Genomic DNA, 115,343 nt, shown 5'->3' with positions numbered 1-115,343 from the left:
TCGCCAGCTCGAAGTCGCCCGCGCCGTCCCCGTTATCGTCCACAGTCAATTGCAGCGATCCCTTTTCCAGCTTGGCCGAGAAGGCAAGCACCCCGCCCTGCTCTTTCTTTTCCAGCGCATGCAGGATGGCGTTCTCCACGAGAGGCTGAACGATCAGTCTCGGCGCCTTGAGGCTCAGGCATTCGTCCGGCAGCTCGCCCCATTGAATGGCCAGCCGGTTGGAAAAACGGATTTGCTGGATCTCTGCATAGGCTTTCGCGTGCGCCACCTCATTCGACAAGGGAACCTCGTCCGAGTCGTTGCGGGTCAGGAACCGGAAATATTCGCCCAGATGCCGCGTCATCCTGCCAATCGTCGCATGATCGCGAGCCATGGCCAAATGCGAGATCGTAAAAAAGCTGTTGTACAGAAAGTGGGGGCTGATCTGCGATTGAAGCTGTTTGACTTCGGCTCGCTGCGACCGGATCTTCTGCTCGTAGACTTCGCGAATCAGCGTCCCGACCCGTTCGACCATTCGGTTGAACTGGTTGTACAGATAGCGGAATTCGTCCGCGTGATCGTGCTGGACCGAGACCGTCAGGTCGCCGTCCTCCACCCTGCGGAAGGCTCTGACCAGCCGCTTCAGCGGCTGGTGGATCAGACGGAAAATCTGCCAGGAGAAAAACAGCACGATGACGAGAGCCAGTCCCGACAGCGCCCAGGTCCAGTTCCGGTACAGATTGAGCGGACCGAGTATTCTCTCCTCGGGCAGGCTGACGATCAGCGTCATCCCCGACTTCTCGGAGCTTTCGTACGTCAGCAGATGCGGCCGCCCCTCCATCGTTACCGTTTGCTGGCCGGCGCCTGCCGCCCCGGGGTTCAGCTCCTTGAAGGCCTCCTTAACCTTATCCGTCGTCTCGGCGTTGCTCCCGACCGCGATGACCCAGTCTCCCGAATGCCCGACTAGCAGAACATGGCCTTCCCCCTCCGGAACGACTCGGCTGAGCGTGCCGCGAATCCGCTCTTCGGACACCTGAACCTCCAGCGCGAAGGCCGGCATCTCGTTCCATTCTTTGGGCGTCGGATAGTATTCAGACAGGTACAGCTTGTTCTGCCAGTAGAACGGAGCCGTTCCCGTCTCCGGGGAAGCCTTCAATGCCCGGATCTCCTCCGCCTCCAGTCCGTAGACGTAGCCGTTCTTGGTAATTCTCAGCTGCCGTCGGGGGAGATAGATCGTCGCCGACTCGATGAGCGAGTTGGCCTCTTCCATCAGCACCAGTTTGTCTTCCAGGCTGTTGACAATCCGCAAGCTTTCGTAATCGGTTAAGTAGCTGAGCTCGTTCAGCTGCTTGATATCGTTATCGATGAGAAAATGACGCTTGAACGTGGCGATCTTGTCCCATTCCTGCTCCAGCGTGCCCACATAATAATGAACGCGGGAAGCCATCGATTCGGAAATCTCTTCCTTGACGTTGCGCTTGGCCGTGTCGTTGACCAGCAGACTGCTCGCGTAAATCGGAATAATGACGAGCAGGAAGAAGAAGACCAGCCTGGCATAGATGGAGCGTTCGCGCCATCTCTTGAGCCCTTTGTTCATGTCGCCTCTCCTCCGCCCCGAAACGACTCCCTGTAGCTCTTGGGCGTATCGCCGTTCAGTTGGGTAAACATGCGTATGAAGTAGGACGAGCTGTTGAAGCCCGTCTCGCCGGCGATCCGTTGGATCGGCAGATCGCTGTTCTTCAACAGCAGCTTCGACTGCTCAATCCGGTAATGATTCAAATATTCCAAAGGCGTGCAGCCGTAATACTGCTTCATGCATCGCGTAATGTACACGGGATGAAAATGAAACGCCTCCTTCATCGCGTTATGGTCGATCTTGTCCGCGTAACGGCTGCGCAAATACTGCGCGACGCTGTCCGCCAGACGGCGCGGAGAAGTCTCCCATGCCGGACGCTCGGCGTTGCCGAGGGCGTACAGCACCTGCTGGAACAGCAGCTGCTGCTTCCACTGCGGGGCGATCCCTTCTTCCTCCTCCGAGGCGCGGGCAATCTCCTCCAGCCACTCGAATACCTGAAGCGCTCCCGGGAGCTTGCGATATTGGGGCAGCGTCAACGTAAACCGCTCGATCGGACGAAAAAATGGCGTTTCCTCGGCAGGGTCCGCCTGAATGCCGCCCCCCGCTTCCTGTCCGGCCTGCCACTCTCCCGTCGTCTGAAAATGGGCCCAGTAAAACTCCGTCGTCTCGTCGCATGGTTTTGAGCCGTAGTGCCGGACGTCGGGTCGCAGTATGAGTGCCTCCCCTTCGCGCACCTCGAACGTCCGGTCCTCTTCCGCAATATGCAAAGCCCCCTTGCGCACCGCAAGCAGGTCAAACACCTCGATCGCTTTGCGGCTCGGGTGGCGATCGCCGGCTTCGTAACGCATCCTTCCGCTGCTGATATAGTGGGGCAGCGGAGGAGCCAGAAAGTGAAGGAACGCCATACCGCTCCACTCCTTTCAAGTTTATTTTGTGCAATTTATAGGTTTATCCAGAGGATTTAATATTAAAATCATAACATGTATAGTTTGTTTGTGAAGTTTAAAATGTATGATTGGTGGGATTGTCATGCGATTGGATCTGAACACTTATCGGGACAAGGTGATGGGCTGCTGGATGGGCAAAAACATCGGAGGCACGCTCGGAGCTCCCTTCGAAGGCCGGCGGAGGATTTACGATCTGACCGGCTACGCGCAGGAAGTCAACCAGAATCCCCCTCCGAACGACGACCTCGATCTCCAGCTCGTATGGCTGAATGCGGTCGAGAAATACGGACGCCAGGTGGATGCTCGCATTTTGGGAGAGTATTGGATGTCGTTCATCATCCCGGACTGGGCGGAATACGGAGCGGCCAAAGCCAACATGAGAATGGGCCTCGTTCCCCCGCTGGCCGGCCATGTCGGCAACCCGTTCAAGGACAGCTGCGGCAGCTTCATCCGCTCGGAGATCTGGGCTTGTCTCGCTCCGGGGCTTCCGGAGATCGCGGCACGGTACGCCTACGAGGACGCGATCGTCGATCACAGCGGAGAAGGCGTGTATGGAGAAGTGTTCTGGGCGGCGCTGCAAAGCGCGGCATTCGTGGAATCCGACAAGTGGAGACTGATCGATATCGGCTTGTCCTACATTCCGGAAGGATGCGGCGTAGCTCGCGGCGTGAAGCTCGCCATCGACGCGTACCGTTCGGGCGCGGATTGGAAGGAATCGCGGAAAATCGTCATGAACGGCGTGCCGGGCACGTTCGGCGTGCTGGGCCAGCCGATCGCCGACATGGAGTCCGACATCGCCGTCGGGGAACCGGGATGGGACGCCCCGAGCAATATCGGGATTACGATTCTCGGCTGGCTGTACGGAGAGGACGACTTCGGCCTCAGTCTGTGCACGGCGGTGAATTGCGGGGAGGATACGGACTGCACGGGGGCGACGCTGGGCGCGACGCTCGGCATCATTTTGGGCCGCCAGGCGCTGCCCGAGGAATGGACGGCGCCGCTCGGGGACGCGATCAACACGAAGTGCATTCACAATCTGAGCGCGACGCTGTCCATTCCGTCCACCGTCACCGAGCTGACCGAGCGAGTGCTCCGGCTGACGCCTTCGTTCCTCGGTTATCCGACCGCGGACATTCTCGCTCCGGGCGGCTACACGCTGCAGGTGAAGGAAGGCGACGAGCTGATCTGCCGCAAGGACGACCTGTACTGCACGCGGGTGTACAACTACGGCCCCCCGAAAAATCCGACCAAGCTCGGAGACGTCGTCGCTCGCGCGCCTTATGCCGTGCTGTACGACTTCATCGCGTTCTCGGTCATTCTCGACTACAAGGAGGACCCGTTCTTCCGTCCCGGCGAGCCGAGAACGGTGCGGGTGCGGCTGGAGACAAGCGACTTCCTGAACCATCCGCAATGGCTGGAGCTGAAGTGGCATCTGCCGGAGGGCGTAACTCTCGCCGAGAATCGCTCCTGCAGCGTCTTCCTGCCCACTTACAATATGGGTGACACCGAGCTGGAATTCACGTTCGTGACCGACGAGTACAGCGGAGATCGGCTGGAGGCGCTGCTTGATATCAGCTCTCGCGGACGTCATTCCCGGGGCACGGTTCCGGTGCTTCTGCTGAAGGGTACGGCTTCGTTTTAACCTGTAAGCGCAGTGCGAACAGCCAACAGGCGCCGCTCATTCGAGCAGCGCCTGTTTGACGTTGTCCACGTGGCCTTTCACCCGGATATTGCGCCACTCCCGCGCAAGACGACCCTGTTCGTCGATCAGAAACGTGGAGCGCACGATTCCCATGTAGGTTCTGCCGTACAGCTGCTTCTCCTGCCATACGCCGTACAGCTCGCAGACGCGATGGTCTGGGTCCGACAGCAGCAGAAACGGCAGCTCGTACTTCTCCGTAAACTTGTAGTGCCTCTTCAGCTCGTCCGTGCTGACGCCCAGCACGACGGCATTCAACCCTTCGTACTCGGATCCGGCATCCCGGAAATCGCAGGCTTGCTGCGTGCAGGCCTGGGTCATATCCTTCGGATAAAAATAAAGCACGACCTTGCGGCCGCGGTAATCGCTCAGCCGGACCGCGCCCCCGTTCGTGGCGGGAAGCTCGAAGTCCGGGGCGGGCTTTCCGAGCTGCGGCTGCGCGTATTTTTGCTGCTGTCGCGGCTGCTGCTGCCTTGTCTTTGGCTGCGGTTGGGCGGGCGGTTGCGGCTTTGGCTGCTGATGTTGCTTTTGCTTCGTCATGCTTCCGGCTCCTTTGCGACTATCTTATCCTTACTATTATAGTACGTGGCGTCTGCGAGGGCGAGTTAACGTTTGTCGAGTGCCAGATTGAGCAACGGGCACAGCCGTCTCGAGAAATCCAGCGCAGAACTGGCCTCGGCACCACGCCTCCGCCACTGACGGAGCCTTGAACGTGCGAAGCCGTACGCCAAACAGCCCGGCCCAAGCAGGCTGTCCCGAAAGGGACAGGCTATGCTCCGGGCTGAGCCTCAATCTGCGAACAGAGGAATACTGCGGGTAGATTCGCTTGTACTTCTCGTATTGACGGTCGTAGTAGGCGCGCAGCGTTTCGTCGGGCGCGAACACGACCGCTTCCTTCAAACCTTTGAAGATTTGCCCGAGCGACGAGTAGTCGCCGCTCCAGCCTGCATGACGGAAACCGAGCGCGGCCGCGCCGATGGCAGCAAATATTGCGAGTCCTTTGGAACGGCCAGCTCGCAGCCGAACACGTCGCCATGATCCGGCGCCACGCCTTGCTCGCGCCGCCGCCGATCAGCGTCACGCGCCGGCCGCCGGACTCCTTCGGCGTCACCAACTCCAGAACCTAGCGCATCGAAAACGCTACGCCCTCCAGCACCGCCGCTCCCATGCGCTCGCGCGTCGTTGTCGACTTCAGGCCGATAAAGCAGCCGGAGGCGTTCGCATCCTGCACCAGACAGCGTTCGCCGTTGAGATACGGCAGGAACAGCACGTCGTCCTTGCCCCGCTCCGTCTGCTCCACGCCGCGATCGAACATCGCGATCAGCCTACTTTCAGTTAAGAGTGGGGCTATCCAAGTGGGTGCACGGCAAGAAGGAAAAGCTGGGAACCGCATAATTCGCGGTCGGGATTAACGTCACTCAAACATAAGTTCTGATCCGCTTCATGGTCAAGGTGACCGCGATGCCGACGGCCAGGAACAGCATGGAAATGATCGATAACGTCCACGATGCTCCATAACGGTCGGCGACGGAGGAGAAAACAGCCAAGCCTAGCGGCGGGGCAATCCCGGACAAAGCCCCCATCGCGCCGTACAGTCGTCCCTGAAACTCGACGCTGACTTCCGATCGAAGAATGATCTGGATGAGCATCGTGCTGAAGGCGAACATTAATCCGCAGCCCAGCACGAACGGCAATGCCGGCCATGCGCTGCGCATGATCGACAAGAGATAGAACACCGGTCCGAGCAGCAGCAGTCCCGCGCATATCCATAGGCCTCGTCGTCCTATCCGCGAACCGAGGCTCAAAATCAAGCTCGCGCCCAGCATGTAGCCTAGCGGAATGCACAGCTCGATAAATCCGAACGCAACGGGGCCCGCTTTCCATTCTTTTACCGCCATCACCTGAACCATCGTCAACGACGACATAAAGAAAAGAATAAGCAGCGGATGAAGCACGACGATCGCTCTGGCCAGGGAGTTGGCGCCGATATAACGAAAGCCTTCCTTAAGATCGCCGACAAACGTCGAGTTGCTCGGCTTCGCGCCGCGATTGGAGGGAAATTTTCCTGCCGCCAATACGCACAGCATCGACAGGAGATAGGCCAGCGAATTGAACAGAATCGCCGCAAACCCTCCTAACATCGACACGATGACGCCTGCCAAGGCCAAACCCGAGATTCTGGAAAGATTATCGGCAAGATGAATCCAGCCCGTCGCCTGCTGCAGGTTATCCTTCCCTACGATTGGATTGATCGAAGCATGAAAAGCGGGGGCCTGAAATAAACCGGCCGTCGCCAACAATGCGACCAGGACAAGGACGATAGGGAATGAAACCTCGGCATAGAAAACGAAATAGGCCAAGGCGGCCGCGATCGCGCATCTCAGCGAGTCCGATACGAGCATCAGCTTGCGGCGATCCATCCGATCGGCGACCGTGCCGGCCACGGATCCGAGCAGGACGCCCAGGATCATATGCGTCATCAGCACGGCCGCCATCGATTTGGCGCTGCCGGTCGTCTGCAAAATCCACAAGCTGAGCGCGATTCCGTTGAAGCAATCTCCGAATACGGAAATCGCGTTGCCGGATAAGATCCACATAAACGTTCGATTGCGTACGAGTGGCCTGGAAACTCCGGTTCCCGCTTCCTGCGGCGAAAGGTTAACCGATCCTTGCGAAGCGGAGACGATCTCGCTTTCCATTCCCCTCACCTCCTCTAGCCCTTGTTGGCGCCGGCCGTTAACCCGTCGACGAAGTGACGCTGCAAATACATGAACAGCAGCGTGATCGGAATGGCAATGAACACCGCTCCCGCGGCGAATAAAGTGAAATAAGCGTTCTGGTAGGAATTGACCATGTCGTATAAACCGACGGCGACCGTCCATTTCTCCTTGGACCGCAGCACGAGGCTGGCAAAGATAAAATCCACCCATGCGCCGGTGAAGGTCGTTAAAGCGACGAAAACAAGCATCGGTTTGGACAAGGGCAGCATAATGCCGGTGAACACCCGCAAATTCCCGGCTCCGTCCATACGCGCCGCCTCCTCGATTCCTTTCGGCAGCGTATCGAAAAAGCCCTTGGCGACAAATAGATTGAAAATAATCGCTCCGAACGAATAGACGATAACGAGCGCCGTATGCGTGTTCAGCAGCCCGATCTGCATGAGCAGGATATATACGGCCACCATGCTCATAAAACCGGGGAACATTCCGAGAATCAGCATCAAGGTGAGCGAAGCCTTTCTCCACGGAAACCGGAAACGGGATAAAGCATAGGCGGACAGCGTCACCAGCAGCGTACTGAGCAGCATGCTTAATACGGCCACCTTAAACGTGTTGAAGTACCAGGTCGAGAACATCAGGCTTTCGGATTGGAACAACCCCGCATAATGGTTTAGCGTCAGGCTCCTCGGAACAAACGTCTCGCTATACAGCGATTTGCCCGGCTTCAAGGAGGAGAGAACGACCCATGACGCCGGATACAAGCTCCAGCATACGACCGTCAGCAGGAAAAGATAGCTGCCGGCGACCCTGACTTTCGTCGATGTTCGGGTCTTCTTCATTGCGCCATCTCCTCCTCTTTGAACGACCGGGTTTGCCTGTAGTTCCAGATCGATAATCCGGCGATGATGATAAAGAGAATGATTCCTATCGCGGAAGCGATATTGTAAATATTGTTATTAAGCGTCAGCTTGTAAAGCCAGGTAATCAACAAATCCGTATGCCCCGCGAACTGATAGTTCGGGTTGGTCGGACCGCCGTTCGTCAGCAAATAAATGACGTTGAAATTGTTGAAATTGCCGGCAAGCTGAATAATGAGCACCGGTCCGAGCGCGAAGAGGATAAACGGCATCGTGACAAGTCTCGCCTGCTGCCAGCGTCCGGCCCCTTCCACTCTGGCCGCTTCGTACAATTCGGCGGAAATCGAGGATAAAATCCCGCTGACCAGCAGGAACGACAAAGGCATTCCGATCCAGACGTTCACGACGATGACCGTAAACTTCGCCCAGTAGGGATCCGTAAGCCAGGGCAGCCGTCCCAATCCGAAGTACGACAGGTACTGGTTGATCGGACCGAACTGCCCGTTGAACATCATCTTCATCGCCAACAAGGAAATCATCTGGGGAATAGCGTAGGGAATGATGATCAGCGTCCTCCAGACTCCCTTAAGCACGATTTCTTTCTGGGAGAGAACGAGAGCGACGATCAGTCCGCTCCCGAACGTCGTCGCGGTAGCTACGAACGCCCATAATACCGTCCAGCCCAGCACGCCGAAAAAAGTGCCGCTCCAGCTTTTTAACCGGAACAGTTGGGCGAACGAGTCCATTCCGGTCCAATCGACCAGATTCCCCGGAGGAATATGGTGCGGCGAGGAATAGTTCGTGAAGGCAAGCAGAATCATGAACACGATAGGCAGAATGGTCAGGAACAGAATGCCGGTTGCCGGAAGAACCAGCATCGCCTGCGCGAACTTGAAATCGTGAATAAAGATCAGCGTTTGCCTGAAGCTTGCCGGAGATCGGCCGGAATCCCGGCCTCGTCCCGTCCGGTAAGCGTCGCGAATGACATTGGCATAGAACAAAACATAAAGCGCGAACAGAAACAGCACGATCAAGCCTTGAATCATTAGATTGATGGAATGGTCTCCCGGAATGGATACGGACTTGCCGTCGACCTCCGCAAGCCGGGACGGAACGTCCCCGAGCGTGACGATGCCCCATATCGCCTTCGGCAGCACGGTCCAAAAATAACCGGCCGAGACCGTGCCGAGAGCGAGCAGACAACTCCCTTTTATCCATTGACGGTTGTAGATCTGGCCCGCTCCCGGCAGAAGAACCGAGAGGAGCGCCGCGGTCGGCCCATGCTTCTTCGTCTTCATCGGCCGTCAGAAGGGAGCCTTGGACGAGTCCGGCTCTGCGGCCGGCTGATCCGCTTGCCGGGCGTTGAGCGCGATGGCGTCCCGAATATGTTGAACCGCCCGATCCAGCACCTGCTTCGCATCCTTGCCGTCCCATATTTCCACCATCGCCGCATCCATGGGCACCCATATGCTAGTCACTTCCGGTATGGAAGGCGCCGGGTGCGAGGCGCTGAATTGCTTATAGAAAGCGCTGGCGATCTCGTCATCCTGAATGATCGGATTCTGCGCCGCTTCCATATGCGTAGGAATCGCGCCGGTCAGCTCGTAATTCAGCAATTGCGCCGACTTGTTCGATGCGAACCTGGCGAACAGCATGGCAGCGTTCGGATATTTGCTGTAGGCGCTCACATACCAGGAATTCACCTGAGACAGCGTCACGGAATCATGCCCGCCGATGGCCGGAACCGGCGCCACCCCGAAATTGACGCCCGCCTGCCGGAACGTATCGATAAACCAGGAACCGGTGACGTTCATTGCTACGCTTCCTTCGCTAAACAGCGTCGTCTTGATGTCGCTGGCGATGTCGCCCGCGGAAATCGGCAGAATCTCCTTTCGCAATCCCGCGAAGACTTCCATCCCTTTGACCGCGCCGTCGTTGTTTAAACCGATATCTGCAGGATCGGTGCCGTTGTTTCCGAAGATATAGCCGCCGGCGGAGCCGATGAAGGGATAGCTGAAATAAAAGAAAGGCGCGTCGAACATAAACGCGTACTTGTTGCTATCCGGATCGTTGAACGTTGCGGCGAACTCGACGACCTCTTCGATCGTCGCCGGCGGCTTGCTTATCAAATCCTTGTTATAGAACATCGCATAGGTCATCACCTTGATCGGATACCCGTACAGCTTGTTGTTGTAGGACGCGGCGGCAACGGCGACCGCTTCGTGCTCGCTGCGGGTCGCGGCCTCGAATTCGTCGTTGGGCAGGATCAACCCGGCGCTGGCCGCTTTTCCCAAATGATCCTGAGATGTCGTAATGACGTCCGCGGCCAGCCCGGCCGGACCGTCCAGCTCGAATTTGCCGATCTGATCCATCGTTCCGAGCTCCTGCATGCTGACCTCTACGCCGTAGATTTCCGTGAATTCCTTCATTATCGCTTCCACGAACGGAAGCGCTTCCTTGCTTTCCCAGATCAGCAAGCTGGCGCCGGGCTCCGGCGTCAGCTCCGTATCCAGCCTCTCGAACTTCAGATCGAACCTGCTCTGCCCGCCCGCGCCGCTCTCGGCCGCGCCGGGACCGGCCGCATCGTTCGAGCATGCTGTCGCGATGAACAGCGAAAGCGATAAGATGAGGAGCGAAAATCTGGTTGCGCCGCGAGTCGTTGTTGAATGATTCATTGAATGTCCCCCGTTCTATATGGTTTGACCTTGAATCCAGCTCAGCACTTCGTAACGAAGCGTTAAATTCTCGTTCGCGACGAACTGCCTCTTCGGCACGGCCCTGCCTCCTGCGCCGGCCTCCCGCAAACCGGAATATTCGCAGACGTGGAAGGAAAACCCCGTACCTCTTGGCAATACGAAACGCCTTCGATACGTCCGCGGTCCGACTTTCTTCAGTTCCACTCCCGCGTACACTCTAGCCTCCGCCGCAGTGTCCACCGGAACGACAACCTCGAGATCCACCTCGACTTCTGCGGATAATTCGGGCACGATCTTTAAAGGCTTCGATACCGAGAACGCAGGCCCGAAATATTCAATGGTGCATTCCCCTTCTTTCACCGCCTGAATTAAACCTTGCGGGGTGATATGCGCCGAATCGCCCGGCGTTACATTAAAGCGCGCTTCCAAATCGACTATTTTTAAACCGCTTTCAAGCGAGATAATCGGATAGACGCAGCTGCTTGCCCCGCTTATTCCCGCAACGTCTCCACCAATCAATTCCGCTGCGGCAGGCGATCCTTGATCTCCGAAAAAGTAAATGAGCGGAGCGTGCACCCGTTTCTCCCACGCCTCTTCGTTATGCTCGGCCTGCGGCTCGTAGCAGAACATGAGGTCTTCTCCGGAACGGTAACCGATCTCCGCGAGATGCTCCGCCATGCGCCTTACATGATCGACCTGAACAGTCATCCCTTCCATACCGCCCGTGTCTATCCACAGCCGCAGCGGACGCTTCTTGGCAAAATGCTGAACGATAGGCAAATGCGTCATTTCTCTTTCATCGTATTGAGCGAAGTACGGCGAGATCATGGCCAGCTTGCCGAACACGTCGGAACGGCGGAACCCGATATGATAGGTGACGAGTCCTCCTCTTGACGAGCCCATCATTGCCGTGTGGCGGCTCTCCCGCTTCGTCCGGTAAATCCGATCGATATAGGGCTTCAGCTCTTCCGCCAAAAATTCCTCGTACAGCTCGCCCCGGCAGGGATATTCGAGCGTATCGGAGTACGGGCCGTGGTGCGCGAACTCGCTGTTTCGCTCCAGCCCCATGTTCGCTGCGGCCACGACGATCAATTCTTCGATTCGTCCCTCCTCGATCAAGCGGTCGCATATGTGATGCAAGTTCCAGGATTGTCCGTTAAATGCGGCGTGAAATACGTTCTGACCGTCATGGACGTACAGGACCGGATACGTTCTGTCCGGTTCCTGGTCGTAGCCCGGCGGCAAATAAACGAAGACGTCCCTCTCGTTGCGCAAACACTCCGACCGAAAATGGTTCATGGTCTCGATTCTCGATGGGCTTGTCATCGATCCTCCATCCTTTCCTTAAGACTCGGGCCTCAAGTCGATCCAATTATGCACCGTATAGCCGACTTGCTTGTCTCCATCCGCGACAAGCCTTCTGTAGGGCATCCGTCCGAAATCCTGGTCGACTTCTTCCTTCTCGTAACCGCGGGTAATCAGAAAGTCGAACGTTAGTCCCCGAGGCAGCCGGATCGTTCCGCCGTACAACCCTTTTTCAAGCTTCGGAACTTCGAACGTGGCATAGATCTCCGCGTCTTCCGGCGTCGACTCGGGAACGCGAATTTCGAGCTCGATCTCTACCGTCTCGGACAACCGATCCACGACGGTATACACCAGAGCCGTCTCATGGCCTTCGCAGCTATAGATGACCCTCGCAGTGCCGGGCTTCTTCGGAAGCAACCTACCGTCGGGAGCGACCTCGAGAATGTCCGGATTCTCCGTCCGGTAGCTGCCGTTCAAGTCGCTGAAGCGAAGACCGTTGTCCAGCGTGACGACCGCATTGGCGCACATCGCCGGGCCGACGACTCCGACGATGTCGGAGCCCTGAAGCTCCACTCCGGCCACGGCGCCCTTTCTTCCGAAAAAATGAAGCAGCGGCATATGCGCTCTTCTGCCCCAGTCCCATTCGGAATGCGCGGCTTCCGTATCGTGGAAATAATAAAGCTCCTCTCCTTGCTTCCAGCCCGCTTGCAGCATGCTCTCAGCTACGTTTTTCACATGGAACGGCATGAAGAAACCTTCCGCTCCGCCGATGTCCAGCCAGATCTTCTGCCCTTCGTTGTACGGGTACAACCGGTATTGAGGCGTTTCCTTCAGCGTATAAGGATCCACTTTCATGAAAAACGGCGACAGGATCCCCAGCATGCCGAATACCTCAGGGCGGCGAAGCCCGATGTTGTACGTAGCGATCCCGGCTGCCGAGGACCCCATCAAGGCGGTATTCTCCGCTGCCGGCAGCGTTCTGAAGCGGCGATCCACGATCGGCTTCAGCTCCTCGATCAGAAAGTGCTCGTACTGCTCGCCGACGCAGCGGATCGGATAAGCGCACAGATCGTGGAAATATTCGCTGGTCCCGTCTTCGTACTTGTGCTCGACGGCGACGATGATGATCGGCCGGATAAGTCCCTCGGATATTAATCGGTCGGCTACCCGATGCATCCCCCAGGATTCCCCAGATGGCTTTCGAGGTTCGAACACATGCTGGCCAACGTGCATATACAGCACCGGATACCGCTTCGTCGGCTCGTCGTCGTAGCCTGCGGGCAAATAAATATAGACTTCTCTTTCATTCCCAAGACGGGATGCGCGTACCTCGGATAGTACAATCAATTTCGATAGAGCCGAAATCGCCATTTTGGAATCCCCTTCTGTAAGGTTGTTGCTTAAAATCTTTAACTTAACCGGTTAAGTGATTTCAGTATAGGGGGTTGCGCCGAACCTGTCAACCGGCAGGTTTGACATTTTTCCGAGCCAGGATTTATGATAAGCTAAGCTTTCGATCCCAGTGAGGCGGTTCCGATACGATGAAGAAAACGACTTTAAGAGACGTGGCCAAAGAAGCCGGAGTCTCCGTCGCCACGGTCAGCTACGTGCTTAATAACGTGAGTACGCAGACGATTCCGGAAGAGACCAGACAACGGGTGTTCGCTGCGGCAAGCAAGCTGCACTACGTGCAAAATTTGACCGCCAAGGCGCTGTCGCTCGGAAAAACGAACTTCTTGGGCGTGCTGTTCGTAAGCACCGACAACGCCCGCATTCCCAAGCCCGTCAGCTATGGGACATTCCTCGACCGGCTGGAGCGGCGGTGCCGCGACAAAGGCTATCACCTGCTTGTCTCCCAGATCGATCCGCTGAAGCCGAATTTCGAAATTATCGCGGAGAGGAAGCTGGACGGCGTTTTCCTGATCGACGCCATGGAGCAATCCTTCCACGCGATATCGAGAAATCTTCAATACGGCTCGCCGTTGGTCATTGTGGACAGTCTGATCAACGATTCCCTGTTTCGCCAGGTCAACCCCGATTTCCAACGTTTGTTCGCGGATCTGAAAACCACTTTATCGGCTGACCAGCCTTATGCCCTCATTCACGAACAGATGTCCAACAAGCGGTATCACGAAAAAATCCAATCCGCTTCCGGATTGGACGAATCCTGCATATGCGCGGCCACGAACGACGAGGACCAGCTTCAACGCTTCATCGAACGGCACAACGACAAGCTTCTCGTCGTCTTTAACGAATTTCTAGCTTTTCAGATCTTGAAGTATCGCAGCTCGGAGAGCCTGATTGTCGTCTGCACCTCGGAATGCCCGGATTATCTGCCGAGGCAGACCAAAAAAGTCGTTCTCGGCCGGTCGAAGGCAGACGTCGCTTTCGAATTGATGAGCGCTCTTCTGCAATCTCCGTTCAGTTCATCCGAGGATCAGAACATCGCTTTACGCGTATTCGAGTAGCCGCCTATCGCTATACTCCAACCCGGTTGCGAAGGCTGCTTCCCCATCGCCAGGTAAACCGCCCCGTCTTCCTGTTTGCGTCTTTCGGTCAATCCATTGAACACTTGATAATCAAAATGAAGCGATCTGTCTTATCTTTGCTATCTTTATTTCCATTTCATAGCTGTTCTTCAATCGTCTCCGTCAACAGCTCTATTTTATCACAGTTCGCAAAGCCTTCCGGTATGAAAAGCTGTTTAAGATACATGTACGTGATGAGGATGCACCATCCTGTATGTCTTTATGACTGGGGGTAGACCACTATAAAAAAGCTGTTTCTCTGAAGATTGCCCCCGCTCCGGATTGGCCAAGCGGGGGCAATCTTCATACACGCAGCTATTTGTTAATCAAATCCGATTTCTGCAGCAATCTCTGCATGATCGTCGCCACTTCCGCCCTCGTCAGATTGGCTTTCGGGGCTAACGATTCGCCGCTTCGGCCCGAGAAGACTCCAGCGCTCACGCTGCTCGCCGCACCTTCCAGCGCCCAGTTGGAGATATCGCCGACATCCTTGAACGTCTGCAGACGCTTCTCCGCGCTCAGGCCGGATTCGTTCGCTTGCAGCCCCGTCAGCGCGATCGCCTTGGAAAGCATGCGCATGGCCTGCTCCCGCGTCAGGTTCTCGTTCGGACGGAAGGTTCCGTCCTCGTACCCGTTCAGCAATCCGTAGGCGTAAGCGGTCCCGATCGCTCCGTCGTACCACTCCGACGCATTCACGTCGAGGAACCTCCCTGCCGCGCTGCTCGGCTTCAGCCCCAGCCCTCGAACCAGGATCGCCGCGAACTCCGCGCGGGTCACGTCGCGGTCCGGACTGAACATGCCGGCCCCGGTTCCGTTCACGACCATTCTCGAGCCCATGTCGTTGATGGCGTCCTTCGCCCAGTGAGCTGCCGCATCCTGGAACTCCAGCGGGTGCCATACGACGGAGTAGGCGCTGTTGGTCAGGCTGTTGATCTGCGCGTAATATTTGCCGTCCTTCACGATAATCTTCGTCGGAACATGGCGCACCGTACCGTCCGGATCGATGACCACGCCGGTCGTAATCCGGCTCGGATCTACTCCGTCCGGAATAGCCAGAGTACGTTGAACGTAGGCGTTAAACGTCGCGACCTCCTCCGACTTGCCGCCGTAAACTGCTTGGACGCTGAATTCCAGCGGGGGCGCGAGGATCGTCAGGCCTTGTTCGGAAGCCGATGCTGAAGCAATCTGCAGCCACTCCGCGGAAGGTACGGCAATCTCGATGCGAATCTTGATGTCCTGAAGCTCCGGATTCGCACCGAAGCGCTTCGCGAGATCGTCCATATTGATCTGCAGAGCCGGAAGCGTGTAAGAAGCTTGCTCCGTGCGAAGCTCGATCACCGCCTGCCGCGCCTCCATGTTTTTCACCATGCGTCCGTTCAATTCGCCGACGACCGTCTCGCTGTCAGCATTAACCGGAATGGTGATGACAGCGCGGTTCCCTTCCGCTTCCAGACGCTCTTGCAGCTTGTCCTCGTCGACGGCGACCGTCGTCACTCGCCGGCCTCCGGTTTCCACGGTCGTGATCGTTCCCGCATTTTCCGCCTTGCCGTTGACGAGCACTTCGACGCCTTCAGGCTTCGCGGGCGAAGTCTCGGCCGGCTGGGACGGCGAGCCGCTGCCGTTGTCGCTGCCGCCGTTATTGCCGCTCGGCGGCGCGGTCGGCGTCACCGCGTTCGACACCGCCGAAGCTTCGCTTTTATCGACCGCGTTGATCGCCTTCACCGTAAACGTGTAGCTCGTCCCGTTCGTCAAGCCCGTAACCGTAATCGGACTGCCTGCGCCGGTTGCCTTCATATTTCCAGGCATGGCGGTGACCTCGTAGCCGATTATCGGACTGCCCCCGGTGTCCGTCGGAGCGGTAAAGCTCACCGTCGCGCTGCCGTTGCCGGCAGTTGCCGAAACCCCGGCAGGCGCGCCGGGAACGGTGGCCGGAGTCGCTTGCGCTTCAGCGGACTCGGCAAGAAGAAGGCCGCTTGCGTCTTTCGCTTGAACCTTGAAGTAATAAGGATGGCCGTTAGTCAACCCGGTAACCGTATAGGTGCTCGAGGTTACGGTCGCCTCCGGCTGGGCCCCGTATTGTCCGGGGCCGGGCGCCTGATACACGTCGTACTCGATGGCTCCCGTTATCGCCTCCCAATCGAGCCTCACTTCCCCGTTGCCTCGGGTAGCCTGTACCGTCCACGCACCCGGTTGAGCGCTTACGGTCAATGTCGCCGCATTCGACGTCACCGAACCTCCGTGTCCCGTCACGACTACCCGGAAGCGCTGGCCGTTCTGCTGCTCCGTCAAATTCACCAGCGTCAGAGTCGGGCTTGTGGACATCGGCATATTGATGAATGTACCGTTGCCCAGCGCGTCGAACTCCCACTGATAAGTCAAATTCATCCCTGTCGCCTGCACGGAGAAAGTCGCGCTTCCGCCCGGCGCGCCTGACGTGTCCGCCGGGTGGCTTATAATCGCCAATGTCAGCGAGTTCAGCTTGTCCGTCATCTGCGACGGCAGCAGCGAAGCGGTCGCCGCGATGCGAACTCTCAAATCCGCGCTTGGCGCACTGGCATCGATCGTCTCCGCGCCGCCGGCGAGTCCGCTAGTCACCGCTTGCCAAGTCGCGCCGCCGTCCATACTGTACTCCATCGCCGCCGTCGCGCCCGACAGCTTCACTGCCGACAAGCCCCCGCTCAAGTCAGCTCCTACGCTCGGGGCAGCCGCCTGGGCGGGAATGCTGCCGACCTGGCGCACATTGGACGGATTCGTACTCTCCCTGACGTACACGCCCTGACTCGGTCCGAAAACAACCGACGTACTTCCCGGTGACGCGCTCAGCCACGTCCCGTCTGTCCCGTCCGTGGAGTCCAGACTATACTCCATCCCCGCCGTCGTCCCTGTCAGCAGCCCTGCCGCCACATCGATGCCGACCGCGTTCAGATCGACAGGCGCGGCGGCCGATACAGACTGGAGGATCGTTCCGTCCCTGCCTACGGCTACAAACCCGCTGTCGCCATGGACGACCCGCAGCAGCTCTTTGTCGATGCCCGCAGAACGCAGAGACCAGTTGACCCCGTCGGAAGAGGTCGCGATTAGGGCCTCGTACCCGACAACGTAATTCCCTTCCAGTTCATACTCCGCTCCGACAGCAAGGAAAGTATTGTCCGCATAGGTGACGCCGCCTCTAAAATAGGCCGTACTGGGTTGAGGATGCAATTGCCACGTTAGCCCGTCCGACGAAGTCGCGATCTGCCCTTGACCGCCGACCGCAACGAAAACGCCGTTCGCATAAACGACATCGTAGTAATCCTTCATCGACTCGAGCTTCGTCCAGGTGCTTCCTCCATCTTTGGAAACGCCCATCGCGAGCGTTCCGGTGACGATAAACGTGCCGTTGCCGAAGGCCGCCCCTCGATTGTAGTTTGCCACCCCCAAAGAATGCTGCGTCCAACTCGCGCCTTTGTCCCTGGAGACCAGAATCAGGTCGGCGCCTCCGACAAGGCCTCCCCCGACGACAAAAACGCCGTCGCCGTAGGCAACATCCAGAAGGGTCACATTATTGATATTGTCAACGTTCGGAACTTGCACCGTATGAACGTCGAAGGTTTCCCCGTCCGAGGAGACGACCATAGTCCCCCTGTAGCCTACTGCCATAAAAATGCCGTCGCCGTAAACGACTCCGTTCAGCGATTGTCCCCCGTCCGAAGAGCGGTGAATCCATTCCTCGCCGTCTGCGGAGGTGAGGATTACGCCGTTCAACCCTACAGACACGTAGATCCCGTCGTGATAAGCAACGTCGCTAAGCATATAGCCGGTTCCCCTGTTTCTTTGGACCCAGTTCGCGCCGTCCGCCGAGGTGACGATCGTGCCCCAGTCCCCCACCGCTACATAGACGCCGTTGCCGTAGGCCGCTGCGCGCAGACTGATCTGACCCTTATTCGGAAGGTCCAGGAGCTGGCCGGTCCAGCTCTCTCCATCCGGAGAATCGACTATCGACGCATTGCCTCCCGTAATGAAAAGGCCGCCATCGACGTAGTTCACGCCATAATAGTGACGGACGAGAGGAGGAGATTGGCTTGTCCAGTTCGTCCCGTCCACGGAGGCCAGAATCGTGCCGCTGAAGCCGACAGCCGTAAACCCGGCGTCCCCGTAGACGACATCCGTAATGCTAAGGTTGGGAGCAACGCCGGAATTCTGAAGCGTCCAATCGGATCCGTTACTCGAGCCCCACACCGTTCCTTGAGGGCCAACCGCCACAAACCCGGCGCCCGGACTATAGGTGACTCCCGTAAGATTATTTGTCGACGGCGGGTTCTGAACCTTGGTCCAGATTTCCCCGTCGGCAGAATGGACAATGGCGCCGCCATCGCCGACGGCTACAAACCGGCTGCCGCTGTACACAACGCCGTTCAAGTTGTTGGCCACGCCGGAGGCGCGGACTGTCCAAGCGCTGCCGTCCTCGGAGGCAAGAATCGTGCCTCCTTCTCCAACAGCCACCCAGAGATCATCCGAACGCGCGATTCCGGTCAGAAATTTCGAGGTTCCCGAGCTTTGGCTCTGCCATTCGATCCCGTCCTCGGAAGTCATCAGTGTACCGCCGGTTCCGACCGCCATGAAGATTCCGTTCGCATACACAACGTCCCTCAAACTCTCCGCGGTCGGCATCGGACTTCTAACCTTCCACGAATACGACGGGCCTGCCGGTTCCGCCGAAGCGGGCGCAGGCGCGACGAGTTCCATAAACAGCAACAACAAGGCCGATAAGCCGGCAACGCAACGCTTGATCGAGCGCATGAGCAGACGTACCCCTTCCAAAAGTAGGATGACTTTATTCCATTCGACAATCTTCGTCTTCATTATACAAATGGGCGATAAACAAATGATAAACAAGCCGGGTGACGAGGAGGAATCCCTAAAACCAACGGATACTTGTCAAGCTTTCAGTATTGGAGTGCGACAGGTTCATTGGTATACAATCTCTGGCAGGCATGACAAAGAGCCTTCATTCTCATGAAGGCTCTGGGGCTGCATCCGCAGCCCACACAAAAGGCTGACGGCTCATGAAAGCTTATCCCCTCACTCGCCTGCAGCTAAATCAACTCACACGAACATCGCCAACAAAGTATAGAGGAGATTTCAGGCGCGCCATTCCATGCCAATCGGTTCCCCCGGATACTTTCAAGTCCAATCTCTCGCAGCAAAGTTCATACCAACTGGACTCCTTAGGAGAGTGTTCGGGATAATAGGCTTCGATCCCATCCAATCCCAATTCCTTCAACTGGTGAAACATCCGATATTCTTCGTCCGGGTTCAGCTTCATCAGCTTCGGGTGGGCAAGGAAGGCTTTGCCGCCGCTTTTCTTGATCGCATCAAAGCTTTTCTCGACCGAGGATCCGTATTGCTGCTCGCTGAATTGGAAGCAATAAGCGACAAAAGCCGAAAATTGCGTCCAGTCGTTGAACACTCCGTCCTTTAACATAGCGGAGAACAAATCCGAGAGATAAAGCCCTTTCTTGTTCCTGTGGCTTAATACTTGTTCCCAGGAATAGTTGAACTTTTTCGCTACATATTTTTCAAAGGTAATCTTGGTGTATTCCGTCGCTTCCGCGGTCAACGCCTGCAACAATTCAAGCAGTTCAACATTTTTAGTGTCTATTCCGTAACCAAGAATATGCACGTACTTATGTCCAATGCGCGATGAAATCTCTACGCCGGGTATGGCCTCGAGATCCGTTCCCTCAGCCGCGGCCATGAAAGCCGCCACGCCGTCAATCGTATCATGATCCGTTAGGGCGACCGCTTTTATTCCGTGTTCCCGGGCAAGATCAATCAATTCCTCCGGGGTATTCGTAGCGTCGGAATGGATAGAATGCATATGATAATTATACTTCATGTTTCTCTCCCTTTTTTACGCCGGTATTGTCGAAAGCGAGCTCATTTGTCCTTTTCTGTCCCGTGGGGAAATCTTTTGACCATCACCCAGTTGCCGGCCTTCTGAAAGTCGGAAGGAGACATGCGGGTATACTTCTTAAATACGGAGCAAAAATGTTTATATTCGCTAAAGCCGGTCTTGTCGGAAATTTCATTCATTCGGTATTTTTGCGTATGCAGCAGTTCAACGGCTTTCTGGATCCGATACTTGTTGAGGATCTCCAGGAAGGTCTGCGAAGTGGTCTCCCTGAATTTTCTGCTCAAATAGCTGGGACTGATCCCAAGATCCTTGGCGATCGATTCCACGCTGATCTTGCGCTGATAATGGGCTTGAATTTGTTTGATCGCCTCGCCGACATAATAATTCACTCTGCTATCCGCGGACATATAGACGTCCAGCTCCGCTAAGTTGAACTCGCTGTTTTGCTTCACCTTTTCCGCAATATCCCCGAACGCCTTTTCCTGACTCACCTCAGACTTGACGGCCTCAATAATCTTGAGAAGCTTGGCTTCGTTAACCGGCTTCAGCAAATATTCGGATACTCGCAATGATATGGCCTGCTGGGCATACTCGAACTCGGTATAGCTGGTCAGAATGACGCTATGGAACGGGTAACGATTCGTCATCTTTTCAAGCATCTCGATTCCGTTCATATGCGGCATCATAATGTCCGTAATGACAAGATCCGGGCGATGCTCCTCGAACAGCCTGAGCCCTTCGAAGCCGTCCCCCGCGTCCCCGACGATTACGCAGCCCATGGAAAGCCAGTCGATGGTGTGCACGAGCCCTTTGCGAATAATTTCTTCGTCCTCGACAATCAGCACCTTCAGCACGGTGAGCCCCCCCTGTTGCTCGGCAGCCTAATTTTCACAACGGTACCCTGATTTTCCTCGCTTGAAATCTCAACGCCGCAGGCCTCGCCATACATAAGCCGCACTCTGCGATGAACGTTATAGAGACCCATATGAATCGAATGGTTAATGCCCTTCGCTAAGATGTCCTTCAACTCGGCAAGCACCTCGGGCCCCATGCCTCTGCCATCGTCACTAATGACGACCACCAGCTTATCTTCTACAAAGCCGGCTTGAATCCGGATCATCAAGGCCGACTTGGCGGCAAATCCATATTTAATCGCATTCTCGATCATCGGCTGCACCAGCAGCTTCGGAACGATACAATCGTAAGCGGCCTCATCCACGTCGATGGAATAGTTCAGGTTTTTGCCGAAACGATACTTCTGAATCAGAAGATAGTTCTGCGTATAATCGATATCTTCCCTTAGACTGATCTCCGAAATGTTGTTATTGATGCTATACCTTAACAGTTCCGACAAGCCTACGATAATTTGATTGACGGAGTCCGGATCTGTCTTCACCATATAGCGGATCATTTCCAGCGTATTAAAGAGAAAATGAGGATTGAATTGCGATTCCAGCTGTTTAATTTCCGCAAGAACGGTTTGCAGCGCTTTCTCTTTATTCACTTCAATCAGATGTTCAATATCGGACAGCATTTGGTTGTAGGATTCGGCAAACACCTGAAACTCATTATTCGTATTCACTTCAAGACGCGTTTGCAGATTGCCGTTCTTCACATTCTCGACGGCTCTGATCATATCGTCAATGACTCGCGTTTTACTGCTGGCAATCTTCCGTGCCGACAAGTAGGTCGTCAGAGTCAGCATGGCACAAAGCAAGACGAGTAAACCGCCTACCAGCATCCGGATGGAATTAAAAAAGCCGATGGACGTAATCGTATAGACGTACAGTTCGCCTCCAAGGATCTCCTTTTTCGCGACATAATGGCTGTCGTTCATCGACTTGACGACGCCAGACTCGTCCCTGAACTCTTCATCGATTTTGCCAAAGCGGTCAACCAGCAGCTCATTGGTGTAGGCGATGACATAACCGAACGAATCGGTGATCACCGTGCTGGTTGAAAAGTTCTGACTGAACATACTAATCAAATCTTTTTCTTCCAGATCGAATGCGGCGAATCCGATAACGCTTTCATTTATGACGATCGCTTTGCCAATCGTTAGCGTACTGCGGAAAGTCGAACTAGAATTCTGTCTGGCAAGAACCACTTGATCCGGAGAGTCCATCATTCTTCGCAGTACACCCCAGCCTAACGCATCCCGGGATTGGGCGTATTCCGGAATGCGGGTAGAGCTGGCGATAACAGGATGCAAATCATTGTCGAACACAAAGAAGTTGGCCTTCGTTGGGCTTTGGTTAACAAAATCGTAAAAATCTCCGTACAATTCCGTGCTTGCAGCCCCTGACTTAAGGGCGGACAACACGGATTCGCTGCTCGATACGTCGTTCACTTTGTTGATGTATATGGAAACAATAGACTCGGCAGCTTCGGCGACATTCGAATTAAGAGCGGAATTGCGCGTTGAAATCGTGTTGTAAAGAATGGAAAATGACAAAACATAGCTGGATAACGTAATAAATATGACGGGTATCAAAGCATAAACGGTAAACGTTTTTCGGATGTCGTCTCTATATCGCCCGTATGTTTTGTTCATTTTTCACCCGTCCGCTCCGTCGTTAAACGCTAACTTCCTTGCTCCCCGTCAGCTTAAAGAAAATCAGCAGCGAAATTACCGTTGTCACCGTCAGAACGCTGGAGATCGCCGCCGCGGTTCCATAACTCGACTTGATGACTTCGGCGTAAATGGCAACCGACATCGTTTTGGTGCTGCCCGTATAAAGAATGATTGAAGCGCTCAATTCATTAATGACCGTGATCCAGCTCAATATTGCCCCTGCAAGCACGCCCGGCATCATCATAACGGCGGTGACCTTGAAGAAGCTTTTCACCGGAGAACAACCCAGACTAATGGAGGCCTCCTCCATGCTTGGACTGATCTGATAAAGAATGGCCGCGCTCGAACGAAGCGTGTAGGGAAGCCTCCTGACGACAAATGCAATGATCATGATCAAGATCGTTCCGCTCAGCAGCACAGGTTTTTTGTTGAACGCCAGAAGCAGCGTAATGCCCAACACCGACCCAGGCAAAATATAAGGGAAGATGGTAATCGTGTCAATAAAAGAAGTTAATGCGTTCTTCTTCCGGGTGGACAGGTAGGCAATGAACATGCCCAATATAATAATGAGGACGATCGCCTCAAGACCTAACATATATGTGTTGGAAATCGCTTGTGCAAGCGAGCCGAACACCGTTCTGTAGCTCTCCAGCGAAAAGGAAGAGAGAAATCGGGAGCCCTTAGTCGCCAGAAAGGAAGTATATATAACGGTAAGCTGCGGGATAACCGCAAGCAAGACCAGCAAATAAACGGCAGCATGAATGAAAACTCCTTTGATCCCCTTCAGCTTAGTGGGCTTCAACGGTTTCAGAGAACTCATCGTAAAGGATTTCTTGTTGGACACGTATTTCTGTCCGATAAATAGAATCGCCGTAATAAGCACCATAATCACGGCCATGGCCGCCGAGAAATTTGCCCGTCCGCCGACTTCGCTGATAAACTCCGAGTAAATCATGACCGGCATGACATTATAGCCTTCCCCGATCAGCATCGGTGTGCCGAAATCCGCGATCGCGTTCATAAAAACAAGCAGCGAACCGGCCAGTAGCGTGGGGGTAATTAACGGAAATATAACCGTAAACACTTTCTTCAGCGGGCTGCATCCCAGACTTTCCGCCGCTTCTATCAGCGAAGCGTCAACCTTCTTCAGAGCCCCCGATACAAACAAATAGATGAACGGGAACAACTTCAACGTCAATACAAGCAAAATGCCGCCAAAGCCGTATATGCTTGGCATCTCGATCCCCAGCAGACTCTCCGCCCATTTCGTAACAAACCCGCTGCGGCCGCCTAACAGGATCCAGGAGTACGCGCCGATAAACGGAGGGGACAGCATGGAAATAATGATGAGGATTTCGAGCAGGTTTTTACCCTTGACCTTATAGGCCGACATAACGTAGGCCAACGGCGCTCCGATCAGGACGGCGAGAACCGTCACGCAGCTCGTGATGGCAAAACTGTTGATCAAGCCTTGATAATAATATTTTTTATCGAAAAATCGAATAAAGTTGTCGAACGTAAACGCGCCTGTCGCAGAATCCCTAAAGCCGCTGATGAAAAGAGATAACAAGGGATAGACCAAAAACAGGGCGAAAAACAAGGCGATTACCAAGGTCGCGACTGTCCAGAAATCCAGCTTGAACCTGGTCTTAGCCATAGGCTCTCACATCCTTGATTAAGCTCCGTTCCCCGTCCTCCGTAAACACATTAATCTTGTCCGCCCTCAGATCGAGCTGCAGCGAATCCTTTACATTGTAGAAGGTTTGTACACTGCCCGAATCCTGAACGAACTCATTGGACAGATCGGGGTCTATCGATATCCCGTCCTTAAATTTGACCACATAATTAACGTACTGCCCCAGGAAGGTGCTGCCGATAACTTCGGCCTTCAAACCGCGGTCCGCCACGATGAATTCCTCGGGTCTTACCGCGATCAGCACGCGTTGTCCGTCTTGAACATCGTCAGCCAGGTTGGTTAACGGGATCTGATAGCCGTCCATCATGAAAATCCGTTTCTCGCTTCCTTGAATGCGAATCTCGCCCTTCAACAGGTTGGAATGTCCGATGAAGGTCGAAACGAATACATTCGCGGGACGGGAATAGATTTCCCGAGGGCTTCCCACCTGCTGGATCACTCCGTCCTTCATGACGGCGATTCTGTCGGATATGGCCAGCGCTTCCTCTTGGTCATGCGTTACATATACGGTGGTGATCCCTACCTCTTTTTGGATGTCCCGAATGGCGCTTCTCATATCGATTCTCAGCTTCGCGTCCAGATTGGACAGCGGTTCGTCCATAAGCAATACGCTCGGATGAATTACGATTGCCCTGGCGAGCGCTACGCGCTGCTGCTGTCCTCCCGAAAGCTTCTCCGGAAGTCTGTCCTGATACTCCGCGATTTTGACTACATGCATGATGTCGTCCGTCTTCTGCCGTCTCTCCGCTTTGGACATCGTCCGGAACTTTAATCCGTATTCTACGTTCTGCCTTACCGTCAGGTGGGGGAAAATCGCATAATTCTGAAAGACCATTCCGATGTTCCTTTTATGGGTCGGAATCTCGTTGATCACTTGGTCGTTAAAGCGGATTTCCCCCCCTTCTATGGAATTGAATCCTGCGATCATCCTTAACAAAGTCGTTTTCCCGCATCCCGAAGGCCCAAGCAAGGTGAAGAATTCGCCATCGCTAATGTCGATCGATAATCCGGGTATAACCGTGATTTTGCCCTCGTCATATCGTTTAACCACGTTTCGGATATGAATCTCTATACTCATACGGTTTCTCCCTTGCTTACTAAGTTGGCGATCATCCGGTTCGGGAGACATGGCCTCGTTCACCCGATCGATGACAATCGAATCGACTGATCGGCGACTGCGTCTCCCTGTCGGTTACCGCTGTAGAATCTGCCCCGCATTTAATCCGGCGTCATTCACGACGCTTAGCTGGTGAAAATATCCTTGAACTTATCCAGCCAGATTTGGCTGTTCTGCAGCGTTTTTTCCACGTCCTCGGGAACAATCTTGAAAGCCGAGATTTCCGCCAAACCTTCCGGCGCAGGCACATCATTCCGCGAAGCGCGCATGCTAAGTTCGGACGCGGTAAGCGTTTGCAATTCCTTCGAAGTAAGGAAGTCTACAAACTTTTTGGCATTCTCCATGTTTTTGGCGCCTTTGATAATTTGGACCGTGCCCGGCGACACGATTGCGCCTTCTTTCATATACACAATCTTGACGGGCGATCCGTCTCTGATTGCCGAAGAAGCCAGCTCTTCGTGTGTAAGTCCTACCACATATTCACCATCCGCAACGCCTTTAGGGGCAGCCGACGAGCTGGCCAGAAGCTTCCCGTCCAGGTTCTTCGTGAAAGATTCGATATACTCCCATCCCTTGCTCTCGTCCTCTGCGCCGATCGTGCTCAGAATGTTGACCATATGGGAGAAGGAGGTCGAAGATTTCGCCGGATCGGCAAAGGCGATCTTCCCTTTCAAGCGCGGATCAAGAAGATCTTCATAGCCCTCGATTTCGATGTCGCCGATCAGCTTGGTGTTGACAATCAGAACCATTGGAATGATGTTATTTCGGGTAATCATGCCTTCCGTATTCTTCGTCGAATCCAGTTGAGCGCTTTCATTCGGAGACAGATAAGGCTCGAATAAATCCTTCTTCGGCGCGACAACGGAAACAACGCCGCCCCATTCGATGTCGCCTAACGGATTCGCCTGTTCGGCCTCGATTCTCTTTAACAGCTCTCCCGTACCCGCCGTGACGAGTTCGACCTTAATACCGGTTTTCGCTTCAAATTCTGGAATGCAGGCATTAAGAACATCTTGGGCTGCGGCTGTATACACGACCAGCTTGCCGGAGTCCTTCGTTTCCGCTTTGTTTTCCTGAGTTTGTCCGGCGCTTTCCTTACCCGATGAATCCTCCTTTGTCGCCGTTCCCGAACATGCGACAACTGTGATCCCCAGGCCAATTGCCATCAATAATGCGGTAATTCTTTTCATTGTCTACCTCCTCGGGTTAGATTCGCCTTTAATAATAAAGGTTCGATTTACTTGCAACAATCCGATAAAAGGGTACAAATGTCCTTAAAAATGAACAGGCATGCTCTCCCATCGTTACGAGTTCGTTCTCATCAAATTAACCTGTGCATCAATGGATCAAGGAAGGACGGTTTCAAGTAAGCCCTTTAATATCGAACGCCATTCGTGCGGAAGAGGCTCCCGCCTTCTTCTCCGGAACAAGGGATCCTCGAGTCTTGGAGACACAAATCGTTTTCGATTGAAGTCGACTGTGACGTATCACTCTACGAACCAAGCATAAACAGCTTTCGCCGTCCTTGGGACCGGCGGGATAACGTTTATGTCGGAGGTGATTCCGACAAGGATAACGAATTTTATCCTTGCTGAATCACCAAGCAAAAACGCCGTCGGCGTCCTCTAGGCGCAGAATCGCGTTTTTGTCGGAGGGGATTCAGATCAGGATAGCGAATTTTTACTTGCTGAATCACGGACAAAGCGCCATCCCTTAGTCAACTAACGTTGCATAGAGATGGCGCTATTTATTTGTATTAATGAACCCGATACACCAAATTCGGCGTCAGCCCGATCGCATGCGGCGGCCGTGCTGCTCGCGGAACTTCGACGGAGACACGCCGACCGTCTTGCGAAAGACGCGACTGAAATAATTCGGGTCGCGGTAGCCGATACTTCGGCCGATGTACTTCAGGCTGAGGTGCGGCTTCTCCATCATATCCTTCGCTTTCTCTATCCTCAGCTGCGTCAAATAATCGATGAACGTAATGCCGCTGCAGGTCTTGAACAGCCTGCTGAAATATTGCGGCTTCAACCCCATCGATTCCGCTACCTGCTCCAGGGACAGATCGCTCGTGTAGTTGGCGTCTATATAGTCCTTGGCTTGCCGGATAACCGCGAACGGATCGATGGAGCCCCTCGATTCCCCGGCCGCATCGCCATAATAGCAATATGCCGTAGCGGCATGCTTGTCGGCGGCCGCCAGCGCTTCATGGTAGGAAGCCGCCAGCCCCCTGATTGACGAATAACAGGTGCCGATTCCCGCATGAACTCGTAATTGCCCGAACTGCCGGCCCATGGCGCCGATGATCTGCCCGGCGAACTGAACGGCATGGGATTTGGCCGCTCGCGGACAGTGCCAAGCCGCTTCGTCCGGAAGCATGACGAATACGGGAACGCGCGAGCCGCTCATCGGGCCTACTACGCAGGAGGCCTTCTGCTTGCAAACGCGCTTCAAGAAATTGTACACCTGCCGCTTGCGGGCTCCCGGCCATTCGCCGATTTCGTCCGCCAATGCGTAAACGACGGAATAGCCGGTTTCCGACCGTACGCCGATCATTTCGCTCCATTCGGCAAGCGGCACCTCGTACATATGATCCAGCATGACGGCGGATGCCCATGCGGTCTCCACGAGGGAAAGCGCTTTCTCAAACTCGGCTTTTTCGCCTTCCATGGACGCATGTTTTTTCTCTTCGCTCAGCAGCTTGATCATCGACTGCCCCCCTGTCCTGCCCTCATGCGCAACCTCGCTTCGTAGATGAGTCGTTACGATCATCATATCGGATATGCGGATGCGAATTGAATGAGGTGATTCTATCATTTCTTCCACTTTCGTGTTCCGCGCACGAAAAAGGGGCCGCTCCCCGGCCTTTGCAGACCTTGCGGGACAGCCCCTCGTACGGCTAACTCATCTTTTATTCGCTTGTTTCGGAAAAGATCGTCTTAGGTGCAGAAGCGCTTGAATGCTACGGTTGCTGCCCCTCCGGCGGCTGCTGCTCTTCAGGCGGCTGCTGCCCCTCCGGCGGTTGCTGCTCCTCCGGCGGCTGCTGCTCTTCAGGCGGCTGCTGCCCCTCCGGGGGCTGCTGCTCCTCCGGAGGTTGCTGCTCCTCCGGCGGCTGCTGCTCCTCCGGTTCCTGCGGCTCCTCAGGCTCCTGCGGCTCCTGCAGTTCCCCTGGAACGCCTGCCTCCATATAGAAGGCGGCATGGTCGAAATTGCCGATGTATCTGTAGGTCGAGCTTGTCGTGCCGACAAGCACAAAGTAGACGTCGTGAATGCCCGTCACCGTTTCGCTTAATTCGCCCGCGGCCGTCCTGTACGTCCCCCAGCCGCTCCCGGTCGGCGGCGTGGCAATTCTTCCGACGAGCCTGCCGTTCACGCCGCCAAGCCGGATTTCCACGGCCGCATCCGCCGCCGTGTTGCCGGTATTTCCGGCATAGGTAACGGCGATCCGGTTCACTCCCTCAAGACCGAAGTCCATCCGGTTGTACGCCAGCCAAGCGCCGTCGTAGGTGTTGGCCACCTGTCTTCCGCTCTGGCCGGGTTCGGTTTTCATCGGCGCGTTGTTATGCGGATTCAGCTCTTCCGACCAGGCGTTATAGGTTTCCAGCTCCAGATTGGCGTAGTCGTCTCGCACCGCTACATAACTTAACGTAAAACGGTCGAAATTGCCCACGAACGGCAAACTGCTCGTCGTGCTGCCCCGCATGACCAAATATACGGTACGAATGCCGGTAACCGTCGTCTTGAGGTCTGCCTTCGCGATGCGGTAGCTGCCCCAGCCGCTGCCCGTATTCTGCAGCGCGACCGTGCCGATCAGCTCGCCGTCCACGCTGTCCAGACGAACCTCCAGCACGCCGTCCGCCGGCGTTCTTGTCGTCGGAGCATCGTATTCCACTTCGATGCGGTTCTTGCCCCGCGGTCCGAAATCGACGTCGCGGTAGGCCAGCCATGCCCCGGTAAACGTATTCGCCACAACGGTCCCGCCGTTGTTCGGTTCCGTCTTCAGCGGCCCATTGTTAAACGTATTGACCGCGCTCGTCCATTCGCTTCTGTCCTCGAACTCGATCGTCATGCCGTCCTTGGCCGGAGGCTCGCCGCCGCCCGGCGGTTCGCCGCTGCCCGGCGGCTCCAGCTCTTCGTCCGGCTCCTTCACCGGCAGCGGAAGCGGTTCGGGAAGAGGCTCTTCCCCCGGGTTGCCCGGCAGGTCATCGGGAACCGGCTCCGGCTGCGGCGCGACCGGCCGAGCCAGCCATACCGCGTCGTAGACGTTGCCGTTGTAGGCGTCCATGACGTAGACGTTCACTTGATAGCGCGGCGCGTTCACGTTAAATCGCTGGTCAAGCGTGAAGCTTCCCTGTTCGACGGGCACGGCGCTGGACAGAAGGGCTTGCCTGTTCCCGTCCGTCAATTGAATGACGACGACCGCCAAGCCGTCATAGCCGTCCGTCGGATTGCCCTGCACCTGTACGGTCATGTTGCCCTTGCGTTCGATCTTCACGTCCAGGTCGTACGCTTCTTTCATGCTTCTTGCTCCCGTGTAGGGCTGATTCGATGCGAGTGCGCGGCCCGGCGCTTGCTGCCTCGACTCGTCGCCCTTGACCCGCACCTGAACGGCGCCCGCATCGTACCGAACCGGTCCGACAGGCTGCGGATTCGAGTCGGCCGGATGCCAATGAAGGCCGCCGTCCGTGCTGTATTCATAGTCCGATGCGCGCTCGAAGCCCGGGACGAAGCTCCACCCGAACGTATCGGCGCGATCGTCCACGACCGGCCCTGTCGGCGCCGGCGGCACATCCAGCTCCCGGATCGCCTCCAGCCGGAAGTCGAACGCCAGGTCCGAGCTCGTGGCATTCACCTGGTGGACCTCCGCCGTCACGATGTTCGTGCCTTCGACCAGATAGGACGGATCGAGCACGTATCCGTTCCAATCCCGCTCGTTGCCGACCGTGCCGTTCGCATAGGTGTCATAGCCGACTTCGCCCGGAGGCATGTTCGTGCGAATGACTTCATGCCCGTTCAAATAGACGATTGCGCCGTCGTCCCGGATCAATCCGGCGCTCAGGCTGATGATATCTTCGATATTTTTCGCTTCGAACGTTGCTCGGAAATATGTTGTCGGGTATTTGCTGCCGCTGCTCGGCCCATAACCGACAACCGTATTCAGCAGCTGTTCCGGACCGCCATAGCCAAGCATGGCGCGGCCCGAATTCCAGTCGCTGTCGTCGAACAACAGTTCCGTCCAGCCGTCGCCTGCATACCTTCCCTTGTCGAAATATTTCCATTCCGACTCTGCTTCAATCAGGGAGTCCCGTGCGAGAAAGTTATCGATTTGCATTGTAAAATCATACGATGGAGGCGCTGCGCTCGGCTTCGCTCCCCATGCATAATTAGGCTCTGAAGCCATTTCAAACTCCAGCGTGCCGCCCGCCATAATGTCATCGTAGGAGATCCATGGCTGATCGAACGTTTTGCCGTTCAGCGCGGCCGACCGGATGAACCGGTTGTCGCTCGATACCCCGTTGGCTTTGATCGTAAAGGTATGGCCGTTGTCCAGACTGAGCTTCACTTCGTCGAAGATCGGCGAACCGATGGTGAAATACGGATCGCCCGGATTCGATGGGAACAAGCCCATCGCGCTGAACACAAACCAGGAGGACAGTGCTCCCGCGTCATCGTCCGCGGACGGCAGATACCCTTCGGGATCGGCGCGGTAGACGCGGGATTTAATCGGGTAATTGTACAGCCCGTGGTTGTGATAGCGCTGAACGACCACTTCCGTCGTATACTCTCTTGCGTAATATTGGGTCAAATAAGGCATCCCAACATAGTTAAACAGGAATGGCGCATGCAGATCCGGCTCGTTGACCGCCACATATTCATCGATGTCAAAGAAATATTTCAAATCCTCGGCCAGCTTCCGCTTGCCGCCGCTCAGCTCGGCGAATCCCGGGATATCGTGCGGAACGGTCCAGCGGTACGTCCACATATTTCCCTGGTAAGCGAATCGGTTCACCCGGGTAATGTCGCTCCGGTCTACCGTCGTTCCGTTCGGCGTGAAGAAGCCGCGAACGTTGCCGCTCTCGTCCACCTGGCCGGGATTCCAGAGCTCCTTGTAGGATAAAGCCATTTCCCTATACCGCTCATACACCTGGCGATCGCCGATCATAGCGGCGAGCTTCATCGGATAGTAAGCGCTGTACGCCTTTTCGAGCTTGCCGGAAATTTCGTTTTCATTAATCGAATAATTTTCCGTATCCGAAATCATGCCTTGAAGCACGGTGTACAATTCGTCCTGATCAAGCTCGACGCCCTTGGCAATGCCGTCCAGGATGACCGCGCCGTTGAATTCGTTCCTGACGGTCGGGCTCGGCCAATAGCCCGCTCCCCACTGAACGTAGGAGCCTCTCGTCTTGTACAGATCGATCATCGACTTCACGATGTTCTCGAACCGCTTGGGCTCCAGGATGGAGTGCAGCGGGTACTTGCGGAAGTCGTCCCAGGTCGACCAGCCGTTGTAATACTCGAAGTCCTCTCCAATTTCCGACGTATGCCGGATCGTCTCCTCGTCTCTGCCCGCGCGGAACGTGCCGACCGAGCTGGACACCTTGTTCGGATGGAGGAACGAATGGTACAACTGCGTGTAGAAGATCTTCTTGTTCTCTTCATCTCCGCTCGTCACGCGAACTTTGTTCAACAGCTCGCGCCACGTTGCCCGCGCCTTCTCGTGCTGTCCGTCGAAATCCCAGCCCGCGATATCGTATTCGCGCTCGTATTTGGCCTGCTCGACGCTGACGGGGGAGAGCCCCACCTTCGCTTGCACGACCGGACGAGCCGCCGCGTTAAAGTTCAACCATATGCCGGCGTTCGTGCCGGTCCGCTCGGCAACCTGTCCCTCCGATTGCCCGGACCACGACGTATAGGCATCAAAGGGCTGGTCGAGTTTGATGGAATAATACATCGTGTAATGGCCGTGCCCGCACACGTTCCGCGATTTGATCATGCCCGAAATTTCCGTATCGCTTTCCACCTTCAGGCTTGCATCAAGCATGCCCGCGTACGAGGCGGAGAGATCGACCAATACCGCCCGGTCCGTCGCCGCGTCCGGGAAGGTGTAGCGGTGGAAGCCGACGTTGTCCGAAGTGGTCAGCTCCACGCCGACGCCGGATGCGAGCTCGACGGCGTAGTACCCCGCGGAAGCCTGCTCCGCACTCTTCTCGTACCGCTGCTTGTATGCGTTGCTGTCGCGCGTGAAGGCTTGCGTTAACGGCATCATCAGAATGTTGCTCCCGGCGCCGCTGCAGCCGACTCCGATGAATCGCAGGTGCGAGAACCCCCTCAGTTCTTTATGCTCGTAATAATAGCCGCTGAACGCCCTGCCGCCGTGACCTTCGCTGTCGGGCCCGAGCGAGACGAGACCGAACGGCGTCTTAGGACCCGGGTTCGTCTGCCCGTTGTCGCCTAGCGTATTGATGAACGGATCGACATAATCGATCGGCTCCAGGTTGACCGGCGGATAGGCCGGCGACTGTCCGAGCTCCACTCCGTAGACTTCAAATTCATAGATCCGAGCCGTATTGCCGTCGTGCGCGCCATGATGAATATAGAGACGGACATACTGCGCGGAGAACGGTTCGACGTACCGCGATACGATCGTCTGAACATTGTTCCGCACCAGGTCGACATCTTCCCACGTTACGCCGTCCATGCTTTTCTGAAAGCGGAAGTCTTTCGTATTCCGGAACGGACTGTTGGCGGACTCGCCGATCGCCGCGTTTTGCACGACCCACTGATTGATCGTGTACGGCCGGCCCAGGTCCAGCTGCAGCCACTTATGGGGGGCGGAAGAATTGTCGCACCACTTGGTGTCGGTCTTGCCGTCGATCGCGAAGCTGGCCCGCTCGCCGTCGTTGCATTGCCCCGATGCGGTTGCTTGCGCATCGAGAGCCAGGTTGCGGGTCGGCGCCCCTCCCGCCGGCGCGGCAAGCTCGTTCGCGGAAGCGGTGCCTGCGCCCGGCGGCCCCAGCAAGCCGAACAGAAGCGATGCGATGATCGTGATCGATAGAAACTTTTTCCTCATAGCTCGGTTGTCCTCCTTCTCTCGTCGATTAGAGCGCGCTGCCGGCAAGCAGCCGCTTGATCATGACGGCCACTTCCGCCCGGGTCGCCTGCCCCTTGGGGTTGAAGCGCTTGCCGTCGCCTTGAATCAATCCCTTCGTCCATGCTTCGTTCACGGCCGATGCCGCCCAGGATGCGACATGCGCCGCATCGGCGAAGCGAGGCGCCGATGTCCCCGTGTCGTCCAAAGTCACATATTGAGCCGCGCGGACGAGCATGACGACCGCTTCTTCGCGCGTAATTTGCTCGTTCGGCCGGAAAGCGCCGCCGTATCCTTGCACGATGCCAAGCGAAGACGCGGATGCGACATGATCGGCATAATAGCTGTTGGCCGGCACGTCATGGAACGAATCCGGCGCATCGTGCTTCGATCCGTCGCCGGACGCGACTCCTCCCGCCCGTTCGAGCGCGCGCATGAGCAGCGTCGCGAATTCGGCGCGGCTGATATTGCGGTTCGGCTCATAATGGCGATCGGTTACCCCGCGTACAATATGCCTCGCCGATAAGTAAGCGACTGCCTCCTCCGCCCAATGCCCGGCCAGATCGTCAAAGCGTTTGTCGTATTCGAGGATCGTGTAATAAGAGAAGTGCGACGCCGTGAACGAATATGCCCCGTTCGCCACCGTTCCTCCGACGTATTCCAGCCGCTCTCCGTCTGCATAATACACGCCCGCAAGCGGCTTCCGGAGCGAGCGCTCCTGCTCCCCGGTCAGCCGAATCGTCACTCGGGCGGGTTTGTCGAGCGGGAGAATTCCGATTACGCGCTCTCCGGCGACAAGCTCAAGCACGGCGGACAAGACGATTCCCGTCGCCGCATAGTCGGCGTTCCCCCGGATCGACTGCTTTACGATGCGTCCGGCTTCCTCGGTCCAGGCCGTATGCAGCGTGATTCTGACCCGCACGTCCTGCTCCGCGGAAGCCTGCAAGGCATCCGCCGGAAATTGAACGGCCACGTTCCCGGATTCGATGATCAATCCCTGCCGCGCGTCTTGCAGCTGTCGCAGCGAATCTGCCGGGAATTCAAGCGCCGCCCCCGACTCGCCGGCCGCGGCCGGCATCCGGATCGTGATCGCCGATTCGCCCTGCTCCACCGCCCGGCTCATCGTCTCGCGGCCAATCCGGTACTTCCCGTCCGCATCCAGCCGCGGCTCGATGACGGCGCCTCGCGCGTCTCCGGCAAGCGGCGGAATGCCCGTCTTGTCCTCTTGATCGATCGCCCCTCCGCCGCCGCCCCCGTTCGAGGGGCCGCCGCTCGACGCTCTGACGACCGTGAACGTGCTGCGCCCGCTCGCCCCTCCGCCTCCGGCAATGACGGTGTATACGCCGTTCGGAGCGACCGTCTCGTCGTTCGGAATGGCCGCTTTCGCGGAATACCGCCCCTCTACGGGAGTGACGACATCCAGAAAAAATACAGTATCGTTCGGACTTACGATCTTCACGACAATTTCTTTCACTTCGGCTCCTGCCGTGCCGGTCAGCGTAAGATCGCTGCCGCGCTGAACCTGCTTCGCGCTCAGATTAAGCGTAAACGGTTCGGCTGCGTATCCGGTTTCCGGCGGCAAAAAAAGGGATACCGCGATCATCAACGCCAGAACGGCCCCTATCGTCTTCTTCACTAGAACGCCCTCCCTCTCTATGCATTCCATGTTCTATCGGTATCATTGCAACGCGACCGGCCTTGCCAGCAGCGTCGGAGCTTCCAGCTCGCTGTCGAAGGCGTCGAATACGAATATTTTCACCGTATACTCCGGCCCGTTGACGTTGAAGCGCTGTTCGATGTTCATGTCGCCCTGCTTGAGCGGAACGGCATTGATCAGAATAGGCGCGTTTCCTCTCATCAACTGAACGACGACATACGCTTCGCCGCCATAGTCGGGTTGAAGCCGCTCCACCGCAAGGTCGACCCGCAATTGCTCCCCTCTGGTCAAAGCGGCCGTAACCGCATACCGGTCTTCCCGATCATTTACGCTCGCCGCCGCGGCATGCCCGCCGTTCGCTCCGAATCGCGGCTCGCGCGGCGCGAAGATGCCGCCGATCGCGACGATCAGGCACAAGACGAGCTTCACGGCGCGACCCGCCGGGCGCTGGCCGTTTATCGACTCCATGTCCATTCCTCCTTCGGCTTGTTCGCAGATTCGTCTGTCTTCTCCGCCCTATCTCCTCGCCGGTGTCGTCCCCCTCTCCAGCCTGCCTCCCCCTTTTCGAAAATCCGGCTTCGTGATATCGTAAGGGCTATTTTTTGAGCCTGTCGATTCATGGTTGACGAATTCGATCCAAAAGAAATGTTGCCTTCCTAAGCTCAAACCTCTTGTTTTACATTCCTTGATCGGACAAGGGACTAGCGGCATGGAATGTAAAGCCGAAACTCGCCGAAAGGCAATCCTTTCTCTTTCCTCTCGCGTATCTGCATTGAATCGACAGCCTCACATCGCCATTATAGCTTGTCAGCGCTTACATTTTTGCTGGACATTTTTGATAAAACGCTGGATTTTTTCGCCGGGATTTTTTACTCGCCTTGCAGAAAGGAGGATGTCGCCATCCGAGCCGCGGCTAGACCGGTCTCGATTCGCACCATTCTGTTAACCGCGCTTTTGTTGCTGATGATTTTTCCGCTGGTCATCATGACGCTGATTACCTACACAAAGGAAAATGAAATCTTCCAGAGTCAGGTCAGTCAGGTCAGTCAGCTCATCAAGCAGTCGGTCGGCCAAATCAAAGGCACGCTGGATTCGAATCTGGCCGAGATCGCCCTCTTGACCTGGTCCTTGCTGTATCAGCAGTCGCTCGATTTCTGGACAAGCCGATCGTTACGACGTATCAGTGGGACGAAGCGAATCCTAAATTCAAGAAAAGGTTTACTCCGATCTGTTCAGCGGCAGATTGAACCACATCCATACGATTTCGTTCGTTACGCCGGAACGAGTCGTCCTCTCGACCGACAGCTCCCTGCACTACTTCAACCAGTTGAATCAAGACAATTTCAACGTCATCGTGAGCCGTTTCGACGAAGAACCGCTCAAGATGCACTGGTTCAGCGAGCAGCGGGCCGTCTACCGCTCCCGCACGGGCTTCGAAACGCCGGTCCACCGAAGCGATCTACAAGCATCCGTCCGAGCCGTTGGCCAACCCGAGCATCATCGCCGCGATTCGGGTTTTGCCCCCGCATGGCAGCGGGACGCACACCGTCGAGGGCAAATTGGTTGATCTCGTACGACACGTCCGAGATCAGCAATTGGACGTTGACGGCCGTCGTTCCGCTCAACGAGGTGCTCGGTCCAAATCAGAAAATCCTGCGAGGGCTGCTCGTTATGACCGCGCTGGGCGCGATCGTATCGCTTATCATTGCGCTGCTGTTCACATCGGTGATCTCCAAGCCGATCATCGGCTCGCGAAGGTGATGAACCTCGCCTCGGTGGACCATCTGCATCTCGCGAACCGATGGGCTCCATCCGGGAAATCAGCATTTTACAGCGCAATTTCAACCGGCTGATGGACCGCATCCAGCAGCTGCTGCTGATCGAGAACAAACGGGAGCAGAAGCAGCGGGGAGACGCGCAATTAAAAACGCATTAAATGCAAATCCAGCCCTATTTCCTGTACAACACGCTGGACACGATCTATTGGATGTCGCTGAAGCATCGCGCGGAACCGATCAGTAAGCTGTTTACGGCGCCGGCACGAACGCCAAGGCAGTCTTGACCAGCCGCATGCAGGGCGGAAATCCGCCCAAGCCAACCAGGCGATTTACATTTTCGTCACGAACGGGGATGTGGACCAGGCCGTACAAGCGCTTCAATCCGCCGCGGATGCCGACGGAATCGGTCAATAGCGGCTAGCAGAATAGGCAAGGGGATAGGGTCGGACGGCGGGCTGCCGCTGACCCTATCTCGTTCGGGAGTGAGAGAAAATGGTTGTTACAGCCAGACGGACCGATACCTCTCGCAGTGCCGGCTTCCGCAGGCGCGAGACGCAATCCGTCGGCCGGCGTCGACCTGCTGCTGAGCGGAGCAGGGCGCCTGAAGGGAATGGACGCGATCACTTTGGAAAAGATGCGGGAGTGGCCCGGGCAGCTGGATTTAACGGGATACCAGGTTGCCTTCGATCGGCTGTTCCCTCATCTGACCAACAGCTTCCTGCTAGTGATCCCGGCTACAGCGCTGTTGGTGCTGCTCGGATCGATGAACGGCTATATTGGGTCCAAGCGGCAGTTCCGGAGGGGGGGGGCCAACGTTCTCTTCGCGCTGATGCTGTTCGGAATGTTCATTCCCTACCAGAGCATTCTGACTCCGCTGATCCAGTTCATGCAGAGCATCCAGCTCTACAACACGATTCCGGGGCTCATTCTTGCGGGCTTCCAGCGATTCACACCCACTCAGCCTGAGTTCCGAAACTCGTGACAAAATTATCTTCAACACTTATTATTAGAATATAAATGTAAGAAGCTATCGAGCGGTCGAAGCACGCCGCGTCATTCCCGGGTTCGGGACGGACGCGGCTTTTTCGTCCTTGTTCGAAGCCGAGAGGAGCGAATGAAGTGTTCGAACAGCATTACAAGCTCTGGATGGACGAACAGAAAATCGGCCGCAACGGCGAGGCGCTGCGCAAACTGGTTGAAGATCACGGCTATTCCGAGAAGCTTTTCCTTCAAGAGGTTTGGTGGCCGTTATTCCGCAGCTTCAATGGACTTCATGCGGAATACGAGGTGCCGAACGGCCGCAACGGCTCCTATTATCTCGATTTTGCTTATATTCGCCATCCGTACAAGATCGATTGGGAAATCGACGATTTCGGTTCGCACGCGAAAAACATGACCCGGCGCGAATTCGAATACGAACGGGACAGGCAGAATCAGCTCGTGCACGACGGCTGGCTCGTATTCCGGTTTTCCCTTGACGCCGTCAAAGAACGTCCTCACCGGTGCCGGCAGACGATCCTGCAAATCATCGGCAAATTGTACGGCGGCGTTCGCGAAGATCTTGCGGGTCTCTCTCTGAAGAAGAAGGAGATCCTGCGATTAGCCCTATATACGCGAAACCCAATCACGCCTTCAGAAGTGCGCCAGCGACTTGGCGTTTGCGTGCAACATGCACGCAAGCTGATGCATGAGCTCGTTAAAGATGAGCTGCTGCAGGCACATTCGGGCAAGATCCGCGTTCGCGCATACTCTCTCGGCCCGAAAGCCCCTCCCTGGATATAGCATAGCGTTACGGCATCGTCTTATTCGCAAGCGAACGCCTCACCCTACTGTGAATAAGACGACGCCATCGCTCTATTCCTCCCGTTTCCGGCATCTGGCGCCCTCTTCTGGACGAATAGCGTTACGGCATCGTCTTATTCGCAAGCGAACGCCTCATCCTCCGGCGAATAAGACGGCGCCATCGCTCTATTCCTCCCGTTTCCGGCATCCGCCGCCCTCTTCTGGACGAATAGCGTTACGGCATCGTCTTATTCGCAAGCGAACGCCTCATCCTAAGGCGAATAAGACGACGCCATCGCTCTATTCCTCCCGTTTCCGGCATCCGCCTCCCTCTTCTGGACGAATAGCGTTACGGCATCGTCTTATTCGCAAGCAAACACCTCATCCTCCGGCGAATAAGACGGCGCCATCGCTCTATTCCTCCCGTTGCCGGCATCCGCCGCCCTCTTATCGACCAATAGCGTTACGGCATCGTCTTATTCGCAAGCGAACGCCTCATCCTAAGGCGAATAAGACGACGCCATCGCTCTATTCCTCCCGTTGCCGGCACCCGCCGCCCATTTGCGAATGAGTAACGTTGCCTGTCCACTCCTCAGTCCGTTCGGACAGAGAATCTGCCAATTGTGCACAAAACCGGGTTTCGCGAACCTGCGTGGACTCAGGATCCGTTACTTGACTCTGAGATAACGATCTCGATCTCATGGATCCTCGAAGATAACGGATCATTGAAATAACGGGTCCTCTGTCCGGAACGTCAGCAAAATGCGGTATTTTCGGCAAAATAGCGTCTGCTGAGTCCGATAGCGGAAGAGCAATCGGACGAAGGGCCACTCCCCGATGGCTGCCGCAGGACCCGCTCGAAGCGGTCGTCCCCTAACTCCCCGCCCCCCGATACCGCTTCACGCCGTAGTTCCAGAATGCGACGCCGAGCGTCAGGAAGACGAGGCCGACGACGGGGGTCAGCCAAGGCATCCACCATTCCTCCAGCCGGCCGAGGAAGAACGACGCGGGATAGACGCCTACGAAAGCGAACGGAAGCAGCCACGTCAGCAGAAACTTGATCGTCTTATTGTAGATTTCCACCGGATAGCGCCCGTAGTTCTGAATGTTGTAGATCAGCGGTCCGATCCCCGTCGGCGCGTCCGAATAGAACGAGATGGCCGCCATCGCCGTGTAGATGCCCATATAGATGAAACAAGAGCCTGCCACCATGACGATCAGCACGAGCGGATCGTACCAGTGGAACGGCAGGCCGAGCGTCGCCCACGACGAGATCAGAATGGCGAGGCCGACCAAGGCGCCGAACATCGCGGGCGGATCCATGTTCTCCAGCATGACCTGAGTCAAGGAATGCGCCGGACGGGTCAGCACCCGATCCATCTCTCCTTTGACGATATACCGCTCGCTGAAATTCCACGCGCTGAAGAATGTCGAGAACACGCCGGAGGCGATCATGAAATAGCCGTAGACGAACACGACCTCCGCCTCGCTCCAGCCCGCCAGCGACGGAGTATGCATGAACACGATGAAGATGAAGACGAGGTTAAGCCCGTTAAACAGCAGATCCGACAGCACCTCGACCCAGAAATCCGCGCGGTAGCTCAGCTTCGTCTTCAAGTAGTTGGCCAGATAATCCCGGTACAAGCCCAATGTAAACGCGAATCGGCTCATTTTTCCTCACCCTCCTTGCACGAACAATCGGCGCCGCGCCGCGCGCCACACCATCATAATCGGAACGATCAGCACGACCGTCCACGCGACCTGAACGAGCAGCGCGTCCCACACGCCCGCCCCCTGGATGCGTCCGGTGAACACCGAGCCCGGCAAATACGTAATCGCCTGAAAGGGCAGCCAGTTCATGACCGATATCGCCCACCCCGGGAAAAAGGCGATCGGAACGACGACGCCGGACAGCAGGTCGACCATAATTCTTTTCATCGTCATGAGGCCCTGATTGTTCTCGAAGAAAAACGCGCCCAAGCCGGTTAAAATGTTCAACTGCGTATTAATCAGAAAGCTGAACCAGATCATGACGAAAAAGACGATCCACTGCATCGGATCGGTCGGCAGCTCCAGCGGAAAAATAAACGAGACGACGATCATCCCCGGAACCATGAACAGCAGCAGGCGGAACAGCCCTTCTCCGAAGCCCTGCATCATTTTCACGAACAAGTAGGAATACGGCCGGATAATCTGGATCGCCACGCTGCCGTCGACGATCTCGTTCGAGATCTCCCGGTCCAGATTGTTGAAGTAGAAAGCCCGCGCCATCCAAGACACGGCCACGTAGGTGGACATCTGAATGACGGTGAACCCCTGCAGCGTCTCCGCCTCGCCGAAAATCGCCTGCCACAGAAAATAATACGCCCCGATATTTATCGCGTAGATGACGATGCCGCTGTAATAGTTGACGCGGTAGGCGAGCATCATCAGAAACCGGATGCGGACGAAATCCAAGTACATGCTGATCATCTTGCCGCTCCCGCCCCCGTCTTCTCCCGCTCCTTCTCCGCGGCAGCCGCTTCTTCCTCGCCGGTCAGGGCGGACAAGTCGCGCGGCGCATCGGCGCTTCCGGACTGATAAATCTCGCGGACGATCTCGTCGGTGTTCGTCTCGAAAATCTTGATGTCGCTAATGTCGAGCCGACCGACGACGCGGGACAGCACGTCCGACACGTTCATCTCGCGGGGAATCCACACTTTGGCGGTCAAGTCGTTGTCCAGCGACCAGCGCACCTCGAGCTCTCCCGTCAGCGCCGACACCTTCGCCAGCGTCACCGGGTCGGTAAACTGGAACTGAACCTCGCGTCCCTTGCCCCAGCGGGATTTCAGCTCCTCCAGCCCGCCGTCGTAGATAATTCGTCCGTCGTCCAGCATAATGACGCGCGAGCAGAGCGCTTCGATGTCCTGCAGGTCGTGCGTCGTCAGCAGAATCGTCGTGCCCTGTTCGCGGTTAAGCCTCTTCAGAAACTCGCGGATTTCCGTCTTCACGACGATGTCGAGGCCGATCGTAGGCTCGTCCAGAAACAGAATCGAAGGGTTATGCAGCAGCGCCGCCACCAGCTCGCAGCGCATCCGCTGGCCGAGGCTCAGCTTGCGCACCGGCCGGTTGAGCAGCTCCTGCAGCTGCAGCGTCTCCACCAGCTCGTCGAGCCTTTTGCGGAAATCCGTCTCGTCCACCCGATATACTTTGCGAAGCAGCCGGAACGATTCGATGACCCCGATATCCCACCACAGCTGGCTTCTCTGCCCGAACACGACGCCGATGCCCTGAACGAACCTCTCCCGCTCCTTGTAGGGAACGAAGCCGTTGACGAGCAGCTTGCCGGAGGTCGGCACGAGAATGCCCGTCAGCATCTTGATCGTCGTCGACTTGCCTGCGCCGTTCTCGCCGATATAGCCGCAGATTTCCCCCTGGGGAATTTGAAAGCTGATATCCTTGACCGCCGTCACTTCGATATGCTCTCTCTTGAACAGATCCTGGAGAGCCCCCTTGAGGCCTTCGCGGTTTTTCTGAACTTTGAACTGCTTGCGCAGCTGGTGCACGTCTATCGCTAACATGATGAACCTCCTGTGATCAAGTCGAGTTCATTAGGTTTTTTACATAAACTTGCGTATGCCGCTACCGAAACTTTATAATTTTAACATACTGCCAACTGAGAGGATACATTGCAATGAGTAAAAAGTGGAAGATTACGCTATTCTCTATATTGAGTCTGGCCTTTATTTTTATATGCCTGGTAGGCTGGTGGGTCTGGTCGAGCTATGCGCAAATCGAGAACGCCCAGAAGCCGAAAGAGGAGTCGAGGTTCGGGCAATTCGAGGAGAAGGAGGAGTACAAGCCGCCCGAGTGGGAAGGCACTGAGCGAGTGAACATTCTGCTCATGGGCGGGGACGACAGAGGCTTGAGGGAGGGCGAGGTTCCCCGTTCCGATACGATGCTCGTCGCTTCCTTCGATCCCGTGACGAAGAAGATTCATTTGTTCTCCGTGCTGCGGGATACCCGCGTGGAAATTCCCGGCTACCGGGACAATCGCGCCAATACCGCCCTCTCGCTCGGAGGACCCGACCTGGCGATGAAGACGATCGGCAATCTGATGGGGCTTGAGGTCCAGTATTACGTATACGCCGATTTCCAGGGCTTCATCAAGCTGGTGGACGCGCTGGGAGGAGTCGATTTTTACGTGGAAAAGGATATGAAGTGGACGGACAATGCGGACGGCAACCGGTACGATATCGATCTGAAGAAGGGTCAGCAGCATCTTGACGGCGAGAAGGCGCTCCAATACGTGCGCTTCCGGCACGACAAGCTGTCGGACTTCACCCGCACCGAGCGCCAGCGCGAATTTCTGAAGGCGGTGGCGGCCAAGCTGAAGAACGGCTGGAACCTCATCAAGCTGCCGGACATTCTCGGCGAGGTCGTTCCGTTCGTGGAGACGAACTTGTCGACGAACGATATGCTGAAGCTGGCGACGCTCGGGTACAACTCGCATCAGGCCGGCTCCGCCCAGATTCCTCCGATGGAGCTCGTCTACGACGAGAATGTGGGAGGCTCGGCGATGCTGGGAATCCGGGACCGCGACAAGCTGAAGGAATACGTTCAGGAAGTGCTGGCGTCGGACGACTCGGCTCCGGAGACCCCGGACTCGTCGGACCCGTCGGACCCGTCGGAGCCGTCGGCCTCCTCGGGCGCTGAGGCGTCGCCGTAACGGCACGGCCGCATCTTTCGGATAAGAATACGAGACGGCCTGCCGACCGGCAGGCCGTCTCCGTTGGAGGGTGAAGGGATATGAAGGAAAGAGTTCGTTCGGCGCAGCTGTACGAGGAAGCTCAGCGCCATATCGTCGGAGGGGTGAACAGCCCTTCCCGTTCTTTCAAGGCGGTCGGCGGGGGCGCGCCCGTATTCATGGAACGCGCCGAGGGCGCATATTTCTGGGACGTGGACGGCAACCGGTACATCGATTATCTGGCCGCGTTCGGTCCGATCATTACGGGCCACGCCCATCCGCGGGTGAGCGAGGCGATCGTCCGGGCGGCGCAGAACGGCACGCTGTACGGCACGGCGACGGAGCACGAGATCCGGCTTGCCGAGGCATTGAAGGCCGCGATTCCGTCGATGGACAAGGTGCGCTTCGTCAACTCCGGCACGGAGGCGGTCATGACGACGATCCGCGTCGCCCGGGCGTTCACCGGCCGCAACAAAATCATCAAGTTCGCCGGATGCTACCATGGTCATGCCGATCTGGTGCTCGTCGCCGCCGGCTCCGGGCCGTCGACGCTCGGCATTCCCGACAGCGCGGGCATTCCTCCCAGCATCGCGAGCGAGGTCATTACCGTGCCGTTTAACGAGCTGGAAGGGCTGCGCGCCGCGCTGGAGCATTGGAGAGACCAGGTGGCCGCGGTTATGGTCGAGCCGATCGTCGGCAACTTCGGCATGGTCATGCCGAAGCCAGGCTTCCTCGAGGGACTGTGCCGGATGGCCCGGGACGCGGGAGCGCTCGTCATCTACGACGAGGTCATCAGCGCGTTCCGGTTCCACTACGGCTCGGCTCAGACGTTCCCGGCGTTCGCGGATCAAGAGGCGATCCGGCCGGACTTGACCGCCCTCGGCAAAATCATCGGCGGCGGCCTGCCGATCGGCGCCTACGGGGGACGCGCCGACCTGATGGAGATGATCGCGCCGCTGGGCCCCGCCTATCAGGCGGGCACGATGGCCGGCAACCCGGCGTCGGTGCTGGCCGGACTGGCCTGCCTGGAGGTGCTGCGAGAGCCGGGCGTCTACGCGCGCATGGAGGCGCAGGCCGCGCGGCTGTGCGCCGGGCTGCAGAGCTTGGCCGACAGGCACGGCGTGCCGCTGACGATCAATCGGATCGTCGGAGCGTTCTCGACGCATTTCTGCGCCGGGCCGGTTACGAATTACGAGGAGGCGCAGCGCTCCGACGGCGAGCGATTCGGCCGCTTCTTCCGGCTCATGCTGGAGCGCGGCGTCTACCTCGCCCCGTCCAAGTACGAGGCCTGGTTCCTGACGACCGCCCACGCCGACGCCGACATCGACGCCACCTTGGCCGCCGCCGAGGAGGCGTTCCGCGAGATGGCCCGCGATTCGGATTAGCCCAAGCTTCCGGAAGCCTTCCCTCGAATCGGGAACGGCTTCTTTTTTCTGCCTTTCCCGAAATCGATTTCCAGTCGCCCCTATGCCAAAATAACGCAACATTTTACATTCGTTTGCGTTAATTAGTTCGTGTCTTCATTCAGCGACTGCAAACTAAATCGAACCAGTTAAGGAGAGCTTTGCACAATGAGAAAATCCATCCAGAAACGACTGTTGAAGGTTGCCGTCGGCTCCATGCTTCTGGCCGTCCCTTTTCCCGCCGCTTCGGCGTTCGCGCAAGACGCCTCCAGGCACACCCTCCTGCTGAATCCAAACAGCGCGAGCATCCAGCATAACGGCCAAACGTCGAAGGCCGTTCAGCCGGTCACTTACAAGGGCGGGACCCACTACATTCCGCTGAGCACGTTCGCCGGATTATACGGCTACAGCGTCTCTTATGACGCCGCAACCAAGGAATCGGTCGTCTCGAAGGATGGCGCGGAAATCCGTTTTGCGGCGGGCACGGCTCGTTACACCTTGAACGGAGAAAAGCGCCTCGCCGCAGGCAAGCTGTTCACCCTGCAAGGCAGCATGATGGTGCCAATCCGCACTTGGTCGGAAATTACCGGCAGCTTGTTTGAAGTAAACGGGGCCTCGTTTTCTCTTTCCTGGAACGAAGAAGTGAAGGACGTGCCTCCGGTCGCAAAGTTTACCACGAACAAGACCGTCTACAAAATGGGAGAACCGATCGAATATTCCGATGAAAGCTACGACGAATACGGCCGGATCGTCAAGACGGAGTGGACGGGAAAGGAACGAGCCTTCTTCCGCCCCGGCGTGACGGAGATTACGTTGACGGTAACCAATCAATACGGCTTGACCGGCTCCTATACGCAGAACATCGAAATCACGGATGAAACGATGCACACCGAGGAGGAGTTCAACCGGCTGTTCACTCCGCCGGGCGACAAATTCCCGATCGTCGGCCAATCCGTGCTTCGGATGGCGCAAGTGCCGTACACGATCGAATCCCAGCCGATGCAGCTGATTCGCAGCAACAGCCCGGAATATTTCCTGGAGGAGGGCATCGCCTATCGGGACAGCCTCTCCGGCAAGTTCCGAATCAATATCCATAACGGCAACCGCTCCGGCAAGGCGCTGACGATCTATCTGGTCGCCACCAATCATCAGAGCCATCCCGTCGCCTACAACATCAACGCGTTCGGCAAGGGAGGCCCGACGACCTATGTTTCCACGAGCGGCAAAAACGCCGTCGCCCGCTTCCTCGACGATACGGCCCACGGAACGCCGCGCGACAAGGTCGTGCTGCAGCCGGGCGAATCCGTCGTCGTCCTGCCGGAGGTCAGCCAAACGCCGCTGAAGCCGAACCTGATCATGACCTCCTACACCGAGATCGAGACCAGCGACGAGCTGCAGTTTACCGTTGCCGCGGTAGACGCGGAGGCGCATCCGGATCAGTCTATTTTCGAGATTCTCCCTCAGCTGAAGCTATTGGATCGCGACGGCCGCCATGTCCGCGGCACGTTCCAGGATGCCGACCGTTCGCTTGTGATTGACGGGACGCTCGGTCACGAGGAGCAGCGGATCACGATCGGCGATTATAACGACAGCTTCCTTGAGGGCGAAGACAAGCTGCTCGGCCAGCCTGAAACGAATAAAGGCAACACCGGCGTCCGCTACAAGCTACGGGTACAGGTGGCTCCTAATACGTTGATCGGGCTTAACGCGCGGGGCGGCCACTATGCGGGAGCGCTGCTGGTCAATGACCGCGTGGTGCAGACGGTAGAGAAGAGCATTCTGAAGGACCCCGACGAGCTGGGCGTCTTGTACCGCACCGGCCATACGGAGGAGACCGTCGATCTGACGCTGGTCATCGCGTCGGGCAGCAATCTCCCGATCAGCCTCGTGTTTATTCCACTGAACAAAACCGCGGAATAGGTGTGCCGCCCCGCATTCCATACTTGCAGAAAAGGTTCGTTGCGCAAGGGTCTCCGATCGTCGGAGGCTCTTGCGTTTTTTAATCGGCCCGCGCTTTCCGGATTGTCGCTGTTAAGAGATCTTTAAGGAATATTCCACCCATTTGATAAGGAACGGCGCTCTAATCCATTAAGGTTTCATTTCTATAATCCTTCTGAACAGAAGGAGGAGATTCAAGAAATGAACTTAAGCGAAAAAAAATGGACGACCGCGCTCGTCTGGGTGCTGCTTGCCGTCACGATCCTCAGCGCCTGCAGCAATGCCGAAGCTGAAGCCGAGCCTGTGGAGGAAGCGGTCTACTATAGCGATCAGGTCTCCGTCTTGATGTACCACGACCTTACGGAAGGCAAAACGACGAAAAATGCGCTCTCGGTGAAAGATTTCAAAAAACAGATGGAGCTGTTAAAAAGAAACGGCTTCCAGGTGATCGGCATGAAGGAATATTCCGAATTTATTCTAAATCAGGGGCCGGTGCCCGACAATGCGGTGCTCATTACTTTCGACGACGGATATGAAAGCTTCTACAAGCTGGCGTACCCGGTGCTGAAGGAATACGGCTATCCCGCGACCAACTTCGTCATCGTCAAGTATATCGATGAACGGATCGGCGCGCCGAAGATAACCTGGGATCAGATGCGCGAGATGCAGAAGGACGGCATGACCTTCTATTCGCATACTTACGATTCGCACGTCTATGTCGAAGAGAACGGTCAGGGCGGCAAGAAGCCGGCGCTTACGGCGCGGAAGTATCTGATCGAGGAAAAGCGTCAGGAGACGCTGGAGGAGGCCCGGCAGCGGATTTCCGAGGATCTGGCGAAAGCGGAGGAACGGTTAAAAGACGAGCTCGGCAACGCCGACAGCATCCTCTCCTTCCCTTACGGCGCCTTTAACGACACGGTCCTAGACGTCATGCAATCGCTCGACATTCAGCTCTCCTTCACGGTCAGGAAGGGCATCAACTCCCGTGCGGATGCGAACAGCTACCGAATCAACGGCGCCAACGCCAAGGAGAGCCCGAAGACGGTGATCGACCATCTGAAGAAGCTGCAGGATCACTCTTGAGAAGCCATAAACGGAGCGGAGGCGCCCACCCAAGGACACCCCCGCTCCGTTATGCGCTCCGGCTATCTGACTTCCCGATGGATCGTATGCTTCTTGAGCCGCGGGCTATATTTTCTAAGCTCCAGCCGCGACGGATGCGTCCTCTTGTTCTTCGATACGGTATAGTTGCGATCGCCGCATTCGGTGCAGGCCAGCGTTACGATGACTCTCATCGCTTTTATTCCCCTTTCGTTAGTTAGGTTATCCCTGCAGCTGCTCCTCCATCTGCTCCGCCGCCCCGTTCGGGAAACGATCCGGGAACGCCGTCCATTCCATCGTGAGCTCCTCGTCCGTCAGCAAGCAGGCGTCCAGCTCGCCTGTAAGCTGCCCCCGGTTCATCTCAATGCCGATAAAGACGACTTTATTGATCCTGTCTCCGTAAAGCGGATGCCAATGCTCGGCGACCGTCGGCTCCTCCCGCAGAATCGAATCCTTCTGCGCTTCCGGTAGCGCAGCTACCCAATAGCCGGCAGGGCCGAATTGAATCGAAGGCCCGGCCTGGCTGAAGCTTTGCGCCATTTCGTTGCGGGTGGCGAGCCAGACGATGCCCTTGGCGCGCACGACCTCCGCCGGCCATTCGCTCATCCAGTTCATCAGACGCTCCGGGTGGAAGGGACGAGCCCTCTCGTATACGAACGAAGCGATGCCGTATTCCTCCGTCTCCGGAACGTGGTAGTCCTTCTCCATCTCCTGTATCCAGCCGGCCGACCGGCTGGCCGCCTCGAAGTCGAACAGCCCGGTGTTCAGAATGTCCGACGGCTCGATCCGCCCGTATTCGGACCTGATTAGCTTGGCGCGTGGCTGCAGCGCCCGAAGCACCTTCTCCAACTCGTCCAGCTCCTGCGCGCCCACCCTGTCGCATTTGTTCAGGATGAGCACGTCGCAGAATTCGATCTGATCGATCAGCAGGTCGACGACTTCTCTCGTGTCGTTCTCCCCGACCTCCTGCTTGCGATCCATCAGCGTTTCCCCCGACGAGAAGTCCTTCCAGAACCGATAGGCGTCCACGACCGTCACCATGCAATCGAGCCGGCAAAACTTCGTCAGATCGATGCCCAGTTCCTCGTCGATATAGGAGAAGGTCTGGGCGACAGGTACCGGCTCTCCGATTCCCGTGGATTCGATCAGAATGTAATCGAAGCGGCCATCCTTCGCCAGACGCTCCACTTCCTTCAGCAAATCCTCGCGCAGCGTGCAGCAGATGCAGCCGTTGGACATCTCCACCAGCTTCTCCTCCGTGCGGGACAGCCCGCCCCCGTCCTTGATCAGGTCGGCGTCGATATTGACCTCTCCCAGATCGTTCACGATGACCGCCACTTTCAAGCCTTCCCGGTTGTTCAGCACATGGTTCAGGATCGTCGTCTTGCCCGCCCCCAAATATCCGCTTAGTACGGTGACAGGCAGTTTGTTTTCACTCATCTTCTGGTCTCCTTGCTCTTAATTTGCGTCTTTCAACGATTTCGCCAATGCCGCTAGATTGTTCGACATGATCCCGATATAGTCCAGTCCCGCCGCGATATCTTCCTTCGTAAGTCCTTCAATCGGATTCAAGACGTCGGTCTCGGCGCCAATCTCGTCGGCGATCGTCCGGGCGATCTTCGGATCCACTAACGTCTCGAAGAAAATCGTCGTCACGCCGTGCTCCTTGGCCAATTCCACGACCTCCGCCATCTTCTCCGGCGAAGGCTCCTGCTCCGGCGACAAACCCGCGATCGGAATTTGCGTCAACCCGTAAGCCTTCGCCAAATATCCGAACGCCGCGTGCTGGGTGACGAACACCTTCCTTTTCGCGCCGCTCAGCTCTTCCTTGAACTTCCGGTCAAGCTCCTGAAGCTTGGCGACGTAGGCGTCCGCGTTCGCCCGGTAATCGTCCTTATGCTCGGGATCGGCCTGTTCCAGCGCCGCCTGGATGTTCCGCACCTGCTGCTGCGCCAGCAGCGGATCCAACCATACGTGAGGGTCCAGCTCGTGGCTATGCTCGTGTCCATGCTCGTCCTCGTGCCCGTGCTCGTCCTCGTGCCCGTGCTCTTCCTCATGCCCGTGCTCTTCCTCATGCCCGTGCTCGTCCTCGTGTCCGTGCTCGTCCTCGTGCCCGTGCTCGTCTTCGTGTCCGTGTCCGTGCTCGTCTTCGTGTCCGTGACCGTGATCGTGACTATGCGTCCCTTCTATTAGAGCAATGCCCTCGATCGCTTTCACGTCGATCCGTTTGTCGTTCTTGACGCTGTCGAGCGTCTGCTCCACCCATTCTTCGACCACACCGTTGTAGACGAAGACGTCCGCCTCCTGAATCGCTGCGACATCCTTCGGAGTCGGCTCCCAGTCGTGAGGCTCGGTTCCGGACGGAACCAGGTCGACGACGACCGCATGATCTCCCGCCACTTGACGAGAAAACTCGGCCATCGGATAGAAGGACGCGACGATCCGCAGCTTATCCTTGCCCTCCGGACTTCCGCTCGCCGTACTTTCGTTCACCGCGCTTTCTCCGGCCGGGCTCCCGCTCGCCGGGGTCCCCCCTGTCGACTGTCCGCACCCTGCGGCCAGCAGCGCGGCAATCGCGATGCCGATCAATCCTTTATACCCTCTCTTCATTCCTTGTCATCCTCCTCGACTTTTTAATGTTGCGATCTTGACCGCCGCCTTTTTCAACGCGATGCCGCCCCCCAGAAAAGCAAGCAGCGTTAGCGCGATCGTTCCTCCGGGCGGCGTGCTGAGCGCATAGGAAGCGGATAATCCCGAGAAAACGCCGCTTACGCCAACCAAGATGGCCAGTCCTATGGCCGTATGGAAGCTCGGCGCGACCCGGACCGCTAGAGCTGCCGGAAGCACGATCAGGGACGACACGAGCAGCACGCCGACGATCGGCATCGCCGCCGCGACGATCATTCCCGTCATGGCGCTGAACAGAAGCGAGACGATCCGAACGGGGATGCCCCGGACCTGCGCCGTCTCCTCGTCGAAGGCCATCAGGTAAAGCGCCTTTCTGTATAAGTAGAAAAATACGCCGCCCACGGCCGCAACCACTGCGATCAAGCCGATCTCCGTCTGTCGTACGGCCAGGACGGACCCGAACAAGTAGGAGCTGAAGCTCCTTCCCACCCCGGGATTCAGCGACATCAGCACGACCGCCGTCGACAGGCCGCCGATCATAATAATCGCGACCGACACGTCGGAATACGACCGGTACGATCGCCTCACATATTCCGCGATGATCGCCCCGATCACCGCAACGACAAATCCGGCCAGCGCCGGACTGCCTCGCGCCAGCGCCCCCGCCGTCACCCCCGCCAGCGACACGTGCGACAGCATATCCGCCATCAGCGCCTGCCCTCTCAGCATCAGATAGACGCCCAGCACCGACGCGATCACCGCAATGGCACCTCCGGCCAGAAACGCCCTTTGCATAAAGTCGTAGTGAAGCACCGTCTTTTGCACCTCTCGTCGATCTAATCGTAATTATTACGGTAATGAAGCGAAAAAGGAACCGGACACAAGTCCGGTCTCGTTTATTAATCGTAACCATTACTATTTAAGGGTAGCAGGGCATTTCCCGGTTGTCAACCTCTCCTCCGAAAAGCTCCACTCTCTCTGTGAAGCGCACTATAAAGAGGAGACCGGGCGAACCGTTCCCCTCTCGTCATGGATACCGATAAGGCGCTTCGCAGATGAGGGGAACCTGCCGATAACCCCGGCGTTCTCCATCCGCTCACGCATTGCGCTTCGACAAGGCTACAGCTTTCCTCGTCGTCTCCAGCAGCCGGACGTTCGTTTCGTAGTTCAATTGAGCGATTCCGACAAACAAAATATCGACGACGTTTAATTGCGTCACGCGCGAAGCCATCGCCCCGCTCCGAATGCTCATCTCCATGGAACTCGTGAACAGGCGGACGTCCGCCAGATCGGAGATCGGATTGCTGCCGAATTTGGTCAGGGAGATGACGCACGCCCCGTTCTCCTTGGCGATCCGAAGCGAACGAACGACGTCCTCCGTCTGGCCGGAGTAGGAGATGCCGAATGCGACGTCCCCTTCCTTCAGAAGAGCGGCGCAGGCGGCTTGCGTATTGAAATCGTAGGCGGCCGTGCACCAGCGGGCCAGGCGGCTCAGCTTCTGCGTGAAGTTCTCCGCGATGACCGCCGACGCTCCGACGCCGAAAACGCAAATCTGTCTCGCCTCGCCCAGCTTGGCGATCGCCTTTCCCACCTCTTCGGCGGACAACACCGACAGCGTATCCTGAATCGACTGCATATTATTATGGGAGATGGAGTCGATCAAATTCGATATCATGCCGTTCAACTGGACTTCCTGATAGGCGTCCGTATCCATCGCCGAACGGGCCGTCTGGGCCAGATCGGCTACGATCCGCATTTTCAGTTCCTGGTAGCCCTTGAACCGGAGAGAACGCGAAAGCCGGACGATCGTCGCTTCGCTGACGCCCGTCGTTCGGGCCAGCTTCTGAACGGACATCCTTACAATTCGCTCCGGATGGTTCAGTATGTACTCCGCGACAATTTTTTCCTGGGGCTTAAGCTGCGCAAGCGCCTCTTTAATGGTGACCAGTCCCCCGTGCACAAGCGATCCCACCTTCTTCGTCAATCTGGATGCGCGGCCGCAGCCTGCGGTGTCCGGGAGGTAACGCAACGTTCTTCCCGTTCGGCTTCTCCCGATCCTCTATAAAAACATTATAATGTTTGGGAAATAGAATGAAAGCCTCATTTGAGTCTTATTGAAACTTTTCTTCACCAAGCAAAAACGCCTTCGGCGTCCTCTAGACGCAGAATCGTGTTTTTGTCGGAGGTGATTCAGAAAAGGATAGCGAACTTTATACTTGCTGAATCACCAATCAAAAACGACTTCGGCGTCCTCAGGACGGTGAAGTCGTTGTGTCGGAGACGATTCAGATAAGAGTAGCGTATTTTATACTTGCTGAATCACAAAAAAAAGCCCTAGTCCGATCATTCTCGAACTAAGGCCGGTTGGCTCCTCGATAAAGCGGCTCTTCCGACGACCGACTCCGGTCAGATTTGATCTTTCCGGGCAACGTCGTGCCCGGCAGAACCCCCTTCATCCTTGCGAGATCGCTTGCGGGCGTCAGTTCCGACGTCATCGTACCTGTCGTCCACCTCCCGCGCGATCGCGCGGTACGCTTTCGTCTCCTCGACGATCGGATCGACGCTTGCTTGAATGCGTATTTCCCACTTCGGATGCAATCTTCTGGCGGCTCTGGCGCCCGCATCCTCTTCGTCCGCCTCCGCGGGCTCCTCGCTCAGCTTGCGCGCCAGCAGCTCTTCGGCCTCATCGCGATCCATATCGCTCGCCTCCCTTCGTTCCTAGGATGGTCGAAAGTTCATCGGCTCATGTGCGGGAGGCGGGATGCAGTTCGCTGCTCAGCTCGTCGTGAATCCATCCGTTCGTGGCGAGCACGTTGCGTACGCCAAGATGGTACGGCTCCTTCCGGAAATCGGACATGCGGCCGCCCGCCTCCTCGACGAGCAGCGAACCCGCCGCGATATCCCAAGCGCTCAGATTATGCTCCCAGAAGCCCGACAATCTGCCTGCGGCGACATAGGCGAGATGCAGCGCCGCAGAGCCTGCTACGCGAAGATTGCGAACCTTGGGCGCCACCGTCTGAATGTCCGCCAGATTCGCGGGCAGGGCCCCGGCCGGATCGGCCGGGAAACCGGTCGCGATCAGGCTCTGGCTCAGCGTCGTCTCTTGGGATACGCCGATCTTGCGGCCGTGCACGTACGCGCCCTTCCCCCGTTCGGCGACGAACAGCTCGTCCCGGGACGGATCGTAGACGACGCCGACGATGACCTGGCCCCGGTGAGCGAGCGCGATCGATACCGAATAGAACGGAAAGCCGTGCACGTAGTTCGTCGTCCCGTCCACCGGATCGACGATCCATAAATATTCGGCGTCCTTAACCTTCTCCAGCGCCTGGGCGGACGCTGCCGGCCCCGGCTCCACCCCTTCTTCCCCCAGAAAAGCATGGTTCGGAAAATGGGTCGCGATCAAATTCCGAATCATTCGCTCCGCGCCCTTATCCACTTCGGTAACCAGATCCTGGGCCGAATATTTCGTATCCAGCTGAGTAATATTTCCGCTCTTGCTTTTCATCCACTCCCCGGCTTTAGCCGCGCAATTGACGGCTACCGCGGTGAAGCTCTTGCCGCCGATGACGCTCTCCGGTTGATTGGCGTTCATGAATTCATCCCTCTAATCTTCGAAATCGGTTGCAAGGACCAGGTTGTCCTTCTCCTAATCATATACGAAAAACGCGATAAGCGGTTGCGGCGTTCGCATACGGAGCGCCCGATTTTCCGCCCGAATTTCAGTGCGGATACGGAAAGAGCCTTCTTCGCATGCCGCGAAAAAAGCTCTTGTCCGATCAGGCGCCGTCAGCCCACGATATGGTATCCGTTGTCGACATGAATAACCTCTCCGGTAATTCCGCGCGCCCACGGGCTCATCAGGAACAAAGCCGTATCGCCGACGTCGGACGCTTCGGTGTTGTGACGAAGCGGAGCCTTCTCTTCCACATGCTTCAGAATCGTATTGAATCCGGCGATGCCCTTCGCCGCCAACGTCCGGATCGGGCCGGCGGAGATGGCGTTCACCCGAATATCGCTCGGTCCGAGATCGCTGGCCAGATAACGAACCGACGCCTCCAGCGCTGCCTTCGCCACGCCCATGACGTTATAATTCTGCAGCGTGCGCTCCGCCCCGAGATAAGTCAGCGTCACGATGCTGCCGCCTTCGGTCATGAGCGGATACAGCCTCTGGGCGACGGCGGTCAGCGAATAGACGCTGACGTCGTGAGCCAAGGCGAATCCGTCGCGCGACGTGTGGACGTACAGACCGTCCAGCTCCTCGGCCTTCGCGAAGGCGATGCAGTGCGCCAGACCGTGCACGACGCCGACCTCTTCCTTCAGACGGGCGGCCAGCCCTTCGATCTCCTCGTCGGAGGACACGTTGCACTGAAGCGTCAGCGAGCCCTCGATCGTGTTCGCCAGTTTTTTGACTCGCTCTTCCACGCGTTCGTTCTCGTATGTAAATACCAGCCTTGCTCCTTGCGAAGCAAGCGCTTGCGCAATGGCCCATGCGATGCTGCGTTCGTTGGCGACACCCATGACCACGATAGTTTTCCCCTCAAGCAAACCGTTCATTCGCGGAAATCCCCCTCTTCGCAAGTAAGGACGCCTATCCGTCCTTTCGATCGGACGAGCATCCTTCATTTTTCAACGTACCTTATTTCCCAGACGATTGCAACAGCGAAAATGCGAGAAAATACGCATGGGATGCGCTTTTACGTGCGAATCTCGACGGTGCCCCCGTCCAGCACCCGGATCGGATCCCCTTGCCTTTCCAGCGCGCGGAAGTGCGCCACCAGTTTCATCAGCGCATCGTCTTTTTTCTTTGCTTCGATCATGACGTCCAAAGCCGGCGTCGTCCCGGCGATGCGGAAAAGAAAATCCAGCAGCGGCTCCGGCTCGACGTAATCGGCGTGCCCGCGAGGATCGGAGACGCTCTTGGGGCTTGAGACGTGAATTTTGGGCGGAAGCTTCAGGACGGCGTCTTCGGCATGAACGATATTCCATTCGAGCCGGTTCCATGTCTCCTTGATTCTCGGCCACAGCTCCACGGGCTTCTCGCTGCTCCGGTTCACCGCGTCGTGATGAAGGTCCAGCACCATCGGAACGCCGACTTCTTCGGCGATCGCCAGCGTTTCTGCAGCCGTGAACGTTTTATCGTCGTTTTCCAGCGTTATGCGCCTTGCGATTCTCGGCTCGACGAGACGAAACTGCTCGACGAACCGCCGTCCCGCCGCTTCCTTGTCTCCGTAGCTGCCCCCGACGTGAATGTTGTTCAGCGCCCGGCCGTCCAGCTCCATCGCCTCGAACATCCGAACGTGATGATCCAGATCGATCACCGACTTCTCGAAGACGTCCATGCGAGGCGTATTCAGCACCGTAAAATGATCGGGGTGAAAAGAAACGCGCATCCGATGCTCCCGCACGAAAGCCCCGACCTCTGCGAACGCCGTCGCGAGAGCGGGGTAAGGGTTCCAGTCCCGCAGCGCCTCATGGGTGGCGAGCGGAATCAGCTTCGAGGTCAACCGGTAAACATGCACGCCCGAATACCGATTGTGCTTCAGCAGACGCAGCGTGTTGCGCAGATTCTCCTCCGCGAGCCTCTCCAGCCTGCGCAGACCCGCGTCCCGATCCGCCAGCTTGGAGAAGCTTTTCATCGTCATCGTTCTCGAAGGCGAGGCATTTTCCAGATGCACGGACATCGCGACATAGCCGAAACGAACCCTCATCCCCGTTCACCCCCCGGACTGGCTTGAGGGTTCTAGGATGTCTCTCCGAAGAACATTTCATGTGCAAGCGCCGTTTGCACTCTCGCTTCCTCTTCTGTCAAGCGGCGGACCAGCTCCATCTCCACCTGGGTCACTTCTTCGCCCTGAAAATTGATTTCGGCGATCGACGCCAGAATGCGCACGATGGCGACCGCCTTGTTGTCGGGCGTGTAGGCAATCACTTTCTGCCCCGTCGGGAACACTCGGAACTGCTTTTTGACCATTTTGCCCCGGCCGTATTCCAGCAGCTCGTACAATTCCTGCTCGGATTTGAATTTACACACCGAATTGAACTCCGTTTGGAAGCCCATGGCGTTCCCTCCCGTCTCGATCGCGCTTCCCCATCTTTCCTCCGGATCGCGCGTTTATCCTGCCATCATTATACCCTCCCGAAGGGAATCAGGAAAAGCCGTAGTCGATGGACTGGCGCTCCTCGAAGCGCTCCAGCGCCAGCCGGATCAACGTGTCGAGCAGCTCGCGGTAGGAGACGCCGGATTCCTTCCACATCAGCGGGTACATGCTGTACGGGGTGAAGCCCGGCAGCGTGTTCACCTCGTTGATGAACAGCCGGCCGTCGCTTCGCCGCAGGAAGAAATCGGCCCGGCACAGCCCGGACCCGTCGATCGCGCGGAACGCCCGCAGCGCCATGTCGCGCACCGCGTCCGCCGTTTCCTGCGGAATTTCCGCGGGAATGACCATGACCGACTTGCCGTCGACGTATTTCGCCTTATAATCGTAGAATTCGTTCGAGCTGACGATCTCTCCCGGTACCGAAGCTCTCGGCTCGTCGTTGCCGAGCACGCTCACCTCGATCTCGCGCGCGTCCACGAACTCTTCGACGATGACCTTGCGGTCGAACCTGAGCGCCTGCTCGATCGCCGCCGCCAGCTCCTCGCGGTCGCGCGCCTTGGAGACGCCAACGCTGGATCCGAGGTTGGCCGGCTTGACGAAACAGGGGTACCCGAGCTCCTCGATGTTCGCCAGCACCGATTCCCTTTCTTTGTTCCACTGATAGCGGATAAAATGGCGGTAACCGACTTGAGGCAGACCCGCCTGAGCGAACATCGTCTTCATGGCGACCTTGTCCATTCCGACGGAGGAGGCCAGAACGCCCGCCCCTACATAAGGCAAGCCCGCCATCTCGAACAGCCCCTGGATCGTGCCGTCCTCGCCGAACGTACCGTGCAGCAGCGGCAGCATCACGTCGATCGCCTTGCCGTCGTGAACCGGCGAGCCTTCCGTCAGCACCTTTTCGGACATCCCTTGCAGCACGGGCAGCAGCGCCAGCGTCCCGCCGGCTTCCGCGCTCCCCGCCGCCGCTTCCTCTCCAGACGAGAATTGCAGCTCCGACACGGCGGACGGAGGCGCGACGAGCAGCGGCCCCGATCTCCACTGGCCTGCAGGCGTAATATAGAAAGGAATCAGTTCGTACTTATCGTAGTCGAACGCCTTCAATACGGCGAGGGCGGTTTGCAGCGACACCTGATGCTCGCCCGAACGGCCCCCGTAGACCAGTCCGACCCGGATTTTGTTCCCCATAGCTTCTAATGACCTCCGGAGTAACGGCGTCTGCGGCGGGCCGCTCTCCGTTTCCGAAGACGCTTCCTCGCAGACCCGATTTTTATTCGTTAAAACTCATCCGCAATGTGGTAAAAATAATAGCGGGTTTTATCCGTCCATGCGTACGAATCCTTGTAATCCCAGTATCTATGGCGGCTGCTGACCGTATTCGCGTTCACGAGAGGCATGCCCTCGGGCGTAAACGCCGTCACGATCGTCGTATGTCCAACGCGGCCGCTGCCGTCCCAGTCGTAACAGATCACGTCGCCGAGCTTAAGCTGTCCCGGCTCGTGCACGGTTTCCGCCCTGAGGCCGAATCCGCGGGGAGCCGCCAAATAGTGCTGCAAGCCGGCCGCAACCGCCCAACTGAAGCTCCACCCTTCTTCTTTGCCGGAATAACCCTTATACCACCAGCCCGAAGACCTTCTCCCAGTATAATTCATAGGCGCTCCCCCTGCAAAGAGACACTGGGAAACGTAATTGGTGCAGTTAACCTCGAAATTCTCGTAGGCGGGATTGGGCTCGTTCCACCATCTTTCGGCATAAGCGACCGCTTCCTCGCGCAAATAAGGAGTGCCTCTGCCGACGGCCCCATATCCCCAGCCGTCGTCGCCCTGCGCATACGCCCCGGCGTACACCCTCGACTTAAAGCCGTACAGCGCATTCGGGTTCATGAAAGGCGCGGAAGGGACCGGCGTCTTCTTCTCTCCGTCCCACGGGTCATGCACTTCGTTCAATTCCTCGGCCGCGAGCTCTCCCGGCCTCTCTCCTGGCAGCGGCCTCACCGTCTCCAGACGCCATGCTTTGGCCGTTCTCACGAAGCGAAGCCTCTCCCGTTCCACGCGTTCCTCCGACCACAGCCGGTCCTGCTGCTCCATCATCCGCACGAGATGGATCGACACATCGGCCGCAGCCTCGCCCCGCGTCCCCTGGAACCGTTCGATTCTTACCCGCATTTCGCTGCGCACCGTTCGTATGGCCCATTTCCCGTCTCCGCGCGGGGCCGCCAGCACCCGCTCGTTCAGCCGCTCCCGATGCTCCTTGTCCGGAATGTCCCGCAGCTTGCGGGAATCCGCGTTCAGGAAAGCCTCGTTAATCGTGTTCACATACTCGAACAGCGCCTGCTTCCAATCCGTATCCTCGCCGGGCATGGAGACCACCTCCGAATCCGATTGATCGACAAGCCTTCGTCAGATTGCGCCACTTCATCCTATGCCGGAAACCGCCGATCCATTCCGAATGGCCCCCGCGCGCGCCCTCTGCCGCCTTCCGGTCGCTTGTCTCGCGCTTCCCGTCGTACGGATCGCCTCCCGGCAACCGAACTTCAAGTCGAATATCGCGGATGAAAACCCCGGACAATGCGGCATTCTATAGAAGTTAGAAGGATGGACTGAAATGACTTTACGAGGCCGCTTCGACAAGGTATACTGGAACCATAGAGTATTTTTGAAATCGTGTTTCATAGAATGAAACTCATTCTCAATTGGATCCGATTGCGCAAAAATACGGACAGCCCCACAGATTTCGATCAAGGAGGTTACACACTTGTCTAAAATTCCTTATCAAGTGCAAGCTCAGCTGCAGTCATCCGGCAAATCCTACCGCTACTTCAGCCTGCCGGCGTTGGAAGAGCAAGGCGCAGGCCCGGTCTCCAAGCTCCCTTTCTCCATTAAGGTGCTGCTTGAAGCGGCAGTTCGCCAATTCGACGGACGCGCGATCACGCAAGAGCACGTCAAGCAATTGGCCACATGGTCGGAAGGCCGCGAGGACAAAGAAATTCCATTTATTCCTGCGCGCATCGTGCTGCAGGATTTCACCGGCGTTCCCGTCGTCGTCGATCTGGCGGCGATGCGCGAAACCGTTAAACAAGCCGGCGGCGATCCGAAGCGGATCAACCCGCTCGTGCCGGTCGATCTCGTTATCGACCACTCCGTCATGGTCGACGCGTTCGGCAGCCCGGACGCTCTGCAGTACAATATGGACGTCGAATTCGAGCGCAACGAAGAGCGCTACCGCTTCCTGCGCTGGGCGCAAACGGCGTTCGACAACTTCCGCGCCGTTCCTCCGGCGACGGGGATCGTTCACCAGGTCAATCTGGAGTATCTGGCGTCCGTGGCCGCCACGAAGACGAAAGACGGCGTAACCGACGTCTATCCGGATTCGCTCGTCGGCACCGACTCCCACACGACGATGATCAACGGCCTGGGCATCGTGGGCTGGGGCGTCGGCGGCATCGAGGCGGAAGCCGGCATGCTCGGCCAGCCGCTCTATTTCGTCATGCCGGAAGTCGTCGGCTTCAAGCTGACGGGCAAGCTGGCGGAAGGCGCGACGGCGACCGACCTTGCTCTGACCGTTACGCAGATTCTCCGTAAAAAAGGCGTTGTCGGCAAGTTTGTCGAATTTTTCGGCTCCGGCCTGTCCAACATCAGCCTGGCCGACCGCGCGACGGTCGCGAACATGGCTCCGGAATACGGCGCTACGATCGGCTTCTTCCCGGTCGACGGCGAAACGCTGAACTACTTGAGACTGACCGGACGCGACGAAGATCAGATCGCGCTCGTAGAGAACTACTATAAAGCGCAAGGCATGTTCCGCACGGACGATACGCCGGATCCGGTATTCACCGAAGTGCTCGAGCTCGACCTGTCCTCGATCGTGCCGAGCTTGGCCGGACCGAAGCGTCCTCAGGACCGCGTAGAGCTGACGGCGATGAAGCAATCGTTCAACGATAGCATTCGCACGCCGATCGACAAAGGCGGCTTCGGCCTGACCGACGCCCAGATCGGGCAGACGGCGGAAGTGAAGCATCCGAACGGCCAGACGAGCAAGCTGAGCACGGGCGCCGTCGTCATCGCCGCGATCACGAGCTGCACGAACACGTCCAACCCGAGCGTCATGATCGGCGCGGGCCTCGTCGCCAAGAAAGCGGTCGAGCGCGGGCTGACGAAGCCGGGATACGTGAAGAGCTCCCTGACTCCGGGCTCTCTCGTCGTGACCGACTACCTGAAGAACGCCGGCTTGCTGCCTTATCTCGAGAAGCTCGGCTTCTACGTCGCCGGCTACGGCTGCGCGACCTGTATCGGCAACTCCGGTCCGCTGCCGGACGAAGTGAGCGCCGCGATCGCCGACAACGATTTGACCGTCGCCGCCGTATTGTCGGGCAACCGGAACTTCGAAGGCCGCGTGCACGCGCAAGTCAAAGCGAACTACCTGGCTTCTCCGCCGCTTGTCGTCGCTTACGCCCTGGCCGGCAACGTCAACATCGACCTGACCAAGGAGCCGATCGGCTACGACAACGACAACAAGCCGGTCTACCTGAAGGACATCTGGCCGACGAACGAAGAGATCCAGCAGGCGGTCGCCGCTTCGCTGAATCCGGACATGTTCCGCGCCAAATACGCGAACGTGTTCACGCAGAACGAGCAGTGGAACAAAATCCCGGTTCCTCAAGGCGAGCTGTACGAGTGGGACGAGAAGTCCACTTATATCGCGAACCCGCCTTTCTTCAAGGATCTCTCGCCGGAAGCCGGCGACATTCAAGATATTAAAGCCGCTCGCGTCATGGCGCTGATGGGCGATTCCGTCACGACGGACCACATCTCTCCGGCGGGCAACATCAAAGCCGACAGCCCTGCGGGCAAGTACTTGCTGGAGCATGGCGTCGAGCGGAAAGACTTCAACTCGTACGGCTCCCGCCGCGGACACCACGAGGTGATGATGAGAGGCACGTTCGCCAACATCCGCATTCGGAACCAGGTAGCTCCCGGCACGGAGGGCGGCGTGACGACCTACCTGCCGACGAACGAAGTGATGTCCATCTATGACGCTTCGATGAAATATCAGGACAACGGCACCAACCTGATCGTCATCGCGGGCAAGGAATACGGCACCGGAAGCTCCCGCGACTGGGCGGCCAAGGGCACGTTCCTGCTCGGCGTCAAAGCCGTCATCGCCGAAAGCTTCGAGCGGATTCACCGTTCCAACCTCGTCGGCATGGGCGTTCTTCCGCTGCAGTTCGCCGCCGGCCAAAGCTGGAAATCGCTTGGCATTACCGGCCGCGAGACGTTCGACATCTCCGGGCTGTCCAACGACGTGACTCCGGGCCAGACCGTATCCGTCACCGCGACTCGCGAAGACGGCACGACTTTCGCCTTCGATGCGATCGTTCGCCTGGATTCGATGGTGGACGTCGACTACTACCGCAACAGCGGCATCCTTCAGACGGTGCTGCGTCAGATGATGGCGCAATAAAGCTTAATCAGCGGATACAAGAGGCGCAGGGAGACCATCCCCGCGCCTCTTGGCGTATTCTATTGTTTCCCCTAAAATCTCTGAACGAAGTCGCCCGAGATCGGCGCGATATTTCATCGCCCGTCTGTCGTTTCCGTTTTGTTTCCCTAGCCTTTCATAAGGTATAATAGGGACACATGAACGATGACGGAGGCGAACCCGGTTGAAGAAAGACAACCAAGCATCATGGATACGCAAATACCGGACAGTCCTCATTCTCCTTCTCGTCTTTTTCCTGTTCCTCTTTGCGTACATGAAGCCCTGGCCCTACATGCTGTACGGGCCCGGATCGGCGGAATCCGTGCATCTCCGCGTCGAGACCGGCCACGAGCTGGAGGAGAAAGGCGCCTTCCTGTTCACGACCGTCTCCACTTACTCGAATCCGAACATTTTCTCCATTCTGTACGCCAGGTTCAACCCTCGCATGGAAGTGAAGTCGGAAGAGACGGCGACGGGCGGCGCTACGAACCTGACCGCCTACCGCAACCTGCTGGCCTACATGCGCGACAGCTCGGAGGCGAACGCGCTGATGGCCGCCTACGCGACGATGGGCAAGCCGCTGGACGTCAAGCCCCAAGGGGTCATCGTCGTCGCCCTGCTCCCGGATTCCAAAGCGCGGCAGAACGGCCTGCAGGAAGGCGACATCATTACGAAGGTGGACGGCCGGGACATTGCGTCCGCCAAGGAGATCTCCGAGTATTTGACGAGCAAAAAGGCCGGCGACGAGGTTCAGGTGTCCGGAACGAGAGGCAAGGAGAAGTTCGAAGCGACCGTGCCGCTGATCGCGATGGAGCCGGACAAACGCACAGGCATCGGCTTTCAGAACGAGACGGTGCTGAAGGTCACGCCGCCCGACCCGGTCAAGTTCGACTTCGCCGACACCGGAGGACCTTCCGCCGGGCTCATGATGACGCTGGAGATTATCGCCCAGCTGACCGGCGAGGATCTGACGCGCGGCTACCGCATCGCCGGGACGGGGACGATCAGCGCGGACGGAACAGTCGGCCTCATCGGCGGCATCAACTATAAGCTGATGGCCGCCGACAGAGAGAAGGCCGATTACTTCCTCGTCCCCTACAGCTCTCGGAACGAATCGAACTGGACGCTCGCCCAGGAGACTGTCGAGAGATTAAAGCTGAAGCCCCAGCTTGTTAAAGTATCCACGCTTCAGGAGGCGGTAGACTTCCTGAAGCAGCTGGAACCGAAAGCCGAATAACTAGCCGGGCAACGACCAAGCCCCTCCGCGAGGAAGCCTGCCGGCTGCTTCACGAAGGGGCTTGGCGTCTGCGGGTGCGGGTGCGGGTCGCCCGAAGCTATCCTAATATCGTTCCCATGCGATGCGCTGACTCGATAATCGCGGGAGCAAACTCGTGCATCCGATCCGGTGTCAGCCGGTTGGAGGGGCCGGAGACGGACAGCGCGGCCACCAGCTTCCCGGAACGGTTAAAGATCGGAGCGGCGACCGCCGCCGCTCCCGGCTCGCGCTCCTCGTAGCTGGTGGCGTACCCGGCGGCCAGAATGTCGTCCAGCTGCCTGCCGAACGCTTCCCGGTCGAGCTGCAGCGGCCAGGCCGGATCGGTCAGCACCGCGTCGCGCACGTCCGGCTCGGCGAAGGCGAGCAGCACCTTGCTGGATGCGCCCACCGACAGCGGCAGCCTGGCGCCCACCGTCGCGACTCGCCGAATCGCCTGCATGCTCTGCACCGCTTGAATTCTGACCCTTTCCGTCCGATCCCGGACGTACAGGCTGACCGTCTCGTTAAGACGATCCCGCAGCCTCTCCATCTCGGGAAGCAGCACGACGGACGGGTCGTCGGATCGCGACAGGTTCGCGGACAGCTCCAGCACGCTCAGTCCGAGCCGATACTTGTCCGTCGAACGATCGCGGGTCACGAAGCCTTTATCCTCCAGCGTCGCCAGCAGCCGATGAATCGTGCTCTTATGAAGACCGACCTTGCCTGCGATTTCCGTAAGTCCCCACTCATGGCCGGAGGCGAAACAAAGCAGGACGTCGAGCGCTCTCTCGACGGCGCGAACGGTCTTTTTCTCCTCTTCCATGCCTGTGTCCCTCCCGATATCCGTTTCACTCTATGAAACCCTGTTACATCTACTATAACTCAAAGTTTCCTTTCCGTAAATATTGGAAGCGCTTTATTACAATTTGATTACGTGACATTTACAAGTCTTCGCCATGCATTGACGGTCCCTACCGCTCGCTCTACGATTAAATGAGAAGAAACTCAGAAACTCCGCGCAAAGCGAGGCGATCCCCATGACTTCCTGGTCTGCTCCATTGCCGTATGCGGGATCGGAACCGGCCATCTCCATCCCGGTCGAGCCCTTTAACCCCGAATCGACGATCAAGCGAAGCCGAGTCGCGCTTCACGCCTTCGTCGTGCTCTCCTGTCTCCTCGCCTTTCTGTTCGTGACCGTCCACGCTTTGGCTGCTTACGTCTTTGCCTATCCGCCCGTCGTGTCCCTCGGATCGAACCCGATGGCCGCCAAAAATCTCGCCTATTCCGACGTCGTATTCCCCAGTCTGGACGGGCAGACGGAGGTGGAGGGCTGGTGGATTCCCGCCGCGGACAGCCGCCGAACGGTCGTGCTCAGCCACGGATACGGCACGAATCGGGAAGAGCCCTGGGTTCCGATGTACGAACTGGCCGGCTTCCTTAACGGACTTCATTATAACGTCCTGATGTTCGATTACGGCTATGCCAACCCCCGCCGCCCTTCGCCGGCGACCGGAGGAATCTCCGAGTCCCAGCAGCTTCGCGGCGCCCTGCAATACGCCCGCCTGCAAGGCAGCGAGGAGCTGATCGTATGGGGCTTCTCGATGGGGGCCGGCACCGCTCTCCAGGCGGCGCTGCAGTCGGAGAAGGTCGATGCGATGATTCTCGACAGCACCTTCCTCCCCGACGAGAACACGATCTATGCCAATCTGACGAACTACGTCCGTCTTCCCGAGTATCCGACGATCTCCATGCTTCGGATGTTCTTTCCGCTCATGAGCGGGGTCCGGCTGGAGGAGGTGCCTTCCGCCCAGGCCCAAACGACGGCTTACCCCTTCCCGATCTTCCTGATCCACGGCACGGCCGACGACAAGGCCCCGGTATCCATCGCCGAGAATGTCGCCGGAGCGCAGACCGATCCGTTATCCCGGCTATGGATCGTCCCCGGCGCCATCCACGAGATGATCTACCGCACGCATACGGAAGAATACGCCGCGCGCGCGGCCGCCTTTCTGGAAAGCGTCGGGAAGAAGGCATGATTCGAACGCCTACCGCATACGTTGGGTACGAGGCTTGCTTCGGATACCAACGAATAATGGGGAGGCTGACGCACGATGCCACAAACCGCATACGGTCCAATCGATCCCCTCCGGCTGTCGGAGGAGATCGCCGCCTGGAAAGCCCGCGAACGGGAAAATACTTCGGCCATCCGCTCCGCGATGCCCGAGCTGGAGCCTGTCTATACCCACTGGTTGGCCGATTGGGAGCGCGTGTTCGAACAGACCCGGGAATACGCCCTGCGGCTCAAGCAGCAGTACGCCGAACGGAACCAAGAAGGATCCGTGCTGCAAGACGAGCTTGGCTCCGGATTGCTGGAGGAGGCGCTGAAGCAATCGCGGGAGTTCGGACGCCAGCTCCAGCTGCTCCGGCAGCAGAGCGAGGCCGTCCGGAACGCGCAGCCCTCGCATGCAGTCTTCGCTTACGTCGAGCGGCAGCCGAGCTTCGGAGAGGAGGCGGTGAATCGGCTGCGGGCGTCCGGCGTGCCGGAGCCTTCCGAGCCTCAGCGTCCGGCAGAGCCGGATGCCCGTTCGGAGACCGCTGCTCCCTCGTCTCCCGGAACGGCCGAGACGGCGGCGGGAGGTCCGGTGCCGATCGGCAGGCATACGCTGCCTCCTCTTCCGTACGCTTACAATGCGCTGGAGCCTTATATCGACGAGAAGACGATGCGCATTCATCACGACAAGCACCATCTGAGCTATGTGGAGGGCTTGAACACGGCGGAGAAAAAGCTGGCGGAAGCCCGCCGAACGGGCAACTTCGAACTTGTGAAGCATTGGGAACGGGAGCTTGCCTTTAACGGGGCCGGGCATTATTTGCACACGCTGTTCTGGAATACGATGGCGCCAAGAGGCGGGGGGAAGCCGACAGGGGCGCTTCTGGAGGAGATCCACCGCAGCTTCGGTAGCTACGACGCCTTCAAGAAGCAGTTCTCCGAAGCGGCGGCCAAAGTCGAGGGAGGCGGCTGGGCCATCCTCGTCTGGAGCCCGCGCAGCCACCGGCTCGAGATTTTGACCGCGGAGAAGCATCAGAACCTGTCCCAATGGGATGTCATCCCTCTGCTGCCGCTCGACGTCTGGGAGCACGCGTATTATCTCAAGCATCAGAACGATCGCGCCGCTTACGTCAAAGACTGGTGGAACGTCGTCCATTGGCCTTATGTCGCCGAGCGATTCGCCAAGGCTCGCACCGTGAAGTGGACGCCTTATTGATTTGGTGCGCGGGTCTCCACGATTCGCATATCCATTAAGCCGATTCGATCGGAGCTGCGGGTAGTCACGCTCCGCAGCGGATCCGGGCCGCGTCCCGCGCTCCCGGCGCGGCCGCGGCCCCCTCAAGCGTTACAGCAGATGATCGAAAGCCCAGTTCCCCGCATACAGCAGAGCTCCGGTCACAATGTTGATCCAGCCGCATACTTTGGCGAACCTTCTTTCCCGCATCATCTTCATTTTTTTGTACATCACGACCTCCCAGCGGAGCATCAGCAGCCCGGTGAAGATGCACAGGGGAACTACGTAGCCGAGAGAGCCTGCATACCCGCTGCCATGCATAAGCGTTCCGTCCCTCCTTTGCCTTCGGGTTACTTCGGGTTACTTCGCCTTCATGCCGATTCTGCGTATTTTCGTGTTGACCTCGACTTCGACCTGAAGCTCCTTGAACGCTTGCTGCCAGTTGGACTTCGTTCGAATATGGGCGTTCCAGTAGCCCGGTTTTTTCGCTCTCACATACTCGCCGAAGCCGAAGATGTCCGTGCCCTTTTCCTGCATATCGCGGATCAGGCCTTCGATCGTTTGCTTGAACGAGGTTCGATTCCGCTCCTCGATCTGCTTGAGGAAATCCGAGGTGCTCACCGTAAAGCCTTCGCTCATCTTTTCCTCCAGGTTGATCTCGGTGAATACCGACACTTTCATATGCAGTTCCCCGTTCCTTAAGCTCAGCTTGTAGCTGGAGTCCCGCGACGTCGCGAAGATCATCACGCCGTCGTCGTCTCCCAGCTTGACCACCCCTCTGTAGCCTGCCGGGTTCATCCCTTTGATCGCCATATAAGAGGCGATCTGATAAGGCTTCGTCATGCCCTGCAGCCTGTCGTCCTTGAAGTAGGCAATCCCCTTGACCTCGATGCTCTGCTGCTTCTTCATCTCGACGTAGGGGAGATAGCCTTCCTGACCCCGCTTTACGGTGTTGCTCCAATACATGCCGACATAGTTTTCGGGGAATTTCCCGAGCTTGACGGCATTGTCCATCGTGGACATCAAGTAGAGAGCCGGAACGCGCTCCAGCTCCGGCGAAACGCGCATCACCTTCTCCGCGCTGCCCTTGCAGATCATCATCCAGGCCATTCGGCGGACTTCGGGGTTGCGGTGAAAATAATCGTTAATGTTCTGCATGCCGAGACGGGCGATGTTCTCGGACACGACGATGACCCGAAGGTGGCCGAAAAAAATTCTACCCGAGATTTGCTGCTGCAGATTCATGATGGCGTCGTCGACCGTATGTCCGTCCGCTCCTACCGCCCATACCGTCTGCTCCGAGCTTTCGCCTCCGCTTCCGCCGCCCTCGCCCGGGCCTAACGGAATCTTGCCCGGCAGGGCGATCTGCAGCGTCACGTGAACCATGTTGACGTTAGGCACGGGAAACCCCTCGGCAGTGTGCGAAAGCTCGCTCTCTCGCTTGTCCGCCCCGGGTGCTGCGGCATCCACCGCTATGCCGAGCACGACCGCCCGTTCCTCGATCTCCAGACGATCCCAGCAGCCCGTCAGCAGCAAGACCGTCGCCGCGAGCGCCGGCAACAGCAGCCGCCTGACCCGCGAATTAATCAAGTGATTCCCCTCTCTTCTTGCGTAGAATGGCAATAAGAAGCAGGAGGCCCGGATAGGCGATCGTAATGAACAGGCCGACGCGGCCGACGTTCTGGATAATCTCGTACATATGTAAAATATTGAAAGGCACCATCGCCATGGCGAATACGCCCGGCAGCATGAAGAAAGTGAACAGCTTATGATCCTTCAGACGAAGCAGCTTGCTCAACTCCTTAACCGCTATAAAGTAGCTGGAATACAGCGACGTGAACACGGCGGTCACCCACACCGCCAGAAACGCGGCGTCGAGCCGTTCCAATACGTTGGCGGGCAGCGAGGTCGCCTTGGCCAGCTCCAGCGTCGGCCAGAGCATGTTCTTCGTCTCTTCCATGCCGAACACGCCGACCGTCGCCGCGACGATCGTCACGTACAGCCCGCCCGAGATGACGAGTCCGGCCATGCTCGCCTTCATCGCCTTGCGGGGGTGCCGCATAGCCGGAATGACGACGGTAATGATGAACGAGCCCTGGAACAGCGCGGCGATCGTCAGCACGCTGGCCAGCATGCCTTCGTGGGAGTTGCCCCAGAACGGCTGCAGATTGATCAAGTCGGCATTTTTCAAGGACAATGCGACGATCAGCACGACCGGACCGATCAGCAGCGGAAAATAAAACAGATGGATATAACCGAACGTCGCGATATCGTTGCGCGTCGAGATCGCGGCCAGCGTAAGCATGACGATGACGGTAACCTCCAGCGGAGTCTTGGTCAATACCGACGTGATGACCACCTCTCCGAACTCCCGGGCCGTCAGCGACGTCAGTATCGCGAAGAAGCCGATCACCCCGACGCTGCCGATCCACGACAGCCACTTGCCGATCACCGCTTCGCCGTACTCGACGATCGATTGGTCGGGAAACCGCATGCCGAGCCGGGCGATCAGGAACGTCCCGACGAACGACACCATCACTCCGAGCAGGATGGCGAGAGGCGCTCCCGAGCCGGCGCCTCTGACCGCGAACAATGGAATTTGAAGCACGCCGACGCCAATGATCGTGCTGGCCATAATGGCGGCAACCTGCACCGTCGTAATAGGCTTCGATTGCTTCAAGCCTCCTCATTCCTTTCCCTTGTCCTTGATATGCACCGGTTCCAGCACATTGTTAGGCGGCTTCTTCAAGTCTTCGACCGTCTTCTCGCTGATCCGCCGATCGTCGCCCGGGTACAGGAAGTCCGGGCGCGTCGTCATCCACCAGAACGGCCCCCTGACGAACAGATCTCTCATCCCCTTCGGACTGCCGGGAACGAGCGGGCTCATATAAGGGACGCCGAACGACTTCAGCGACAGCAAGTGGTTCGCAATCAGAATCAGGCCGATCATGACTCCGTACAAGCCGAAGAGGCCGGCCAGCACGATCAGCGGGAAGCGAAGCAAGCGCAAGGCAAGCGCAGCGTTATAGGCCGGGGTGGCGAAGGAGCCGATCGTCGTGAGCGCAATGATGACGACGGTGATCGGACTGGCGAAGCCGGCTGCCACGGCGGCCTGGCCGACGACCAGAACGCCGACGATGGAGAGCGCGCCGCCGACCTGCTGGGGCAGCCGGATCGTCGCTTCCCGGAGCACCTCCATCGAGACCTCTATGACCAGAACCTCTACGATCGCCGGGAACGGGACTCCCGCCCTTCCTCCGGCGACGGCCACGGCGAACTCCGTCGGAATCAGCTCGGGATTGAATGAAATAATCGCCACGTACAACGACGGAAAGACAAGAGAGAAGACCAGCGCGATCAGCCGCGCCCACCGGATGGCGCTCATCATCAGGAAACGCTCCGTATAATCTTCTACCGCTTGGTAGAACTGGCTGAACACGGTCGGAACGACCAGCGCCAGCGGAGATCCGTCCACCATCAGCGCTACCCTGCCCTCCAGCAGATTGGCGACGACCTTGTCCGGTCTTTCGGTATACTGAACCTGGGGGAACGGAGAGAGCTGGTTGTCCTCGATAAATTGCTCCAGATAGCCCGAATCCAGAATGGCGTCGACATCAATGATCTCCAGCCGCTTCGTAATCTCCTGAACGAGCTCCGGGTTCGTAATGCCCTCCATATAGCAGATGGCGACCTTGGACTGCGATCGGCGGCCGATCTCCATCGTCTTCACTCGCAAATCCGGCGTCTGGAGACGATACCGGATCAAGGCGATGTTCGTCGACAGCAGCTCGATGAAGCCTTCGCGCGGTCCGCGTATAACCTGCTCCGTAGCGGGCTGGTCGATGGAACGCTTCTCGATGGTGCGGGTGCCGAACAGCAGCGCCTGGTCGATGCCCTCGATGACGACGGCCGTCTGACCGCGCAGAACGTCGGACACCACTCGGGACACCAGCCTCTCGGACCGAACGTCGCTATGGTACAGCGTCGAGCTCAGGATAAAGTTCCACAGCTGCTCTCCGCCCCCCGGGAGATGATCCGGATGGGGAGGGCCGTACATCAACGGCTTCAAAATTTCAGAATTCAACGTCGTGATGTCGATCATATTGGGGTAGAAGAACATCGCCGCAGAATACTTGCCGAATACCCGGAATCTGCGAATCGTAAAATCGTCGTTCTCCCCGAGCACGCCGTTTACCAGCTCGATGACGCGCTCCAGATCGCCGCAGATGGCATCGCCGTCCAGCCTATCGGAAGACGTCCGGGGAGGCTGCTGCTCTCCTCCGGACGAGCGCTTTTTCTTTCTCTTCCTGAACAGGAACATAAACCCCTCACCGCCAATCGAAAGATCCGTCTTCGTGTAATCGTAAGTGTTATTCTTTGGCATTCCTCCCGAATTTAAACACAAAAAAGGATTGTCCCGTTCGATAGGACAATCCTTTCCCTCTAATCGCGTCTTCCGTTACAAGCTCCAGTCGAGCTTGACCTCTCCGCCGGTGCGGGAAGATTCATAGATGGCGTCGATGATCAGGTTGCTGCGCAAGCCCGTTTCGGCAGAAGTCCACGGCTGCTTGCCCGTGCGCACGCAATCGAGGAAATGACGGCTCAGACGGACGCGAGCTCCCTCGTCTTCGGCCGGAGCGACCAACGGCACGTCGACGACCTGATCGAACCGTTCGGTCAGAAATTTGCCTTCGGAGCCGCGCAGCACGGCGCCGCCGTCCGCCCCCATCAGATGCAGGAACGGGGCGCTGTCGGTATCCATATGAACCGCCCAGCTGACCTCCAGCGTCAGCGACGCTCCGTTGTCCATCTTGATGATGGCGGTGGCCAGATCCTCTACGTCGTACACGCCGTTCCAGTCCGGCTTGCCCCAGGTTCCAATGCCCTTCTTCCTCGGACCGAACTCGGCGTAGGCGGAGCCGTACACCGATACCGGCTTCGGCTCTCCCATCAGGAAGAACGCCAGATCCAGCATGTGCACGCCGATGTCGATCAGAGGGCCTCCCCCGGACTGATCCTGACGCGTAAACCAAGTTCCCCAGCCTGGAATGCCTTTGCGGCGATACCAGCCGGTCTTCGCCGTATAGATGCGGCCCAGCTCTCCCCGCTCTACCTGCTCCTTCACTTGCAGCGCGAGCGGCTCCCAGCGCATCTGATGCGCGACCATTACCGTCTTGCCTGTCCGTTTCTGCGCCCTTACGATATCCTTGGCTGCCGCGGAGTCCAATCCCATCGGCTTCTCGACCAGCACGTGCTTTCCGTTCTCCAGCGCCAGAATGGTGAGCGGCGCATGCGCCTGGTTCGGAACGGCCACGATCACCGCGTCCACGTCCTCCCTGCGAATCAATTCCTCGGGAGAAGGCGCGACCGCCGGAATTCCGTATTGCTTCGCCCGCTGCTCGGCGAGCGGAAGATAGGCGTCCGTAATGGCGACGAACTCGCACTCCTCGCTCAGCTTGCCGAATTCCTGCAGATGAACATTGCCGATATTGCCCGCGCCGATCAGACCGATGCGAATTTTGGATGAGCTTGCCATAGCGATGAATTCCTCCAGTTTCAGATGCGATTTAAGCGATTACCCTCATCTTAATCGAAAAGCCGCATCCGCAAACAGAACCATTTTGGCTTTCTTCTTATGGTCTTTTGTCCGACGGAAATGTCCGCTCTAACGGGAGGGCTCGCCGGCGCCTGCGGAGAACTGCCCGCCGTCAACCCGGAAGATGGCGACCGACCGCTGTAATTCCACGGCCATCTGCGCCAGCGACTGGGCCGTCGTCGCCGTCTCCTCGCTGGCTGCCGCCGCCTCCTCCGTCGCCGCGGAGATGCTCTCTACGGCCGTCAGCACGTTAGACGCCTGCGCCGCCTGTTCTTCGCTGGCCGCCGCGATTTCTTCCACCTTCGTGCCCGCATCGTTCACCATGGAGGCGATATTGCGGAACGCTTCCCCCGTCTTGCGCGACAGATCTACGCTTTCCTGAACGGAAGATACGCTGGCGTTCGTATTCTGCTGCATGCCTTTAATGATGACGGTAATCTGCTTCGTCGCGTCCGTGCTGCGCTCCGCCAGCTTGCGAACCTCGTCGGCCACGACGGCAAAGCCGCGTCCCTGATCTCCGGCCCGGGCCGCTTCGATCGCCGCGTTCAGCGCCAGCAGATTGGTCTGATCCGCGATGTCCTCGATAACCTCGATTATATCGCCAATTTTCTGCGAATCTTCCTCCAGGCGCGACATCTGGTCGCTCACCGCGTTCATGCTGTCCATGGAGGAGCGAATAACCTCTCCTCCCTCTCGTGCGACCCGGATCGCCTCTCCGGACAAGTCCGAAGCGGTCTCCGTATTTTGCGCCACGGAGTGAATGGCCGCGGACAGATCCTTAAACAGCTCGCTGATCGCCTGGGCGGAGTTGGCCTGATTGGCATTGTTGCCGGCGATCTCCTCGCTGCTTGCCGATATTTGCTGGGATGCGGCCGCCAGATTTTCCGAATGGGCAAGAATAGTGCCTACGGTAGCGCGCAATTTAAGCACCATCGTATCCACGGCGCCGCCCAGCTTGCCGATCTCGTCCTTGCTGTCCAGATCGCACGTCTCCCGAAGATCGCCGTCCGCGACCTTCGATACGAGCCGGACAACCTTGTTGAGAGAGGTGGAGATCATTCCGGAGATGAAAAGGCCTAACAGCACGCAGAGGAGCACCGCCCCGATAATGACGCCGATCGTAATCGCTCGGGCCGTGACGAACAGCTCGTCGCTGTCGCGGATGGAATGATCCGCATCGGTAAGGCTCGTCTCGACAAGAACGTCCAGTCTTTCCTTCACCTCGCCGGACTGGAGGAGAAGTTCGCCTCTGAGCAGCTCGAACAGCTCGTCGTCCTTATCGGCGATTCCCAGCTCCATCCCTTTGCGGATGACGGTCAAATAAGCCTGCCACGCCTCGTTGAACGAGGCCAGCTCGAGCATCGCCTCCTCGCTGTACACCGATGCTTCCACTTCCGCCAGCTGCTTCTCCACCTTCTGACGGAGCGCCTGGAATTGCGTTTCCATTTCTCTTCTGTCCGCTTCGGAAGGATCGATATAGACGTCCCGGATCAGCGCTTCGATCGCGTTGACGTCGGATTTGGACTCCAGAATCTGAGACACGGGCAGCAGATTGGAATAATAGATGAAATCGGAGCTGTCATTCATGCGGCTCAGATTGTTCAGTCCGTATAGTCCGGTAAACGCCAGCAGAACGGAAATGACAAGGAAGGCGGAGATCAGCTTGACGCTTGTCCTCAAATTTTTAAACCACTTCACGGCTCTCACTCCATTTTCTCGGGTTATTTTCCAGGTTGATCTTTCCCGGAGTTGCAGCCGATTTCAACAATCGGCGAACGGCTAATCTTCCGGCGCCCAGTCCTGTCCTTCGTGCAGAACTTTATCCACGTTCAGAATGCCTACCAGCTCATTGGGATTGACCCCCAAGCAGGAGATGGAAGACCGAATCGTTCGTCCGAAGCCGTCGTGCATCGTCTGGATGCTGGCGAACGTCGTCACCTTGATGACGCGGTCTACAATCATGCCGATGTACTCCGACCGGCGGTTCACGACGACGATTCGCGTTGCTTTCGTAGGCTCCGCTTCGGGCATTCCGAGCCATCTTCGCAAGCTGATAACCGGGATGACGCGGCCCCGTAGATGAGTGACTCCCTGAACATGGTAGGGACCGGAGGGGATCTCCGTAATTTCCTGCATTCTAATGATTTCGTGAACATCCGAGATCGGTACGGCGTAGTTCTCGTCTCCTGTGCTAAACTCGATATACTGTTGTGGAGCGATCCGTCTCACAGGCTCCCTTCTTCTTAAAATAGCGGCATCTGCCGGCCCTTCTTCTATGTACTCCTTTCGCTATCGGTGAAATACAAGGGAGCCGTCTCGCTGACAAGCGGAATAAAGCGTTCCACGATGGCGGGATCGAACTGCGTCCCCGAATTTCTCCTTAGCTCCTCTAGCGCTTCCGACAACGTTTTTCGGCGGCGATACGGACGGGGCGACAGCATGCTGTCGAACGCGTCCGCCACGGCGCAGACTCTGGCAGAAAAGGGAATCTCCTCGCCCTGCAGCCCGTACGGATACCCTCGTCCGTCCCATCTTTCGTGATGGTGCAATACGAGTTGGACAATTTCCGGCTGCAGTTCCTTGTTGTCCTTCAGAATGTCCGCTCCGAACTCGGGGTGTTTCTTCATCAGCGCCCACTGCTCGTCCGTCAACGAACTGGCCGTATCCAGCACTTCATTGGGAATCAGCAGCTTTCCGACATCGTGAATAAAACAGCCTCTGACCAGCAATTGAGTGGTTTCCAAATCCAACTGCAACGACGAAGCCAGCTGATCGCTCAGCAGGGCGACGCGAACGCAATGGTGGTACGTTTCCTCATGCTTGTACCGCAACAGCCTCATCTTCTCCGAAATATCGGACTTGTGATCGAGATGAGGGGGAAAATCTCCTAACGCTCTTACGGCTTCTGCCACTGCCAGCACCTGCCCCGTTTTAATGTTCGCCACGTCTAGCCGATATATTGGACAATGCAATACCCACCATGTCGATGTCGGACAATTTCTGTTATACGACATTCAAGAGGAGGATTATGATGATGGATACCAAAATAGTGGAAGCGCATCCCGCTTTCATGTTAGGAGACGACCGTCGAACCTACGGGGACAAAATCAGCGACGAACAGATCGTTGAGATGTTTCTTGCCGTCTGCGGGCACTCCGTTCATACCATTCGTAATTACAAAAGGGCGATCAGGCTGTTCCGGTCCTTCGTCCCCCATCTGACTCTTCGCGAAGTAACCTGGAAGGAAATCGAGGCCTACAAGCTGGGATTGATTCGAGGCGCGGCCAGCTTCAGCGGTAAGCCCCTCGCTCCCGCCAGCGTCTCCGCGCTTGTTGCCCCTCTTAAGTCGTTATACAAATGGGGGAGCGATCCCAATATCGGCTTTTTCCCCCGCAATCCGACAAGCTCCATCCGTCTTCCGCAAGTGAAGGTTACGAGCCGCAGACATTATTTAACGAAAAAAGAAGTCGGCTGCTTGCTCGGCCAACTTCAGTGTCAGAGTTTGCGCAATTACTTGATCGGGCTTTCGCTGGTTACGCTGGGGCTTCGGGTATCGGAGCTGGTCGCCGCCAGGTGGGAGGACTTTCACAAGGACCCGTTAGGGAGATCGGTATGGCTGAACGTCAAGAACGGCAAGGGAGGCAGGAGCCGGGACGTCAAAATTCCTTCCGGTCTGTGGTCCATCTTCCAGAATTATCGACGAGTTCTGGCCAAAGAAGGAAACCAGCCGCTCGCATCCTCGCCCCTATTCCCGATAACGGCCCGGCAGATCGAACGCATTATCCATAACGCGGGCAGACAGAGCATCCACGCGAAGAAGCCGACGCCGCACTGGCTGCGGCACACGAATGCAACGTTGGCTTTGCTGAAGGGAGCAACCCTGCAGCAAGTCCAGGAAACCCTCGGTCATACGCATATCAATACGACGCAGCGATACCTGCATACGGTTGAACAGATCAAAAAAACGGCGCCGGATTTTGTCGAAGAAAGTTTGTCGGAATTTATGGTACATTGACCGAATCTGGATAATAAAGGTTTACGAGGTAAAATCCAGGGTTGTCGATTTGCGGAAATTAGCCTAAAATTTTAGGTGTCGCCAGAAAAATATGGGAATTGTCAGTTCCTTAAGCATGGGTCGAATGTCGTATAACAGAAATTGTCCGACATCGATTTCAGCATAACCAAATCACGGGCTGGCCTCAATTCTATATTTGCCATATCCGCTAAGGTCTAACAAAAAACTTGAAGACCGGCCTCTTCTACAGCTCATTCCGGTGAAATCCAACCCGACTGCGAAAAAAACGCCTGCGAAGGTTCGCAGGCGTTCATATTTATTGTCGTGCCGTTACCGGTTGAGCAGTTCGAGAAACTCGGAACGAAGAGCCGGATTTTTGCGGAATTCTCCCCGGACCGCCGACGTAACCGTTTTGCTGCCCGGTTTTTTAACCCCTCTCGCGCACATGCACAAGTGCTCGCCTTCGACGACAACCATGACGCCGTTCGGCCGGAGCACCTCCTCCAGAATGTCCGCGATCTGCGAGGTGATTCTTTCCTGAACCTGCAGCTTTCGAGACACCGCCTCGACCAGCCTGGCGAGCTTGCTCAAGCCCGCGATCTTCCCGCTCGGAATGTAGCCGATATGCGCCTTGCCGAAGAACGGCGCCATATGATGCTCGCATTGGCTGTAATAGACGATATCCTTGACGATGACCAATTCCTCGTGCCGCTCGTCGAACGTGACGCCGAGCACGTCCCTCGGATCCACCTCGTAGCCGGAGAAAATTTCCTCATACATTCTCGTCACGCGAGCCGGAGTCTCCAGCAAGCCTTCCCTCTCGACATCCTCGCCGATCAGCTTCAATATTTCCCTTACATGGTATTCGATCTGCTCGCGGTTGCGGCCGACCTGCGAGTTCGAGTAATCCTTAACTCCCGCCATGACCCACGCCTCCTATTTATCTGCGGAACTTCGGATTGTTCCGATTGCTGGTGCCCGGACTGCCCTTGCCTCCGGAGCTTTGGTTCTTCATCATTTGCTGGGCTTTTGCAAGCTGCTGGCTATTCATGTTATACCCCATCTGCTTGGCCATCTTCTGCAGCATCTCGGGATTGTTTTGCATCTTGGTCATTTGCGCGCGCAGGTAGAACACCCCGATGATAAAACCAAGAATCAAGCCGACGATCAACGTCGCGATTGGAATGATGTAGGACCACATTCGCCGAAAACCTCCGGATTTCTAAAATAAAACCCCGCAAACGCCGCAATGCGTTGAGCAGGGCTGTCGTACTATGATAGCATGGCGGAACATCCCGCGCAAACGTTATCCGAGCGGACGCGGCCGCCGGTCAGGACAGCACCGACTCGATGAACAAGGTCGGGTGCTGGGCCAGATCGATCTCGCTGTAGCTGACCGCCTCGTCGCCGTCCTTGTCGATAATTCTTACGATTGGCCTGCCCGGAAGTCCGCGATGCTGTCCGACGACGACGCCCGTCCGGCGGTTGGAGAGCCGGACCGAGATGCCGTTCGGATAGATCGAGACGATGCGCATAAAGTGGACCAGCACTTCATGGTCCAGCAGCGTCCCCGAATACGCGTTTAATCGCTCGCACGCCTCGTGAGGCAGCAGCGGTTCGTCGTCTCCCAGCGGATAGATCAGGTTGTCGTACAGGTTGGCGACCGCCGTAATTTTCGCGTACGTATGAATGTCCTCTCCGGTCAACCCGCGGGGTGCGCCGCTTCCGTCGATCGCTTCGTGATGCTGGAAGGCGACGTGCGCGACGAGCAGGCTGTACTCCCGCTTGCTCTTGAGCAGGTCAAATCCTCTCCAGGCATGATGCATGCGCCCTTCCTGCGCCTCGGGAGCGCCGAGCTTGCCGATGTCGTGCAGCAGAGCGCCGATGGCGAGATCCTTGATCTGAAGCATGTTCAACCCCATGTTCAGCCCGACAAGCGACGACATCATGCAGACGTTCATCGCGTGAAGGAACATCGCATTGTCGGCCGTCCGTATGTCCGACAGATGAATCATGACGTTTTGATTTTTCATCACGTCGTCCAGCAGCTCGTCCACCGTCTGGCCGATCGCCTTCGAGTTGAAGCTCTTCCCTGAGCGAAGCTGTTCGAACGTCTCGGACATTTGATGAATGACCGCCTGCTTCGTCTCCTCGGACAACAGCTCTTCATGAGTAATATCGCGGTACATCGGATCGTCAATATATACCGACGTGACGCCCAGACGCTTCAAGGTGCTGATCATATACACCGTAAGCTGCACGCCCGTAGAGAGCAGCACGGCTCCATTGGAAGAGAAAATCGTCTTGCCCAGAATTTGCCCGGGTTCAACCGTCTCTATGTCGACTAATTTCATTTCTCGTCTCTCCTGCCCCAGTCTCGATGTGTAACGCGGATGTCTTTAACCGATATTTCGGCAAAAAAGAAGGGGAAATGAAGTCACGCCCGAGGAAATGTCCCTCATTTCCTCGGAAATAATCTAATGGCGCTCCACAGGCTGGCTCAGCGCCCGGTCGATCGCCGCCAGCACTTCCGGGCTCTCTTCCCGGGAACGGGCCTCCAGCAGCCCGTCCCGCGCTTCGGAAGTGCCGATTCGGCCCAATGCCCAAGCGGCCGACTCCCTCAGCTCGGGACGAGGATCGTCGCGCAGCACGGCCAGAATGTCCGGCACGGACTCCGCATCGCGGAAGTTGCCGAGACCGATCAGGGCGTTGCGCTGAATCGGCTTGCGTCCTCTCCACGCCGCCGAGCTGGACCCGAAGGTCTCCCGGAATTCCCGGTTGCCCATCGAGAGCAGAGGCCGCAGCAGCGGCTTGGCGATCTCCGGGTCGGGAAGCAGCTCAGAATGGTGCCGGATGTCGATTTTGCGATTGACCGGGCAGACGATCTGACACGTGTCGCAGCCGTACAGGCGGTTGCCGATCTTCCGCTTCATCTCGTCGTCCACGAATCCTTTAGTCTGGGTGACGTAAGAGATGCAGCGCTGGGCGTTCAGCTGACCCGGCCCGACGAGCGCGCCCGTCGGACAAGCGTCGATGCACAGCGTACAGTCGCCGCAGTCGTCCGGCAGAGCTTGATCGGGCGGAAGCGGCAGATTGGTGATAATCTCTCCCAGATAGATCCAGGAGCCCAGCTCGGGCGAGAGAATCGAGCAGTTTTTGCCGCTCCAGCCGATGCCGGCCCTCTCCGCCACCGCCCGATCCGACAGCGCGCCCGTATCGACCATCGACATCAGCTTGGCCTCCGGCACCCGTTCCATAATCCACTCGGACAGCTTCGCCATCCGTCTTCTAAGCGCCTGATGGTAATCCTCCCCCCATGCGGAGCGCGACAGGATGCCCCGCCTGCGTCCCGGCTCGGATACGGGAGCGTTCTTCAGCTTCGAAGGATAAGCGACCGCAATCGCAATAATCGACTTCGCCTCCGGCATATGCAGGGACGGATCCGTACGCAAGTCGAGATCCGGCTCCTCGAAGCCGGATTCGTGCCCCCGTTCCCGATGGCGAATGAGCCGTTCCTTCAGCTCGCGGAACGGCTCGGCCGTCGTCACCCCCAGCTTGTCGATGCCCAGCCCCGGAGCGGCTTGCAGCAGCTCGTCCTTCAATTGCTTCCAAAAAAGCTTGTTCCGTTCCATGACCGCTCCGCTCACAGCCTCTTGATGCGGCTGATCGGCCATACGATCAGATCCGCCCGCCCCTGAACGAGCTCTTCCGGCACTTCATTGAACGCCCTGCTGTCCTTGCTCGCATTTCGGTGGCGGTTGTCTCCCATTACAAAATAATGACCGGAGGAGACGGTCGTCGGTCCGAAATCTCCGTCTTCGATCTTCGAATCCGTGTAGCGCTCCACGGTCAGCTCTCCGTTAAGATACAGCTCTCCGTCGCGAATCTCGATCCGGTCACCGGGAACGCCGATGACCCGCTTGACCAGAAACTCCTTGCCTTCCCCGCCTCCGCTCGGATCCCGGAAAATGATGACGTCGCCGCGATCCACACCTCCGAGCCGAAGGACGATCTTGTTCACGAACAGCCACTCGTCCTCATGAAGCGTCGGCTCCATCGAAATCTTCTTCACCGTCGACAGCTGGAACACGAACGCCTTGAGAAGGAGCACGACAACGGCCGCGATGACGAGAGCTTTCGCCCAGTCCCACAGCTCCTTGCGCCACCCGGTCAGCGCCGGTCCGCGCGTCTTCCGCTCCTTGGGCGCTTTCTGAGCCTTGGGTGCCGAGCGGCTTCTGCTTTCGGAAATCCCCGTATCCATTCCTTCTGACATAGCGCCTACCTCTCTCCTTCAGCGTTCATCTGTCTTTTCCACTGTTCATAATAGTAGCGAACCCCGCCGTCGTCGAACGGAAAGGCTTTGTCCGCGATCGCCTTGCGCAGCGCCCGCAGCTCGGCCTCCACCCGCTTCTCCACCGCCTCGCCGTACCGGAGCGCCTCTTTGTTAGCCTCGTATTCATCCCGGTCCAACTCGGCGGTCGTACCGTCCGGCAGAACGACGACGTCCAGATCGTAATCGATATAAGTTAACACATCTGCGTATCTATATGGAGGAGACGCCAGATTGCAATAATAACGAATTCCTTCCTCCTCCAGCAGGGCGACGACGTTGAACCAACGGTCGGGAAGGAAGAAGCTGACCGCCGGAACCCGGCTGGACCATTCCCTGCCGTTCGCCTCCTGCACCGTCGTATGCTCGTTGATCACTATCCATGCTTTCAGAGGATCGAGTCCCGACTGGAGCTGTGCCGGCGGAACCTGCCAATTCTCGAGCCATACCCGGTGCAAGGAACCGTTATGCTTGAAGCTCTTGATGACGCACCTCTTATACTGCCTCTCCGCGCTGCCCGTCACGGCTCGTCCCTCCCTGCAGTTCTGGTTGATCGAGCAGGATCCCTTCTGCCTCGCCATGGTGTAATATAAGAAAAGCATATCTCTCCGCCAAAAGCAATGGCGATAAAGATATGCTTTCCCATCCATCCGTCCGCTTGAATTAACCGGCCACGATCGCAAGCGGCTGCGTTAATTGAACGATATTGACGGAGCTTAGCCCGAGCGAATCGTAGAAAGGGCGGAGAACCTCATTGTGCTTGTCCTCTGCGACAAGAACCTTCATGACGTTGCGCTGCTTGAACCGGTTGCTCATATGAGAAACGAGCTGGCGGCCGACCCCCTGGCCTCTGAACTGGGCTCGTACCGCGATGCGATAAACGTACCCTTTGTAATTGTCGATGGTTCCGATCAATACGCCGACGATGGCCCCGTCCGATTCCGCCACGAGCACCAAATCGCTGTCCCAGGACAATTGGCGGGCGAAAGCTCCCATCGTCTCCTCACAGCATTCCTCCGACAACACTTCCTCCAGCAGCTCTGCGACCAGTTTGTAGTCTGACAGTTGGAAAGAACGAATCTGCATGCTGTTTGATTCCCCCGAGCATTCAGTTTTACATCCACTTAACGGTCTCTTCATTTTACGACAAATTAGCGAAATTTCTAGTTCTTTTCTTAAAATAAGCTAAATTTTTTTTGTAAAACTGCTAGATAAAGCGATGAAAACGCTTCAAACTAAAGAAAAATAAGTATTAAGAATATATAATGCAGAATAATGGCTATATTTCGTCATTTTCGGCGTATAATCGAGATCGAGATGGGCAATGATGAAAGGGTTGGAGCGGTCGGTCGCCGTTCTCCGCAACGGTTCGGAGACTTTTTATACATTTATGTTGATTTAATCGGAAGGATATTGGATAATAAAGACTGTGAGCGATTAGGCTACATAATCGTAATCCCATTTAGGAGGTTATTTGACCATGGCACACGAATTACCGGCACTTCCTTACGCAACGAATGCGCTTGAGCCGCATATCGACGCAACGACGATGGAAATCCACCACGGCCGCCACCACAACACCTACGTGACGAACCTGAACAACGCTTTGAAATCCGCGCCCGAGCTGGAAAGCAAAAGCGTCGAAGATTTGATCGCCGATCTGAATGCCGTTCCGGAGAGCATCCGGACCGCGGTTCGCAACAACGGCGGCGGTCACGCCAACCACAGCCTGTTCTGGAAAACGATCAGCCCTAACGGCGGCGGACAACCGACCGGCGCTCTGGCAGCCGCTATCGACGCGGAGCTTGGCGGATTCGACAAGTTCAAAGAAACGTTCGCGGCTGCGGCGACGACTCGCTTCGGCTCCGGCTGGGCATGGCTCGCCCTCGGCAAAGACGGCAAGCTGAAAGTATACAGCCTGCCGAACCAGGACAGCCCGATCATGGAAGGCGACAAGCCGCTGCTCGGCCTGGACGTCTGGGAGCACGCTTACTACCTGAAATATCAGAACAAGCGCCCCGACTACATCGCAGCCTTCTGGAACGTCGTGGACTGGAACGCCGTCGGCGCGATCTACGACTCCGCGAAGTAAGCTCCTCACGGACGACAATAAGGCGCATGTCTCTCCTTATCGAGAGGCATGCGCCTTTCTATGTTTCGCCATTGCGCGAAAGCCTGATCAGTGGGCGCCGTTATCCTCCAGCAGGCCGTTAAGATCGGCGGCGACCGTATCGATCATATGTACGAACGAAGAAAGCTCCTGAGAGCTGGCCGCCTGTTCCCGCGAGAAGCGAACCGTCTCCTCGCTGCCGTGCTTCACCTCGTCCAGCGCCGAGCGGATTTCCTTCAGCTTCGCCTGAATCGTAATCAGCGACTGCTTGGAGCTCGTCGCCAGCTTGCGGATCTCGTTGGCGACAACCTCGAAGCCGAGCCCGGCTTCCCCGGCCCGCGCCGCTTCCAGCGCCGCGTTCAGGCCGATCAGATGCGTCTGGTCGGAGATTTCCCTCATCGCCGTTCCGAGTTGGTTGATCTCGTCGATGCTGCCGGCCAGCTCCCTTACTTTCGCATGAGAGTTCTCCTGGACGACAGCGGTATGAGAGGCGTTCTCCGCCACCTGGCTGCTGCTGGCGCCCAGCTGCACCATCATCGAGGAAAGCTCCTGCACGACGGAGCTGACCTTCGTCAGCATGTACTGACGCGATTCCACCAGCTTCTCGATTTTTGCCTTCTCGTCTTGCTCATAGGCTTCCAGCACAATCTGGGAATCGAGATTAAACATTTTACTTAAGGAATGTACCGTCCGCGTCCACGCTTCCGGATCGACCCGCTTCAGATGTTTCGTCGCCAGATCCAGATACACGATGTACGTGCCCAAATACCAGTTTGTCGTCAGGCCGATTTTGGAGTGAACCTTGCCGACATGCAACCGCTTGCTGAAAAAGGCGTCGTCAATCACGCCGTCCGTCAACGAATGGAAATACCAGCGCTGCGTCTCCTTCAGCCTCTCGATCGTGCTGTGGCTCTCGATCAGCTTCAGCAGCTCGGGATGCTCGGTAATTTTCGCGTACAGCTCGTCCACCACTTGTTGGGCAATCTCGGCGAACTCGGCTTGCTTCGACTTCAGAAGAGTCAGATCCTCCTCCGAAATGCCGATGTAATTCAATTGCTCCAGTCTTGAACCGCTAACCTGAATCAAGCCGTTCCCCCCTGTCGGATAACCTTTCCTTCTTTCCTTTATAGAGTCGCTCGAAACAGCCCGCTCGTCAAGCCTTCTGTCGAAAAAGGAAGTATTCCGTCAGCAATTTGCGGAACACGTTCGGCCATGCGTAGCTTTCGAACTCGGCGGCGCCGACCCAGCGGTAACCGCTGCCGGCCGCCTCCCGCTCGTCGAGAACGGCCGCGCCCAGCACCTTGATGTTCCATACGAGGTGGGTGAAGACGTGCTGGGCTTCCCCGACTTCCTCGCTCGCATCCACCCTTACCCGAATGCCTTCCTCCGCCAGCGCCGCCTTCAGCCGGCCGGCCGCTTCGTCCAGACGCCCCCAGACTTTGTCGTCGGGCACCTCGACATGCGGCAGCTCCCACATCCGGGCGAGCAGCCCCGTCTCGGGCCGCTGGCAGACGAGAACCCGGCCGGCGTTGGCTCCGGTTCCCTCGATGAGGGCGGCGATGCGGTAGACCGGCCGCGCCTTCTTGGGCTTCGTCTTGACCGGGAGCTCCTTCTCCCTGCCCCGAAGCCGACCCTCGCACCGTTCGCCGACAGGACAAGACGGACAGGACGGAGACTTCGGCGTGCAGACCATCGCCCCGAGCTCCATCAGCGCCTGGTTGAAATCGGCGGCCTGCCCCTCCGGGATGAGCGATCGGGCCAAACCTTCCATCGCCGTTCGCGTCGCCGGACGGGCGATGTCGTCCTCCAGGCAGAAATATCGGGACAGCACCCTCATAACGTTGCCGTCTACGGCCGGCTCCGGCTGATCGTACGCAATGCTCAGAATCGCCCCGGCCGTATACGGCCCCACCCCTTTTAGCCCGGATACCTCCGCCTTGCCGCGCGGGACCTCCCCGCCGTACCTTTCGACGACCTCGCGAACGGCCGCCTGCAGATTGCGCGCTCTGGAGTAATAGCCGAGCCCTTCCCAATGCTTCAGCACGTCCTCCTCGGGCGCCTCCGCCAGATGCCGGAGCGTCGGATACCGCTCCACGAACCGGTTGAAATACGGAATAACCGTGTCCACCCGAGTCTGCTGCAGCATAATTTCCGACACCCAGATATGATAAGGATCCCGGCTTCGTCTCCACGGCAGGTCGCGCCTTTCCTTGCGGTACCACCGCAGGAGCCGCTGGCCGAAATACGCTTCGTTCCCTCTGTCTGTCAATGCGGTTTACCCTCTTCCCGATCGTATTGATCCGCCCCGGCCGAAGCGGCGATCATCGCCGCCTGCTTGCGGAAGCGGCTGGGCGTCACGCCCGTGTGCGCCTTGAACATTCTGGAGAAATAATAGATTTGCATGCCCACCTGGCCGGCGACGGAGGAGACGTTGCAGTCCGGCTTAAGCAGCAGGCTCTTCGCGATCTCCATCCGCCGGAGATTGACATATTGAATCGGCGAATAGCCCAGAATGCCCTTGAAAAACACGATAAAATAATTCGGATGCAGATACACCTGCTTGGCCAGGTTCTCCACCGTAATGTTGTCCGCCAGATGTTCGTCGATATACTTGAGCACCATGTCGATCTTCTGCAGGTCGTCGGTCGGCACATGGTTGTCCATCAGGGAGAAGCTGTCCAGATAATAGCTGATCAGCTCCAGCATGACCGCCTTGATTCTCAGCCTGGAAGTCAGGCTTTCCTTCGACAGCTCCTTGAACAGCCGAAGGAACAGCTCCGATACCGTTCCCTCTTCCTTCACCTGGACATGAAAGGGAAGCTGCAGCGTTCGGTACAGGTCCCGATCTTCGTAGCTGCTTCGAAAGTGGCACCACTGCAGCGTCGCCTTCTCCGACTCCAGTTCGATCCGGTGCGGCATTCCCGCCAACAGAATAAACAGCTTTCCCTTTTCAAGAGAGATTTCCTGATTTTGAGCCCGCAATTTTCCCGCTCCCGACTTGACGAACAAAAAGCGGTGGCAATCGTACACCGTCTCCTTGTCCTTCATGGAGACCGCGTGCAAAACCGTCTCCGCCGCAGCGGCAACCTCGATATTCATATGCTCAAAGTGCTTCATCATGATCGTGATATAATTCGTTCCCATCATCATTGCCCCATTATCCGGATAAAATTAAATCTTATCCCGCTCACATTCTTCCATTATACGTCACGAATCACGAGGCGTAAATTACCATATTTATATTCTATATCCAATAAATAACAGTCCGACAGAGATGCTGCTGCCGGACTGCGTAATCAGCTATAGCTTTTCGATTAATGCGGTCGCCGCCGCGAGGGAACGCTCGTGCGTAATGGCGACAAGCACCCGGCGACCCCCGTCCTCTTCCCACCCGAGACGCATGGCGGCGGCGGAAGACAGACGGCATACCGGCTTCCCCGATTCGTCCGCGAGCACCTCGATGTCCCGGAAGCCGACCGTCGCTCCAATCCCGCAGCCTAACGCCTTAACGACCGCTTCCTTGGCGGCGAACCTGCCGCTGACGAACTCCAAAGCCCGCCTGGCCGGCAATGCCTCCCACGCCTTGCGCTCTCGGGGCGTCAGCACCCTGTCGACAAACCTGGACCCGCTCGCCCCCTTGAGAATGCGCTCCATTCGCGCCGTCTCTACGACATCCAGCCCGATTCCGACGATCATACCGTGCGATCAGATCCCCGGAATCGGCTGACGCTTATGCTGCGTGCGCAAATAACGCTTCTCGAGGTTTTCCTTTGCCTGCGGGTCGATCTCCTTGCCTTCCAGATAAGAGCTGTTGTCCTCGTAAGTGACGCCAAGCTCGCCTTCGTCGGTCTGCCCTTCCCACAGGCCTGCGGTCGGCGCTTTGTCGACGATGCTCGCAGGCACGCCGAGACGGCGGGCCAGCTCGCGGACCTGCCGCTTGTTCAGCGTGCTGAGCGGGGTCAGATCGACGGCGCCGTCCCCCCACTTCGTGAAGAAGCCCGTCAGCGCTTCGGAGGCGTGATCCGTGCCTACGACAAGCAAGTTCAGATCGAAGGCGAGCGCGTATTGCACGACCATTCTCGTACGCGCCTTAACGTTGCCCTTGCCTGCGCGGCTGAGATGACGATGAATCTTCAACGCTTTGAACGCCTGCTCGGTTTCCAGAGCGATCTCGTCGACCGCATCCTCGATGTTCGTCTCGACCTTATGCGTCAGCTGGAAAGCCTCGGCCACCTCGTAGCTGTGATGGATGTCCTCCTGCCGGCCGTAAGGCTGAAACACGCCCAGCGTTATGTATTCCTTGCCCGTCTCCTTCGACAGCTCGTCCGTCGCCCGCTTGCACAATCCAGTCGCCACCGCGCTGTCGACGCCTCCGCTGATCGCGATCAGCAGTCCCGTCGCCCCCGCTTGCAGGACGTAGTCCTTCAGAAATTGAACTCTGCGTCGGATCTCCTCGTCGACGTCGATCGTCGGTTTAACCCCAAGCTTCTCGATAATCTCCTGCTGAAGCGTAGTCATCCTGGCGTCCTCCTTCTTACTGGCAACAAAAAATAACCCGGCGGCTCGGGCGCGAGCGGCCTCTGCCTCCGGGAACGACTGCATTACCGGCAATAACGGTCGAAGGCGTCGGTCAAGTCCGCCGCGATCTCCGCCGCGCTGCGGTTCTCAATCTGATGCCTCTCGATGAAGTGCACAAGCTCTCCGTCCTTCATCAGCGCGATGGAAGGAGAAGAAGGCGGGTACGGCAGGAAGTACTCCCGCGCTTTCGCCGTCGCTTCCTTGTCCTGTCCGGCGAATACCGTGAACAGGTGATCGGGCACGGCGTCGTGCTTCAACGCTTCGGCCACGCCCGGACGGCATTGGCCCGCCGCGCAGCCGCATACGGAGTTGACGACGACTAGAGCCGTCCCGGCAGCTCCCGGAAGATGGTCTTCCACTTCCTCGGGAGTTCTCAATTCTTGAATGCCGATCCGCGTCAACTCGTCGCGCATCGGTTGAATCATATCCAGCATATATCTTTCAAAAGACATCGACATGATCAGGCGCCTCTCTTTCCAAAACCGAAATTGGCGGCAAGCTAATTCCGCATAGCTCTATTATAGCGCGCCTCCGCAAGCTCCGTCAAAGCTCTTCGCGATCGAAGAGAAAGGCGCAGACCGATGCAGCCGATCGTTGCCCGCCTCAGGTAGAAGGGCGATTGGGCCCGTCAAGCTTCTTGTCGTAGCCGGGGGACAGCGGAGAAGACTTGCTCTTGCGGCGATCTGCGGCCGACCGTCCGGATTTCGACGGTCCTTCGTCTCTGGCCATGGGGGACTCCCTCCTTTTCCGGTCGATTCCCCCGTAGTGTATCCGAATGAAGTGCCGCTATCCGCGCCTCAGCGCCTCAGGCTGTGAAGCTCCCTTTCTCGCCGACTCCCGGCTTCGCGAACGAGACGATAAAGGTCGTCCCTTCGCCGACGGTCGACTCCACCTGAATTTTGCCGTTGTGACGCTCGACAATGCTCAAGCAGAGCGCCAGGCCAAGACCGGTTCCGTTCGTCTTCGTCGTGAAGAACGGCTCGAACAGCCGCTTCAGCTTCTCCGGCGGAATGCCGACGCCGCTGTCGCTGACGCGGAGCTGGACCGTTCCCGGCAAATTCTGCGTCTCGATTCGCAGAACTCCTTTATCGTTCATCGCCTCCATCCCGTTCCGCGACAAGTTCAGCACCAGCTGCTTCACTTCCTTGGAGTTCATCGGGATCGGCTCCAGCCCGTCGTCCGTATGGAGATCGATCATCTGCCCTCTCATATTGGCATCCGCCCAGATTAGCGGCAGCAGCTCCTTCAGCAGCTCGTTCAGATTGGACGGCTCCTTCTCCACGATGCGATTCTGAGCCAGGGAGAGGAAATCGTTGATGATCGCGTTGGCGCGATCCAACTCGTCCAGCACGATGCGGAAGTAGCTTTTCTGATCGTCCGGGCTGCGCTCGTTCAGCAGCTGCACGAAGCCGCGGATGACGGCCATCGGATTGCGGATCTCGTGCGTAATGCTCGCGGCCATCTGACCGACCAGGCTCAGCCTCTCCATCCGGTCGACCTCGTCCTTCAGCCGGTGAAGCTCGGTGACGTCGTGACCGATGAACAAGACGCCGTCCGTTCCTTGCGACGGCATGTCCCTGATCGAGCTGTACACGGTGTAGAACGTCTGGCTGCCCAGCTTGATCACTTCCGTCAGCTTCTCCTCGCCCCCCAGAATGCGCTCCACCGGATCGTAGTCGATTCTCAGCTCCATCCGATCGAGCAGGAAGGAAAATTTCTCCCGGAGCAGCTCGTCCCGACCTAACGGAGACACGACCTTCAGCGTCATGTCGTTGATATGGCTAATTCTCCCCTCCCTGTCGAAAAGGATGACCATCAGCGGGGAGTTGTCGATGAACTGCTGCAGTCTGCGCATTTCCTTGCGATATTTCAGCGAGACGTCGTGAAGCTGCAGCTGTAATTGGATTCTCTCGAAGCTCAGCTCGATAAAGTGGGCGCACAGCAGCGTCACGGCGATGAATACGGATACAAACGCAGCCACCATGCCGACCAGCTGGGGCACGTTCTCCAGCAGACTCCGCGGAATTCGAATCCAGAACGCCGCGAGCTGGAACACCGACAGCAGCAGACAGAGAGAAAACAGCAGCTTGAGCTTGCCCCTGCGGCTTCGCATGGCGTATCCGGAAATCCGGGAGAAAAGCACGGGAACGAACAAGCTCAGAAAACCGATAAAGACGAAGTAATCCCAACGAAGCTCTATCTCCCATAGCCGAGCGACCATATAGAAAGAAAGAAGCCCGAAAGCGATCGGAATCCCGCCGTAGACCGAACCGATCAGAAAGGGAACATGACGCAGGTCTATAGGAATGCCAGGAATGGAATCCATAGTGAAATTGACGTTCAGAAGCATCGCCAGACCGCAGCATATTCCGATAAAGATGTGGGAATGACCGGACTTCTCCTGCTTGGAATACCAGACCATGAACAAAAAGACGGGAAGAAATGCAATCAGGATCTGCAGCAATGATTCTTTCCACATCCAGCGGAACCTCCCGTATCCTTAAGCAGCGGTTCAACCATAATCTACATACCTGTCCATATAGGGTTAGCTCTATTGGCTCTGCCGGTGTACGGTTTGCAATATCCATTGTACTGCCAAAATGCTGTACGAATCACTTAGATTAAAGCACATCTCCCCATGGGTTACAATATTAGGGAGTTAAATAGACTCATCCGCGAGCCAATATTCTGTAAAGTTTCCGCACATCAAGTCGCCGTTTGCGTTTGAAATTTCCAATGATACAATTTGGCTATAACGATTAGTCAGGAGAACTTACATGGACTACGACGTCATTGTCATTGGCGGCGGCTCCGCCGGTCTGATGGCCGCCGTCGCCGCCAGCAGGAACGGCGCGCGCGTCCTGCTGCTCGATAAAGGCGACAAGCTTGGACGCAAGCTGGGAATCTCGGGCGGAGGCCGCTGCAACGTCACGAACAACAAGGAGCTCGACGAGCTCATCCGCAACATCCCGGGCAACGGCCGCTTTCTGCACAGCTCCTTGGCCAACTTCAGCAACAAGGACATTATCGCCTTTTTCGAAAATTTGGGCATTCGTCTGAAGGAGGAGGACAACGGACGGATGTTCCCTGTCACGGACAAGGCCAAGACGGTCGTAGACGCGCTGGTCGGCCAGGTGCGCAAGCAGGGCGCCGAGATCCGCGTCCATTGTCCCGTGGATACCGTCCTGTACGAGGACGGGCGCGTCGCCGGCGTGCGGCTGCGGACGGGCGAGACGATCGGCGGACGCTCGGTTATCGTCGCGTCGGGCGGCAAATCCGTGCCGCAGACCGGGTCGACCGGAGACGGCTACGCCTGGGCGGAGAAGGCCGGGCATACGATCACCGAGCTGTTCCCGACAGAGGTTCCGCTGACGTCCGGCGAGCCTTTTATTGCCAGCAAGGAGCTGCAGGGCCTCAGTCTCCGTGACGTCGCCCTGTCCGTCTGGAATTCGAAAGGAAAGCGAATCGTCGAGCATCGCGGAGACATGCTGTTTACGCATTTCGGATTGTCGGGCCCGATCGCGCTTCGGTGCAGCCAGTTCGTCGTCAAGGCGCTTAAAGCATCCGACGCCGGCCATGTCGAGGTTTCCGTCGATCTGATGCCGGACAAGAGCGAGGACGAGGTCTACGCCGAGACGCTTAAGCTTGCGCAGCTGGAGCCGAAGAAGGCGGTCAAGAACGTGCTGAGAGCCTGTCTGCCCGAGAGAATGATCCCCCTGCTGCTGCGCGGCGCCGAGCTGGCCGAGGGGGTCACTTACGACAACCTGCCTCGTCAGGCTTGGAGCCGGCTTGCCGGGCAGATCAAGCGATTTCCGATTCGGGTGAGCGGCACGCTGTCGATCGAGGACGCCTTCGTCACGGGAGGCGGGGTCCATCTGAAGGAGATCGACCCGAGGACGATGGAATCGAAGCGGATGGCGGGCTTGTATTTCTGTGGAGAGGTGCTGGACATTCACGGCTATACCGGCGGCTACAACATTACCGCGGCTTTCTCTACCGGCTACACGGCGGGCTTGCATGCGTCGGGACAAGCGTAATCGGAAAACGGAAAAGCAGGGAATCGCGCAGCTCGCCCCTTCGCGCATTCCCTGCCTTTTATTTGGTGCCGGTGAACGTATGCCTTGTACGAAAGAGCGGTTAACGAAAATGAGATCGGCAGAGCCGGAATCGTCCTCATAACGGCAAGCGGGAACAGAGCCAGCGCCCTCCGAATGAAAAGGCCGCCTCCTCGAGATCGGAAGCGGCCCTCTCGCTGCGTGTGCGCCCGTTCGAGCGTCAGGTTCCCTCGAACCGGTCGTACGAGCCGTCGTCTGTCGGATAAGCGGAATTCTCGGCGCCGTCCTCCTCTGCGCTCTGACGGTAAGCGTCGACCCAATCCTCGTTCACCGTATGAGCGGGAATCGGAATATCGTCGATGCCGTAGGCCGAATTCGTCATCTGATCGATGTGCGCAGGAGCCTGCTCCAGCAGGCGACCCGAACAGCTTTGCACAATTTCTAGCGCCGAGGTCAGATCCTCGTCCCGCACGTGAATATGCAGCCGCCCGCCCTCGTGGAGCTGGGGCTCGTAGCCAAGCTCGTCCAGCGTCTCCGCGGCCAGCCGGGCCTGGGCGTCCTCCGGAAATTGGAACATCAGCGCGGCGTGTTTCATCGCCTTCATCCTCTCCGTGTTCGAAATCTTGCATTTTCCGGTTAGGTTGTCCCCAAGCGGGGGGCGCCTATTCCTTCTCCCGGCGCGAAGCGCTGGACGCAGCGAGAAAACCGTTGACCGATCTCAGCCAGATCCAGCCGGCGGCGGGAACGGCGGCGGCCGCCATCCAGGCCGGCCCGCCGAAAGCCAGACCGATCCGCACGCCAAGCAGAAGCGACCACAGCAAGATCATCGGCAGGGCCAGCCATGCGATCGCTTTGCGGGACGCCTCTTCCTCCGTCTTCTTCCGCCACTCGAACAGCGAGACGTACGCCTCGGCCATCCACTGCTTCCAGCTCCGTCTCAAGGTCGCCACGACGAGGAAGGGAAGGGCGAGCCATACGAAGGCCGCTATAGCTACCGGAGGAAGCGCCAGCGCGGCAGATCCGGCTCCGAAGAAGTAGGCCAGCTGACTCATCAGATCCGGACGCCGCAAGACGGCCTTCATCCAACTGTCCGCCAGCCGGTCCGGAGCGCCGCCTCGTTGCCGCAGCAGCGGCTGCGAGCGGGCGAACAGAATCGGCTTGCTTCGCGTCGGCACCGGCCTCTTCTCCAGCGAATGCTGGAGCAGCCAGCCGACGAGCGCCGCATAGCTTCCATTTTCCACGGCAATCTCATGCAGCAGCGTTCCCCTCATTCGCTGCCGCAGAAGCAGAAGAACGCCCGCGGCAGTCAGGAAGACCGCCCCGATCAGAAGCCCCGCGGCCGGGCTTTGCAGCGCTTCGTCCGCCAGAGCGGCTGTCCCGAAGACGAATGCGGCGCCGGCCGGCATGACCGCTGCCCAGCGGCGCCAGCCGCTCCAGCGAAGCGCAATCCGATCCCTCAGCAGCGTCCAGAACAGTCCCGCCGACGTGTAGGATAGAACAAGAGAGGCCAGCGAAGCCGCAGACAGCCCGAATACCGGAAGCAGAATCGGCGACAGCGCCGCGACGATGCAACCTAGAGCGATTATCCGGGCGGCGCCCCCATAGACAAAGCCCCAGACGACGAAAGCCTTCCTCCACTTCGGAATGCGGTGCAGGAGCAGCCCGTCCCCCGGCTCGGCGAACGTCCGGAACTTCCCCGCCAGCTGCAGCAGCGCCAAAACCAGAAGCAGCGGGTACAGCGGAACGTGTTCCAGGCCGGCAGGCGGATTGTTCGTCAAGTCCCGGTAGATGCCGGCGGAAATAAAGGACCAGGGGAGCACGATGTAGAGGCACACCGTCCAGTCCAGTACGGTGCGCCAGCACTTCCAGATCGCTCTCCAGAATGCCCCCGCCCGTTCCAGGAACAGCTTACTCGGAGTGTAGCGTACGGTCGCCGGCGAAGTCATGCCTCCACCTCTTCGTCCCGGAGCGTCAGCCGGTGAAAGCAGTCGAACAGCCTCGCGTCCGGTTCGCACCCTGCCAGCCGGCGGATCTCCTCCAGCGTTCCCGACGCCGCCTCTCCTCCCGCGTGCACGAGCACGAACCGGTCGCACATTCTTTCCGCCGAGTCCAGGACATGCGTCGTCATCAAGATGGCCGCTCCTCGGCTTCTCTCCTCGTCCAGGGCATCGATCAGCTCCATCACCGCACCCGGGTCCAGCCCGATGAACGGCTCGTCCACCAAGTACAGCTCCGGCTTCAGCAGAAAGCCGACGATCAGCATCGTTTTCTGCTGCATGCCTTTGGAGAATTTCACCGGATAATGATGCCGGAAGCCGTTCAAGCGGAACCGTCGGAGCAGCTTGTCCGCCCGTTCCTGCAGCTCCTCGTCGGACAGCCCGGCGGATGCCGCGGCGAGCGCGAGATGCTCCCACAGCGTCAGCCTCTCGTATACGATCGGCTGCTCCGGAATATAGGCGATTCTGGAGGAGATGTCTCCCTCCCGGACCGCGTTCTCCTCCTCTCCGCGCCAATACGACTTCGCTCGCCAATGCGGCAGCTGGCCGAGCAGCCCTTTCATCAGCGTGCTCTTCCCGGCCCCGTTCGGACCGAGCAAGCCGACTCTCTCGCCGGCTTGAACGTCGAGAACGACATTCCTTACAATGGGCCGGTCTGGCTCGTAGCCCGCCTCCTCGATTTCCGCCCGCAGCAGCGGCGGATTATCCGCGCCTTGCCCGTTCGCCGTCCAATCGTCCATCGTACGAATACACTCCCGCTTTTTTGATATTTTTCGACCCGCCGCTCTATACGCTATTCTATACGACGATCGGATGAAGAAAGTTCCCCAAGCATAAACGGCTTACGCCGTCCTTGGGACCGGCGGGATCACGTTTATGTCGGAGGTGATTCAGATAAGGATAACGAATTTTATAATTTCTGGATCACTAAAAAACCGAAAGAGCCTTCTCCCGTTTACCGGCCGGGAATGACGAAGGCTCTCGAAGGAAAGGGAGGCATCCCCTTGCCCTAACTTTCATTCTATCCGATTATGCTAGTTTCGAAAAGCGTACAGCGCGTGATTGATGCCCGCGGTCTGGGCGTACACCTGGCGGTACAGCTCGAACAGCTGCCCGTAGCGGGCGCTGGCCGCCTGGTCGGGACGATAGATGCGAGCGTGCTTAACGAACGTTTCTCCGCAGGCGTCGAGAGACGGGAACCAGCCGCAGCCGACGGCCGCCAGCATAGCCGCTCCGAGTCCGGGACCCTGCTCGTTCTCGAGCGCCACCACCTCGGCTTTGAAGACGTCCGCCTGCATCTGCAGCCAGAGCGGATTTTTCGCTCCGCCGCCGATCGATACGACTTTGTCGACCGGTTTGCCCGCCGCGCGGAACATCTCGATCGATTCGTTCAAGGAGAACGTAATGCCCTCCATAACCGCCCGGGCAAAATGCGCTCTCGTGTGGCTTCCGTCCACGCCGATGAAGCTGCCGCGGATTTGCGCATCGGCATGCGGCGTCCGCTCGCCGACGAGATAAGGCGTGAACAGCAGGCCGTTCGAGCCGGCCGGGATGTCCTCCGCGCCCTGCAGCATCGCGTCGTAGGTCTCGCCCTTGGCGAACGTATTGCGGAACCAGCTGAGCGAATAGCCCGCAGCAAGCGTGACGCCCATCGCGTAGAACGCGCCCGGCTTGCCATGGTTGAAGAAGTGAACCTTCCCCCGATAATCGGCGGAAGCGTCCTCTTCGTAAGTCAGGACGACGCCAGACGTGCCGATGCTGCACAGCGTGAGCCCCGGCGAGAGAATGCCGGCTCCGATCGCCCCGCATGCGTTGTCCGCCCCGCCGGCGAACACCTTCGTCTCCTGCCGCAGCCCGGCCGCCAGCGCCGCTTCAGCCGTCAGCCCGCCGACGTGCGCTCCCGCTTCCACCAGAGGCGGGCAGAAGCCGGCCGGAATCGAGAACGCGCTCAGCACGTCCTCGCTCCAGTCGCGGCCCGCGACGTCGAGCATCAGCGTTCCCGCCGCGTCCGACAAGTCCATATGCTTCTCGCCGGTAAGACGCAGCCTTACGTAATCCTTAGGCAGCAGGAAGCTTGCCGCCTTTGCGAACCGTTCCGGCTCATTCTGCTTCACCCACAGGATCTTGGGCAGCGTGAAGCCTTCCAGCGCGGGATTGCGCGTGACGGCCAGCAGCTTGTCGCCGAGCGTCCGTTCGATCTCCCGGCACTGCTCCGTCGTCCGCGTATCGTTCCACAAAATCGCTCTTCGCACCGGCTTGCCGTGCGCGTCCAGCAGGACGAGCCCGTGCATCTGCCCGGAGAAGCTGATCCCTTCAATGTCATTCGAATCGGCATCCGAGCTCGCGAGCAAATCGCGCAGTGCGGCCGTCGTGCCCGTCACCCAATCCTCGGGATCCTGCTCGCTCCACCCCGCTTTCTCGTGATAGAGCGGATATTCCCGGGTCGCCTCCGCATGCACGGCGCCGTCCTGTCCGACGAGCAGCGTCTTGACCGCGCTCGTTCCCAAATCTACGCCTATGACATATTTCATGGAGTCGTTCTCCTCTTATACGCTATAGATGATATCGTTCAGGCTCGCCTTGATCTGCTCCAGACGTCCGGACTCGTTGCGAATCGGCTTCGCCTGCAGCGCGTACGCTTCCAGCGACTTCAGCGTTGCTTTGCCGGATACGATGTCGGCGCCGATGCCCTCGCTGAAGCTGCTGTATCGCTTGGCCACAATGTCGTCGAGCACCCGGTCCTCGATCAGCTTCGCCGCCGCTTTCAGTCCGCGGGCGTACGTATCCATGCCGGCGATATGCGCGAAGAACAAGTCCTCGTCCTCGAAGGAAGAACGGCGAACCTTCGCGTCGAAGTTGACGCCGCCGCGTCCGAGACCGCCGTTTTTCAAAATCTCGTACATCGCCAGCGTCGTCGCGACGAGATCGGTCGGGAATTCGTCCGTATCCCAGCCCAGCAGCAGATCGCCTTGGTTGGCGTCGATCGAGCCGAGCATGCCGTTGATGCTGGCCACGCGAAGCTCGTGCTCGAACGTATGTCCGGCCAGCGTCGCATGGTTCGCCTCGATGTTCAGCTTGAAGTGATCCTTCAGGCCGTAGCTTTGCAGGAACGCGATCGCCGTAGCGGCGTCGAAGTCGTACTGGTGCTTGGACGGCTCCTTCGGCTTGGGCTCGATCAGGAATTGAGCGTCGAAGCCGATCTCCTTGGCGTAATCGACCGCCAGATGCAGGAAGCGGGCCAGATTGTCGAGCTCCAGCTTCATATCGGTGTTCAGCAGCGACTCGTAGCCCTCGCGGCCGCCCCAGAACACATAGTTCTCTGCACCGAGCTCCTTGCCGACCTCCAGTCCCTTCTTCAGCGTCGCCGCCGCGTAAGCGAACACCTCCGCGTTGTTCGTCGTGCTGGCGCCATGAACGTAACGCGGATGCGTGAACAGGTTCACCGTATTCCACAGCAGCTTCTTGCCCGTCGATTTCTGATAGTCCTTCAGCATGGCGACGATGATGTCGAGGTTTTTGTTCGTCTCGGCCAGCGTCGCGCCTTCCGGTGCGATGTCCACGTCGTGGAAGGCGTAGAACGGAACGTTCAGCTTCTCCAGCAGCTCGAAGTTGGCCTCCACGCGCGCCTTCGACTTATCCAGCGGCGAAAGCGAATCCCAGCTCCGCACCGCCGTGCCGACGCCGAACGGATCGCTGCCGTTCGCGTTGAACGTGTGCCAATAAGCGACGGCGAAACGCAGATGCTCCTCCATCGTTTTGCCGAGTACGACCTCTTGCGGATTGTAATGACGGAAGGCGAACGGATTTCTCGAGTCGCGTCCCTCGTACTGGATTTTAGGAACGTTAGGGAATTTGCTCATCTTTCGACAGGCCTCCTTGAAAGCGATATCATTTTTTAATCTGGTATCAGCATACCACGCTCTCGCTTAGTTTGTCTATCCAATAAACAAAGTTTAGAAAAATGAATTGTGATATAATGGCGGAGACTTGACCATTCTCATTTTACCGGAAACAGATCTCGTTTTGCCGGATCCGAAGGAGCTTCAGAGACGTGATGACGACACCGACAGGCGACCAAGCGCTCATTAAGCGTATCAATACAGCCATCGTGCTGGAATGTATTTTGAGAGGCTCGCCCCTCTCCCGCGCTCAAATCTCCGAGCAATCGGGACTGAACAAAGCGACCGTGTCCAGCCTCGTCCAGGATTTGATCGACGGGGCGCTCGTGCGGGAGATCGGCACCGGCCAATCGAGCGGAGGACGAAAACCGGTGATGCTCGAATTCGTCGCCTCGTCCGGATACGCCGTCGGGATCGATCTGGGGGTTAACTATATCCGGGGCGCGCTAACCGATCTTCGGGGCGGCATCGTGAAGGAGACGACGCTGCCGCTTCGCGATCAGGAGCCGGAGGCGGCGTTCGAGCAGCTGTGCGGGTGCATCCGGGAGCTGGCGGAGTCGGCTCCCTCCAGCCCTTACGGCATCGTCGGCATCGGAGTCGGCGTTCCGGGGCTCGTCGACGAGCGCGGAGCGATATTGCTGGCCCCGAATCTGGGCTGGCGGGACGTGCCTCTCCAGCGTTTGCTGACGGAGCGATTCGATCTGCCGGTTACGATCGATAACGAGGCTAATGCGGGAGCTCTGGGAGAGCAGAAATACGGAGCCGGCCGGAGCATCGCCAATCTGGTCTACGTCAGCGTCGGCATCGGGATCGGCACGGGGCTGATTTTGCATAAATCGCTGTATAAAGGCTCGGCAGGCTACTCAGGAGAAATGGGGCATCTGTCCATCGAAGCTCACGGCAAAAGCTGCACCTGCGGCAATCGGGGCTGCTGGGAGCTGTACGCCTCGGAGCAGGCGCTGCTGAAGCAGGCGGCCCCGCTCGGCTTCGGCGATCTGGAGGAGCTGCTCGCGGCTGCCCATTCCGGAAGAGAGGACGTTCAGGAGCTGTTGGCGGGTATCGGCGAGTATTTGGGCATCGGGATCGCCAACATCGTCAACGTCTTCAACCCCGACGCCGTCGTCATCGGCAACCGGATGAGCCAGGCCCGCCCTTGGCTGGAGCACGCCCTGCGCCAAACCGTCGTACAGCGCGCGCTCGGCTTCCACCTGCGCAAGGTGCAGCTCCTCTTCGCCGAGCTCGGCGAACGTTCGGCCATGATGGGCGCCGCCGAAATGGCCATCTCCGGCTTCTTCACCCGCCTCAAGTCGGCCTAATGTCTGCCTTCTCACGCACCGACCGGGGCTCCCCTGCCGGGCCGTATGCCCGCGTGCCCTCGCCAAGCCGCGTGACACGCCGGGCCATGTGCCCCGATACGCTCACCGAGCTGCGCGATACGCCGGGCCATGTGCCCCGATACGCTCGTGGGCTCGCGGCAGCGAGGCTCGGAGCGGGACCCGGGCTCGGCGACTCGCATCGGGCGGGCTCGCGGGCAGTGAGCCTCTGAGCGGAGCAATCCGCGGGCAGACATGCCGGACGGCGTTACGCGCTCAGACGCTCCCGGCTCGCCAATCATACTCCGCGTGATGTCCGCCTCAACGAAAATGCCGCCTAATCCGGTTAATGCCGTCGTATCCCCTCCACACTTTACTTATCGCCGTCCCTACGTCTCTCTAGTTTTCGAACGGATGCGTCGGGCATACGTTCAGCAAGCTGGCATACATCTAGCATGCCTCTAAACTAACTTTATCTCGTTAGTCTTTTATGCTATAAATTAATGTATCATTATATGCGAATCTAGCGCACCAACATCGAGTGCTGTCACGTGAGAGGAGTTCGAGAAATGAGCGATCGATTGGGAGATATGGCGGAGCTGCTGAAGCTGTTGGGAGATCGTACGCGACTGGCGATTTTGGGCTTGCTTCAGGAGAAAGACCTGTGCGTCTCGGATATCGTCGAGCTGCTGGGCACAAGCCAGCCGAATGCCAGCCAGCATCTTCGCAAGCTGAGGGCAGCCGGGCTCATCAGCGAGGAGAAGCGAGGCCAGTGGGTTTACTACACGCTTAACCTCAGCGAGTTTCCCGATCTGCGCGTCTTCCTGTCCCAGCTGCCGGGACGCCAGGAAAGACTGCACTCGCTCGCCGCTCTGGCGGAGCGCAGTTGATTCCCGGCCCAGGCGTCCGCTGGGGCTCGAAGGAAGCGATCGCCAACTGCGCCAAGTGTTCCCCCGTCCCGGAAAGTCGTCCCCCCTGCTCATTTCTGGTATCATGAGGACAACAAGTAAGATAAGGCAGGGGTCGTCCCATGAGCTTTCAACTAACGAAACGAATCATCAAGACGATGTGCGGGAGCTATTCCTACGAAAGGGGAGAAGCCGACTGCCGGGCGGGCAAAGTCGCAATCTCCGACTACGATCCCGCGCTCCGCGTCTGCGCGGCGACGGTCAAAGGCACACACTCCCTCTTTCGTGTGGAGATCCGGGCGGGGGACAACGGAGACCTCCAGGCCGATTGCGAATGCCTTCGTCTGAACCTGTCCGCCAGCAGCAGCTGCCGCCATATCGCCGCCGTCCTGCTGAGCTTGTACGAGCTCCAGCGCTCCGTTCATCCGAACGCGGCCCAACCGGCCAAGCCCGCTTCCGCCCGGCTCAGGAGCGACAGCCGCGCTGCCGTCTCCCCGGAGGCCGCCCTGTCGGACGGTCTCCTCGATCTGTTCGACAACAAGCCGCCCCGCCCCCGCCGAGTGCCTACTCTCTTCGATTCTCGCGAGCCGCTGAACGTGGAATTCATCGTCAGTCTGTTCCCCTACGGCTACCGTAAAAATATGTTCGCCATCGAGCTCAGAGCCGGCGTGAAGCGTACGTACGTCGTTCCGAAGCTGCGGGACTTTCTGGAATCCGTCGACCGCCGCGAACGGTGCGAGTTTTCCAGGCATTTTACGTACGATCCCGCAGCCCACTGCTTCCACGAATCGAACGACGCCATCCTTCGCAAGCTTATCGAAATCCATTATAACGAGAAAATGTACCGCGAGTCGGCCGGCGTCCACGCGGCATGGTCCATCCCTTCCGGCGGGGAGCGCATGCTGCTGATTCCGTCGGCCCCGTGGACGGAGCTGGCTCCTCTGCTTGCGCAGGCGGCATCCGTACGGCTCGAGCACGACGGCATGTCCTACGAAGGGCTGCGCCTCTCGGATATGCCGATTCCGCTGCTGTTCGATCTGGACCAGGCCCCCGACCCTCACCCGATTAAAGCCGGGACGGAGAGCGAATCGCAACCGGCCGGCTACCGGCTGGACGTCTCCGGACTCGACCGGCTGACCGTCCTCGAGCCTTACGGGCTCGTGCTGTCCGAAGGCGCGCTGCTCAAGCTGAATCCCGAGCAATGCCGGCGGCTGTTCGAGCTTCAGCGGATGCTGGCGAATGCCCGCGACGCCCGCACGATCCGGATTCCGCCCGAGCGGATCGCACCGTTCATGGAGAAAGTCGTTCCCGGCCTCATGAGAATCGGAAGCGTTCGTCTCTCGAAGACCGTGTCCGACCAAGTCGTGCAGGCGCCGCTTAAGGCGAAGCTGTACCTCGACCGGGTTAGAGACCGGCTGCTTGCCGGGCTCGAGTTCCATTACGGAGGAGTCGTCATCAACCCGCTCGAAGATCCGGAGAGAAGCCGGGGAACGAGTCTCATCCTGATGCGGGAAGGAGACAAGGAAGCGCAGATTCTCGATCTGATGGAGCAGGCGAACTTCATGAAAACGGAGAGCGGCTACATGATGGAGGACGAGGAGGGGCAATACGACTTTCTGTACCATGTCATTCCGCAGCTGGAGAAGCTGCTTCAGGTGTACGCCACGACGGCGGTGAAAATCAGGCTCCATTCCGGGCGCGCGCCCAGAATTCGCGTCGACGTGGACGAACGCACCGATTGGCTGGCGTGCAAATTCGAGCTGGACGGCGTGCCGGAGACGGAAATCCGTCATCTGATCCAGGCCTTGAGCGAGAAAAGAAGATATTACAGACTCCCTAGCGGAGCGCTAATGCCGCTGGAGACGCCCGATTACGAAGCGATCAACCGTTTTATCGCCGTGATGAAGGTGGACAAGGGCAGCTTGCACGGTTCGGAATTCCGGCTGCCGGCCGTGCGCGGGCTGCATCTGATCGACGCCGAGAACCGGGATCCCGCCTTAAAGCTCGGCAAATCTCTGCGAAGCTTGCTGGAAAACATGCGAAACCCGGACAGTCTCGATTTTCCCGTGCCGGACACTCTTGCTCCCATTTTGCGAGATTACCAGAAGTTCGGCTATCAATGGCTCAGAACGCTGGCGCATTACCGCTTCGGCGGCATTCTGGCGGACGATATGGGTCTTGGCAAGACGCTTCAGAGCATCGCCTATCTCGTATCGGCGCTATCCGAGATCAGAAGCCACGGGCAGCCGGCCATTATCGTCTGTCCCGCTTCGCTCAGCTACAACTGGCTGAACGAGCTGCGGAGATTCGCTCCCGAGGTGCGCGCGGTCGTCGCCGACGGGGATAAATCCGAGCGCGGCCGCATTCTTTCGGAGCTTTCCCAAGTCGACGTCCTGATCACCTCTTATCCCCTGCTTCGCAGAGACGCCGAAGCGTACGCGCAGCCTTATTTTCACACGCTGATTCTCGACGAAGCGCAAGCGGTCAAAAACTACGCGACCCAGACCGCTCATTCGGTTAAAGCGCTGCAAGCCCGTCACCGGTTTGCCCTGACGGGAACGCCGATCGAGAACGCGCTGGAGGAGCTGTGGTCGATCTGCGACGTCGTCTTTCCCGAACTGTTCCAGGACCGGCGGACGTTCTCGGAGCTGTCCCGGGAAGCGGTCGCCAGGCGGATACGACCGTTTCTTCTGCGCCGTCTGAAGACGGACGTGCTCTCGGAGCTGCCCGAGAAGATCGAATCCGTGCAGTCCTCCGTGCTGCTCCCCGAGCAGAAGAAGCTGTACTTGAGCTATCTGGCCAAGCTGCGCAAAGAGACGCTGAAGCATCTGGATGAGGAGGGCTTCGGCCGAAGCCGCATCCGGATTCTGGCCGGCCTGACCCGGCTTCGCCAGCTTTGCTGTCATCCGGGCCTGTTCGTGGAAGGCTACGAGGGCGGATCGGCCAAGTTCGACCAGCTCATGGAGCTGATCGAAGAGTGCCGCGGCGCGGGCAAGCGGATGCTCGTGTTCTCACAGTTTACCGAAATGCTGAGCCTCATCTCCCGGGAGCTCGGCTATCGAGGGGTCTCGTTCTTCTATCTGGACGGAGCGACCCCGCCGGCGGAGCGGGTCGACCTGTGCAGCCGTTTTAACGACGGCGAGCGCGAACTGTTTCTCATTTCGTTGAAGGCGGGAGGAACCGGCCTGAACCTGACCGGAGCCGATACCGTCATCCTCTACGATCTGTGGTGGAATCCGGCCGTCGAGCAGCAGGCCGCGGACAGAGCGCACCGCATGGGGCAAAAAAACGTCGTTCAGGTCATCCGCCTTCTCGCCCAGGACACCGTGGAAGAGAAAATGTACGCGCTCCAGCAGCGGAAAAAGCACCTCGTCGACGAGGTGATCGAGCCGGGACAGGAGGCTCTGTCTACGATGACCGAGGAAGAGATTCGGGAGCTCTTGACCATTTGACGCCGGACCGGACGAATGCCCGAATGAAAGAAGAACCTGATCGGCTGCTCCGTTCAGCCTGCCAGGTTCTTCTTTATTATTTCACCTGGTCTGCCACCCTTCTCACCAACGCCTCGACCGTCTTGCCCGCCGCCTTCCGCTCTTACGGACTCATTCGAGACGGAAGCTTCTTCGTCAACCTCGCTGTAATCGATCCAGGACTGCGCGCAGGGGCCGCAGCGGCCTCTCCGTCAGAACGGTGCCGTACGCTTCAGGTCGTTCCAAGTCGGATTCTGCAGGTCGGAGCCATCCGTTCCTGTTTGGCGCCACGTATGTATTCCGCTCCGAAACGTCATTTCCCCTTCCCTTGCTGTCGACGTTACAGTGAAGAGATGTTTTTCAAATTGAAATATAAATTTAAACAATACATTGATAACGAAGTCAATTAGAGGTATATTATTACGTATCGAAAATAAAATAAACTAATATCTTTCGCGATTCATACGGATCATCATGCAAAAACGCCTTCGGCGTCCTCTAGACGCGGAATCGCGTTTTTGCCGGAGGTGATTCGGATAAGGATAGCGAATTTTACACTTTCCGAATCACTGAGAAAGGCGGTGCCGGGCATGCAGGTCGACGACATCGATCGCCAGATCATTAGGGCGCTGAACGCCAACGGACGAATCTCCTACACCGATCTTGCCAAGGAGATCGGACTTTCCCGCGTGGCGATCCAAGCCCGCATTCATGCGCTGATGGAGGAAGGGGTGATCGAGAGGTTTACGGCCGTCATCAATCCCGAGAAACTGGGCATTCACGTATCGGCTTTCTTTAACGTGGAGGTGGAGCCCCGAAGTCTGCAGAGCGTCGCCGACGCTTTGGCCGAAGAATCGGCCGTGACGAGCCTGTATCATATGACCGGGCCGAGCAAGCTGCACATGCACGCGTTATTCGTGAACAATACGGAGATGGAACAGTTTCTGAACGGGAAGCTGTATAAGCTGCCGGGGGTCGTCAGCGTGGATTGCCAGGTGCTGATTACTCGCTATAAGAGCCGCATGGGGATGAGGTTGTAAACGTATGGCTAGGGATGGAACGAAAAAATACGCCCAACTGGCGTGGGCCATGGGCAAGACGGGAGTGCTCGGCTATGGGGGAGGGCCGTCCGTCATTCCGCTTATCCGGCACGAGGCTGTCGCCAAGTACCGCTGGATGAACGACGACGAGTTCGGAGAGACGCTGGCGATCGCCAACGCGCTGCCCGGCCCGATCGCCACCAAGATGGCGGCTTATTTGGGCTATCGCGAGAAAGGCGTTGCCGGCGCCATCGTTGCCTGTCTCGCCCACATTCTGCCCTCCGGCATCGCGATGATCGTTCTGCTGTCCTTCGTCAACTTCCTGAGCCGCTCCCCCGTCGTTCAGGGGATGATCGCCGCCGTCATGCCCGTCGTCTCCGTCATGCTCGGCGTCATGGCCTACGAATTCGCGAAGAAAGCCTATCAGGGACTCGGCAGAGGAATGGTCGTCGTCTTCTGCGCGGTCTCGTTCGTTCTTCTGCAGCTCGTTCCCGTCCATCCCGCTGTCGTCATCGTCCTGTTTCTAGCCTACGGCGCCGTTCATTTCCGCATCCTCGGCAAGCTTAAGAGGAAGAAAGCGGAGGGAGAAGCCTCATGAGCCTTCAAGACCTGATCGATCTGTTCTCCGGCTTCTTCCTGTCCAATCTGCTCGGCTACGGAGGCGGTCCGGCCTCTATTCCGCTTATGTATCGGGAGATCGTGACTCATTACCAGTGGACGTCCGACGCCGATTTCTCCAACCTGCTCGCGCTCGGCAACACGCTGCCCGGCCCGATCGCCACCAAGATCGCCGCATTCGTCGGCTACGACGTCGCGGGCGTCGGCGGCTCGTTAGTCGCCTTGGCCGCCACCATCGTTCCTTCCGCCGTCATGCTCATCGTGCTGCTCCGGTTAATGGCGCGTTACCGGCAGTCGCCGGCCGTGAAAGGCATGACGCTGCTCGTGCAGCCGGTCATCGCCGTCATGATGCTGGTGCTGACCTGGCAGATGGGCAGGACGTCGATCGAGTCCCTCGGCTGGTGGCAGGCGATTCCGATTGCCGCCGTCGCCTTATGGGCGATGGAGAAGCGGAAAATCCACCCCGCCCTGGTCATCCTGTGCGCCTTCGTCTATGGCGGGCTTGTCGTTCCTCACCTCTGAAGCGTCCTCCAGGTCGACTACAAAAGCGGCGGGGACTGGACGGTGACGAGAACGGATGCCAGCATTACGGTATCCTCCTGCGGAGTGCACGAGACCGGCGTCCGGGCGAAATAACGGACGTCCGCGATGCAATACAGCCGAGAAGCCCGGCGGCGGCCGGAATTCTCGGCTTTCTCATGTCAAACCCCTGTCCAGCTGCTTGCGAAGCAGGTCTCTTCCCCGCTTAAGCCGCGACTTGACCGTGTTCATCTTGATCTGGTTCATCTCCACGATCTCTTCCATCGACATGTCCAGCACATACCGCTGAAACACCATCTGCCGATAGGCCTTCGGCAGCTTGTCGATGGCCGCGAGCAGGTGCTCCGCCGTTTCCTTCAGAATCAGCGCGTCCTCCGGCCTGCTGGCTTCGGCGACCTGATCCTCCCAGCCTTCGTGCTTCATCAAGGGATGGCTGAGCGTCAGCTTCGTCTTCCTCTTGCGCAGCATGTCGATGCAAATGTTTTTCGTCGTCGTGAAGATGAGCGAGGAGATCGAGCCCGCCGGGTCGAGACGTTCGAAGTTCACATAGAGCTTCAGGAACGTCTCCTGTACGGCCTCCTCGGTGTCGGTCTTGCTTCGCAAAATTTTCCAGGCGAAGCTGAATATTTTATCCTTATAATGCTCGAACAATTGCTCGTAAGAGACGACCGGCAAGCCTCGGCCGACTGCGGGTTGCATATCCATAGGCTTTACACCTCTTCCCCGTAAATCTCGTAATCCCTATTATACCATCATAGAGCATGTCTGTTCGAGATTCACAGAAAATTCGCAAAACCTTTTTTCGTTATCTGCCCGGCAGAAACTTCTTGATCCAATTCCCGAAGCCGGAAGGATTGCGGGTCTGGATGAGAACGACCCCTTCGCCGCGAAAGCGGCATACGAGACCCTCCCCGCTCGTTATGCTGGAAAACCAGCCCTTGGAAGCTTTCTCGATCGAATAGTGGACGTAGTCCGGCCATGCCACGAGGTGACCGTTGTCGATAATGCGTTCTTCTCCCGGCTGGAGATTAACCGCATGGATCGAGCCGTACGAAGCGAGGAACACCGTGCCCTTCCCGCTGATCTCGATAATGAAGAAGCCTTCGCCGGACAGCAGCCCGCGGCTTAGGTTCTGCATTTTCGTATTCACCTGAATGCCGCTCGTTCCGGCGAGGAAGCCGTCCTTCTGGACGAGAAGACGATAGGAGCCGTCCAGTTCAACAGCCTGAATGTCTCCGATCGACGACGGCGCGAGCAGCACCTCTCCTCCCCCGCGGTTCGCCGACAGCTCCTGGAAGAAGAACGTCTCGCCGCTGAGCATTCTCCCGAGTCCCGCCATAATGCCGCCGTCCGCCGTTCCTTTGACGTCGATATGGGGCGACATGGACACCATCGCTCCCGATTCGGCCTTCAGGCTCTCTCCGGCCTCCAGCTCCACCTTCAGCATGGCGAACGCGCCCTGGTACAGCAAGTTGTATTTCATAATAAGCCCTCCTATCCATTAAAATCGACGTCTTCCCGAGAAACGGTCCTTATACCCGTCTCCCGAAGAATCGATCAATTCGTTCAGTCTGCCGAAGGCGTCTTTAAAAATGCGCGTCATTTCCTGGACTTTGTCGAACTCCTCTTCGCCGGGGCCCATATTCTCGTAGAACATCCTCTGAAGCAGCGTCTGGTAGAGTTGGAGACGCTCTTGGAGTCCTTGCTGCTCCTGCCGGACGATTTCTTCAAAGGAATGGCTTTGAATCCAGCGGTCGAGATCGTCCGCGGGCTCCGGCTCCGGTCCCCGGCCGGATCGCTCCGAAGGAATGCGTTCCAGACGGTCTCCCGAGACGTCGACGGAAGTGCGAAGATTCGAGAGCAGGATCCGTTCCTTGGCCAGCATGACCTGAAAAGCTTTGTTGGCGAGCAGATCGGCGACGACCAGACGGCACATCTCCGGGTTGCCCAGCAGGCTGGCGTCGTAAGGATGCAAAATCCACTGCTCCTGCTGAAGGAACAAGTTAAATTCGAACCAGGTTCCTCCGTAATTGAATCGGATATTAATCGTCGAAGAATCCAAGATTTCAAAGGAAAAATCCAAGCGTCGAGACTCCTCCCTCTCTGTTTGTCCTCTTTCTCTTCTTAATAATAAACGGAATAGTTGGGGTTTACTAGCCCTACGAGTTTCGACAAAGCTTCGCCTGTCGACGCTGCCGGTGCGATATGATGTCCATCCATTAGTTCGTCGCAAAAAAACACAATCCGCAGGCTCAGGTTAAACCTCGCTCGCGGATTGTGCCGCAGTTCGTTCGTCATGGATCGGGCCGGAGCAGAAGCTTTCCGGCTCGTTAACGAGGCTCGATCCTGGGTGGTCTAACTCTCGCTGGCAGCCGTCTTCCGCCGCAGGATGCGCGCGCCGTTGGCCGGAAGGTCGATCCGCCCGGACGCGCGTTCGCCCGTCTCCATATCCTCGTACCCGGCTTGGTCGAGCTCGACCGCCGCCGCGCCGCCCGAGAAGTTCAGCAGGAAGACGAAGTCGGCCGCGCCGTCGCTGCGCATTTGGGCGGTTACTCCCGGCGGAAGCTCCCCGTCGAGGGCCCGGAGAACGCCCGCCTCTTGTACAAGCTTGCCGTAGAACGCCCGATAGAAAGCCTCGTCCATAATCCTTGCCGCCAAATAATACGCCGCGCCGTCCCCAAGACGGTTCACCGTCAGCGCCGGACGCCCCGCATAGAAGTCGCTGCCGTATACAGCCAGCACCTCCGCCGTCTCGGCGTGGATGAGCTCGCACAGCTCGCGCACCTCGAAGCTCCCTTCGAAGCCGAGCGCGTTGCCGGCCTCCATCACGGCCGCATTGCGGTCGCTGTCGTACAGCCCCTCGATCTCCTCGGCCCAGATGCCGACGGTCCGGCGCAGAGGTCCCGGAAAGCCGCCGAGATGGCACAGGTCGTTCTCGTTCACGACGCCGCTCCAATAGGTGACCGCCGCGGCGCCCCCGTCCCGTACGAACCGCTCGATCTTCCGCCCGGTCTCCTCGCGCAGCAGATAGGCCATCGGAACGAGCAGCAGCTTGTACCCGCCCAGGTCGTCGCCGGAGCCGACGATGTCGGTCGGCACGCCCAGCTCCCAGAGCGCCCGGTAATGCTGCATCACCGTCTTCTCGTAATGGATGCCGCAATTGCGCGGGCCTTGCGCGTCGTTGACCGCCCAACGGTTATCCCAGTCGAACAGGATGGCCGCTTCGGCCGGCACCGGCGTGCCCACGAGATCCGCTAGTCCCGCCAGGGTGCGGCCCAGCTCGGCCACGTCCCCGAACACGCGCGTATGCTCGTGCCCGGCATGATCGACGACGGCGCCGTGAAACTTCTCGCTGGAGCCGCGGCTCTTGCGCCACTGAAAATACTGCACCGTATCGGCGCCGTGCGCCACCGCCTGCAGAGAGGACAAGCGATGCATGCCGGGACGCTTCAGCTTGCTCACCGGCTGCCAGTTCGTCAGGCTCGGCGTGCTCTCCATCAGCATGAACGGCTTCTTCTTCAGCGAGCGGAACAGATCGTGGTTAAAGGAGAACCACGAGGCGACTCCTGCGTCCGACTCGGCCTCGTGCCAGGTTGGATAGGCGTCCCAGGAGACGACGTCCAGCTCGTCCGCGAACGCGCGATAGTCGAGGTCGTAAAATAAGTCCATCATATTCGTCGTGCAGGGCAGCTCCGGATTGGCCGCCTTGAGCGGCCTGATCTCGTGCCTGTAGAAATCGAGCGTCCGGTCGGTCACGAACCGCCGCCAATCCAGATTATGGCCGTGCACCATCGTCTCTCCGTGCGGCGCCGGCGATTCCAGCTGCGACCAATCCGTATACGTATGGCTCCAGAAGGCGGTCCACCAAGCCAGGTTCAGCGCTTCTAGCGTGCCGTATTTGGCCTTAAGCCACTCTCGGAACGCTTCCTGACAGTAGTCGCAATGGCATTCGCCGCCGAACTCGTTCGAGATGTGCCAGCCTACGACGGCCGGATGATGCGCGTACCGCTCGGCCAGCTTCGCATTCATCAGAGCCGTCTTCTCCCGGTACACCGGCGAAGAATAGCAGTGATTGTGCCGCAGGCCGTGCAGGTTCCGGACGCGGTTCGCTCCGACCCGCAGCACTTCCGGATATTTCTGCGACATCCAGGTCGGCCTGGCCCCGCTCGGCGTCGCCAACCAGGCGTAGATCCCGTTGTCCGCGAACGCGTCCAGCACGCGGTCAAGCCAGCCGAATTCGAAGCGGCCCTCCTCCGGCTCCAACGCCGCCCAAGCGAAGATGCCGACCGACATCACGTTGCAGCCCGCCAGCTTCATCAGGCGAATATCCTCCTCAAGCACCTTCGGATCGTGAAGCCACTGATCCGGGTTGTAGTCCGCGCCGTGCATAATCGCCGGCAGTTTGGCGCTGATCGGAGGAAACTTCCCGATACCGCCGTTTCTTTTGTTGGAGTCGCTATTCCTTGCCATCTTCGCTCATCCCCTCTATTTTGCAAAATATGAGTTGAATCAAAGCTGCATCGAAAGAAACGCGTCGATCTGCGCCTGCAGCTCCCGCCCGATCTTCTCGATGCCCGCGGTCTTCAGCTGTCTGATCAATTCGTCCCTGCCCTTGTCCAGATCCTGGATCAGCCCGTATTCCAGCGGAATGGCGTATCGAAGCATGACGTTGCCGACATTCGCCACCTCGGGCTTCACGCCGGCGTCGTTAAACACGAACGTCTCCAGCGGAAAGTGGACCCTTTCGTCCAGCCATCTGTCGTGAATGGCCGCCGCTTCTTCCGGGAAATCGGCATCCGTCCGGTTCAGGGGAGAGTCCCATCCCCAACTGGAGAAGCTCGCATAGTTGGCAGCATACGGCCCGCTCCGCATTTTGTCCTCGCCCACCGGCTCATAATGCTTGCCGGCGATGCCGTACATCGCCAGATCATGGATTTCCTTGTCGTTCTGCAGCAGGTCGATCAGCATCAACGAGCGCTCGACGTGCTTCGACTCGGCATGGATCGCCAATCCGTTCTGGGTGGAGATCGACCCGATCTTCCCCTTGCCCGGGGTCAAGTCGGCGATCGCGCCTTCGAACTCCGGGCGGTCGCGGCGCATTTCGACGAGATTAAGCGCCAAGGTTCGCAAGTTTTGCGCGTAGGATCCGGTTTTGCCGGCCAGCATGCTCTGCCACACGTCGGTTTTGTTCGTAATGACGTTTTTCGACCAGCCGCTGCGGTCCGCCAAATCCTTGTAGTACGCGATCAGCTCCCGAAACTCCGGCGTCTCGTAGACGTTGAATACCCGTCCCTCCGGATCGTCCAGCCGATAGGCGAACGGAATGCTGTAGTCGACCAGATTCCACTCGTTTTGCTGCTCCAGCAAAATTTGATCCAGCTCGTGCCACTTCCAGCCGTCCGCCGGCTTGGCGCCGAACGCGGAGATTCCCGGCTCTCCCGTTCCGACCGCCTTCAAGTAAGCGGCGAACGTCTCCGGATCGCTCACCGGCTCGAGATGGTACTTTTTGCGCAGGTCGTCGCGGATGATGACCGCTTTGTCGGTCATTTCCTGATCGTTGTTCGGAACCATGTACAGCTTGCCCTCCACCTTCGCCTGCCTCCAGGCGATGTCCGGCATCCGTTCCCACGTTCGGGGAGCATAGCGGGCGAGCAAATCGCCGGTCAGCTCCAGAAAGCCGCCCTTAAGCGCCTGATCGTAGTAGAAGGCCCAATTCGCGGTATACGCGATATCGAAGCTTTCTTTCGCCGCGAATTTCAGCGGGTATTTCTGAGACCAGTCCGACCAGTCGAGAAATTCGACCTCGACGGCGGCGTTGATTTTGTCCTTAAGCAGCAAGTTGAGCCGTCCGAACACCTCCTCGTAGTCCGCAGGCTTGTCGCCGATGAGCAGCATCCTCAGCCGGACCTCCTCGCCGATGTCCGGATCGCGGACAGCCTGCTCCGATCCGGGCGCCGCCGGGTCGTCCCCGGACTCCTGGCCGCCCGTCCTTCCGTTCGCCCCGCCTCCGAACCCGCTTTCGCCGCCGCAGGCGCCCAGCAGAAGCGCCGAGACGAGAATGACGGCCAGCTTTCGCACGCGCGATTGGCCTCCCATGACTCCCCCTCCTTGAACGCAGCGCTAGATTTTATGCTTCTTCCTGTACTCGCCCGGCGTCATGCCCGTCGCCTGCTTGAATTGCCGATTGAAATAAAGAATGTTCTTATAGCCGGAGCGGTCGGCGATTTCGTAGATTTTAAGCGTAGGGTCGGAGAGAAGCTCGCACACTCTGCGCATCTTCCGTTCGTTCAAGTATTGGCTGAAATGTACGCCGGTCTCCTCGAGGAACAGGTGACCGAGATAGTTCGGCGTAAAATCGAAATAGGCGGCAGTCTCCTTCAACGTGATCTTCTGATCCAGCCGTTCCTCGACGTAGCGCATAATCTCCTCGATCAGCTTGCGTTTTTGCCTTTGCTTCCTGGAATAGAGCAGCTCCGACAACTCGAACAGCCGCCGGCGAATCCAAGAAAGGATGTCGTGGATCGTCTCGAATTGAAACAGCCGCATCGGCTGGTGCGACTCCCATTTCAGCAGCTCGTACAAATCCTCGTTCATCGCGGCAAGCCCGGCATGGAGCCTCGAGGTGATTCTTACGATCAGATCGTAAGCTTCGCCCTTCGCGGTCGGCGCCGAATCGTCGAACAGCTCGAGCAGGGCATCGTCGATCGCGACAAGATCGTATTGCAGAATGGCTTCGAGCAGCCGGTCGACCGTATCGCCGAAGCTCACCGCAAGCTTGCCTCTGGCCGACGCCTCCGATACGCCGCGGATGAGGCGGTTTTTGCCGAGCAGCCATTTGGCGCTGAGCGCCGCCTTGGCCTGCCGATACGATGCGAGCAGCTCCTCCTCGTTCTGCGCGAACGCGCCCGCTCCGACCGTTACGGTGAACGGCAGCTTCTCCCGCACTTCCCGAATCAGCTCCTGAAGCAAGCTTTCGCCGAGCTCCTCGGAAGCCGCCGTCAGCAGAACGAACCGGCCGCGAGGGTCCGGCAGAAGCATGCCGGCCTGACGATCGGAGGCGAATCGCCGGAGGCGCTCGGCGACCCGCCCGATTCTCTGCCGGATCTCGTCCTCGGAGTTCCCTTGCAAATTCAGCTCCAGATCGTCGATCTCGATCATGGCGACAGCTACGCCCGTCTCGCAGAGCGGAGCGAGCAGGCTCCGAACGAGCGGACCGCCGTCGGCCCCGTTCAGCCAGCGCAGCAGCAGCTCCTCGTTGACGAGCGACAGCGCCTGCAGCACCGAACGGCTCTGCTCCCGCTCCTGTTCGATCTGTCCGCACACGCTCCCAAGCAGTTCGTAAAGCTCCCGGTCCTCGACCGGCTTCAGAAGATATCCCGAAGCGGCGATCTCGATCGCCTCCTTGGCGTAGCCGAAATCCTCGTGGCCGCTGACGAATACGATCTTCACGTTAGGCTGGAGCTTCTTCGCCCTGCGGGCAAAGTCGATGCCCGACAGAATCGGCATGCGGATGTCCGACAGAATGATGTCCGCCTGCTCCTGCTCCAGCACCTTCAACGCCATAAATCCGGTATTCACCGCGCCGACGATCTGCAGATCGAGCGGACTGCCGGCGACTCTGCGCCGCATCCATTCCAGGTCTACCGCTTCGTCGTCCACCAGCAAGATGCGAATGCTCATGCTCCCTCCAGCCTCCAAGAAGGTGTAGACTCTCTAACCTAGCATACCTGACGATGCTCCTGAACGAACATGTGGCGAATCAATGATCCATCATACTTATGCAACTATTCGGCGTCTGCAGACGGCTCTCCGGATGCCGGAAGGACGATCAGCACCGTCGTCCCGGCGCCGCGGACGGAGCCGATCCGAACCCCGTACTCCTTCCCGTATCTCAGCTTGATTCGCTCGTCCACGTTGCGAACGCCGTAGCCTCCCCCGTGGCCGGCCCCCTGCATGATGGTCCTCACCTGCTCCGGAGGCATGCCGACGCCGTCGTCGATGACCTTCAGCTCGATCCGGTCGCCTGCCCGGTGTCCGGCAATCCGGATCGTGATCGCTTCCCCGAACCAGGCATGCTTGAAAATATTTTCGACGAACGGCTGAAAAATGAGCTTGATGACCTTAACGTTCATAATTTCCGGATCGACGTCGACGTGCACGGTAAACGCGTCGGCATACTTGACCCGCTGGATATCCAAGTAGGTCTGAATCTGCTCCAGCTCCTTCTCCAGCGCGATGAACACCTGACCCTTGTTCAGCGTCAGCCTGTAGAAGCGGGACAGCCGCTGAATCATTTCGGTCGCTTTCCGCGTCTCTCCTAGATTGGCCAGGCTGCTGATCGTCGACAAGGTGTTGAACAGGAAATGAGGGTTGATCTGGGCCTGCAGCGCCTCCAGCTCCGCCTGCTTTTTCTGCATGCCTTCCACGTACACGCTGTTGATCAGCTCCTGGATGCTGCCGGCCATGACGTTGAAGGAATCCGCGATGCGTACGAATTCGTCGTTGCCGGAGAAGCGAATCCGCTTCCGGAAATTGCCCTCCTCGAAGGAGCGAACGAGCGCGACGATTCGCCGCATCTTGCGGCCGGACAATCTGGCGACGACAAGCCCGATGCCGGTCATCACGACGAAGCTCAGCAGACAGACGGCAACGATCGCTTCCCGGAGCCGGCTCGCGTCCTTCGTCAAATAAGAGGAAGGAACGAACGCTTCGATGGCGAGCGACGATTCCGGGATTTCCTCGCGCAGGCTTAAGTAGCCCGTCCCGCTTCGGTCGGCCGTTCCCCGCTCGAACAGAACCGAATCCGAGGACATATCGCGCAGGCGAAGCGCGATTCCTTCCTCCACCGGGAGCGCGTCGAAGCTTCCCAGCAGGTCGGGCAGCTTCGCGGTGATGCGCACGTACCCGATCACAGTCGAATAGTCGCTGTAAGACACCAGCTTGCGAATGTGAGAGAGGTTTTCCAAGCGCGCGTCCGTGTCGATCTGCAGCCAGCCATTGTCTCTTCCGGTCTCCCGGTACGATTGGAACCATTCGCTGTTCTCGATCTCCGAGAAAGGGAGAATATAATAGTCGTCTCCGTCGATCGGCTCGGAGAGATCGTCACCCAGCACGTAATTCAATTCCTCGTTCGTCACGTACAGAATCAGACGAATGTCGTTGCCGTACAGCTGGAGCGGAGACTGAATCTGCGGCACGATCTCGTCCAGCATCGTCAAATAAATATTCAGCGGATCCCCTCTCGTCTGCAGCGCGCGTTGGAACGGCAGGCTGCCGAAGAGCGTGTCGGACATCCGCTGAATTTCGTCCATCTGATACTCCATATTTTCGCGCGCTTGCTCCATCGCCGTTCGAAGGTTCGTCTCGGCCATCTCGGTCCGCGAATCGATCAGCATCGTATACGAGATGGAGCCGATGACGATGTCCGTCAACAGGACGAGAATCAAGTACGGAATCATCGTTTTGTAGGTGAAAGGGATGTACCTCTTGATGCGCCCTTCAGCATTTGCCCCCCTTGTCGCCGTCAGCGCCATAATCTTCGCCCTTTCCCACGAATTGTAACGCTTTCATTTTAATGCAACACGATGCCGATGTGAATCCCCCCTCTCGGACGCAGCGTTCCCGCCGCCTCCTTCCCGAATTTCCGAATAGTAGATTTCGTACTAGTTTTCGTTGTTTCACATGATTAAATTCCCGTCTCTTCGCTTTCTATAATGGAAAGCAAGGAAAGGGGAGCAGCTTATGCGGCCAAGCAAGTTTCTATACGACGTGAAACGCTACAGAACGATTTTGCTGATGCTGGCGCCGGCCGTCGCATTTTTCCTGCTGTTCGCGTACGTTCCGATGGCCGGCATCGTTATCGCGTTCAAGCATTACGATTACGCGGGCGGCATATTCGGCAGCGCCTGGAACGGACTGGCCAACTTCCGCTTCTTCTTCGAATCCGGAGATGCCTGGACGGTCACGAGAAATACGGCGCTGTACAACATCGCCTTCATCGCGGTGAACAACGCTCTGCAAATCTTCGCCGCCATTCTGCTGTTCGAGATCGGGGGCC

At 58.0% G+C, this 115,343-nt stretch carries 99 protein-coding genes (2 of these 99 running past the window's edge); 27 read left to right on the top strand and 72 right to left on the bottom strand.

The features are described from left to right. On the bottom strand, positions 1-1,576 hold the 5' portion of the coding sequence (locus ACFO3S_RS10090) for a sensor histidine kinase (RefSeq protein WP_378094980.1). The gene continues 179 nt to the left of window position 1, outside the view; the window shows 1,576 of its 1,755 coding nt (coding positions 1-1,576); its start codon is at positions 1,574-1,576; its stop codon lies off the left edge, out of view. Further along, positions 1,573-2,460: a helix-turn-helix transcriptional regulator gene (locus tag ACFO3S_RS10085; protein WP_378094978.1), complete on the bottom strand. Its 888-nt coding sequence runs from the start codon at positions 2,458-2,460 to the stop codon at positions 1,573-1,575. The genes ACFO3S_RS10090 and ACFO3S_RS10085 overlap by 4 nt, the downstream gene beginning before the upstream one ends. A 124-nt stretch (positions 2,461-2,584) precedes the next feature. Between ACFO3S_RS10085 and ACFO3S_RS10080 the strand changes: the two genes are divergently transcribed. Beyond that, entirely contained in the window at positions 2,585-4,144 is a 1,560-nt protein-coding gene (locus tag ACFO3S_RS10080; RefSeq protein ID WP_378094976.1) for an ADP-ribosylglycohydrolase family protein, read from the top strand. Positions 4,145-4,180: 36 nt separating this feature from the next. Here the strand turns inward: ACFO3S_RS10080 and bcp are convergent, their stop codons facing one another. From bcp to ACFO3S_RS10040, 8 genes are all read right to left on the bottom strand, one after another. Further along, a complete protein-coding gene (gene bcp / locus ACFO3S_RS10075; RefSeq protein WP_378094974.1) occupies positions 4,181-4,741 on the bottom strand; it encodes a thioredoxin-dependent thiol peroxidase in 561 nt (186 codons plus the stop codon). Positions 4,742-5,324: 583 nt separating this feature from the next. Then, on the bottom strand, positions 5,325-5,516 hold the full coding sequence (locus ACFO3S_RS10070; RefSeq protein ID WP_378094972.1) for an FGGY-family carbohydrate kinase: 192 nt from the start codon (positions 5,514-5,516) through the stop codon (positions 5,325-5,327). 103 nt (positions 5,517-5,619) lie between these two features. After that, the gene (locus tag ACFO3S_RS10065; RefSeq protein ID WP_378094970.1) at positions 5,620-6,900 is read right to left on the bottom strand and encodes an MFS transporter; all 1,281 of its coding nucleotides are present in this window, start codon (positions 6,898-6,900) and stop codon (positions 5,620-5,622) included. Positions 6,901-6,914: 14 nt separating this feature from the next. After that, positions 6,915-7,760: a sugar ABC transporter permease gene (locus ACFO3S_RS10060; protein WP_378094968.1), complete on the bottom strand. Its 846-nt coding sequence runs from the start codon at positions 7,758-7,760 to the stop codon at positions 6,915-6,917. Then, positions 7,757-9,076: a carbohydrate ABC transporter permease gene (locus tag ACFO3S_RS10055; RefSeq protein WP_378094966.1), complete on the bottom strand. Its 1,320-nt coding sequence runs from the start codon at positions 9,074-9,076 to the stop codon at positions 7,757-7,759. The genes ACFO3S_RS10060 and ACFO3S_RS10055 overlap by 4 nt, the downstream gene beginning before the upstream one ends. Before the next feature lie 6 nt (positions 9,077-9,082). Continuing rightward, positions 9,083-10,453 carry a sugar ABC transporter substrate-binding protein gene (locus ACFO3S_RS10050; RefSeq protein WP_378094964.1) on the bottom strand — a complete coding sequence of 457 codons (1,371 nt, stop codon included), beginning with the start codon at positions 10,451-10,453 and terminating at the stop codon, positions 9,083-9,085. A 15-nt stretch (positions 10,454-10,468) separates the two neighbouring features. Beyond that, positions 10,469-11,800 carry an alpha/beta hydrolase gene (locus ACFO3S_RS10045; protein ID WP_378094962.1) on the bottom strand — a complete coding sequence of 444 codons (1,332 nt, stop codon included), beginning with the start codon at positions 11,798-11,800 and terminating at the stop codon, positions 10,469-10,471. Positions 11,801-11,818: 18 nt separating this feature from the next. Next, entirely contained in the window at positions 11,819-13,150 is a 1,332-nt protein-coding gene (locus tag ACFO3S_RS10040; RefSeq protein WP_378094960.1) for an alpha/beta hydrolase, read from the bottom strand. Between the two features lie 170 nt (positions 13,151-13,320). Between ACFO3S_RS10040 and ACFO3S_RS10035 the strand changes: the two genes are divergently transcribed. Then, the gene (locus tag ACFO3S_RS10035; protein ID WP_378094958.1) at positions 13,321-14,247 is read left to right on the top strand and encodes a LacI family DNA-binding transcriptional regulator; all 927 of its coding nucleotides are present in this window, start codon (positions 13,321-13,323) and stop codon (positions 14,245-14,247) included. A 375-nt stretch (positions 14,248-14,622) separates the two neighbouring features. Here ACFO3S_RS10035 and ACFO3S_RS10030 read toward each other — a convergent pair whose 3' ends face one another. From ACFO3S_RS10030 to ACFO3S_RS09980, 11 genes are all read right to left on the bottom strand, one after another. After that, positions 14,623-18,957: an S-layer homology domain-containing protein gene (locus ACFO3S_RS10030; protein WP_378094956.1), complete on the bottom strand. Its 4,335-nt coding sequence runs from the start codon at positions 18,955-18,957 to the stop codon at positions 14,623-14,625. 430 nt (positions 18,958-19,387) lie between these two features. Then, the gene (locus ACFO3S_RS10025) at positions 19,388-20,185 is read right to left on the bottom strand and encodes a PHP domain-containing protein (RefSeq protein WP_378094954.1); all 798 of its coding nucleotides are present in this window, start codon (positions 20,183-20,185) and stop codon (positions 19,388-19,390) included. Positions 20,186-20,226: 41 nt separating this feature from the next. After that, on the bottom strand, positions 20,227-21,057 hold the full coding sequence (locus ACFO3S_RS10020) for a response regulator transcription factor (RefSeq protein ID WP_378094952.1): 831 nt from the start codon (positions 21,055-21,057) through the stop codon (positions 20,227-20,229). Next, complete coding sequence (locus ACFO3S_RS10015; protein ID WP_378094950.1) at positions 21,051-22,757, bottom strand: sensor histidine kinase; 1,707 nt, start codon at positions 22,755-22,757, stop codon at positions 21,051-21,053. The genes ACFO3S_RS10020 and ACFO3S_RS10015 overlap by 7 nt, the downstream gene beginning before the upstream one ends. A 22-nt stretch (positions 22,758-22,779) precedes the next feature. Then, positions 22,780-24,435 carry an ABC transporter permease gene (locus tag ACFO3S_RS10010; protein WP_378094948.1) on the bottom strand — a complete coding sequence of 552 codons (1,656 nt, stop codon included), beginning with the start codon at positions 24,433-24,435 and terminating at the stop codon, positions 22,780-22,782. After that, positions 24,428-25,552, bottom strand: coding sequence for an ABC transporter ATP-binding protein (locus tag ACFO3S_RS10005; RefSeq protein WP_378094946.1), 1,125 nt, complete (start codon positions 25,550-25,552; stop codon positions 24,428-24,430). The genes ACFO3S_RS10010 and ACFO3S_RS10005 overlap by 8 nt, the downstream gene beginning before the upstream one ends. Positions 25,553-25,716: 164 nt before the next feature. Beyond that, entirely contained in the window at positions 25,717-26,781 is a 1,065-nt protein-coding gene (locus tag ACFO3S_RS10000) for an ABC transporter substrate-binding protein (protein WP_378094944.1), read from the bottom strand. Between the two features lie 595 nt (positions 26,782-27,376). After that, entirely contained in the window at positions 27,377-28,303 is a 927-nt protein-coding gene (locus tag ACFO3S_RS09995) for a helix-turn-helix domain-containing protein (protein ID WP_378094942.1), read from the bottom strand. Positions 28,304-28,556: 253 nt separating this feature from the next. Continuing rightward, on the bottom strand, positions 28,557-33,668 hold the full coding sequence (locus ACFO3S_RS09990; RefSeq protein ID WP_378094939.1) for a GH92 family glycosyl hydrolase: 5,112 nt from the start codon (positions 33,666-33,668) through the stop codon (positions 28,557-28,559). Between the two features lie 28 nt (positions 33,669-33,696). Continuing rightward, positions 33,697-35,322 (bottom strand): S-layer homology domain-containing protein, encoded by a 1,626-nt coding sequence (locus tag ACFO3S_RS09985; RefSeq protein ID WP_378094937.1) that lies wholly within the window; start codon positions 35,320-35,322, stop codon positions 33,697-33,699. A 42-nt stretch (positions 35,323-35,364) separates the two neighbouring features. Next, positions 35,365-35,811 (bottom strand): hypothetical protein, encoded by a 447-nt coding sequence (locus ACFO3S_RS09980; RefSeq protein ID WP_378094936.1) that lies wholly within the window; start codon positions 35,809-35,811, stop codon positions 35,365-35,367. A gap of 775 nt (positions 35,812-36,586) precedes the next feature. On the opposite strand from ACFO3S_RS09980, the gene ACFO3S_RS09975 reads away from it, so the two are divergent. From ACFO3S_RS09975 to ACFO3S_RS09950, 6 genes are all read left to right on the top strand, one after another. Then, entirely contained in the window at positions 36,587-36,910 is a 324-nt protein-coding gene (locus ACFO3S_RS09975) for a hypothetical protein (protein ID WP_378094934.1), read from the top strand. Then, positions 36,907-37,104 carry a hypothetical protein gene (locus tag ACFO3S_RS09970; RefSeq protein ID WP_378094932.1) on the top strand — a complete coding sequence of 66 codons (198 nt, stop codon included), beginning with the start codon at positions 36,907-36,909 and terminating at the stop codon, positions 37,102-37,104. Before ACFO3S_RS09975 ends, ACFO3S_RS09970 begins: the two co-directional genes overlap by 4 nt. A gap of 40 nt (positions 37,105-37,144) precedes the next feature. Continuing rightward, positions 37,145-37,279, top strand: coding sequence for a hypothetical protein (locus tag ACFO3S_RS09965; RefSeq protein ID WP_378094929.1), 135 nt, complete (start codon positions 37,145-37,147; stop codon positions 37,277-37,279). After that, entirely contained in the window at positions 37,280-37,405 is a 126-nt protein-coding gene (locus ACFO3S_RS09960; RefSeq protein ID WP_378094927.1) for a sensor histidine kinase, read from the top strand. Positions 37,406-37,617: 212 nt separating this feature from the next. After that, positions 37,618-38,103, top strand: coding sequence for an ABC transporter permease family protein (locus tag ACFO3S_RS09955; RefSeq protein ID WP_378094926.1), 486 nt, complete (start codon positions 37,618-37,620; stop codon positions 38,101-38,103). A gap of 137 nt (positions 38,104-38,240) precedes the next feature. Then, positions 38,241-38,903, top strand: coding sequence for a DNA-binding response regulator (locus tag ACFO3S_RS09950; protein WP_378094924.1), 663 nt, complete (start codon positions 38,241-38,243; stop codon positions 38,901-38,903). Between the two features lie 873 nt (positions 38,904-39,776). On the opposite strand, the gene ACFO3S_RS09945 is transcribed toward ACFO3S_RS09950, so the two are convergent. Genes ACFO3S_RS09945 through ACFO3S_RS09935 form a run of 3 tightly spaced genes read right to left on the bottom strand, consistent with a single transcriptional unit; the run spans position 39,777 to position 42,463 of the window. Beyond that, the gene (locus tag ACFO3S_RS09945; RefSeq protein WP_378094922.1) at positions 39,777-40,574 is read right to left on the bottom strand and encodes an ABC transporter permease; all 798 of its coding nucleotides are present in this window, start codon (positions 40,572-40,574) and stop codon (positions 39,777-39,779) included. 6 nt (positions 40,575-40,580) lie between these two features. Next, entirely contained in the window at positions 40,581-41,375 is a 795-nt protein-coding gene (locus ACFO3S_RS09940; protein WP_378094920.1) for an ABC transporter permease, read from the bottom strand. Next, positions 41,372-42,463, bottom strand: a complete 1,092-nt coding sequence (locus ACFO3S_RS09935; protein WP_378094918.1) for an ABC transporter ATP-binding protein — start codon at positions 42,461-42,463, stop codon at positions 41,372-41,374. The genes ACFO3S_RS09940 and ACFO3S_RS09935 overlap by 4 nt, the downstream gene beginning before the upstream one ends. A gap of 113 nt (positions 42,464-42,576) precedes the next feature. Here ACFO3S_RS09935 and ACFO3S_RS09930 point away from each other — a divergent pair, with 113 nt between their 5' ends. From ACFO3S_RS09930 to ACFO3S_RS09915, 4 genes are all read left to right on the top strand, one after another. Continuing rightward, complete coding sequence (locus ACFO3S_RS09930) at positions 42,577-43,611, top strand: LCP family protein (protein WP_378094916.1); 1,035 nt, start codon at positions 42,577-42,579, stop codon at positions 43,609-43,611. A gap of 80 nt (positions 43,612-43,691) precedes the next feature. After that, the gene (locus ACFO3S_RS09925) at positions 43,692-45,014 is read left to right on the top strand and encodes a glutamate-1-semialdehyde 2,1-aminomutase (protein WP_378094914.1); all 1,323 of its coding nucleotides are present in this window, start codon (positions 43,692-43,694) and stop codon (positions 45,012-45,014) included. A 186-nt stretch (positions 45,015-45,200) separates the two neighbouring features. Next, entirely contained in the window at positions 45,201-46,952 is a 1,752-nt protein-coding gene (locus tag ACFO3S_RS09920; protein WP_378094912.1) for a stalk domain-containing protein, read from the top strand. A gap of 219 nt (positions 46,953-47,171) precedes the next feature. Beyond that, positions 47,172-48,053: a polysaccharide deacetylase family protein gene (locus tag ACFO3S_RS09915; protein WP_378094910.1), complete on the top strand. Its 882-nt coding sequence runs from the start codon at positions 47,172-47,174 to the stop codon at positions 48,051-48,053. A 62-nt stretch (positions 48,054-48,115) separates the two neighbouring features. Here ACFO3S_RS09915 and rpmG read toward each other — a convergent pair whose 3' ends face one another. The 12 genes from rpmG to ACFO3S_RS09855 all read right to left on the bottom strand — a co-directional run bounded on the left by rpmG (position 48,116) and on the right by ACFO3S_RS09855 (position 59,160). Further along, positions 48,116-48,265 (bottom strand): 50S ribosomal protein L33, encoded by a 150-nt coding sequence (rpmG, locus tag ACFO3S_RS09910; protein WP_378094908.1) that lies wholly within the window; start codon positions 48,263-48,265, stop codon positions 48,116-48,118. A gap of 28 nt (positions 48,266-48,293) precedes the next feature. Continuing rightward, positions 48,294-49,511 (bottom strand): GTP-binding protein, encoded by a 1,218-nt coding sequence (locus ACFO3S_RS09905; protein WP_378094906.1) that lies wholly within the window; start codon positions 49,509-49,511, stop codon positions 48,294-48,296. Between the two features lie 18 nt (positions 49,512-49,529). Next, a complete protein-coding gene (locus tag ACFO3S_RS09900) occupies positions 49,530-50,681 on the bottom strand; it encodes a metal ABC transporter substrate-binding protein (RefSeq protein WP_378094904.1) in 1,152 nt (383 codons plus the stop codon). 6 nt (positions 50,682-50,687) lie between these two features. Then, a complete protein-coding gene (locus ACFO3S_RS09895) occupies positions 50,688-51,494 on the bottom strand; it encodes a metal ABC transporter permease (protein WP_378095040.1) in 807 nt (268 codons plus the stop codon). A gap of 301 nt (positions 51,495-51,795) precedes the next feature. Next, complete coding sequence (locus ACFO3S_RS09890; protein WP_378094902.1) at positions 51,796-52,659, bottom strand: MurR/RpiR family transcriptional regulator; 864 nt, start codon at positions 52,657-52,659, stop codon at positions 51,796-51,798. 446 nt (positions 52,660-53,105) lie between these two features. Continuing rightward, positions 53,106-53,396: a hypothetical protein gene (locus ACFO3S_RS09885; RefSeq protein ID WP_378094900.1), complete on the bottom strand. Its 291-nt coding sequence runs from the start codon at positions 53,394-53,396 to the stop codon at positions 53,106-53,108. Between the two features lie 46 nt (positions 53,397-53,442). After that, complete coding sequence (locus tag ACFO3S_RS09880) at positions 53,443-54,294, bottom strand: inositol monophosphatase family protein (RefSeq protein WP_378094898.1); 852 nt, start codon at positions 54,292-54,294, stop codon at positions 53,443-53,445. A 194-nt stretch (positions 54,295-54,488) separates the two neighbouring features. Further along, positions 54,489-55,256 carry an enoyl-ACP reductase FabI gene (fabI, locus tag ACFO3S_RS09875; RefSeq protein WP_378094896.1) on the bottom strand — a complete coding sequence of 256 codons (768 nt, stop codon included), beginning with the start codon at positions 55,254-55,256 and terminating at the stop codon, positions 54,489-54,491. Between the two features lie 140 nt (positions 55,257-55,396). Further along, on the bottom strand, positions 55,397-56,410 hold the full coding sequence (uvsE, locus tag ACFO3S_RS09870; protein WP_378094894.1) for a UV DNA damage repair endonuclease UvsE: 1,014 nt from the start codon (positions 56,408-56,410) through the stop codon (positions 55,397-55,399). 32 nt (positions 56,411-56,442) lie between these two features. Further along, on the bottom strand, positions 56,443-56,760 hold the full coding sequence (locus ACFO3S_RS09865; protein WP_378094892.1) for a hypothetical protein: 318 nt from the start codon (positions 56,758-56,760) through the stop codon (positions 56,443-56,445). An 88-nt stretch (positions 56,761-56,848) separates the two neighbouring features. Continuing rightward, positions 56,849-57,988: a D-alanine--D-alanine ligase gene (locus ACFO3S_RS09860; RefSeq protein ID WP_378094890.1), complete on the bottom strand. Its 1,140-nt coding sequence runs from the start codon at positions 57,986-57,988 to the stop codon at positions 56,849-56,851. An 89-nt stretch (positions 57,989-58,077) separates the two neighbouring features. Further along, positions 58,078-59,160, bottom strand: coding sequence for an amidase domain-containing protein (locus tag ACFO3S_RS09855; protein ID WP_378094888.1), 1,083 nt, complete (start codon positions 59,158-59,160; stop codon positions 58,078-58,080). A 394-nt stretch (positions 59,161-59,554) separates the two neighbouring features. On the opposite strand from ACFO3S_RS09855, the gene acnA reads away from it, so the two are divergent. Both acnA and ACFO3S_RS09845 read left to right on the top strand, forming a co-directional pair. After that, on the top strand, positions 59,555-62,260 hold the full coding sequence (gene acnA, locus ACFO3S_RS09850) for an aconitate hydratase AcnA (RefSeq protein ID WP_378094886.1): 2,706 nt from the start codon (positions 59,555-59,557) through the stop codon (positions 62,258-62,260). Between the two features lie 202 nt (positions 62,261-62,462). After that, a complete protein-coding gene (locus ACFO3S_RS09845) occupies positions 62,463-63,515 on the top strand; it encodes a YlbL family protein (RefSeq protein WP_378094884.1) in 1,053 nt (350 codons plus the stop codon). Positions 63,516-63,612: 97 nt separating this feature from the next. On the opposite strand, the gene ACFO3S_RS09840 is transcribed toward ACFO3S_RS09845, so the two are convergent. Beyond that, positions 63,613-64,356, bottom strand: a complete 744-nt coding sequence (locus ACFO3S_RS09840) for an IclR family transcriptional regulator (protein WP_378094882.1) — start codon at positions 64,354-64,356, stop codon at positions 63,613-63,615. 214 nt (positions 64,357-64,570) lie between these two features. On the opposite strand from ACFO3S_RS09840, the gene ACFO3S_RS09835 reads away from it, so the two are divergent. Both ACFO3S_RS09835 and ACFO3S_RS09830 read left to right on the top strand, forming a co-directional pair. Next, complete coding sequence (locus ACFO3S_RS09835; RefSeq protein WP_378094880.1) at positions 64,571-65,569, top strand: alpha/beta hydrolase; 999 nt, start codon at positions 64,571-64,573, stop codon at positions 65,567-65,569. Between the two features lie 75 nt (positions 65,570-65,644). Next, positions 65,645-66,799 carry a superoxide dismutase gene (locus ACFO3S_RS09830; RefSeq protein ID WP_378094878.1) on the top strand — a complete coding sequence of 385 codons (1,155 nt, stop codon included), beginning with the start codon at positions 65,645-65,647 and terminating at the stop codon, positions 66,797-66,799. Between the two features lie 129 nt (positions 66,800-66,928). On the opposite strand, the gene ACFO3S_RS09825 is transcribed toward ACFO3S_RS09830, so the two are convergent. The 8 genes from ACFO3S_RS09825 to ACFO3S_RS09790 form a co-directional block, all read right to left on the bottom strand. Continuing rightward, positions 66,929-67,138 carry a CLC_0170 family protein gene (locus ACFO3S_RS09825; protein ID WP_378094876.1) on the bottom strand — a complete coding sequence of 70 codons (210 nt, stop codon included), beginning with the start codon at positions 67,136-67,138 and terminating at the stop codon, positions 66,929-66,931. Between the two features lie 39 nt (positions 67,139-67,177). After that, on the bottom strand, positions 67,178-68,407 hold the full coding sequence (locus ACFO3S_RS09820) for a Ger(x)C family spore germination protein (RefSeq protein ID WP_378094874.1): 1,230 nt from the start codon (positions 68,405-68,407) through the stop codon (positions 67,178-67,180). After that, positions 68,400-69,497 carry a GerAB/ArcD/ProY family transporter gene (locus ACFO3S_RS09815; RefSeq protein WP_378094872.1) on the bottom strand — a complete coding sequence of 366 codons (1,098 nt, stop codon included), beginning with the start codon at positions 69,495-69,497 and terminating at the stop codon, positions 68,400-68,402. The genes ACFO3S_RS09820 and ACFO3S_RS09815 overlap by 8 nt, the downstream gene beginning before the upstream one ends. A gap of 6 nt (positions 69,498-69,503) precedes the next feature. Continuing rightward, positions 69,504-71,138: a spore germination protein gene (locus ACFO3S_RS09810; protein WP_378095038.1), complete on the bottom strand. Its 1,635-nt coding sequence runs from the start codon at positions 71,136-71,138 to the stop codon at positions 69,504-69,506. A 138-nt stretch (positions 71,139-71,276) separates the two neighbouring features. Continuing rightward, positions 71,277-72,353: a Gfo/Idh/MocA family protein gene (locus ACFO3S_RS09805; protein ID WP_378094870.1), complete on the bottom strand. Its 1,077-nt coding sequence runs from the start codon at positions 72,351-72,353 to the stop codon at positions 71,277-71,279. 129 nt (positions 72,354-72,482) lie between these two features. After that, the gene (locus ACFO3S_RS09800; RefSeq protein ID WP_378094868.1) at positions 72,483-74,111 is read right to left on the bottom strand and encodes a methyl-accepting chemotaxis protein; all 1,629 of its coding nucleotides are present in this window, start codon (positions 74,109-74,111) and stop codon (positions 72,483-72,485) included. 81 nt (positions 74,112-74,192) lie between these two features. Further along, positions 74,193-74,642: a chemotaxis protein CheW gene (locus tag ACFO3S_RS09795; protein WP_378094866.1), complete on the bottom strand. Its 450-nt coding sequence runs from the start codon at positions 74,640-74,642 to the stop codon at positions 74,193-74,195. Between the two features lie 44 nt (positions 74,643-74,686). Continuing rightward, complete coding sequence (locus tag ACFO3S_RS09790; protein WP_378094864.1) at positions 74,687-75,325, bottom strand: HD-GYP domain-containing protein; 639 nt, start codon at positions 75,323-75,325, stop codon at positions 74,687-74,689. Positions 75,326-75,447: 122 nt separating this feature from the next. On the opposite strand from ACFO3S_RS09790, the gene ACFO3S_RS09785 reads away from it, so the two are divergent. Next, a complete protein-coding gene (locus tag ACFO3S_RS09785) occupies positions 75,448-76,428 on the top strand; it encodes a tyrosine-type recombinase/integrase (RefSeq protein WP_378094862.1) in 981 nt (326 codons plus the stop codon). Positions 76,429-76,758: 330 nt separating this feature from the next. Here ACFO3S_RS09785 and folE read toward each other — a convergent pair whose 3' ends face one another. The 7 genes from folE to ACFO3S_RS09750 form a co-directional block, all read right to left on the bottom strand. Next, positions 76,759-77,352, bottom strand: a complete 594-nt coding sequence (gene folE, locus ACFO3S_RS09780) for a GTP cyclohydrolase I FolE (RefSeq protein ID WP_378094860.1) — start codon at positions 77,350-77,352, stop codon at positions 76,759-76,761. A 16-nt stretch (positions 77,353-77,368) separates the two neighbouring features. Next, complete coding sequence (locus ACFO3S_RS09775) at positions 77,369-77,629, bottom strand: YneF family protein (protein WP_378094858.1); 261 nt, start codon at positions 77,627-77,629, stop codon at positions 77,369-77,371. 130 nt (positions 77,630-77,759) lie between these two features. Further along, positions 77,760-78,782, bottom strand: coding sequence for an HD-GYP domain-containing protein (locus tag ACFO3S_RS09770; protein WP_378094856.1), 1,023 nt, complete (start codon positions 78,780-78,782; stop codon positions 77,760-77,762). Between the two features lie 123 nt (positions 78,783-78,905). Further along, on the bottom strand, positions 78,906-80,060 hold the full coding sequence (queG, locus tag ACFO3S_RS09765) for a tRNA epoxyqueuosine(34) reductase QueG (RefSeq protein WP_378095036.1): 1,155 nt from the start codon (positions 80,058-80,060) through the stop codon (positions 78,906-78,908). Between the two features lie 11 nt (positions 80,061-80,071). Continuing rightward, positions 80,072-80,701, bottom strand: a complete 630-nt coding sequence (gene lepB, locus ACFO3S_RS09760; RefSeq protein WP_378094854.1) for a signal peptidase I — start codon at positions 80,699-80,701, stop codon at positions 80,072-80,074. Positions 80,702-80,706: 5 nt separating this feature from the next. Continuing rightward, the gene (locus ACFO3S_RS09755; protein ID WP_378094852.1) at positions 80,707-81,282 is read right to left on the bottom strand and encodes a DUF402 domain-containing protein; all 576 of its coding nucleotides are present in this window, start codon (positions 81,280-81,282) and stop codon (positions 80,707-80,709) included. 139 nt (positions 81,283-81,421) lie between these two features. After that, positions 81,422-81,844: a GNAT family N-acetyltransferase gene (locus ACFO3S_RS09750; RefSeq protein ID WP_378094850.1), complete on the bottom strand. Its 423-nt coding sequence runs from the start codon at positions 81,842-81,844 to the stop codon at positions 81,422-81,424. A gap of 394 nt (positions 81,845-82,238) precedes the next feature. On the opposite strand from ACFO3S_RS09750, the gene ACFO3S_RS09745 reads away from it, so the two are divergent. Beyond that, the gene (locus ACFO3S_RS09745; RefSeq protein ID WP_378094848.1) at positions 82,239-82,850 is read left to right on the top strand and encodes a superoxide dismutase; all 612 of its coding nucleotides are present in this window, start codon (positions 82,239-82,241) and stop codon (positions 82,848-82,850) included. Positions 82,851-82,937: 87 nt separating this feature from the next. On the opposite strand, the gene ACFO3S_RS09740 is transcribed toward ACFO3S_RS09745, so the two are convergent. The 8 genes from ACFO3S_RS09740 to ACFO3S_RS09705 all read right to left on the bottom strand — a co-directional run bounded on the left by ACFO3S_RS09740 (position 82,938) and on the right by ACFO3S_RS09705 (position 89,925). Further along, positions 82,938-83,954: a protoglobin domain-containing protein gene (locus ACFO3S_RS09740; RefSeq protein WP_378094846.1), complete on the bottom strand. Its 1,017-nt coding sequence runs from the start codon at positions 83,952-83,954 to the stop codon at positions 82,938-82,940. Between the two features lie 67 nt (positions 83,955-84,021). Continuing rightward, positions 84,022-85,137, bottom strand: coding sequence for an A/G-specific adenine glycosylase (mutY, locus tag ACFO3S_RS09735; protein WP_378094844.1), 1,116 nt, complete (start codon positions 85,135-85,137; stop codon positions 84,022-84,024). Next, a complete protein-coding gene (locus tag ACFO3S_RS09730; RefSeq protein ID WP_378094842.1) occupies positions 85,134-86,012 on the bottom strand; it encodes an AraC family transcriptional regulator in 879 nt (292 codons plus the stop codon). The genes mutY and ACFO3S_RS09730 overlap by 4 nt, the downstream gene beginning before the upstream one ends. A gap of 156 nt (positions 86,013-86,168) precedes the next feature. Next, entirely contained in the window at positions 86,169-86,564 is a 396-nt protein-coding gene (acpS, locus tag ACFO3S_RS09725; protein WP_378094840.1) for a holo-ACP synthase, read from the bottom strand. Between the two features lie 9 nt (positions 86,565-86,573). Further along, positions 86,574-87,386, bottom strand: coding sequence for an ammonia-dependent NAD(+) synthetase (gene nadE / locus ACFO3S_RS09720; protein WP_378094838.1), 813 nt, complete (start codon positions 87,384-87,386; stop codon positions 86,574-86,576). An 83-nt stretch (positions 87,387-87,469) separates the two neighbouring features. After that, positions 87,470-87,904 carry a BrxA/BrxB family bacilliredoxin gene (locus ACFO3S_RS09715; RefSeq protein ID WP_378094836.1) on the bottom strand — a complete coding sequence of 145 codons (435 nt, stop codon included), beginning with the start codon at positions 87,902-87,904 and terminating at the stop codon, positions 87,470-87,472. A 145-nt stretch (positions 87,905-88,049) separates the two neighbouring features. Then, positions 88,050-88,175, bottom strand: coding sequence for a hypothetical protein (locus ACFO3S_RS09710; RefSeq protein WP_378094834.1), 126 nt, complete (start codon positions 88,173-88,175; stop codon positions 88,050-88,052). Between the two features lie 76 nt (positions 88,176-88,251). Then, entirely contained in the window at positions 88,252-89,925 is a 1,674-nt protein-coding gene (locus tag ACFO3S_RS09705; RefSeq protein WP_378094832.1) for an ATP-binding protein, read from the bottom strand. 298 nt (positions 89,926-90,223) lie between these two features. Here ACFO3S_RS09705 and ACFO3S_RS09700 point away from each other — a divergent pair, with 298 nt between their 5' ends. Next, a complete protein-coding gene (locus ACFO3S_RS09700) occupies positions 90,224-91,483 on the top strand; it encodes a BaiN/RdsA family NAD(P)/FAD-dependent oxidoreductase (protein ID WP_378094830.1) in 1,260 nt (419 codons plus the stop codon). A gap of 238 nt (positions 91,484-91,721) precedes the next feature. Here ACFO3S_RS09700 and ACFO3S_RS09695 read toward each other — a convergent pair whose 3' ends face one another. From ACFO3S_RS09695 to xylA, 5 genes are all read right to left on the bottom strand, one after another. Then, positions 91,722-92,096, bottom strand: a complete 375-nt coding sequence (locus ACFO3S_RS09695) for a hypothetical protein (RefSeq protein ID WP_378094828.1) — start codon at positions 92,094-92,096, stop codon at positions 91,722-91,724. A gap of 67 nt (positions 92,097-92,163) precedes the next feature. Further along, entirely contained in the window at positions 92,164-93,447 is a 1,284-nt protein-coding gene (locus ACFO3S_RS09690) for an ABC transporter permease (RefSeq protein WP_378094825.1), read from the bottom strand. Continuing rightward, positions 93,444-94,238, bottom strand: a complete 795-nt coding sequence (locus tag ACFO3S_RS09685) for an ABC transporter ATP-binding protein (RefSeq protein ID WP_378094823.1) — start codon at positions 94,236-94,238, stop codon at positions 93,444-93,446. The genes ACFO3S_RS09690 and ACFO3S_RS09685 overlap by 4 nt, the downstream gene beginning before the upstream one ends. 294 nt (positions 94,239-94,532) lie before the next feature. Further along, positions 94,533-96,029, bottom strand: a complete 1,497-nt coding sequence (xylB, locus tag ACFO3S_RS09680; RefSeq protein ID WP_378094821.1) for a xylulokinase — start codon at positions 96,027-96,029, stop codon at positions 94,533-94,535. A gap of 15 nt (positions 96,030-96,044) precedes the next feature. After that, positions 96,045-97,358, bottom strand: a complete 1,314-nt coding sequence (gene xylA / locus ACFO3S_RS09675; RefSeq protein WP_378094818.1) for a xylose isomerase — start codon at positions 97,356-97,358, stop codon at positions 96,045-96,047. Between the two features lie 194 nt (positions 97,359-97,552). On the opposite strand from xylA, the gene ACFO3S_RS09670 reads away from it, so the two are divergent. From ACFO3S_RS09670 to ACFO3S_RS09640, 7 genes are all read left to right on the top strand, one after another. Then, positions 97,553-98,713, top strand: a complete 1,161-nt coding sequence (locus ACFO3S_RS09670) for an ROK family protein (RefSeq protein WP_378094815.1) — start codon at positions 97,553-97,555, stop codon at positions 98,711-98,713. Between the two features lie 566 nt (positions 98,714-99,279). After that, on the top strand, positions 99,280-99,600 hold the full coding sequence (locus ACFO3S_RS09665) for an ArsR/SmtB family transcription factor (RefSeq protein ID WP_378094813.1): 321 nt from the start codon (positions 99,280-99,282) through the stop codon (positions 99,598-99,600). Positions 99,601-99,740: 140 nt separating this feature from the next. Then, on the top strand, positions 99,741-103,070 hold the full coding sequence (locus ACFO3S_RS09660) for a DEAD/DEAH box helicase (protein WP_378094810.1): 3,330 nt from the start codon (positions 99,741-99,743) through the stop codon (positions 103,068-103,070). 23 nt (positions 103,071-103,093) lie between these two features. After that, complete coding sequence (locus ACFO3S_RS09655; protein ID WP_378094808.1) at positions 103,094-103,498, top strand: hypothetical protein; 405 nt, start codon at positions 103,094-103,096, stop codon at positions 103,496-103,498. Positions 103,499-103,678: 180 nt separating this feature from the next. Continuing rightward, on the top strand, positions 103,679-104,128 hold the full coding sequence (locus ACFO3S_RS09650; RefSeq protein WP_378094806.1) for an Lrp/AsnC family transcriptional regulator: 450 nt from the start codon (positions 103,679-103,681) through the stop codon (positions 104,126-104,128). Between the two features lie 4 nt (positions 104,129-104,132). After that, positions 104,133-104,726, top strand: a complete 594-nt coding sequence (locus ACFO3S_RS09645) for a chromate transporter (RefSeq protein WP_378094804.1) — start codon at positions 104,133-104,135, stop codon at positions 104,724-104,726. Continuing rightward, the gene (locus ACFO3S_RS09640) at positions 104,723-105,268 is read left to right on the top strand and encodes a chromate transporter (RefSeq protein WP_378094802.1); all 546 of its coding nucleotides are present in this window, start codon (positions 104,723-104,725) and stop codon (positions 105,266-105,268) included. Before ACFO3S_RS09645 ends, ACFO3S_RS09640 begins: the two co-directional genes overlap by 4 nt. A gap of 174 nt (positions 105,269-105,442) precedes the next feature. Here the strand turns inward: ACFO3S_RS09640 and ACFO3S_RS09635 are convergent, their stop codons facing one another. The 7 genes from ACFO3S_RS09635 to ACFO3S_RS09605 form a co-directional block, all read right to left on the bottom strand. Beyond that, positions 105,443-105,991 (bottom strand): RNA polymerase sigma factor, encoded by a 549-nt coding sequence (locus ACFO3S_RS09635; RefSeq protein WP_378094800.1) that lies wholly within the window; start codon positions 105,989-105,991, stop codon positions 105,443-105,445. 100 nt (positions 105,992-106,091) lie between these two features. Next, positions 106,092-106,769: a TIGR00266 family protein gene (locus ACFO3S_RS09630; RefSeq protein ID WP_378094798.1), complete on the bottom strand. Its 678-nt coding sequence runs from the start codon at positions 106,767-106,769 to the stop codon at positions 106,092-106,094. 18 nt (positions 106,770-106,787) lie between these two features. Further along, positions 106,788-107,369, bottom strand: a complete 582-nt coding sequence (locus tag ACFO3S_RS09625; RefSeq protein WP_378094796.1) for a hypothetical protein — start codon at positions 107,367-107,369, stop codon at positions 106,788-106,790. A gap of 272 nt (positions 107,370-107,641) precedes the next feature. Further along, positions 107,642-109,756, bottom strand: a complete 2,115-nt coding sequence (locus ACFO3S_RS09620; RefSeq protein WP_378094794.1) for a beta-galactosidase — start codon at positions 109,754-109,756, stop codon at positions 107,642-107,644. A 39-nt stretch (positions 109,757-109,795) separates the two neighbouring features. After that, positions 109,796-111,382, bottom strand: coding sequence for an ABC transporter substrate-binding protein (locus tag ACFO3S_RS09615; RefSeq protein ID WP_378094792.1), 1,587 nt, complete (start codon positions 111,380-111,382; stop codon positions 109,796-109,798). A 24-nt stretch (positions 111,383-111,406) separates the two neighbouring features. After that, positions 111,407-112,966 carry a response regulator gene (locus tag ACFO3S_RS09610; RefSeq protein ID WP_378094790.1) on the bottom strand — a complete coding sequence of 520 codons (1,560 nt, stop codon included), beginning with the start codon at positions 112,964-112,966 and terminating at the stop codon, positions 111,407-111,409. Between the two features lie 104 nt (positions 112,967-113,070). Next, the gene (locus tag ACFO3S_RS09605; RefSeq protein ID WP_378094788.1) at positions 113,071-114,819 is read right to left on the bottom strand and encodes a sensor histidine kinase; all 1,749 of its coding nucleotides are present in this window, start codon (positions 114,817-114,819) and stop codon (positions 113,071-113,073) included. A gap of 208 nt (positions 114,820-115,027) precedes the next feature. Here ACFO3S_RS09605 and ACFO3S_RS09600 point away from each other — a divergent pair, with 208 nt between their 5' ends. Beyond that, positions 115,028-115,343: the 5' portion of an ABC transporter permease gene (locus ACFO3S_RS09600; protein ID WP_378094786.1), read on the top strand. 605 nt of this gene lie beyond the right edge of the window; the window shows 316 of its 921 coding nt (coding positions 1-316); its start codon is at positions 115,028-115,030; its stop codon lies off the right edge, out of view.

This window comes from Cohnella hongkongensis (assembly GCF_042654645.1).
Classification (GTDB): domain Bacteria; phylum Bacillota; class Bacilli; order Paenibacillales; family Paenibacillaceae; genus Cohnella; species Cohnella hongkongensis.
This window is presented reverse-complemented; position numbering and strand designations above follow the sequence as displayed.

Coding starts and splice junctions, on each gene's coding strand:
- rpmG (WP_378094908.1), bottom strand. CDS start 48,265: ATGAGAGTCATCGTAACGCTGGCCTGCACCGAATGCGGCGATCGCAAC.
- ACFO3S_RS09995 (WP_378094942.1), bottom strand. CDS start 28,303: ATGATCAAGCTGCTGAGCGAAGAGAAAAAACATGCGTCCATGGAAGGC.
- ACFO3S_RS09930 (WP_378094916.1), top strand. CDS start 42,577: ATGAGTAAAAAGTGGAAGATTACGCTATTCTCTATATTGAGTCTGGCC.
- ACFO3S_RS09905 (WP_378094906.1), bottom strand. CDS start 49,511: ATGAGTGAAAACAAACTGCCTGTCACCGTACTAAGCGGATATTTGGGG.
- nadE (WP_378094838.1), bottom strand. CDS start 87,386: ATGACTACGCTTCAGCAGGAGATTATCGAGAAGCTTGGGGTTAAACCG.
- xylA (WP_378094818.1), bottom strand. CDS start 97,358: ATGAGCAAATTCCCTAACGTTCCTAAAATCCAGTACGAGGGACGCGAC.
- ACFO3S_RS09635 (WP_378094800.1), bottom strand. CDS start 105,991: ATGGATATGCAACCCGCAGTCGGCCGAGGCTTGCCGGTCGTCTCTTAC.
- ACFO3S_RS09835 (WP_378094880.1), top strand. CDS start 64,571: ATGACTTCCTGGTCTGCTCCATTGCCGTATGCGGGATCGGAACCGGCC.
- ACFO3S_RS09940 (WP_378094920.1), bottom strand. CDS start 41,375: ATGATCAGCATGTACTTGGATTTCGTCCGCATCCGGTTTCTGATGATG.
- ACFO3S_RS09860 (WP_378094890.1), bottom strand. CDS start 57,988: ATGGGGAACAAAATCCGGGTCGGACTGGTCTACGGGGGCCGTTCGGGC.
- ACFO3S_RS10070 (WP_378094972.1), bottom strand. CDS start 5,516: ATGTTCGATCGCGGCGTGGAGCAGACGGAGCGGGGCAAGGACGACGTG.
- ACFO3S_RS09785 (WP_378094862.1), top strand. CDS start 75,448: ATGGATACCAAAATAGTGGAAGCGCATCCCGCTTTCATGTTAGGAGAC.
- ACFO3S_RS10045 (WP_378094962.1), bottom strand. CDS start 11,800: ATGACAAGCCCATCGAGAATCGAGACCATGAACCATTTTCGGTCGGAG.
- bcp (WP_378094974.1), bottom strand. CDS start 4,741: ATGACGAAGCAAAAGCAACATCAGCAGCCAAAGCCGCAACCGCCCGCC.
- ACFO3S_RS09945 (WP_378094922.1), bottom strand. CDS start 40,574: ATGAGCCGATTCGCGTTTACATTGGGCTTGTACCGGGATTATCTGGCC.
- ACFO3S_RS09670 (WP_378094815.1), top strand. CDS start 97,553: ATGACGACACCGACAGGCGACCAAGCGCTCATTAAGCGTATCAATACA.
- ACFO3S_RS10030 (WP_378094956.1), bottom strand. CDS start 18,957: ATGCCGACCGCGGAGAGTTTGAGGGACGTTGTGTATGCGAACGGAATC.
- ACFO3S_RS09700 (WP_378094830.1), top strand. CDS start 90,224: ATGGACTACGACGTCATTGTCATTGGCGGCGGCTCCGCCGGTCTGATG.
- ACFO3S_RS09990 (WP_378094939.1), bottom strand. CDS start 33,668: ATGAGGAAAAAGTTTCTATCGATCACGATCATCGCATCGCTTCTGTTC.
- fabI (WP_378094896.1), bottom strand. CDS start 55,256: ATGAACGGTTTGCTTGAGGGGAAAACTATCGTGGTCATGGGTGTCGCC.
- ACFO3S_RS09830 (WP_378094878.1), top strand. CDS start 65,645: ATGCCACAAACCGCATACGGTCCAATCGATCCCCTCCGGCTGTCGGAG.
- queG (WP_378095036.1), bottom strand. CDS start 80,060: ATGGAACGGAACAAGCTTTTTTGGAAGCAATTGAAGGACGAGCTGCTG.
- ACFO3S_RS09980 (WP_378094936.1), bottom strand. CDS start 35,811: ATGGAGTCGATAAACGGCCAGCGCCCGGCGGGTCGCGCCGTGAAGCTC.
- ACFO3S_RS10080 (WP_378094976.1), top strand. CDS start 2,585: ATGCGATTGGATCTGAACACTTATCGGGACAAGGTGATGGGCTGCTGG.
- ACFO3S_RS09810 (WP_378095038.1), bottom strand. CDS start 71,138: ATGTTCCTGTTCAGGAAGAGAAAGAAAAAGCGCTCGTCCGGAGGAGAG.
- ACFO3S_RS10015 (WP_378094950.1), bottom strand. CDS start 22,757: ATGAACAAAACATACGGGCGATATAGAGACGACATCCGAAAAACGTTT.
- ACFO3S_RS09775 (WP_378094858.1), bottom strand. CDS start 77,629: ATGTGGTCCTACATCATTCCAATCGCGACGTTGATCGTCGGCTTGATT.
- ACFO3S_RS09685 (WP_378094823.1), bottom strand. CDS start 94,238: ATGGACGATTGGACGGCGAACGGGCAAGGCGCGGATAATCCGCCGCTG.
- ACFO3S_RS10000 (WP_378094944.1), bottom strand. CDS start 26,781: ATGAAAAGAATTACCGCATTATTGATGGCAATTGGCCTGGGGATCACA.
- ACFO3S_RS09965 (WP_378094929.1), top strand. CDS start 37,145: ATGGGCTCCATCCGGGAAATCAGCATTTTACAGCGCAATTTCAACCGG.
- ACFO3S_RS09690 (WP_378094825.1), bottom strand. CDS start 93,447: ATGACTTCGCCGGCGACCGTACGCTACACTCCGAGTAAGCTGTTCCTG.
- ACFO3S_RS09935 (WP_378094918.1), bottom strand. CDS start 42,463: ATGTTAGCGATAGACGTGCACCAGCTGCGCAAGCAGTTCAAAGTTCAG.
- ACFO3S_RS10040 (WP_378094960.1), bottom strand. CDS start 13,150: ATGGCGATTTCGGCTCTATCGAAATTGATTGTACTATCCGAGGTACGC.
- ACFO3S_RS09865 (WP_378094892.1), bottom strand. CDS start 56,760: ATGGGCTTCCAAACGGAGTTCAATTCGGTGTGTAAATTCAAATCCGAG.
- ACFO3S_RS09900 (WP_378094904.1), bottom strand. CDS start 50,681: ATGAAGAGAGGGTATAAAGGATTGATCGGCATCGCGATTGCCGCGCTG.
- ACFO3S_RS09805 (WP_378094870.1), bottom strand. CDS start 72,353: ATGGCAAGCTCATCCAAAATTCGCATCGGTCTGATCGGCGCGGGCAAT.
- ACFO3S_RS10010 (WP_378094948.1), bottom strand. CDS start 24,435: ATGGCTAAGACCAGGTTCAAGCTGGATTTCTGGACAGTCGCGACCTTG.
- ACFO3S_RS09615 (WP_378094792.1), bottom strand. CDS start 111,382: ATGGGAGGCCAATCGCGCGTGCGAAAGCTGGCCGTCATTCTCGTCTCG.
- lepB (WP_378094854.1), bottom strand. CDS start 80,701: ATGTCAGAAGGAATGGATACGGGGATTTCCGAAAGCAGAAGCCGCTCG.
- ACFO3S_RS09630 (WP_378094798.1), bottom strand. CDS start 106,769: ATGAAATACAACTTGCTGTACCAGGGCGCGTTCGCCATGCTGAAGGTG.
- acpS (WP_378094840.1), bottom strand. CDS start 86,564: ATGATCGTCGGAATCGGGCTGGATGTCGTAGAGACGGCGCGAATGGAG.
- ACFO3S_RS09855 (WP_378094888.1), bottom strand. CDS start 59,160: ATGCCCGGCGAGGATACGGATTGGAAGCAGGCGCTGTTCGAGTATGTG.
- ACFO3S_RS09840 (WP_378094882.1), bottom strand. CDS start 64,356: ATGGAAGAGGAGAAAAAGACCGTTCGCGCCGTCGAGAGAGCGCTCGAC.
- ACFO3S_RS09710 (WP_378094834.1), bottom strand. CDS start 88,175: ATGGCCAGAGACGAAGGACCGTCGAAATCCGGACGGTCGGCCGCAGAT.
- ACFO3S_RS09695 (WP_378094828.1), bottom strand. CDS start 92,096: ATGAAACACGCCGCGCTGATGTTCCAATTTCCGGAGGACGCCCAGGCC.
- ACFO3S_RS09920 (WP_378094912.1), top strand. CDS start 45,201: ATGAGAAAATCCATCCAGAAACGACTGTTGAAGGTTGCCGTCGGCTCC.
- ACFO3S_RS09715 (WP_378094836.1), bottom strand. CDS start 87,904: ATGTCGATGTCTTTTGAAAGATATATGCTGGATATGATTCAACCGATG.
- ACFO3S_RS09895 (WP_378095040.1), bottom strand. CDS start 51,494: ATGCAAAGGGCGTTTCTGGCCGGAGGTGCCATTGCGGTGATCGCGTCG.
- uvsE (WP_378094894.1), bottom strand. CDS start 56,410: ATGAGGGTTCGTTTCGGCTATGTCGCGATGTCCGTGCATCTGGAAAAT.
- ACFO3S_RS09925 (WP_378094914.1), top strand. CDS start 43,692: ATGAAGGAAAGAGTTCGTTCGGCGCAGCTGTACGAGGAAGCTCAGCGC.
- folE (WP_378094860.1), bottom strand. CDS start 77,352: ATGGCGGGAGTTAAGGATTACTCGAACTCGCAGGTCGGCCGCAACCGC.
- ACFO3S_RS09660 (WP_378094810.1), top strand. CDS start 99,741: ATGAGCTTTCAACTAACGAAACGAATCATCAAGACGATGTGCGGGAGC.
- ACFO3S_RS09745 (WP_378094848.1), top strand. CDS start 82,239: ATGGCACACGAATTACCGGCACTTCCTTACGCAACGAATGCGCTTGAG.
- ACFO3S_RS10060 (WP_378094968.1), bottom strand. CDS start 7,760: ATGAAGAAGACCCGAACATCGACGAAAGTCAGGGTCGCCGGCAGCTAT.
- ACFO3S_RS09705 (WP_378094832.1), bottom strand. CDS start 89,925: ATGTGGAAAGAATCATTGCTGCAGATCCTGATTGCATTTCTTCCCGTC.
- ACFO3S_RS09730 (WP_378094842.1), bottom strand. CDS start 86,012: ATGGGAACGAATTATATCACGATCATGATGAAGCACTTTGAGCATATG.
- ACFO3S_RS10050 (WP_378094964.1), bottom strand. CDS start 10,453: ATGAATCATTCAACAACGACTCGCGGCGCAACCAGATTTTCGCTCCTC.
- ACFO3S_RS09645 (WP_378094804.1), top strand. CDS start 104,133: ATGGCTAGGGATGGAACGAAAAAATACGCCCAACTGGCGTGGGCCATG.
- ACFO3S_RS09750 (WP_378094850.1), bottom strand. CDS start 81,844: ATGCAGATTCGTTCTTTCCAACTGTCAGACTACAAACTGGTCGCAGAG.
- ACFO3S_RS09880 (WP_378094898.1), bottom strand. CDS start 54,294: ATGAACGCCAATCAACCGGAGAGCGTCATCGGCGGCAAGAGCTTCACC.
- ACFO3S_RS10025 (WP_378094954.1), bottom strand. CDS start 20,185: ATGAAGTATAATTATCATATGCATTCTATCCATTCCGACGCTACGAAT.
- ACFO3S_RS09665 (WP_378094813.1), top strand. CDS start 99,280: ATGAGCGATCGATTGGGAGATATGGCGGAGCTGCTGAAGCTGTTGGGA.
- ACFO3S_RS10035 (WP_378094958.1), top strand. CDS start 13,321: ATGAAGAAAACGACTTTAAGAGACGTGGCCAAAGAAGCCGGAGTCTCC.
- ACFO3S_RS09655 (WP_378094808.1), top strand. CDS start 103,094: ATGAAAGAAGAACCTGATCGGCTGCTCCGTTCAGCCTGCCAGGTTCTT.
- ACFO3S_RS09640 (WP_378094802.1), top strand. CDS start 104,723: ATGAGCCTTCAAGACCTGATCGATCTGTTCTCCGGCTTCTTCCTGTCC.
- ACFO3S_RS09605 (WP_378094788.1), bottom strand. CDS start 114,819: ATGGCGCTGACGGCGACAAGGGGGGCAAATGCTGAAGGGCGCATCAAG.
- ACFO3S_RS09825 (WP_378094876.1), bottom strand. CDS start 67,138: ATGCATGGCAGCGGGTATGCAGGCTCTCTCGGCTACGTAGTTCCCCTG.
- ACFO3S_RS10005 (WP_378094946.1), bottom strand. CDS start 25,552: ATGAGTATAGAGATTCATATCCGAAACGTGGTTAAACGATATGACGAG.
- ACFO3S_RS09915 (WP_378094910.1), top strand. CDS start 47,172: ATGAACTTAAGCGAAAAAAAATGGACGACCGCGCTCGTCTGGGTGCTG.
- ACFO3S_RS10085 (WP_378094978.1), bottom strand. CDS start 2,460: ATGGCGTTCCTTCACTTTCTGGCTCCTCCGCTGCCCCACTATATCAGC.
- ACFO3S_RS09885 (WP_378094900.1), bottom strand. CDS start 53,396: ATGGATCGCGATGAGGCCGAAGAGCTGCTGGCGCGCAAGCTGAGCGAG.
- xylB (WP_378094821.1), bottom strand. CDS start 96,029: ATGAAATATGTCATAGGCGTAGATTTGGGAACGAGCGCGGTCAAGACG.
- ACFO3S_RS09770 (WP_378094856.1), bottom strand. CDS start 78,782: ATGAAATTAGTCGACATAGAGACGGTTGAACCCGGGCAAATTCTGGGC.
- ACFO3S_RS09610 (WP_378094790.1), bottom strand. CDS start 112,966: ATGAGCATTCGCATCTTGCTGGTGGACGACGAAGCGGTAGACCTGGAA.
- ACFO3S_RS09960 (WP_378094927.1), top strand. CDS start 37,280: ATGCAAATCCAGCCCTATTTCCTGTACAACACGCTGGACACGATCTAT.
- ACFO3S_RS10055 (WP_378094966.1), bottom strand. CDS start 9,076: ATGAAGACGAAGAAGCATGGGCCGACCGCGGCGCTCCTCTCGGTTCTT.
- ACFO3S_RS10065 (WP_378094970.1), bottom strand. CDS start 6,900: ATGGAAAGCGAGATCGTCTCCGCTTCGCAAGGATCGGTTAACCTTTCG.
- ACFO3S_RS09620 (WP_378094794.1), bottom strand. CDS start 109,756: ATGGCAAGGAATAGCGACTCCAACAAAAGAAACGGCGGTATCGGGAAG.
- ACFO3S_RS09650 (WP_378094806.1), top strand. CDS start 103,679: ATGCAGGTCGACGACATCGATCGCCAGATCATTAGGGCGCTGAACGCC.